The sequence below is a fragment of the Propioniciclava coleopterorum genome, assembly GCF_011393335.1.
GTDB classification, from domain to species: Bacteria; Actinomycetota; Actinomycetes; order Propionibacteriales; family Propionibacteriaceae; genus Propioniciclava; species Propioniciclava coleopterorum.
Map to the genome: position 1 here is coordinate 731,344 of NZ_CP049865.1, position 113,100 is coordinate 844,443.

The window sequence follows — 113,100 nt, forward strand, 5'->3', positions numbered from 1 at the left end:
TCGGGTTGGCGTAGGTGGGGGCGGCCCGCGGCGGCAGCACGTCGTCGAAGGTGCCGTAGCGCTGCGACCAGAAGGCCGTGCCCCACGCCTCGTTCAGCGCCTCGACGGTGCCGTAGCGCTCCGTCAGCCAGGCGCGGAACGCGGGGATGGTGTTGTCGGAGTAGTCCTCGGGGACGTGGCAGCCGATCTCGTTGTCGATGTGCCACAGCGCCATGGCGGGGTGACGCGCGTAGCGCTGCGCCATCCGGCTCGCCATCTGGGTGGCGTAGCGCACGTAGACCGGCGAGGTGGGCGCGTACGACTGGCGTCCGCCCTGGTGCAGCACGGTGCCGTCGGCGTGCTGCGGCAGGATGTCGGGGTGCCGGTGGGTGAGCCACGGCGGCGGGGACGCGGTCGCGGTCGCAAGCGCCACCTTGATGCCGCCGGCGTGCAGCCGGTCGAGGATGTCGTCGAGCCACTTCCAGTGGAACTCGCCCTCATTGGGCTCGATGGTCGCCCAGGCGAAGATGGCGAGGCTGACCAGGTTGACCCCCGCCTCCTGCATCAGCGCGATGTCCTCGTCCCACACCTCCCGGGGCCATTGCTCGGGGTTGTAGTCCCCGCCGTAGACGAGTCCGTCCACCTGGTCGTTCCACGCGCGCACCGCGATCAGCTGCCTTCCGATGTGTTGTGAGGGATTGCTCGTTCAGGGTCGGCGGGCCGCCCGGGCCGCCCGCCGGTGGTCGATCCCCACGGCGGCCAGGACCCACAGGCCGGGCACGAGGATCGCCATGGGGGTGAACATCCAGACCAGCAGGAGGCCGAGGTACAGCGCCGTCAACAGCAGCACCGTACCGACCGGGTCGGACGCCGACGCGCCGGCGCCGCGGAGCAGGAGCCGCCACCAGCCGGCGGCGTCGGCCGCGGGGACGGCGCCCGCCGAGCCGGGGTCCGTGGTGGGGCTCGCGTCCGGCTCCGACCAGGCGGCGGCGGCCCGGACGACGACGGCCCACGCCAGCGAGGCCAGCACCGCGGTCAGGACCAGCAGGCCGCCCCCGCCGGGGACGGCGTCGCCGGCGAGCAGGGCCGCGTTCACCCACAGGACGCCGAACAGGGCCACCGACGCCGCGCCGAGCCACCAGGAGCCGCGCAGCGCCGCGACGAACAACGCGCCGTAGTCGCGGGTGGAGTCGCCGTAGCCGCCCAGGTGGCGGCGCATGTGCGCGACCCCGGCGGCGACGCCGGCCACCCAGGTGACGACGCCGGCCGCCGCGAGCAGGGTCAGCACGCTGACCTGGCCCATCTCGGCGAACAGGTCCAGCGCCTTCGGCTTGGGCACTCCGCCGGTGCGCTCCTGGGTCACCGCGCTCATCCCTTCAGCCCCTGGGTGGCCATGCCGTCCACGATGTAGCGCTGGAACACCAGGAAGAACAGCACCACCGGCAGCAGCGCGAGCACGGCCATCGCCATCTGGGCGCCGTAGTCGGCGGCGGCCGTCGACTCGTCGACGTAGAGCCGCAGCGCGATCGGCAGCGGGTACAGGTCGGGCTTCTTCAGGTAGAGCAGCGGGCCGAGGAAGTCGTTCCAGCTGCCGATGAAGGTGAAGATCGCGCTGGTGATGAGCACCGGCTTGAGCAGCGGCACCAGCACCTGGAACAGGATGCGCAGGCTGCCGGCGCCGTCGATGGTGGCCGCCTCGTCCAGTTCCCGGGGGATGGTCCGGATGAACTGCACCATCAGGAACACGAAGAACGCGTCCGCGGCCAGCCACTTCCCGATCAGCAGCGGCACGTAGGTGTTCACCAGGCCCAACTGCTGGAACATGATGTACTGCGGGATGATCACGACGTGGAACGGCAGCAGCAGCGTGCCGATCATGATCGAGAACCACATCTGGCGCCCGGGGAACCGGCAGCGCGCGAAGGCGTAGGCCGCCAGGGGCGTCGTGAGCACGATCCCAGCACCGACAGCGTCGCGAGGATCAGCGAGTTGGTGAAGAAGGTCCAAAACGACACGCCCGCGATCCCGGTCAGCGCCTTGGCGTAGTTGGCCAGGGTGAAGGGGTCGGGGATCAGCGAGACGTTGCCGACGATCTGGTCCGAGGGCTTGAACGAGCTCATCAGCATCCACGCCGCCGGGTACAGCACGATGCAGGTGGCGACGGCCATGAACAGGTAGAAGACGGCCCGCTTGGCGACGTTCTGGCTGCGGACGCTGCGCACCCGCTGGCCGCGCGCGCGCCGGGGCGTCGTGACGGGCTCGATGACGGTGACGTCGGTCTGGATGCTCATTTCTGGTCCCCGTAGAACACCCACGCCTTGGAGGCGCGGAAGTAGATGACGGTCAGGACGCCGATGACCACGAAGAAGACCCACGCCATGGCGGACGCGTAGCCCATCTTCAGGTCGGTGAAGGCGCGCTGGTAGAGGTACAGCGTGTAGAACAGCGTCGAGCCGGCGGGGCCGCCCGTGCCGTTGGAGATGATGAACGCCGAGCCGAACACCATGAAGGAGTGGATGATCTCCAGCAGGCTGTTGAAGAAGATCGTCGGCGACAGCATCGGCAGGGTGATGTTCCACCACTTCGAGAAGCCGGAGGCGCCGTCGACGTCGGCGGCCTCGTACAGTTCCTGCGGGATCTGCTTGATGCCGGCCAGGAAGATCACCATCGGGCCGCCGAAGGCCCAGATGGCCAGCAGCACGAACATCGGCATGGTCATGTCGGGGTTGCCGACCCAGCCCTCGGTCGGGAGGCCCAGCAGCCCGGAGACCCGCGACACGATGCCGTCGTCGACGAACATCGCGCGCCACACCAGGGCGATGGACACGCTGGCCGCGATGAGCGACGGCGCGTAGAACACCGAGCGGAACACGCCCTGGCCCTTGTACGGCAGGGCCAGCAACTGGGCGACCAGCAGCGCCGCGAACAGCTTCAGCGGCGCGGCGATCACCACGTACATCAGGGTCACCCGCCACGCCTGGAAGAAGCGCGGGTCGGAGAACAGGGCGGTGAAGTTGTCGATCCCGATGAACTTCGGCGCCCGGAAGATGTTGTAGTCGGTGAACGACAGCACCAGCGAGGCGACCATGGGGCCCGCCGTGAGGAAGAAGAATCCGATCAGCCAGGGGCTGAGGAAGGCGTACCCGATCCGCGCGTCGCGGCGGCGGGCCTTCGCCACCCCGGCGCGGGGCGGTGCAGCGGTGGAAGACATCAGGGGTCGGTCCTCTCGAAGGGGCGCGGGAGGGGCGGGACGCCGCGGCGGCGGCGTCCCGCGTCACCTCAGGCCGGCTTGACGTTCTCGTCGACCGACTGGAACCACTGGTCGATCCACTGATCGACCGTCAGCTTGTCGTAGCCGTAGTCGCCGGCCAGGCGCAGCCAGGCGGCCTCGATGGCGCCGAAGCCCTCGACGGGCACCGGAGACGCCTCGGTCACCTGGGAGGCGACCGACTCCTCGTAGGCCACGACCCGCTGGTCGACCGAGCCGGGGGCGATGTCCATCGCGTCGCGCTGGGCCTTCGTGGCGGGGACGCCCTTCGAGGTGCCGAAGATCTTGCCCACCTCGGGGTCGTTGATCATGAAGCTGATCAGCGCGGCCGCGGCGTCCGGGTTCTTGGTGTTGGCGCCGGCGCTCAGCAGCATCGACGGCTTGTAGAACATGTGCGTCTTGCCGTCGGCGCCGGACGGGATCGGCATCATCTTGATCGCGTCGTCGCCGGAGTCCTTGACGTAGCCGGACAGGAAGTTGTCCCAGGACGCCTCGAGCGCGACCTCGTTGGCGGTGAAGCCGCCCTTGGGCTTGAGCTGCTCGGTGCGCGCCGAGGGGAACTTCACGTCGGTGGCGTTGAGCGGCTCCCACATGGTCAGCCACTCGCGGACCTCGTCCTTGCCGAAGCCGAGGGTGTTGTCGTCCTTGAAGGGCGTCACGCCCTTCTGGAGCAGCCACTGGATGAAGAACCACAGGACGCCGCCGGGGTTGCCGCCGTAGTACAGCTTGGGGTCGAACTTCGCACCGGCCGCGGAGGCGTCGATCACGGACTTCTTGTAGTCGTCCCAGGTGTAGCCGTCCTTCGGCGCGGAGGCGCCGAGCTTGTCGAGGATGCCCGGGTGGTAGAACATCGCCAGCGTGTTGGTGCTGGTGGCGACGCCGTAGAGCTTGTCCTCCAGCTTGCCCGAGCCGAGGATGGCGGCGTCCAGGCCCGTGACGTCGAGGTTCGTGCCGGCCTGGCTGTTCAGGTCGAGGAGCTGGCCGTTGTTGGCGAACTGGCGCAGGTAGCTGATGTCCATCTGCATGACGTCGGGCAGCGCCCCGCCGGCCGCCTCGGTGTTGCGGGCCGTCCAGTAGTCGGCGAAGGGCTGGAACTGCGCCTGCACCGAGATCTTGGGGTACTTCTTGTTGAAGGCCGCGATGGCCTCCTTGTACTTGTTCGCGCGGTCGTCGTTGCCCCACCACGTCATCGTGATGGTGGCGGTCGCGTCCGTGGGCAGCGCGGTCGCGGGCGCCTGCGGCGCGGCGCTTCCACCGCACGCGGCCAGCGGCGCGAGCAGGGCTGCGGATCCTGCCGACAGCAACAGGGTTCGACGAGTCAACATGGCTTCCTCCTGGATCGGATGGTGCTCAGCAAAAGGGCGGGCTGACGTACGCGCCCACACCCCTGTAAGCGGTTACAGCCTTGCTTGCCCCAGACAATATGAGACGATTCAATCCGCCGTCAAGGGAATCCGGAAAAGTCGTGTGAGAGCCCCGTTCTGGTCGCTGCGACAAGGCGCATTCCCGCCGGGGCCGGCGAAGATCGCCGACAACGGGCGCCACCCCGTACGCTCAGACTCCCTGAAATCGTTCACAGGAACGGCGCGGACAAGGCGCGGTTGCCGCAATCCCCGCGGCCTGCCCGCGCAGGCGTCTACGCTGCAGGGATGGCCGAGCCGGAGAAGCGCCCCACGATCCACGACGTGGCCCGCCACGCGGGCGTGTCGTCGGCGACGGTGTCGCGCGTGCTCAACGGGAAGAAGTGGGTCGGGACCGAGACCCAGGCGGCTGTGCAGCGTGCGATCGCGCGGACCGGTTATACGACCAACCGCAGCGCCCGCTCCCTGGCGGGCGGCCGGTCGCGGTCGTACGCCTTCCTGATCACCCAGCCGCAGCGTGCCCTGTTCGAGGACCCCAACTACGCCGAGCTGATCCGCGGCGCTTCGGAGGAACTCAGCGAGCGCGACCTCGCGATGGTGATCATGATCGCCGACACCCGCGCGAGCGGCGCCAGGCCGTGGAGTACGTGGGCGGCGGCCACATCGACGGCGTCCTGCTGCTCTCGCCGAACGAGGGCGACCCGCTGCTGGTCGAACTCGAGCACACCGGGGTGCCGCTGGTGTGCAACGGCGGCCTGCCGCGCTGGAGCCACCGGATGAGCACCGTGACCGCCGACGACCACGGCGGCGCGGTGCTGGCGCTCGACCACCTGCTCGCGTGCGGCGCCCGCACCGTCGCGACGATCACCGGCCCGACAACTCGTGGGGGCGCGCGAGCGGCTGCGCGGCTACGCCGACGTCCTCGCCGCGCGGGGGCTCCCCCACGCGCCCGACCTGGTGGCCTCCGGCGACTGGTCCCCCGCGAGCGGGCGGGCCGCGATGGAAGCGCTCCTGGAACGCCGGGGCGACCTCGACGCGGTCTTCGTCGCCAACGACGCCATGGCGGCCGGGGCGCTGGACGCCCTGCGCGCCGCCGGCCGGCGCGTCCCCGACGACGTCCTGGTCGCCGGCTTCGACGACGCGGCGGTCGCGGCACAGGTGGACCCGCCGCTGACCACGGTGCGGCTGCCGCTGGAGCAGATCAGTCGCGAGATGGTCCGGCTGATCTGCGCGCCCGAGGGCGGACCCTCGCGCGTGACGCTGCCCACCGAACTGGTGGTGCGCGCCTCGGCGCCGGCCGCCCACGCGACGGCCGGCGCCCAGGGCGGCTAGGCCAGCTCCAGCGCCACCGTCGCGAAGGAGTGCGGCGGCAGGACGACCTGCGCGCCGCGCTCGTGCTCGGCGACGTCCAGGGCGACCGGGGCCACGGCGTCCGGCTGCTGGGCGGTGTTGTGGGCGAGCTTGTCGCCGGCGGCGAGCAGGCGGCCCGTCAGCGCGGTCACCTCGGCGCCGCGCAGATCGAGCACCACCGTGAGCGGCTCCTCGCCGTCGAGGTTGGACAGCGAGATCAGCGCGCTGTTTCCCGCGCGGGACGCGGACGCCGACACCATCTCGAACGGGCGGCCGCCGGCCTCCTGGGCGGCGGGGCCGTCCACGACGCGCGTGACGAGCGCGTCGGCGTCCTGGTGGGCCTTGTTCATCTCGAACACGTGGTAGGTCGGGGTGAGGATCAGCGCCCCGGTCTCCTCGTCGGTCAGCACGACCGCCTGCAGCACGTTGACGGTCTGGGCCAGGTTCGCCATGACCAGGCGGGCCGCCTGCCGGTGGAAGCCGTCGAGGTGGACCGCGGCCACGAGGGCGTCCGTCATCGTGTTCTGCTGGTACAGGAACGCGGGGTTCGTGCCCTCCTCGGTGGCCCACCAGGTGCCCCACTCGTCGAGGATCAGGCCGATCTGCCGCTGCGGGTCGTAGGCGTCCATCACGGTGCCGTGCGCCTGGACGAGCCGCTCCACCTCCTGGGCCTTGGCCAGGACGGCGCGGTACTGGTCGTCATCGATCTCGCGGGCGCGCGTCTTGGCGTCCCACTCGCCGATCACGGAGTACGCGTGCACCGTGATGGCCTGGAACGGGCCGTTCGGGAGCGAGTGGCAGCCCAGACAGCTGACGGCCTCCATCAGGGTCCGCGTCCAGTCCAGATCGCCGTCGTTGGCACCCGCCGCGATCCGGTAGAGCCGGTTGTCGCCGTGGTTGCGCAGGTAGGCGGCGTAGCGGCGCGCCTCGTTGGCGTAGTGGGCGGCGGTCATGTTGCCCCCGCAGCCCCAGGGCTCGTTGCCGATCCCCAGTAGGTCACCTTCCAGGGCTCGGTGCGGCCGTTCGCGGCGCGCTCGTCGGCGAGCGGTCCGCCGTGGCCGGAGATGTACTCGACCCAGTCGGCCATCTCGGCGACCGTGCCGCTGCCGACGTTGCCGTTGACGTAGGGCTCGGCGCCCAGCAGGTCGCACAGGTCGAAGAACTCGTGGGTGCCGAAGGAGTTGTCCTCCACGACGCCGCCCCAGCTCGTGTTCACCTTGCCCGGACGCTGCTCGCGCGGCCCCACCCCGTGGCGCCAGTGGTACTCGTCGGCGAAGCAGCCGCCGGGCCAGCGCAGGTTGGGGATGTCGATGGCGCGCAGGGCGGCCACCACGTCGTCGCGGATGCCGCGGGTGTTCGGGATGTCGGAGTCCTCGCCGACCCAGAAGCCGCCATAGATGCAGCGGCCCAGGTGCTCGGCGAAATGTCCGTACAGGTGGCGGGAGATCTTCGCCTCGGGCAGGTCCAGGTTGACGACGATGCGTGCGTCGGCCATGTGTGGCTCCTCGGTGGTGTGTGGTCACGATGGCGGTCGGGGTCCAGTCAACCGGAGGCGCGAGGCCGCGTCAGCGGAATCGGTGAAACATTTCAATATGTGGCGTCCGGGCGTGCGGCGCGCCCCGTCGGCGAGCCCCGGAGCCCGGTCGACCGGCGAGCTCCCGGCCCAGCGCCCTGCGCGCGTCGCACCACCCCGCACGGGGGATCTCCGCGCCACCATCGGACCTCCACCCGCACACTTGTCCCGATAGGTCGACGAACCCCCTAGCCAAAACCACCGTTCTCGTGGATACTTGTACGCACAAGTTCTCGAAGAGGAGAGATCCATGACTGAACCATCGGGCACCGGGGCCCCGGACGCCCCCGCCGAACAGCCGCGGCGCGGCGTCGCGCTGTACGACATGATGAACAAGATCCCGGGCGGGCTCATGCTGATCCCGCTGGTGCTGGGATCCATCATCGGGACGTTCGCGCCGGACGCGCTGAAGATCGGCTCATTCACCACCGCGCTGTTCCAGGGCAGCGCGCTGCCCCTGATCGGCCTGCTGATCTTCGCCACGGGCATGCAGGTCACCCTGCGCACCTCCGGCCCTGTGCTGGCGACCACGGGCGTCGTCCTGCTGACCAAGTCGATCATCCCGGCGACGCTCGTCATCGTGCTCGGCATGGTCGTGGGGATCGACGGCATCCTGGGCGTCTCGATCCTCGCGATGCTGGTGGCGGTCGACAACTCCAACGGCGGGCTCTGGCTGGCCTTCACCGGCCGCTACGGCGACAAGCGCGACCGCGGCGCCTACATCGCCTCCGCGCTGAACGACGGCCCGTTCTTCTCGATGCTGTTCCTGGGCGCCTCCGGCCTGGCGGCCATCCCCGGCTGGGCGCTGCTCGCCGCCGTCATCCCCTTCATCCTGGGCATGATCGTGGGCAACCTGGACCACAAGTGGACCGAGATCATGAAGCCCACGCCGAGCATCGTCATCCCGTTCTTCGCGTTCGCGCTCGGCACGGGCATCAACCTGCAGACCGTCGTCACCGGCGGCCTGAGCGGCCTGGTCCTGGGCGCGATCGTGGCGCCGATCACCGGCTTCTTCGTCTACCTGGGCTACAAGTACCTGCTGCGCCGCGGCCGCCGGGCGGGCATCGGCTTCGCCGCGGGCACCACCGCGGGCAACGCGATCGCCACGCCGGCGATCGTCGCGGCCGCCGACCCCACGTTCCAGCCGTTCGTCGGGACCGCGACCGCCCAGGTGGCCGCCTGCGTGCTGGTGACCGCGGTGGTGGCGCCCATGCTGGCCGCGTGGATGCTCAAGCGCGAGGGCGGCCTCCTCACCGAGGAGGAGATCGCCAGGCTCGACGAGATGGAACTCGGCGTGAGCGAGCCGAAGCTGTGACGTCGACCGACCCCCTGGTCCTGATCCTCGCGGACGACCTCACCGGCGCCGGCGACACCGGCATGAAGTTCGCCGACGCGGGCTGGTCCACGTTCCTGCTGCGCGGGGAGGCCCCCTCCCCGCCGGCGGGGCCGTCACCCGGACGCTCGGCACCCGCGCCCTGCCCGGGGCGGACGCCGCCCACCTCACCGCGGCCGCCGTCGCCCAGCTCGCCGGCGTCCCGCACGGCCGGCTCTACCTGAAGGTGGACTCGACCCTGCGCGGCTCGGTCGCCGCCCAGGTGGCCGGGGCGCTCGCCGAGCGGCGCCGCACCCACCCGGACGCCTTCGCCGTCGTCTGCCCGGCCTACCCGGCCATGGGGCGCACGGTCAGCGGGGGCGCCCTCCTGGTGGATGGCGTCCCCGTGCACGAGACGGCCGCCGGCACCGACCCGGTGACCCCCGTCACCACCCCGCGGCTCGCCGACCTGGTGCCGGGCGGGATCACCCTGCCCGCCCCCGACACCTGCGCGGACGCCCTCGCGGCGCTCGACGCCCACGGGGAGCCGGGTGCCGTCCTGTGCGTGGACGCCACGACCGAGCAGCACCTGGCCGCCCTGGCCGCCGCCGTCACCGGGCTGGGCGCCCGCGCGATCCCCGTCGGCTCGGCCGGGCTCGCCCGCCACCTGGCCAGCGCCTGGCGGGCCGAGCCGACCAGGGCGACACCCCGGGCGCCGCTGAGCGGGCGCCGCGCCGTGGTGGTCCGCAGCTCGGCCAACGCGGCCTCGCGCGAGCAGGTCGCCCGGCTTCTGGCCGCCGGCCCCGACCCGCGCGTCACCGTCCTGGAGGCGCCGGACCGGGCCGGGGGCGACCGGGACCCGGTCGCGGTGGCCTCCGAACTCGCCGGCCGCGTGCTGACGGAGGTCGCGGCGGGCGCCGACACCCTGGTGCTGCTCGGCGGCGACGGGGCCGAGGCGGTCCTTGACCGCCTCGGCCACACCACCCTGCGCGTCCTCGGCTCGGTGGTCGAGGGCGTGCCCCTGCTGCAGACCACCACACCCGCCCCGCTCACCGTCGCCACGAAGGCCGGCGGATTCGGCGCGGCCGACACCCTCACCGCCATACTCGAAGAACTGCTGGAAGAGGAATGACCATGCCCCAACCCGTACTCGCGTTCACGCTCGGTGACGTCGCCGGCGTCGGCCCCGAGATCACCGCCAAGGCGCTGCTGCTCCACCCCGACCTGCGGGAGGTGTGCGTGCCGGTCGTGATCGGCGACGCGGACGCCCTCCGCAAGGGCGCCGAGGTCGCCGGGCTCGACCCCGCGACCGTCCGCGTCATCGAGGACCCCTCCCAGGCGTCCAACGACCCGGCCACCATCGAGGTCGTCCAATTCGGGCCCTCCCTGGGGGATGTGCCCCACGGCGAGCTCGACGCCCGGGCCGGCGACGGCGCCTACCGCTTCGTGGTCGCCGCGTGCGACCTGGCCAAGGAGGGCAAGGTCGCGGGCATCGTCACCCCGCCGCTCAACAAGGCCGCCATGCACCTGGGCGGCCACAAGTACCCCGGGCACACCGAACTGCTGGCCGAGCAGTTCGGCGTCGAGGACTTCTCCCTGGTGCTGTCGGCGGGCGACCTGTACTTCTTCCACCTGACCACGCACGTCTCCATGCGGGAGGCCATCGAGCTCATCACCCCCGAGCGCACCACGGCAGTCCTCGACCTGGCGGCGTCGTTCGTGCGGGCGCTGGGGCGTCCCGACGAGGCGATCGCCGTCGCCGGCCTCAACCCGCACGCCGGGGAGGACCGCCTGTTCGGCACCGAGGACGCCGACATCCTCGCGCCGGCCATCGAGGCGGCGCGAGCCCGCGGCGTCAACGCCCACGGCCCGCTCCCGGGCGACGCCGTGATCCCGGCCGCCGTCCGCGGCAAGTGGAACATCGTGATCTGCTGCTACCACGACCAGGGCCACGCGCCGTTCAAGGCCGTCTACGGCAACGACGGCGTCAACATCACCGTCGGGCTGCCGGTCGTGCGGGTCTCGGTCGACCACGGGACGGCCTTCGATATCGCCGGGAAGGGCATCGCGGACGAGGAGAGCCTCGTGCTCGCCGCCCGGCGCGCCGCCGCGCTCGCCCCGGGCTGGGATGAGGTCTGGCGGACGGCCCGCGGACAGGCCGAACCTCGGTAGTCTCCAGGGCATGTCGGACAGCGGAACGACCCCCCGCCCCAGGAGGGTTCCGCGCCATGCCCAGGTCGCCGAGACGCTGCGCGGCCGCATCGACGACCGGGAGATCCTCCCGGGCGCCGGGCTGCCGAGCGAGAAGGCGCTCTCGGAGGCGTTCGGCGCGTCCCGCTCGGTGATCCGGCAGGCCCTGGCGACGCTGGAGGCCGAGGGCCTGATCAGCAAGTCGCAGGGGCGGGGCACCATCGTCAGCGGACGCGCCGAGCGGCACCGGGATCCGGCCCGCTCGGCGGGCCTGTCCTCGCAGATGCGGGGGCTGGGCGCGCGGACCGCCACGACGGTGCTCACCTACCGCGTCGAGACGCCCCCCACCCAGGTGCGCCACCTGGAGGGGCCCAGGCGCTCCGGCTGGAGCGGCTGCGCTACGTCGACGACGAGCCGGTCGCCTTCATCCGGACCTGGCTGCCGGCCGACCTCGCCGACGCGCTGCCCGCCGACTGCCTGCGGGACGCGTCGCTGCACGAGCTCATGACCGAGCGGGCCGGCGTCCGGATCGCGTCCGGCACCCGCGAGGTGCGCGCGACGGCCGCCCGCCCCCCGATCGACGCGCACCTCGGCGTCGACCCGGGGTTCCCGCTGCTGCTGCTGGAGGGCGAGAGCTTCGACCAGCACGGCCGGGTGGTCGAGGTGTTCTCGACCTGGCACCGCAGCGACCGCGTCGCGTTCGACGTCAGCCTGGCCCCGACCGAGGCGATCCGCGCCGGCGAGGAGACCCCCGAGGACCGCGTCGGCCGGCTGCGGGCGCTGCTCGCCGAGGCCCAGCGCGAGCTGGACGCGCTCGACGAGGGCGACCGGGTCCAGTAGGGGCGCGTGCGGGCGTGAGGTGGGCCCGCAGCTCGCCTGCGTGGGGCGAAGCCCGGCGTCAGTGCGCGGCGGCCAGCTGCTGCACCGGGTGATCGACGCACCACTGCAGCGACGCGGTGAGCGCGGCGACGACGTCCTGCTCCTCCACGCCCAGCACCGGCAGCGTCGCGGCCGGGTCGGTCACGGCGTCCCGCTCCTGGAACATCGCCGTGAACGGCAGGTGGACGCCGTGCTCGACGCCCTGGGCGGCCAGCTGGTCGTCGAGCTTCTGGTAGGTCGGCAGCACGGCGTCCAGCGGGACCACGACCACGTCGGCGGGATCGCGGCCGATCAGCGTGCAGGCGATCGTGTAGAGCTCGGCGTAGGACAGGTCGTAGCCGTTGATGGCGTAGGTGGCGCCGTGCTCGCCGCGCTCCATGGCGCCGACCGCGGCCTGGGCCACCTGCTCCGCCGTCACCGACGACGTCGTGCCGCCGAGGACCGTCACGGGCTGGTCGGCCACCGACGCGCGGTCGAGCACGAACTGCCACAGCGGGCGCTGCCCGGCGACGAGCCCGAAGATGTAGGGCAGGCGCAGCACCATCACGTCCATGGCGCCCGCGCCCTCCATGATGGCGACCTCCTCCTGCAGCAGCCGGGTGCGCGGGTAGGGGTTCTCGCGGTAGGCGATGTCGGTCCAGCGCTGGGCGAACTCGGCGGTGTAGGAGCCGTACAGGACGAACTTCTTCACCCCGGCCTCGCGGGCCAGCCGCGCGATCCGCTGGGTCGGCAGCACGTTGGCCTGGTAGAAGAAGCGCGCGGCGGGTGCGGCGGGGATGGTCCGCTCGTCGGCGCCGATGGCGTAGAACAGGGCGTCGTGGCCGGCGAACAGGTCCAGCAGGTCGGCGTCCGGCAGGGTGGTGAGGTCGGCCCAGACGGCGGTCACCTCGGGCGCCAGCGTGCCCTGGTCCGAGCCGGGCAGCGACACCGACGTCACCTCGTTCCCGCGCCGCAGGAGTTCGGTGACGGTGTGGAATCCCAGGAGTCCGGTGCCGCCGAGGACGAGCGCGCGTGCCACGATGTTCTGCCTTTCCGTGCGGGCCGGTGGGGCCCTGCGAGGGGGTCGTCGCCGCCGTGACGGCGACTGATTGACAACTGGAAATTTACTCCCGTGGCGCCGCCCGGCCCATTCCCCGGGCCTCGATCCCGGATCCCAGAACGGCGTTGTCCGGCTCGCGGGATAACGACGATTTCCCCTCGATCCGGTGGTTCTCGACCCCGGGAGACCGCGTCCCTGTGGGGGCGACGGCGTTGCCGGAGGTCGGCAACCGCCTTGACCCGGGACACGCACCCCGCCACGATGCATACGTATGCATCCAAGCGCCGCGCGGGAGGACCGCCGGGACGACCAGCGAGAAGGAGCACCGTGACCGACGGCTACACCCTCACCCACGACGGCGGCGTCGCGACGCTGACCGTCGACCGACCGGCGCAGCGCAACGCGCTGGACGTCCCGCTCGTCGAGCGGCTGACCGACGCGCTCGACGCCCTGGAGGGCGCCCGCTGCCTCGTCCTGACCGGCGGCGGGGAGAAGTCCTTCATCGCCGGGGCGGACATCAACGACCTGCTGGCCTACACCCCCGAGCAGGCGCGGCGCCACATCGAGGTGGGCCATCGGCTGTTCAGCCTCATCGAGGAACTGCCGATCCCGACCATCGCGGCCGTCAACGGCTACTGCCTGGGCGGCGGGCTCGAGATCGCGATGGCGTGCGACATCCGGCTCGCCGCCGCGCGGGCGCGCTTCGGCCAGCCCGAGGTCAAGATCGGGATGCCGTGCGGCTGGGGCGGCACCGAACGCCTGCAGCGGCTCATCGGGCAGTCGCGGGCCAAGTACCTGATGCTCACCGGCGCCATGCTGGACGCCGACGCCGCGGCGGCGGCGGGGCTGGTCGCCGAGGTGCTGCCGGACGTCCCCGCGCTGCGGGCGCGCGCCGCGGAGCTCGCGGCCGAGCTGGCCGGCCACTCCCCCTCGTGCTGCGGGCCACCAAGCAGATGATCGCGGACGCCCACGGCGCCACCGCGCGCGAGGTCGCCCACCGCGACGAGCTCGCGCTGGCCTACCTGATGACGACCGCGGACGCCAAGGAGGGCCTCACGGCGTTCTTGGAGAAGCGTCCCGCCGTCTACCGGGGGCTGTGATGGGACGCGTCGCTCTGGTCACGGGCGCCGGGCGGGGCATCGGCGCCGCCATCGCGTCCCGGCTGCGCGCCGACGGCTGCCGCGTCGTCGGGGTCGACCTGGCCTTCGACGCCGGACAGGGCCCGGCGTGGGTGCCGCTGCCCGGGCGAGCCCCGGCTCCCCCGCTCGGCCACGATGGTGAGTCCGCCCCCGCCGACGACGCCTCCGGGCGGGCCTGGAGCGTGACCGGCGACCTCGCCGACGCGGCGTTCCGCGACGACCTCGTCGCCGCGGTGGTCGCCGCGTTCGGGCGCATCGACGTGCTGGTCAACAACGCGGGCGTCTCCGCGGCCAAACGCGGCGACCTGCTGGAGGTGACCCCCGAGAGCTGGGAGCGCGTCCTGGGCATCAACCTCACCGCGACGATGTTCCTCACGCAGGCGGTCGCGCGGGTGATGGTGGCCCAGGAGCCGGTCGCCGGACGCCGCGGCGACATCGTGAACCTGGGCTCGCTCAACTCGTGGATGGCCTCGCCGGACCGGGTCGAGTACTGCGTCTCCAAGGCGGGCGTCTCGATGCTCACGTCGGTGTTCGCCGCCCGGCTGGCCGGCGACGGCGTCCGGGTGAACGAGGTGCGGCCGGGCGTGATCGAGACCGCCATGACAGCGGTCGCCCACGACAAGTACTCCGCGATGATCGAGGCCGGCGCGTTCCCGATCGCGCGCTGGGGGCGTCCGGCCGACGTCGCGGACGCGGTCGCGGTGCTGTGCTCGACCGAGTTGGCCTACACCACGGGGCAGGTGCTCCACGTGGACGGCGGCTTCCACCTCCCCCGGCTGTGAGCCCGTGACCGTCACGGCGACCGAGGTAGCCCGCCGGCTGGGTCTCTCCCAGTCGACGGTCTCCCGCGCGCTGGCGGGCAGCCCGCTGGTTTCGGCGGCCACCCGCGAGCGCGTCGAGGAGGCGGCCCGCGCGATGGGCTACCGGCCCAACGCGGCCGGGCGGTCGCTGAAGGTCGGACGCCACGGCACCCTGGGCATCGTCGTGCCCGACCTGGCCGGCGGCTACGGCGCCGGCGTCGCGACCGGGGTGCTGGCGGCCGCCGCGGCGCGCGGCGACCAGCTGCTGGTGGCCGACTCCGGCGGCACCCCCGCCGGGGAACTGGCGGCGTTCGAGACGCTCGCGTCCCAGGCCGACGGCGTCGTGCTGCTCGCCCCGCGCTGCCCCGCCCCCGAACTGACCGCCGCGGTGGCGGGGTTCCGGCACGTCGTGGTGGTGGGCCGCTCCGTTCCGGGGCTCGACAGCGTGCTCGCCGACGAGGCGCCCTCGATCACCGCGCTGCTGGATCACCTCACCGCGCTCGGGCACCGCACGATCGGCTACCAGGGCGGCCCGTCGGCGGCGCCGTCGGAGCGGCTGCGGCGCGCCGGGCTGCGGGACTACTGCGCCCGGCATCCGGGGGTCACGCTCGTCCGGCTGGACGCCGAGGGCCTCGACGCGCGCGCCGGGCTCGTCGCCGCGGACGAGGTCGTGGCGCGCGGGCTGGGGGCGGTGCTCGCGTTCAACGACCAGACCGGGCTGGCCCTGATCGGCCGCCTGCGGACCCTGGGCGTCGACGTGCCCGGCGAGGTCTCGGTGGCGTGCTGGGACGACACGGCGCTGACGGCGATCATCCCGCCCCACCTGACCACGGTGAGCCTCGCGCTGGCCGAACTGGCCGCCGCGGCGTCCGAGCGGCTGTACGCGCTCCTGGCCGACCCCGCGCAGCCGCCGACGACGACGCTGCTGCCGAGCGTGCTCCGCGTCCGGGACTCCACCGGCCCCGCGCGCCGCTGAACCGGACCTCGGCGCGTCGTCTCGCACGGAGGTGTCGTTCTGGTGCCCCGAGCGCTCACCCCCCGTGGCGTCCGCCGTTGTCAGCGTTATTCGCCCTCAGGAGCGGCGCGCCTGGCGGCACCAGAACGACAACGAGGCACTCCGGGCCGCGAACCACGGCGTCCTCGCTCAGCCCGCCGCGCAAGGGCGGCGGCTCAGCCGACCGCGTGCACGTCGTTGTAGAGCCGGCCGGCGTGCAGGGCCAGATAGGCGACCTCGTCGGAGGTGAGCGTCCGGCCCAGCCGCAGCCCGACCACGTCGCCGAGCCGGACGGCGGCGTCCGCGGCGTTGGGCTGGGCGGTGCGGATGGCACCCATGATGTCCATGGGGGCGTCGGTGAGCTGGCGGTCCTCGGCGACCCGCACCATCAGGTAGCGCAGGTGCGTGACGAACCGGGCGGCGCCCATGCTCGCGCGGTCGATGGGCTTGCCCCAGCGCTGCTCCAGCTCGTTGAACGCCGTGCTGATGACGTCGGTCAGGGCCAGGGTGCTGCTGAGGTCGCCGCGGGCCCAGCGCTGGTTGATGAAGTGAAGCGCGAACGCGACCCACTCGTCCGACTGCAGCCGGACGCCGAGGGCATGGTTCGCGATCGCGAGCGCGCGGCGTCCCAGGGCGGACTCGTCGGGGTAGAGCTGGGCGACCTCCCACTTGAGCGGGAACTCGATCTCGACGCCCTCGTCGGCGCGCCGGACCGCGAAGGTGAGGTGATCCAGCACGGGGAGCAGGATCGCCTGGCTGACGGTCGTGCCCAGCCGCTCGTGGGCCAGGTCGACGATGCGCTGCGCCACCCGGGCCTGCTCCCACGTGGCGCCCGCCAGCATCTCGGCGAGCTGGGTGGCCCGGTAGGTGGCGTCGGAGACGAAGCGCTGCCCGCCGACGGCGTCCAGGGACTCGCCCGGCTTGCGGCCGAAGCCGAGCCCCTTGCCGAGGAGGACGACCTCGGTGCCGTCGCCCTCGGTGCCGAGGACGACGTTGTTGTTGTACACCTTCTTGACGGTGACCGGTCCGGACGCCATGGGTTCCATCCTGCCTGGGTTCGGGGAGGTGCGCCGGGAGGCGGCGCGGGACTGCGGGCGGAGCCGGGTGGCCCCGCCCGCAGTCAGGTGCCGATTACTTGGGCGAAACGGTGACGACCGGCTCGTGGCCGGTGGCCCCCAGATCGACCGCGGACACGGCGAACTTCTTGCCGTTGGTGACCAGGACCGGGGTGGCCATCGAGGGCACCTTCGGGGCCACCGCGGCGAGGTCGACGCGGATGATCGGGTCGCCGGCCTCGACGCGCTCGCCCTGGGCCTGGAGCGCCGTGAAGCCCTCGCCCTTCAGCTTGACGGTGTCGATGCCGATGTGGACCAGGATCTCGGCGCCGTTGTCGGCCTTGATCGCGTAGGCGTGCATCGTCTTGGCGAGCAGGACGAGCTTGCCGGACACCGGGGCGCGGAACGTCCCGTCCGTCGGCACCACGGCGAAGCCGTCGCCCATGGTGCGGCCCGAGAAGACCGGGTCCGGCACCTCCTCCAGCGTGATGATCTGGCCGTCGACCGGACGCTCCAGCGTGATCGGCTCGACCGGGACGCCCGTGGCGACGGGCTCCTCCTCGACCGGGGCGGCCACCACCGGGGCGTCGATCGCCGCGGCGAGCTCGGCCGGCGGGGCGGTCGGGTTGGCGGCCAGCGCGGACTGGATGGACGACTTGAGCGCGTCGGCCTGCGGGCCGAAGACCGCCTGGACGTTGTTGCCGACCTCGATGACGCCGGCGGCGCCGAGCGCCTTGAGGCGGTTCTGGTTGACCTTGGCCTTGTCGCCGACCTCGATGCGCAGGCGCGTGATGCAGGCGTCCACGTGCTTGAGGTTCTCACGACCGCCGAACGCGGCGATGAGCTGCTCGGCCTTCGCGTTGTCGCCCAGCGCACCGGCGGCGGCGACCTCGGCGTCCTCGATGTCGGCCAGCTCGGCGCGACCCGGGGTCATCATGTTCCACTTGATGATCACGAAGCGGAACAGGAAGTAGTAGAAGACCGCGAACGCCAGCCCGAGGCCGATCAACAGCGGGATGTTCTTCGCCGCCGGGGCGGTGCCGTACAGCAGCAGGTCGATCAGGCCGGCGGAGAACGAGAAGCCCAGGTGGATGTCGAGGGCGTACGCGATGGCCATGGACAGGCCGGTCAGGAGCGCGTGCACCACGTAGAGCGGGAACGCGACGAACATGAAGGCGAACTCGAGCGGCTCGGTGATGCCGGTCAGGAACGCGGTCAGGCCGGCGGCGGTCAGGATGCCCGCGGCGAGCTTCTTCTGGGCCGGACGCGCCACGTGGATCATGGCCAGCGCGGCGGCCGGGAGGCCGAACATCAGGATCGGGTAGAAGCCGGCGGTCAGGGCGCCCGCGGCGGGGTCGCCGGCGGCGAAGCGGGTGAGCTCGCCGGTCACGACGCCGGTCGGGGTGACGTAGTCGCCGTAGATGAACCAGATGTAGCTGTTGACGATGTGGTGCAGGCCCAGCGGGATCAGCATGCGGTTGACGAAGCCGTAGGTGAAGGCACCGAAGACGCCGGACGCCGCGATGAACTGGCCCAGGCCGGTCAGGCCGGCGTTGAAGATCGGGTAGAAGTAGCTCAGCGCGAAGCCGGTGATCAGCGTGGCCAGCGACACCACGATCGGGACGAAGCGGCGGCCGCCGAAGAAGCCCAGGTAGGTGGGCAGCTGGATGTCGTGGTACTTGTCGAACAGCCACGCGGTCAGCAGGCCCACGATGATGCCGGCGAACACGCCGTAGTTGATCATCGCCTGCTCGCCGGCCTTGTCGACGACGTCCTTGAGCACGACCGGGGACATCGACTTGAAGACGCCGTCGATGACGAGATAGCCGGCGACCGCGGACAGGGCGGTCGAGCCGTCGGCCTTCTTGGCGAATCCGATGGCGACGCCGACCGCGAACAGCAGCGGCAGGTTCGCGAAGATCGCGTTGCCCGCGGCGCTCATCGCGTCGAAGAACGGACCGATCACCGGGGCGTCGATGCGCCCCAGCAGGTCGTCCTGGCCCAGGCGCAGCAGGATGCCGGCGGCGGGCAGCAGGGCGATGGGCAGCATTAGGCTCTTGCCCAATCGCTGAAGTTGGGCGAAGCCCGGCACACGCAGGCCGCCGCTCTTGGCGGGAGCCTCTGTCTTGGTGGTCATCAGTGCGTCCTCCTTGGAAGAACCGATCGGTCGAACCAACCTTCGCGCGGGCACCCCTGATCCGGGGTGTTCACAAGGAGTCGCGCGGCGGCCAGCTCTGTTTCGACATGAGTGATGTCGCCCGGTCCAACGATGGGCCGAGCGGTTTCGCCTCAGGTGTTGCCTTCTTCAGTCACAATCCCGACGACTGGCGCCGCAAGCGCGTGTGCCCACGGTAGCACGTCGGCTCGCCCACTGTACGACCACGGACCGACGGCGCACAGGCGACGCGCCCTCGACCCCCGGAGTCGTCGGGCAGCCCTGTCGACGGGCGGAGGAGGGGGCTACGGTCGTCCCATGAGTTCCCGCGTCACGACCTGCCCCGCTTGTGGCACCAAGAACCGCGTCCCGGTGGCGTCGACGGGCCGGGTGCAGTGCGCGTCCTGCCACGCTCCTCTGCCCTGGCTGGTGGACGCCACCGACGCCGACTTCGCGGCCGCCACCGACACCGACCAGTTGGTGCTCGTCGACCTGTGGGCGCCGTGGTGCGGCCCCTGCCGGATGGTCGCCCCGATCCTGGAGCGGCTGTCGGTCCAGTACGCCGGCCGCGTCAAGGTGGTGAAGGTGAACGTGGATCACAACCCCGCGATCGCGTCCCGGTTCGACGCCCGCAGCATCCCGACCCTGGTGATGCTGCGCCGCGGCGAGACCGTGGCCCGGGTCGTCGGCGCGGAGAACGAGGCGTCGCTGAAGCGCCGCATCGACGCCGCCCTGGGGTAGGACCCGCGCGTCTGGGCGCACGCTGCCCGGGGAGATCCCGCGATGCTCAGTTCTGCCGCGGGAAGGCCTGGTGGAGCAACCACTGCAGGTCGGCGATCCGCTCCGCCCCGAGCGGCCCAGGCTCGGTCAGCTCCTTCTTCAGCCGGCGCGGCCACGCCACCCCCACGCCGTCGACCGTGAAGGGCCGCTGCAGCAGCCCCCAGTCGGCGTCCAGGAAGCACAGGTGCCCGTGCACGTCGACGTCCGGCTCGCCTTCGAGGGCCGCCCGGACCCGCTGCACCTGCCGGGAGACGCCCTCGACCAGGTCGCTGCGATCCCTGCCGCCGACCGTGAGGAACCGGCGCCGGGGCGTGAGGAGGCCGCCCTCGATGCGGACGTCGGGTCGCTTGTTCCGGTAGCGCTTGGCGTCCACCACGTGCACGCCCGTCGGGGACACCACGAGGTGGTCGATGTTGGCGCGCGACCCCGGGATCCGCCGGTCGTGCAGCACGCGCAACTCCGGGCCGGCGATGGTGGCCAGCATCCCGCCGAGTTGCTGCTCCCCCACCGCCCCGGTCGACCAAGCCTGCGTGGTCTGCGGGTCGTCGAACACCGCCAGCAGCAGCCTCCCCATCCGCGGGTACGCACCGGTGACACGTTCGCGGCGCGCGTCGTGGCGCCGCCGGTACTCCTGCGCCGCCGACGCCCCGGCCACCCCGTCCACGTGGTCCAACCCGACCCGGGGAACCTCCGACGCCCGACCCACGCCGACCTCGTGGCCGGGCGCGGGCGCCTCCGACGTCCCCACCACGTCCTCGGCGCGACGCCGCTCGGCCTGCGGCATGGCTGCCGTCCCCTGCTCGTGCGCGGAACCGACGGCCGATCCTGCCCGGGCCCGCGGCGGACACTCCACGCAGGTTGAATCCCCCGGCGTGTCCGGAGGCTCAACTGTGTGTGAGCTCAGCCGGTGGCTGGGCGTGTAGACGAGCGTAGAACGCGTTCTCGAGTTCTGCTGGTGGGATGTCGCCGCAGTACTCATACAGCCGTCGGTGGTTGAACCAGTCGATCCATTCGGCGGTGGCGTACTCGACATCATCCAGGGTCCGCCACGGCGCCCGGCGTTTGATCAGTTCGGTCTTGTACAAGCCGTTGATCGTCTCGGCCAGCGCGTTGTCATACGACGAACCGATGGCCCCGACCGAGGGCTGGATCCCGGCAGCGGCGAGCCGTTCGCTATAGCGGACGGCGCTGTACTGGGAGCCCCGGTCGTGATGCGCGATCACCGAGGCCAACTCGTGTCCGTCGCGTTGCCGGGTCCAGATGGCCTGCTCGACCGCGTCGAGGACGAGTTGGGTGGTCATGGTGGCCGAGCAGCGCCAGCCCAGGATCCGGCGGGCGTAGGCATCGGTGACGAACGCGACATACGCCCAGCCGGCCCACGTCGACACATACGTGATGTCGGCCACCCAAAGCCTGTTGGGCTCCAGCGGGGCGAAGTTCCGTTTCACCAGATCACCGGGACGAACGGCTGCCGGATCCGCGATCGTGGTGCGTTTCACCTTGCCACGCACCACCCCCGTCAGCCCGGCCGCGCGCATCAGCCGCTCGATCGTGCAGCGGGCCACGCTGATCCCTTCCCGGTTCAGCTGCAGCCACACCTTCCGGGCCCCGTACACGCCGTAATGAGCGGCATGCACCCGATGCACCTCCACCAACAAGGCCTGGTCGCGTTCTTGCCGACGCGTGGGAAGCTTGTCCTTCCACTCATAAAAAGTCGATGGGGCGATCGGCAGGCCATGCTCGGTCAGCACAGCACAGATCGGCTCAACACCCCATCGCAGCCCGCCAGGCTCCTGGCGGTCGGCGTGCTCGCGGATGAAGTCCACGATCACAGCCCTGGCCGGTCGAGCTCGGCCGCGAAGAAAGCCGAGGCCGCCTTCAAGATCGCGTTCGCCCGACGCAACTCGGCGTTCTCACGCTTGAGCCGCTTCAACTCGGCCGACTCCTCCGACGTGACCCCCGGCCGGGCACCCTGGTCGACCTCGGCCTGACGCACCCACTTCCGCAACGTTTCCGGCGTGGCCACCCCAGCAGGCCGGCCACCTTGGCCATCGCCGCCCAATCCGTCGGATGATCCGGCCGGACCTCGGCGTACATGCGCACCGCCCGCTGCTTCAACTCAAGCGGATACCTCTTCGATGTGTTCCCTGGCATGACTCCAAACCTTCCCTTCCCAAGGTTCGGAGCCCCCGGACACGCCGGGGGATTCAGGTGACGACACGGGCCCCTCGGTGATAGTCCGCCACCGTCCCCGCGCCGATCGCCACCCCGCAGCGCGCGCAGACGCCGGCGTACCTCAGCCTCATCCGCTTGATCAGTTCCGGCGTCCGCTCGTCTGCCATCGCCTCGCCCCCTCCGTCCCCCACAGCGAAAAGCTGCCACAGCGAGAGCGCTGATTCGCTGAGTCCACAGTTTTCCGCCGCGAGGATGGGGCAGGCTAGGCGCGAGCAAACCTCGCCACGGAGAGACGGAGACCGCGTGAGCGCCAAGAAACACATCACTGTCGTCGGAGCAGTCATCACTGAGCGCGGGCGCATCTACTGCACACGACGCGGCCCAGGACAGTTGGAGGGCATGTGGGAGTTTCCGGGGGAAAGATCGAGGCAGGCGAGACTGACGGGCAGGCCCTCATGCGCGAGATCCGCGAAGAACTCGGCTGCGTCGTGGCGGTCGATGAGCAGATCACGTCGACAACCCACGAGTACGACTTCGCGGTGGTCTCGTTGACGACCTACCTCTGCCGCCTGGTGGAAGGGACGCCTCGGCTCACCGAGCACACAGAGGCGCGGTGGCTTGCTCCCGAGGAACTGCAGTCGGTCACCTGGGCGCCGGCAGACGTCCCAGCGGTCAAGATCCTCGCGGGGCAGGACTTCCGTGCGCGTTGACTTCCAGTGGAGCGATCCCCTCGCGCTTGACGTCCGGTTCGGGTACCTCGATGAACGGGTCGGGGCCCCTCGCCAGCACCAACCACAGGTCGTCTTGAATGGACCCAACGAGTCCGTCCTCCGCGTCCTCCGGCACGAGTTGGGCACCTGTGAGACGTTCCTGTTCTCGGTCGCTTTCGTCACACCCCGTGCGATTGCCCTGCTCAAACAGGAACTCGTGGAGTTCGCCGGAACCGGCACCATCGTCACGTCTGACTACCTGGGCTTCAACTCTCCCTCCGCCTTCAGTGAACTGCTGAACCTCCGCAACCTGGGGATCGACGTCCGGATCCACACTGCCGACGCGTTCCATCCCAAGGGCTACATCTTCGGCCACCCTGGCCACGTCACGGCCCTCGTGGGAAGTTCCAACCTCACCGAGAACGCCCTGGTGACGAATCATGAATGGAACCTGCGCGTGACCGCGGCCCGAGGCAGCGATCTGTCCAACCAGTTGCTGCTACTGGAGCAGCGCCAACGCAGTGAGTCCGCCAGGCTCACCCGGGAGTGGATCGCCAGGTACGAGTCGGAGTACGCCCCACCGCCGCCACGTCGACGTCCTGAGCCTCACGCTCCCATCGAATCCCGGCAGCCCCGCCCGGCCATCGAACCCAACCAGATGCAGCGCGAGGCACTGGGCACCATCCAGGCTGTGCGTACCTCCGGCGAGCGCCGAGCGCTGGTGATCTCAGCAACGGGCACGGGGAAAACGATGCTGTCTGCCCTTGATGTCAGGGCGGCCGCACCCAAGCGCCTCTTGTTCCTAGTGCACCGCGAGCAGATCATCGATCGCACCATCCAGGAGTACCAACGCGTCATCGATGCCCCAGCCGGCCACTTCGGCAAACTGACTGGCTCTGCCAAGCAATGGTCCGCCCAATTTCTCTTTGCCACGGTTCAGACGATGTCCCGTCCGGATGTCCTCACACGCTTCGACCCTGACGCCTTTGACTACGTCATCGTGGACGAGGCACACCGGGCCGCCAGTCCGACGTACCGACTCGTCCTCGAGTACCTGCGCCCGGCCTTCCTCCTGGGCATGACTGCTACCCCAGAGCGAACGGACAGCCACAACGTCTTTGAGTTGTTCGACTTCAACGTGCCCTACGAGATTCGGCTCAACAGAGCGCTTGAAGAAGACATGCTCACGCCCTTCCACTACTACGGGATCGCGGACGTCACGCTCGCCGACGGCCGCACCCTCACGGACAAGGATGACCTCACCGTCATGATCTCGCCCGAGCGCGTGACGCACCTGATTCACTCGCTGGAGGTCTACGGGCAGGCAAGCATCCCTCCACGAGGCCTTATCTTCTGCTCGCGCAAGGACGAGGCCCACGCCTTGTCTCGGGCACTCAATCAGCGCACTCTGCGAGGGGTCCCACTGCGCACGATGGCGCTCACGGGGGACGATCCCGTCTCGACACGTGAGGGGGCGGTCGCCCGCCTCGAGCGCGGAGAACTGGACTACCTGCTCACCGTCGACGTCTTCAACGAGGGCGTGGACATTCCCACGATCAACCAGATCATCATGCTTCGTCAGACCCAGTCCTCGATCGTGTTCGTCCAGCAACTCGGGCGAGGCCTCCGTAAGGCAGTGAGCAAGGACTACGTCGTCGTCCTCGATTTCATCGGCAACTACACGAACAACTTCCTGATCCCCATCGCGCTGTTCGGCGACGAGTCTTTGAACAAGGAGTCGCTGAAGCAGCATCTCATCGCCGCCGAGGAGGCGGGCGTGCTGCCAGGTCTCGCCAGCATCCGCTTCGATCGCATCTCTCAGCAACGCGTCCTTCAGTCGATCGCCAGCGCCAAACTCGACAGCCTGACAAACCTCAAGAAGGCAGTTGAGACACTGCGGAACCGGCTCGGAGCCCTCCCCCGGCTCATGGACTTTCTACGGTTTGACTCGGTCGATCCCGTTCTCCTTGCGACGAGGCTCGGAAGCTATCCCGCGCTCCTCGAAAGACTCTTTCGCATCTCCTGCGGCCTGACAGGCCAAGAAATGAAGTTCCTCGAACTCGTCTCGTGCGAAGTGTTCACGGCGAAACGGCCCCATGAGTTCATCGCGTTGCGTGCGTTGCTACGGACGGGGGGCCTGACCTTGGATCAACTGACGCAAGCCTTCGCGGATGAAGGGCTCGCCCCTTCGAGAGCTCAAGCCATGAGTGCGATCTCGTCGCTCACCCTGGAGGAGCACTCCGAGGTGGACCAGAAGCGTTTCTGGCGGCCGATGGCTGGGTATGACTCCTCGGGCCTCATCACACTTGATCGCGGCGCCCTGGCTTCTTACCGGTCGTCGACTGCTTTCCGCTCCTGCATTGACGATCTGATCGAGACAGGATCAGCCATCGCTGACCGTCGCTACGCCGGAGGCACCCCATTCGTGGCTGGGTGGCAGTACTCCCGCAAGGAGGTGACGAGGCTGCTGTGCTGGCCCCGCAAGTGGACGTCAACCCTGTACGGCTACCGGGTCGACCGCCGCAGTGGACAGTGCGCCATCTTCGTGACGCTCCACAAGTCAGAGGACGTCTCCGCGAGCACCGCGTATGAGGACAGCCTCCTCGATACCTCCACCATGTTGTGGTACACCCGGAGTCGGCGGACGCTCGCCAGCGATGAAGTCAAGGCCATCGTCGCGAACGACGTAGCCCTCCACGTGTTCGTCAAGAAGGACGACGCCGAGGGAACTGACTTCTACTACCTGGGACGGGCCGAGGCTCGTGACGCCGAACAGACCACGATGATGGGTCAGTCGGCGCCGCTCGACGTCGTGCGCATGCACCTTCACTTCGCCGAGCCGATCCAGTCCGCCCTCTTCGACTACTTCCACCCGATGCTGACGGAGTAGCGGCCCGCGTCGCGCACCTCTGCTGCAGTGTCGGCCCGCGCGGTCAGAAGTCGTCGACCTCGCCGGCGAAGACGGCGTGCTCGGCGACGTCCCCGATGTAGCCGATCGCCAGGATCATCGTCTCCAGGTCCCGGAGGGTGAGCCCGCGGGCGGGCATGGTGGTCGTGATGCAGTGATACGGCGGCAGCCTCACGTGGCCGAAACTCTTGAAATCCCAGAGCACCCGCCCGATCGTCCGGGCGATCTCGTCGTCCTCGTCGCTGTCGTCGAACAACGCCTTCTCCTGCCAGGCGACACGGGTGACCAACTGGATCCTGTCCGGCAGTCGGAGCGCCGCGCCGGTGCGACGGATGATGGGGCCGCCCTTCGGAGTCCCGTACACCTCGACGTACTGGGTGCGGCCGTCCCTGAGCCCCTCGTCCACCTCGACGACCACCATCGCGTCGTCGCGGAACACGATGCTCTGCCACGTGGGGGACGCCTCGACCGCGTCGAGCAACTCCGAGACCTTCATGGTTCCTCCCCCGGGACGACGATCTGGGCAGCACGCTACTGATGGGCGGGGCGGGGCGCGCGGCTTCCCCGGGAATCGCAGCCCTGAGATAGGGCGCGCCCACGCTCGCCGACCGACGGCGAGCCCAACCCCACCCGATCTGCTCCCAGGCGCGGCCCCAGAACGCGGGCCGCCACGGCGTCCACCGGCCCCCACTCCGGGCGATCGAGCCCCGAGGGGGCCCAGGATCGACCCTTGCCACAGCGTCTACAACGTTGTAACAATATGCGGGAGAGCTCTTCGGACGATGACCTGTCCGCCGTCCACCCAGGACGCCCCGCTGAAGTTCAGTCGCACTCGAAGGAGAGTCGCCGTGACTCGACGCCCACTCGCCCGCTCCTCGCTCGCCACCCTGCTCGCCTGCGGGCTCCTCGCCGCCGGGGGCGCCTCGCCCGCCCTCGCCGACCCGGGCGACGCGCCCGGCACCTTCCACAACTACGTCGGCCAGGACCAGGTGGACGCCTTCTCCGACCCGACGATCATCCGCGGCCAGGACGGCTACTGGTACATGTACGCCAGCCAGACGGTGATGCGGAAGGACAACACCTCCGGATCGCACGTGATGCCGATGATGCGCTCGAGCGACCTGGTCGACTGGACCTACATCGGCGACGTCTTCACCGCCGCCAACGCGCCGACCTGGTGGCCGTTCGAGGGCAGCCTGTTCTGGGCGCCCGACATCCGCTACATCAACGGCACCTACTACCTGTACTACTCGTTCAACCGGCCCGGTAAGGACCAGGCGATCGGCCTGGCGACCTCCGACTCGCCGGCCGGGCCGTGGACCGACATCGGCCACCCGGTGGTGAACATCAACGACGGCACCAACGAGATCGACTCCTCGCTCTACATCGGTGAAGACGGCACCAAGTACCTCTACTACGGCTCGTTCGGCAACGGCGGCATCAAGGTGGTCCGGCTCAACGCCGAGGGCACCGCGTCCGTCGGCACCCCGCAGCGCGTCGTCGCCCCAGCCGCGGCGAGGCGCCGTACCTGGTCGAGCGCGACGGCTGGTACTACCTGTTCTACTCCGGCCTCGGCTGCTGCGACGGCGCCCAGGGCGCCTACCAGGTGTTCGCCGGACGCTCCCGCAGCCCGATGGGTCCCTTCCTCGACCGCGAGGGCGTCGACCTCAACGCGCTGCATCCGGGCGGGACGCTCGTGCTCTCCACCAACGGCAACCGCTGGGTCTCGATCGGGCACAGCGCCAACTTCACCGACGCCTCGGGCCAGACCTGGATGATCAACAACGGCCTGGACCGCACGACGCCCGAGTGGGGCGGCCGCCCCACGATGATGGACCGCCTCGACTGGATCGACGGCTGGCCCACCGTGCGCGAGGGCCACTGGCAGTCCGACGAGGTCGTCCCGGCGCCGAAACTGCCGCAGGTCGGCTCGACCGGCGACACGGCGTCCCCGCAGGGCTTCGTCAAGGACGGTTCGGGCACCTGGACCCGGCGCACCGAGAAGCAGGCGGGCGGCTACTACGCCTCGCAGTCGCAGTCGCCCAACCCGCTGTTCCTGCTCACCCAAGACGCCGTGGCCGCGGACATCCGCGCCGAGGCCGACGTCCGGCTCGTCGGCGCCGCGGCCCCCGGGCGCGAGGGCCGCGCCGGCCTGACGCTGGCCTACCGCGACCGCAACAACCACGTCACCGCCTGGCTGGACGCCGCCGCGCGCGCCCTGGTCGTGGAGACCACCCGCAACGGCCGGGTCACCGCCCGCGAGCACGCCGACCTGTACGCGGGCTTCGACTTTGCCTCCTGGAAGCGGATCAGCGCCGAGGTGCGCGACGGCGAGGCCACCGTCAGCGTCAGCGACGCCGACCTGGGCAACCCGCTGGGCACGGTCACCCTCGACGTGCCCGACGGCCTCCCGGCGCGCGCCGGCGTCGCCTCGACCCGCGGCGCGGGCGAGGTCGACAACCTGTCCGTGGCGAAGCTGTACACCCCGCACACCGACGCCAAGCCCGCGCCGAAGCCGGGCGAACTGCTGGCCGACCACTCCGACGAGTTCGCCTCCGCCACCCTCGACGACGCCTGGTCCTGGTACCAGAATCCCGACGGACGCCTCGAGAACGGCTCCTACGTCTGGCCGACCCAGAACGCCGACTTCCGCGGCGTCCCGACCATGGCATCGGCGATGCTGCGCGACGCCCCGCAGGGCGACTACATCGTCGAGACCAAGCTGCACCTGCCCACCACCGCGGGCCCGAACAACAGCGCCCAGGCCGGCCTGATCGCGTTCGCCGACCCCGAACACCTGCTGCGGCTCTCGCCGGTGCGCACGGGCAACTCCCGCCAGGTGCTGCTGTAGATCGGGCGCGACGCCAACGCGTGGCCCGAGATGCAGGGCGGCCCCAGCGCCGACACCCTGTGGCTGCGGCTGCGGCACACCACCGAACCGACGACCGGCGAGCACCTCTACCAGATGGCGACCAGCCGGGACGGCCGGAACTGGTGGTGGGGCGGCGTGTGGCACCTGCCCGCGGGGCAGAGCCCGCAGATCGGCCTGCAGTCCATGGGCGGCACCGGCCTCACGGCGACGTTCGAGTACTTCCGCGTGTACGCGGACGCCTCGGAGGGCTGAGCCGTGGACGTCTCCCGTCGCACCGTGCTGATCGGGGCCGGCGCGCTCGCCGCGCTGGCCACCGTGGAGGGGATCCCGGCGTTCGCGGCGCCCCCGCCGCTGCTTCCGGACGAGGACGGCTCGCTGCTGTGGCTGCGCTACGCCCAGGTGCAGCAGCCGGGACGCCTCAAGGAGTACCGGGAGATCCTGCGCCACCTCGTGGTCCAGGGCACCGAGCCGCCGCTGCAGCGCGCGGCCGAGGAGCTGCGCGCCGCCCTGCCGAGCCTGGTCGGGCAACCGCTCGGCGACGGCCCGGTGGACGCCGCGGGCGTCGTCCTGGTCGGCACCACGGCCAGCCCCGACGTCGCCCGGGCGCTGGGGGCGCACGCGTCCCGGCTCACCGACGAGGGCTACGCCATCGTCTCCGAGGGACAGGGCGCGCACACCCGGCGCATCACCGTGGCCGGACGCACGGCCGCCGGGGCGCTGCGGGGCGCCTTCGCGCTGCTGCGGCTGATCCAGACCGAGCAGCGCCTGATGAAGCTGGCGATCGTCTCCAACCCGGCGGTCGAACTCCGGATGGCGAACCACTGGGACAACCTCGACGGCAGCGTCGAACGCGGCTACGCGGGGGCGTCCATCTTCGGGTTCGCGAACTTGCCGACGCTGACCGCGCGGCACCGCAACTACGCGCGCATGCTCGCCTCCACGGGCATGAACGCCACGGTGATCAACAACGTCAACGCCTCCCCCACGTTCCTCACCACCGACTTCCTCACCCGCGTGGTCCCGCTGGCCGAACTGCTGCGCGGCTACGGCGTCCGGCTGTGGCTCTCGGCCAACTTCGCCTCCCCCATGGTGCTGACGAAGGGGACGGCGAACCCGATCCCGACGGCCGACCCCGCCGACCCGCGCGTCCAGCAGTGGTGGCGCGACAAGGCGTCCGAGGTCTACCGGCTGATCCCCGACTTCGGCGGCTTCCTGGTCAAGGCCGACTCCGAGGGCCAGCCCGGCCCGGAGGCCTACGGCCGCACCCAGGCCGAGGGCGCCAACGTGATCGCCCACGCGCTGGCGCCGCACGGCGGCCGGGTGGTGTGGCGCTCCTTCACGCACTCCTCGTTCTCCGACTGGGCCGAGTACCAGTACCGGATCTTCGCGCCCCTCAACGGGCAGTTCGCCGACAACGCCGTGCTGCAGACCAAGTACGGCCCGATCGACTTCCAGATCCGCGAGCCCGTGCACCCGCTGTTCGGGGCGCTGGACCGCACCCACCAGATGCTCGAACTCCAGCTCACGCAGGAGTACACCGGCCACAACGTCCACGCCGTGTTCCTGGCGCCGATGTGGCGCACGGTGCTCGACTTCCCCACGCGCGGGCCCGGCGCGCCCCCGACCGTGGCCGACATCGTGGCCGGACGCGCGCTGCCCGGCCCCGCCGGGATCGCCGGCGTGATGAACATCGGCGACGACGCCGACTGGACCGGCTACCAGTTCGGCGCGGCGAACACCTTCGCCTACGGGCGGCTGTGCTGGCAGCCGGACGCCGACCCCGCCGCGCTGGCGCGGGAGTGGGCGCAGATGACGTTCCGGCCCGCCCGCGGCGAGTTCGTCGACGCGGTCGTCGACATCCTGATGCGCTCCTACGGCGCCTACGAGGACGTCACCTCGCCGCTGGGCATCGGCTACTTCACCGACCCGGCGGGCAGCCACTTCGACCCGGCCCCCGCGACGACGAACACCCAGTCGCACTTCAGCACGGCGACCCGCACGGGCTTCGACCGCACCGTCGCCACCGGAACCGGCTTCACCGGGCTGTACCCCCCGCCGTGGAAGGACGTCTACGAGGACCTGTCCACCTGCCCCGACGCGCTGCTCCTGTTCATGCACCAGGTGCCGTACACGCACCGGCTGCACTCGGGTGAGACGGTGATCGAGCACATCTACGACACCCACTTCGACGGCCTGGAGGCGGCCCGCTCGTTCGCCGCGACCTGGGCCGGGCTCGCCCACGGCGTGGACGCCGCCCGGCACGCGGACATCGGGGCGAGCTTCGACGCGCAGGTCGACCACGCCCGGCTGTGGCGCGACACCGTCGTGGCGTTCTACTTCTCGCTCTCGCGGATCCTGTCCGAGGACCGCTCCTGGTTCCAGGTGGGCGCCGGCACCGACCTGCTGCTCGGCGGCTGGCCCAACCGGTTCGAGGTGACGATCACCAACGCCACCGCCCAGGACCACGAGGCCGCGGTCGGGCTCAGTGCGCCCGCGGGCTGGCAGGTCGGCACGACCACGGTCGGCGTCGCCTCCACCGAGGACGCCGTCGCGCGCATCCCGGTCACTCCCCCGCTGACCGCCGCGGTCGCCGAAGTGTCGGTGACCGTCGGCGGGATCGCCGACGCCCCCGTGCTGGGTGCCGCCCAGCGCGTCTACGTCGCCCCCGCCGGGCAGCGCTGCTTCCTGGCGCTGGACGGCGGCACGGCGTCCAGCCCGCTGCTGCCCGGCTACACCCGGCTGTCGGAGGCGTCGGTGTGGTCGGAGGAGGCGGGCTTCGGCTGGGTGGGCTCCCGGCCCTCCTCGCGCGACCGCACCGGCAACCTGCTCGTCCGCGACTTCGTGGGCCACCCCGAGCCGCGCACGCTGCGGTTCAAGGCCCCCGCCGGCCGCCACACCGTCCACCTGCTGGTGGGCGACATGGGCCCGGACGCCGAGGCCACCCACTTCAGCATCGACGGCGCCGAGGTCGCCGCGACGCCGTGGCAGCGGGGCGGATCCGCGCGCTGGACCAGCTTCGATCTGGACGGCGGCGCGACCGGCCGGACGGTCGACATGCGGATGACCAGCGAGGGCGGCTGGTGGCGCCTGAACGCGCTCGCCATCCCGAACCCGGACGCCCCGCTCCCCGACCTCGTGGTGGCCGGCGCGAGCACCGCGCCTGTTTGGTGGGCCGGGACGCCGACGCCCGTCCTGGTCGACCTCACCAACCCCGGCACGCAGGACCGCACCGTGACCGTCTCGGCCGCCGTGCCCCAGGGCTGGACGTCCGCCCCCGTCACCGTGACGGTGCCGGCCGGCAGCGGCGTCACCGCCGAACTGCCCGTCACCCCGCCGGCCGCGCCGACCCTGGGGCGCCTCACGCTGACCGTCGCCCGCGCCGACGGGTCCGTGGTCGAGACCGGCCGCGCGCTCAGCGTCGTCACGACGATCGCCCCGGACGCCGCCGCGCTCGCCCTGGACGCCGGCACCGACGCCAGCGCACTGCTGGACGGCTACACCCGGCTGGGCCCGGGCGACGCCTGGGATCCGGCGAAGGGATTCGGCTGGGTCGGAGCGGTGCCGCAGTCGCGCGACCGCGGGGGCAACGTCCTGACCGGCGACTTCGTCCTGGGACGCCAGCAGCCGTACGTGCTGCGGGTGGCGGTCCCGCCCGGCGTGCACCGGACCTGGGTGCTGACCGGCGACGGCGGCGCGCCCGCGGGCATCACGACGATCAGCGAGGGCGGCCGCGAGCTGGCCCGCAGCGGCTCGGGCGAACTGCCGGGCGGGAACTTCGTCTGGTTCGGCTTCGACCTCGACGGCGGCGCCGCCGGCCGGACGGCCGACCTCACCCTCACCGGCTCCCTGCGGGACGGCTACTGGCGGGTCAACGCCCTCACACTGTCCCGCTGACCGCTCCGAGTCCGGGGGGCACAGTGCCCGCCCGCGGCGCCCCACTCGCCGGGCGCCGCAGGGCGGGCGCCGCGGTGGCGGGAGTTCGTGGCCGAGGAACCGGACCCCGGACCGCGGGCCCACCCGGGTGCGGCCCGATCCGGGTCCCCGGCCGCCCCGCGCTACCCGGCCACCATCTCGAAGGCGACCAGCCCGGCGCCGGCGCGGTTGGTGATCCAGGGCCCGGCGCCGAGGTGCGCCACGTACGCCACGGCGTCCCCGGGCGACACGGCGACGGAGGTCGTCAGGACCAGCCGGTCGGGCGCGACGCGCCGCACGGAGGTGACCACGGGCTCGCCGCCGACCCGGAAGTCCCGCTCGGCGCCGGCGTCCACCTGGAGCGGGCCGCGGTCGGCGAGCCGGACCGTGAGCTCGCGCTCGCCGCTCACCCGCACCTCGAGGGGCCGCGGGGGCGTCGCGCCGTCGGGCGGCCCGACCCGGTACACGTCGGCGCGCACGGCCTCCCAGGCCAGGTCGCCGAGGCGCTGGTAGCCGTCGACGAAGTCCCAGTGGCAGCCCACCGCGGCGTCCAGGCTGTTCTGGCTGAACAGCGAGACGCCGAGGTCGGCGGCGAGGCGGCGCTGCTCCTCGCGCAGCGCGATCGTCTCGCTGTTCCCGCACGGTGAGTTCCGCACCTGCATGAGGTACAGCGGCGGCACGGCGCCGGCGTCCGACAGATCGGTGCGCAGCCCCGTGATGACGTTGGTGGCGCCCGCCCGGTGCACGGGGGCGTTGTCGTTGTCGCTCTCCCCGTGACTCCAGAAGATCGCGCTCACACGGTCGGCCAGGCCGCCGTCGCGCAGCCGGGACAGCAGGCGTCCGTAGTTGGTCTGCACGCTCGCCGGGTCGGCGGCGTCGCGGAGGAACCACGAGATCGGACGCCCACCGTGCGAGCCCTGGACGACCGCCACGGGGACGCCGCGCTCGGCCATGATCCGGTGCGCCAGCTGCATGCCCCACTGCCCGACGGCGCCGGAGATCATGCCGGTGTCGGCGACGCCGGTGTACCAGGTGCGGTCGGCGGCGGAGACGTCCGGGTAGAGCCAGTTCGTGCCGAACGACCGGACGAACGGCGAGTCGAGCTGGTGCGCGGTGCGGCCCCAGCGGCGGGCCTCGGCGTTGGACTGGCCGTGCACGACGATGACGTCGCCGGCGACCACGTCCTCGATCGTGCGGATGACGCGGCGGCGGCCGGCCACCTCGGCCGTCAGGACCAGGTCGGTCTCCGTCAGGGCGGCCGGGATCCTCACCTCGGTGGCGAACCGGCCGGCGCTCAGCGGCAGCGCACGCCGCTCGGTCTCGCCGTCGCGGGTGACGTCGAGCCGGACGTCGCGCACGCCCGCGGCGACCGTGCCGGCGACGCGGGTGGTCACCCACGGCTGCCGGCGGGTGTCGCGGGGCAGGAGCTGCCGGGTGGCCGGCGCCTCGTCGAGGGTGACGGCCGCGCGGCGCCCGTACGTGGTGAGCGTGCGGCGCTGGTAGGCGCCCGCGTTGCCCGCGAAGGTCCAGTCGGGGTTGCCGGTCGGGTTGGCGCCGATGCCGACGTCGATGGCGGCGTCCCGGGTGGCCCATCGGTTCACGGCCAGGACGGGCGTCGCCGCGTCCGCGGTCACCTCGTGCACCTGGAAGGAGCCGAAGCTCACGTTGTTGGGGTTGTCGTCGGCGTCGTAGGCCGCGTCGGCGCTGTAGGCGTCCCCGACGTAGCGGCCGGGCAGCTGCCGCGTCGCCCGCGTCTCGTAGCCGTTGGGCCACATCTCCAGCCAGCCGCGGCCCTCGGTGACCGCGGCGACGCCGGCCACGTTGGAGCGCACGGTCAGCCCGCGCGCGTCCTCGCGGGTCAGGTCGCCGGTCCGCGTCGGGAGGGCGAGGTCGGAGGGCTTGCCGGTGGCCTCGAACGACGTCCAGACCCACTCGGTGCGCCCGTCACGCACCAGTTCCAGGCAGTAGCCGACGCGGTCGACCGGACCGAGCGCGGCGCGCTCGTCGACGGTCGCGGGCGGCGCCACGTCGCGCCAGCCCTGGCCCGCCACGGGCAGGTCGAGCGCGACCGCGCGGCCCATCCCCTCGGCGTCGGCCTGCGCGGCACAGCCGCCCGCCTCCCCCGCCACGACGGGCGGCACGCCGAGCACCAGGGCGCCGACGATCACCCCCGCGGACACTCGTCGTCCGTGCCGAACCATGGTCGCTCCTCACGTCGTGCGGGGCCGCGCAGCCGTGCGCGGCGAACTGGCGTCGATGAGCGAACCAGCGACATAACGGTTCGGCACACCCCATTGACAAGCCAGATCGTTGTGGGGATCATTTTTACAACGATGTACTTGCGGGCGCAAGGGTCGGGGGAATCCACCCGGCAGGGACCGATGAACCTCAGCGGAGAGGAGTGGCGGATGGACCACGTGGACACCACGACGCGGGCCCTGGCGACACCGGGTCGCGACGGTTCGGACGCGCCGGCCGAGCGGGCCCCCGGCCACCGCCGGACGCCGCTCGGGACGCGACTGGCGCACGACTACCCCGTGCTGCTGCTCGCGGTCCCGGGGATGCTCATCATCCTGGCGTTCCAGTACTACCCGCTGCTCGGCAACGTGATCGCCTTCCAGGACTACCAGCCCTACCTGGGCATCGATAAGAGCCTGTGGGTCGGCCTGGACAACTTCCGCATCCTGGTCGACGGCGACCCCGCGTTCCTCAACGCGCTGGTGAACACCCTGATCCTGACGCTCATCCAGGTCGTCTTCGTGTTCCCGGCGCCGATCATCCTGGCCATCGTCCTGAACAACCTGGTCTCGGGGCGGCTGCGCCAGACCGTCCAGTCCATCGTCTACCTGCCGCACTTCCTGAGCTGGGTGATCGTGGTGGCGATCTTCCAGCAGATGCTCGGCGGCGCCGGCATGATCAACAACTGGCTCCGCTCGACCGGCATGGAGCCCTTCCACATCATCGGCAACGCCGACCTGTTCCGGGCGCTGCTCACCTCGCAGGTGATCTGGAAGGACACCGGGTGGACCACCATCCTGTTCCTCGCCGTCATCGCCGGCATCGACCGCTCGCTGTACGAGGCGGCCTCGGCCGACGGCGCCGGCCGGCTGCGCCAGATGTGGCACATCACCCTGCCCGGGATGCGGCCCATCATCGTCCTGCTGCTCATCCTGCGCCTGGGCGACTCGCTCACCGTCGGCTTCGAGCAGATCATCCTGCAGCAGACGGCGGTCGGGACGCACGTCTCCGAGGTGCTGGACACCTACGTCTACAACAACGGCATCATCGGCGGCCAGTGGGGCGTCGCGGCCGCCGTCGGCCTGGCCAAGGGCGTCGTGGGCCTCCTGCTCGTCCTCGGCGCGAACAAACTGGCCCACCTGTTCGGCGAGGAAGGGGTGTACCGCGCATGACCGCCACCCGGCACCACGACGCGCGACCGGCCACCACCGGCGCACCGGCGACCCGCGCCGCCCGGCCCCGCCGCAAGCACCCGATCCTGCTGGACGGCCAGCCCTACCCCAAGCTGCCCGAACGCATCGGCAACGGGATCGCCCTGACCGTCATCTCCCTGCTGGTGATCGTGCCGTTCATCTCGATCGTGTCCACCAGCATCTCCACCCCCGAACACGTCATCCGCTCCGGCGGCATGGTCCTGTTCCCCAGCGGCGGGGTGGACTTCACCGCCTACGAGTCGATCTTCACCGGCGGTGTGGTCACCCGCGCGATCCAGGTGAGCGCGTTCATCACCATCGTCGGCACGGCGCTCGCCCTCACCCTCACCGCGACGCTCGGGTGGGCCCTGAGCCGCCGCGGCACCGTCGGCAACCGGGTCATGCTGCTCCTGGTGCTGGTCAGCCTGCTGTTCAACCCCGGCATGATCCCCGTCTACCTGGTCGTGCAGCAGTTCGGGCTGCTCAACACGCTGTGGTCGGTGATCGTCCCGACGTGCGTGAGCGCGTTCAACGTCATCGTCGTGCGGTCGTTCTTCATGAACATCCCCGCCGAGGTCATGGACTCCGCGCGCATGGACGGCGCCTCCGAGTGGCAGATCTTCCGCCACATCGGGCTGCCGCTGTCCAAGGCCGTCCTGGCCGTCATCGGACTCTTCTACGGGGTCGGGTACTGGAACGCCTTCTTCTCCGCGATGCTCTACATCGGCGACTCCAGCCTGTGGCCCCTGCAGCTCGTGCTGCGCACCTACGTCGTCCAGGGAGTGCCGATGGGCGCCCAGGACCTCGGCACCGCCGCGGAGGCGATGCCGCCCCAGACCACGATCCAGATGGCGATCCTCGTGATCTCGATCATCCCGATCCTGTGCGTCTACCCGTTCCTGCAGAAGCACTTCGCCAAGGGCGTCCTCACCGGCGCGGTGAAGGGCTGACGCGCACGTCCGCAACCGAAGGCACCACGAGCAAGGAGGCAGGCCATGACCATCAACCACCTGAGCAGGCGCACGATCCTGCAGGCCGCGGGAGTGGGGGCGGCAGCCGTCCTCGGCGGCCCGCTGCTGGCCGCGTGCAGCAACGAGGGACGCGGCGGCGTCCAGCCGACCACGGGCGCGCCCGGGGGCGGCGGCGGAGGCGGGGGCGTGCTGCCGAAGTACCTGCCCTACGCGGGGGTCAAGCCCGACATCAAGGGCGGCAACGGGGTCGGTGACACGTTCTTCGCCTACCCCGCGGAGCCGGTCACCGCGATCACGGCGGCCATCGGGGACGGCAAGCCGATCCGCACCCTCGGCATCACCAACCAGCCGATCCCGCCGGCGCTGGGCAACAACGCCTTCTGGCAGGAGCTCAACAAGCGGATCGGCTCCGACCTGGAGATCAGCCTGGCGAACCCGGCGGACTACAACCAGCGCTTCCCCACCGCGGTCGCCGGCGACCAGCTGCCCGACATCTTCAGCGTCGGCAGCGCGCCGCAACTGCCGGGGCTGCTGGCCAGCAAGGCGCTCGATCTGACCGAGTACCTCGCCGGCGACGCCATCGCCAAGTACCCGTTCCTGGCCAACATCCAGACCGACTCGTGGAAGTCCTGCGTCTACAACGGACGCCTCATGGCGGTCCCGGTGCCGCGCGGCATGATCTCCAGCTACGTGCTGTACGGCCGCGACGACCTGCTCGCCTCCCACGGCGTCAGCGGACCCGCCACGAGCTACCAGGACCTGTACGACAAGGCCAAGGCCGTCACGGCGCCCGCCGAGAACCGCTGGGCGTTCTCCTACGTCCCCGTCGACTACATCCGGCAGATGTACGGCGTCCAGAACGGCTGGCAGGAGGTCGGCGGGACGCTGCAGGCCAGCTACGCGGACCCGGCGCAGAAGGACGCCCTCGAGGCGGCCAAGAAGCTGTTCGACGACGGCCTGGTCGTCCCGGACGCCTTCACCGCGCAGTGGCAGGACTACAAGACCTGGTTCGGCGGCGGGCGCGCGATGTACACGTTCGACTCGTTCAGCGCCTGGCCGAGCTTCCTGACGCTGATCGCCGGCGAGCACTTCAGCCTCGCCGCCTACCCGCCGGCCAAGGCCGAGGGCGGGGGTGCGGCGAAGGCGTGGCTGGGCAACCCGACCAACTCGACCACGGCGATCAACGCCAAGGCCAAGGACCGCGTCGAGACGATGCTGTCGTTCCTCAACTGGTGCGCCGCCGCGTTCGGCACCAGCGAGTACCTGTTCCGCAAGTACGGCATCGAGGGCGTCAACTACACCCTGGAGGGGACCGACCCCATCCTCAACGACAAGGGCAAGTCCGAGACCCAGCTGGGGCTGCTGTACCTGTGCGACGCCCCGTGGCCGATCTACCAGGCGGGCGACCGCAAGGCCACGCAGGCGCAGTACGACGCCCAGGAGGCGTTCATGAAGAACGCCGTGCAGTCCAAGACGGTCGGGGTGTACTCCGAGACCAACGCCCGGGACGGCTCGCGCATCAACAAGGCGATGAGCGACCTGCAGAACGACATCATCCAGGGTCGTCAGCCGGTGTCGGCCTGGGATCAGGGCGTGGCCGACTGGAAGAAGAACGGCGGCGACAAGATCCGCGACGAGCTGGCCAAGGGCCTGCAGGAGAGCGGCGGGTGAGCCGCGGCGGGGTCCGCCCGAACGTGCTCATCCTGATGAGCGACGAGCACCGGGCGGACTTCGCCGGCTTCGCGGGGCACCCCGGCGTCCGGACGCCCCACCTGGACGCCCTCGCCGAGGACGCGGCGGTGTTCGAGCACTGCTACGCGCCGTCACCGATCTGCGTCCCGTCGCGGCAGGCGATGGCGGCGGGGCTGCACCCGCACCGCCTCGGCGTCGAGGTGATGGGCGTCGACGAGTCCTCGCCCGGGACGATGACGTTCGCGCGGCTGTTCTCGCAGCACGGCTACCTCACCGTCGCCGCGGGCAAGCTGCACTACATGGGCGAGGACCAGATGCAGGGCTGGCGCCGGCGCGTCGGCGCCGATCAGGAGGTCTGGCCCCAGTTCCTCGCCGGCGCGGACGCCGACGCCTACGCCGGCGTCCCGCGTCCGACGGACCACAAGTGGTCGATGGTCACCGAGATCGAGCGCTCCGGCGTCGGCGACAACCCACTGACGTGGGAGGACGAGTACGCCGTCCGGGGCGCGCTGCACGTGCTGCACCGGCACTTCGTGGACGCGCACTACGGACGCGCGGTCCCCGACGCGCCGCTGCTGCTCCTGGTGAGCCTCAACGAGCCGCACTACCCGTACGCGACCCCCGACGCCGAGCGGTTCGCCCACCACCTCGCCACGGTCGAGCCGTTCGTCGACCAGGAGGTGTTCGACCACCCGTTCCTCGGCGGCCGGTTCGTGGCGCGGGCCGGGATCGAGGTGACCGCGGAGGCCGCCCGCCGGGCGACCGCCGCCTACTGCGCCATGATCGAGACCATGGACGCCCGCCACGGCCGCGTCCTGGACGCGCTGCGGGCCGCCGGGCAGGACCTGGACGACTGGATCGTCGTCTACACCTCCGACCACGGCGAGATGCTGGGCGAGCACGGCGTCTGGGAGAAGCAGAAGTTCTTCGAGGCGTCCGCGCGGGTGCCGCTGCTCATCCGCGCCCCCGGACGCCTCCCCGCCGGCCGGGTCGCGGCGAACGTCAGCCTGGTGGACCTGTTCGCGACCCTGGCCGAGCTGGCCGGGCTACCGGTGCCCGACGGCCTCGACTCGCGCTCGCTGGTCGGCCTGGTGACGCGGGGCGCCGACGCGGCGGGCTGGGACGACGAGGCCCTGAGTCAGTTCGACCGGACGCACCTGATGATCAAGCGCGGGCCGCTGAAGTACCAGTGGTACGGGGACTCGGCGACCGAGGTGCTGTTCGACCTGGACGCCGACCCCACCGAGGCCGCCGACCTGTCCGGCGAGCCCCGCTACGCGGACGCGCTGGCCGCCTTCCGCGTCCGGCGCGCCGCGCTGGGGTTCGCCTGAGAGTCGACCGGTGAGGCTCAGCCCACCGGCGCGTGGGCGGCCGCACCGGAGAAGATCCGCCGCAACTCCTCGATCGGCGCCTTGGGGCGGCGCTCGGCGTCCGCGAGGCCGTTCTGCTCCTGCTCGGTGTCGGTGAGCTGGGTGTAGCAGTAGCCGGCCAGCCCGCTGGAGGACACCACGGGGGCGATCAGCGCGTCCAGGGTGCGCAGCAGGTCCTCGGCTCCCACCCCGCCGTACCCCTCCCAGGCGCGGTCGCTGGTGTTGACCGAGACGCCGCCGAACTCCGAGAGCCACACGGGCGTGTCGTCGCCCTCGGGGTGCACCAGCAGCGCGGGCTTGCGGATGTGGCCGCCGCGCCGCAGCGTCCGCCACACGGCGGCGTGATCGCGGTAGCGCGAGAACAGCTTGCCGGGGTCGTGGGTGTAGTCGTGGACGCCGACGAGGTCGCCCAGCGTGTGCTCCCAGCCGTCGTTGCCCAGGACGAGGCGGGTGGGGTCCAGCGCCTTGAGGACGTGGTGGGTCGCGGCGACCGCGTCGCGCTGCTGCTGCGAGGTGGCGATGTCGGGCACGCCCCAGCTCTCGTTGTACGGCAGCCAGCCGATGACGCTGGGGTGGTTGCGGTGCGCCCGGACGAGGGCCACCCATTCGGCCAGGGTGTTCTCGAAGGCGGTGACGCTGAACCGGAGCGGCGCCGGGAGGTCGCAGACGACGAGCAGGCCCAGTTCGTCGCAGGCGGCCAGGAAGCGCGGGTCGGGCGTGACCTGGTGGATGCGCAACCCGTTGAAGCCGAGGTCGCGCACCAGCTGCGCCTCGGCGCGGAGCGCGTCGGCGTCCGGGGCGGCCAGGTGGGTGTGGGGCCAGTAGCACTGCTCGAGCACGAACCGCAGGAAGCGGGGGGCGCCGTTGAGCAGCACGGCCCGGTCGCCGGCCTCGACGGTGCGCAGCCCGATGCGGGTGGTGGCCTCGTCCAGCACGGCGCCGTCGCGTCCGAGCAGCCGCAGGCGGGCGTCCAGGAGGGTCGGGCGCTCGGGCGACCAGGTCAGGTCGGTGTCGTGGGGGCGGACCAGGGCGAGCCGGATGTCGGCGGCGCCGGCGGTCACCGGGACGGCGATGGACCCCAGCGAGCGGCCGTCCCGGCTGACGTCGAGTTCGACGGCGGCTCCGGGGCCGGCGGCCACGGCGACGCGCGCCGACACCCGGCCGTCGGGCCGGGTCGCCAACCACTGGACGTCCTCCAGGTGCTGGGCGGGCAGCGCCTCCCACCACACGTCGCGCCAGATGCCGGACGTGCGGCGGTACCAGATGACGTGGGGCTCGTCCTCCCAGTCCTGCTTGCCGCGGGGCTGGTCGGGGTCGTCGCGCGGGTCGTGCGCGGCCACGGTGAGCGCGGGCGCGCCCTCGAGCCAGGCGGCGGGGACGTCGAGGTGGAACGGGACGTGGCCGCCCACGTGCTCGCCCAGCAGCCGGTCGCCCAGCCAGACCTTCGCGCGGTAGTCCACCGCGCCGAAGTGCAGCCGGACGTCGTCGGTGCCGGCGTCGGCCAGGTCGAGCGTGCGGCGGTACCACATCACGCCGTCCGGCTCCTCGCCGATCCCGGACGCCGAGGACTCGGGCGGGAAGGGCACGACGATGCTGCGTCCCAGCACGGCCTCGTCGGCGCGGGCGACCTCGTTCCATCGTTGGTCGGAGACGCCGTACTCCCAGGGGCCGACCAGCGTGCCCCAGCGGGCGCGCACGAGGCTCGGATCGGGGTGGCTGTTCACTGTTCCCACAACGTCTCCTATGGCTGGTTCCGATGATCGGACGGTGCCGCCGGGGCGCGTTCGGCGCGTCTCTGAAACGGCAATTTACACCGATGTAAACCGGAGCGCGACCATCTGTCCGGCGACGCGCCGGGGCCAGCTCTCAGCGGGCCCCGCTGGACTGCCGCGGGACGAGCGAGAACTCGGCCAGCACCCTGCGGGCGGGCGCCCGCTCCCCCGCGGGCGTCCCGGGGGACTCGGCGATGCGCTGGAGAAGCAGGTCGATGGCGGTGGTGGCGATCTGTTCGCGTCCGGGCGAGACGCTGGACAGCGTCGGCCGGACGTAGGCGGACTCCTCCACGTCGTCGAAGCCGATGACGGCGACCTGGGCGGGGACCTTGATCCGGTGCTGGTGGAGGCTGTGCAGGACGCCGAGGGCGAGGGCGTCGTTGAGCGCGAACACCGCGTCGAACGCGACCCCGGACGCGATGAGCTCGTCGGTGAGCTGCGCCCCCACGCTCATGTGCCACGCCTGGCCGGGGCGGATCAGCGCCTCGTCCACGGCGATACCGGCCCCGGCGAGCGCCTCGCGGTAGCCACGCTCGCGCAGCGCGGGCGCCCCGACCGGCTCGTCGGGGTGGGAGCCGACCACCGCGATGCGGCGGCGTCCGCCCTCGATCAGGTGCTGGGTGGCCGCGCGGGCGCCGGCGACGTTGTCGACAGCGACGTGGTCGTTGCCCGACCCGAAGACCCGCTCGCCGAGCAGGACGAGCGGGAAGTCCACCTGGAACAGCCGGATGTCGTCGGGCCCCAGGGCCAGTGGGGAGAAGATCAGCCCGTCGGTCATGACGCGCCGGACGCCGTGGAGCACGGCCAGTTCACGGGCGCGGTCGGCGTTGGTCTGCTCGATCAGGACCCGCAGCCCCCGCGCCTCCGCCGCGCGGATCGCCTCGTCGGCGAACTCGGCGAAGTAGGGCAGCTTGAGCTCGGGCAGCGCGAGCGTGATGAGGCCGGTGCGCCCCAGCCGCAGGTTCCGGGCGGTCACGTTGAGCTCGTAGCCGAGCTTGTCGATCGCGAGCTGGACCTTCGCCCGGGTCGCCTCCCGGACGTGCGGGTAGCCGTTGATGACGTTGGAGACCGTCTTGGCGGAGACCCCCGCCAGCCGGGCCACGTCGTGCATGGTGGCTGCCACCCTCGCCCCTCGCTTCCTACCGGTCCGCACGAGCGTAGCGCTCGCGCACCCCCTTGCCGCGGCCGCCTCGCCGACGTAATGTGACCGCACAGTCATATGACTGATCGGTCACTTTGGAGCTCTCATGTGGGAAGTGTTCTGGGACTGGGCCTGGCAGCGGCATCACAACGTGCTGAGCTGGTACATCCGTCCGCTGTTCCTGATCCCGTACGTCTGGTTCGCCCACCGCCGCAGCGTCACCGGGATGCTGGTCACCCTGGCCGCGCTCGGCACGAGCATGTTCTGGTTCCCCGCCCCCGCCCGGGTCGAGCCCTGGGTCGAGGAGTTCCTCGCCGCCGAGCTGGCCTACCTGAACTCCCCGTGGACGGCGGCCAAGGTGCTCGGGACGCTGGCCGTGCCCGCCTTCCTGGGACTGCTCGCGGTCGCGTTCTGGAAGCGGTCCTGGCGCTGGGGCGTCGGGGTCCTGGTGGCCGGGGCGCTGGGGAAGCTGCTGTGGAGCGTGCTGGAGGCGGGGCCGTCCGGGTGGGCGATCGCCGCCCCGGCCCTGATCGGGCTGGCGGCCTGCGTCGCGGCGGTCCTGATCGGGGTGCGGTGGCGCGCCCGCCGTCACCCCGAGGGCGGGCGTCCCTGATGCCGACCGCCACCTTCGAGAACCTGCCGCCGGCCAAGCGGGACGCCTTCCTGGACGCCGCCCTCGCCGAGTTCGCCGCGCACGACTTCGCCACGGCGTCCGTGTCGCGGATCGTGGCGCGCCTCGGCATCGCCAAGGGGAGCGTGTACCAGTACTTCGCCGACAAGGCCGACCTGCACGACCACCTCGTGGCCGTGGCGCAGGAACGGATGCTCGCGGCCCTCGCCGACGCCGCGCCCGAGCAGGACGCCGACTTCTTCGCGCTGCTGCGCTTCCAGATGGCCCAGACGGTTCGGGTCGCCGGACGCCTGCCGCGGGAGGCGGCGCTCCTCGAGCGGGCCTACCGCTCCCCCCGGGACGCGGCCGCCGCGTCCGCGCGCGGGGCCGGCGTCCGCCACGCCCACCTGGTGGGCCTGGTGCGCGCCGCCCAGGCCCGCGGCGAGTTGCGTGCGGACGCCGACCCCGACCTGCTCACGCTCGTGATGGTCGCGGTCGTGGGCCAGCTCGGCCCCTGGCTCGACGCCCGCCTGCCCGCGGGCGGGGCCGAGCGGTACGCATCCCCGGAAGTCGACGAGGCGTTCGACAGCGCCGTGGCCCTGCTGCGCGACGGCCTCGCGCCCTGAGGGCGCGGCCGGCCCCGGGACGCCGGCCTGCGCGCTCATGGCCGAGGAGCCTCGCCGGCGCGGCTCAGCCCGCGGGGTCGGCCGGGTCCCAGCTCTCGGGCAGCGGGGCGATCGGCGCCACCGTCGAGGCGATGGCGACGGCGTTGCCGGACGCGGCGGCGTCCCGGATGCCCAGCATGACGTCCAGGACGTGCAGGGCCAGCTCGCCCGAGGCCCGCTCCGGGACGCCGTCGCGGATCGCCCGGACCAGCTCCACGACCCCGGTGCCGCGGCCCTCGGACGCGCCCACGGCCGGCAGCTCGACGGGGGCGTCCGTGCCGAGCCGCCACAGCGTGCTCGGGCCGTCGAAGACGTTGGGGTCGGGGAAGGTGATCGTCCCCTCGGTCCCGTTCACCTCGACGACGCCCATCCGCGGGAGCGCGTGCTCGAAGGAGAAGGTCGACTGCGCCGAGCGCCCCCGCCCGAACTCCAGCAGCGCCGCGTGGTGGGTGGGGACCTCGACCGGGAACGTCTGGCCGGCGCGCGGGCCCGACCCGATGGTGCGCCGGGTTCGCGCGGTGGACGCCACCGCCTGCACCCGGGTGACCGCCCCCAGGGCGTGCACCAGCGTGGTGAGGTAATAGGGGCCGATGTCGAACAGCGGGCCGGCGCCCACGGCGAACAGGAAGTCGGGGTCGGGGTGCCACGACTCGGGCCCCGGCGACTGGAACACGGTCGTGGCGGTCAGCGGCTCGCCGATGTCCCCGCGCGCGATGGCACGCAGCGCGGTCTGGATCCCGGCGCCCAGCACGGTGTCGGGCGCGCACGCGACCCGCACCCCCGCGTCCTTGGCGGCGTCCAGCAGCGCGGAGGCCGCATCCCGGTCCAGCGCGATCGGCTTCTCGCTCCACACGTGCTTGCCGGCGGCGACGATTCTGTGTCCCACCTCGGTGTGGACGGCCGGGACGGTCAGGTTGACCACCACGTCGATGTCGTCGCGGGCCAACAGGTCCTCGACCGTCCCGGACGCCGGGACGCCGAACGCCGCCGCCTGCGCGGAGGCGCGTCCCAGGTCGAGGTCGGCGACGAACCGCACCTCGACGTCGGGGAAGCGGACGAGGTTGCCGAGGTACTGCGTCGAGATGTTGCCCGCGCCGATGACGCCGACGCCGGTCGGCGCGCTCACGCGGCGCCCTCGGTGTCGTGCTCGGCGAGCCAGGCCAGCGACTGCGCGATGCCCTCGAACACGTCGCCGGCGTAGGAGTCGAACTCGATGACGCGCAGGGCGTGCGGCGCCGCCGCCAGCACCGCTCCCACGTCCAGGTCGCCCTGGCCGGCGGGCGTCTGGTTCTCGTAGGCGGCCTTCAGCGCCTCGGGCACGATGAGGGCGCTCTCGCTGCTGGGCAGGACGGTGGCGATGTCGCCGGTGAGGCGGCCGTCCTTGACGTGGATCGCGGCGACCCGGTCGCCCAGCCCGCGCAGGACCGCGGGCGCGTCCGCGCCACCGACGGCGGCCCAGAAGGCGTCCACCTGCAGCGCGACGCCGGGATCGAGGCGCTCCACGAACAGTTCGTAGACCGGGCGGCCGCCCACCTGGTTCGCGAACTCCCACTGGTGGTTGTGGTAGCCGAAGCGCAGCCCGCGCTCGGCCGCACGGGCGGACAGGCCGTTGACGGCGTCGGCCAGCAGCGCCGCGTCGTCGGCGGTGCGCCACCGTTCGGTCGGGACGAAGGGGTCGATGACCAGGCCGATGCCCAGCTCCTCCGCCGCGTCGAACACCGCGTCGGGGTCGGCGGCGTCGATGACGGACGCGTGCCCCGACGGCGCGGTCAGGCCGTTGGCGCTCAGCGCGCGCTTCAGGTCGGCGGTGCGCTGGGCGAACGCGTAGGGCTCGACCCGGGTGAGGCCGAGTTCGGCGACGCGGGCGACGGCGGCGTCCAGGTCGGCGGCCATGGCGTCGCGGATGGAGTACAGCTGGACGGAGGGGACGGACACGGACGGGCTCCTTCGCTCGATTCTTCCAGTGGAAGAATTGCACATCCTGATCGGCCCGGGAAGGGGCTCCGTTGCCGTGCGGCAACCCGCGGCCACCGCGTGGCGCGGCCACCCGCGCCCGATACGGTGCCACGAACGCCCGCCGCCGCCGGTCGCCGACAGGTCACTCCGGCGGCGTCATCGGACCGGCGTCGGCCCGCGACCCACCCGCGATCCGCCGCCGTACACGTGAAGGAGCCGTCTCGTGGCTGATCGATCCCGCCTGCAGCGCGACCTGCTCGCCTCGTGCTGGACGTGGTCCGGCGACGTGGGTCCCGGCTCGCCGGCCGAACACAGCCCCGTCCCGTGGCCCGAGCGCGTCGCGGCGCTGGCGGCGAGCGGCTGGCGCGGCGTTGGGCTGGCGCACGCGGACGTGCTGGCGCTGGCGCGCGACGTCGGGTTGGAGCGCGTCCGGCGCGACCTCGCCGGGGCGGGCGTCGAGCGGATCGAGCTGGAGATGCTGCGCGGCTGGTGGGCCGACGGCGAGGAGCGGGCGGCGTCGGACCGCAAGCGGGACGAGTTGCTGGACGCCGCCGCCGCGCTGGGCGCGTCCGCGCTGAAGGTCGGCGCCCGCGCCCGCCGGCCGGGCTCGCCCGATCCGGAGCCGCAGCGTTTCCTGGCCGACTTCGTGGCGCTGGCCGAGCGCGCGTCCGGCTTCGGCGTCGACGTCGCGCTGGAGGCGATGAGCAACACCAACCTCCCCCGGCTCGCCGACGCCGTCGCGTTCGTCGCGGCGGCCGGCCACCCGCGCGCGGGGCTCGCCGTGGACAACCTGCAACTCCTCAAGAGCGGGGACGCCGACCCGTCCGCGCTGCCCGGCCTGCTCGCGGGCGTCCCGATCTTCGTGGTCGAGGTGGCCGACGCGCCGCTGGACCCGGCGCTGCGCGACGATCCGGACGCCGACCGGGGCGTCGGTCCGCGACGCATCCCCGGCCAGGGGGACGCGGACGCCGCCGCCTTCATCGCCGCGCTGTGGCGCGCGGGCTGGCGCGGCCAGTGGGGCGTCGAGATCATCTCCGAGGACCTGCGAGGCCTCCCCCTCTCCGCCGGCCTGGACGCCGTCGCCGCCGGCACGCGCGCCTGGCTGGACGAGGCCCAGCGCCTGCTCGACGCCTGAGCCTTCGCGGCCGAGTCGGCCGGACGCTCGGGTCGGCAGGCCGGCGCTCAGCTCATTTCGGGCGTGCGGCTCAGCCGGGCGCGCGGCTCAGCCGGGCGTGCGGCTCAGTCGGCCGGACGCTCGGCGCGGGCGGGGAAGATCCGCTCCAGCAGCGTGAGGACCCGCGGAACGTCCACCGCGTCCGGGTCGAGCAGCCACTGGAGCTGCAGGCCGTCGGAGGCGGCCGCGATGAGCGCCGCGGCGTCGTCGGCGTCGATCGCGGGGTCGAGGCGTCCGGCCGCCTGGTCGGCGCGGATGTGCTCGGCCAGGTCCGCCCGCACGCGCGAGAACCGGTCCCGGATGAAGGCGTGCGTCGCGGGGTGGCGCTCCTCGCGCAGCGCGTCGGTGGTCAGGGTGGCGTACAGCTCGACCAGCCCCGGCACTGACCGGTTGCGCAGCGCGCTGTTCTCCATCACCTCGACCGCGGACACGTCGGGCGGGTCACCGTCGCGTCCCTTCTCGGACGCCTCGTGGGCGCGGTACACCGCGATCAGCAGGTCGTCGCGGGAGGGGAAGTGGTAGCGCAGGGCGGCGTGCGAGAGCCCCAGCGAGTCCGCCAGCGCCCGCAGCGACGTCTCAGCTCCGTGCTCGGCGAACAGCGCGATCGCCCGCTCCAGCACCTCTTCCCGGCGCTCGCGTGCCGGCCGGTAGGTCCGTCCCTGAGGCTGCTCCACCCGGCCATGCTAGGGCGAGGGATCCCGCGGTGGGCCCACTGGGAATCGAACCCAGAACCCGCGGATTAAAAGTCCGCTGCTCTGCCAGTTGAGCTATAGGCCCGCGCCGAGTGAGTCTAGTGCGTCACCCGGAGCCCAGGGGCAACCCCGATCGGCGACCTGCGATCCACTCGGTAGAATGGTGACGATCATCCCAACCAACCCCCGAGGAGAGATTCGGTGGACGCGTTCCTGGGCGCCCTGCTCCTGCTCAGCTCACTCATCGTCGCCGCCTATTTCGTCGCCACGGGCGTCGGCCGCTTCGTCGGCGGACGCGCGACGGGATTCACCTCGCTCGGAGCCCCCCGCGTCTCCTTCCCGCGCTCGGCGCTGCTCGGCCTGGCCGAGATCGCCGTGGGCGCCGGCATCATCCTGGTCCCCGCCCCGGGCGGCATGCTCGCCGCCTACCTCGCCATGATCGGCTCGGTCGGCTACGCCTGGCTGGCCGTGCGCTCCTACCGCTCTGACGCCGCCGAGCGCGCCACCCGGACGCAGGCCGCGGCCACGATCGGCCTGGCCGGGCTGTCGGTGGTGGCGATCGTGGACTCCTTCGCGCTCACGCCCCCGGTCGTCCGCCTGCTCGATCCCGTCAACCTCGCCGCGCTGCTGGCCCTCGGCGCGGCCGCGGGCGGCGCCCTGTACTGGCAGCGCCGCTCCACCGCGGCCCCCCAGCGCGCCGTCGAGGCGCCCGAAGCCGTCCACTCGTGATCGTCCCGCCGGCCTGGGGGATCCCGGTCATCCTCGTCGTGGGGATCGCCGTGGTCTTCTTCGGCTGGTGGTGGGACCGGCGAGCCACGCGGATCGCGCTGGAGGGGTACACCCCGCAACCCGAGGTCGACGCCGAGCGGGCCGACGACCCGGACGCCGCCGCTCTGCTGAGCCGGCTCGAGGACGCGGTCACGGTGCCCACGGCGGCGAACCCGGCGTTCCTCACGCTGAAGCCCGGCCCCGACGGGCCGGCCGGCCCGCTCGCGGCGGTGCACCGCCCCTTGGTCCTGCTCGCGGACGCCGCCCTGTCCGACCCCGTCGCGCTCGTCCCGGCGCTGCGGCACGCCCGCGCCGAGCAGCGCCCGCTCGTCCTGGTCGCGACCGAGCTGGACGCCCGCGTCCTGGAGACCCTGGACGCCAACGCCCGCACCGGGCGGGTGACCACGCTCGCCCTGACGGCCACCCCGGAGGCGCTCGCCCGGCTCAGCGAACTGACCGCTGCGACGCCGCTGACCGCCCAGGACTGGACCGCGGGCTGGCTGCCCGCGAACGCCTGGGGCACCGTGGACGGCTGGGTCGCCGATGCCACGCGGTCCTGGCTGCTGCTGCCCGCCTGAGGCCGCGAGGCGACCCCACCTGAGAAACTGCGCGGCCGGTCGCTCAGCCGGCAGGGCCGGGCGCCCGCGGCTCGGGCGCCCGGCGCCCGCGGGTCGCCAGACGGTGAAACCCCTGACCACAGGCCTCAACCCTCGACCAACCCTCGAGGGAGCGCCGATCCGCGGACGGTCGGGTCGACGGGCCGGGATACACCCCGAGCGAGACCCAAACCTGCTCCGACAAGGCACGATGCCCGGCGAAGCGCCAGCGGCGCGGCTGCGTGGTCCCGGTGCCCGAACGGTTCGATGCTTGAACTGATTCTCAGATCTGAGTTGAACCCCGCCTCCCCTCAGGTTGTACTTGCTGCACGCTCCTTCCTTCCCCGGGCGTACGACCACTGCAATAGCTTGGTCGCCCGCGGGCGACCCCTCGGGAAGGGATTTCCACGTGCGACGCGCGGGACGACTCAAGAGCAAGATCGCGGCCACCGCCATGGCGGTCACGATGCTGGGCGCGAGCGGCGTGGTGTTGTCCGCCGGCGCCTGGGCCACACAGACCATGAGCGCGACGACCTGGGTGAACGTCCGCTCGGGCCCCGGGACCTCCTACGGGGTGCTCGGCGTGCTGAACCCCTCCCAGACGGTGACGTCGACCACCACGCAGGGCGGGTGGCACAAGATCACGGCGTCCAACGGCCTGACCGGCTGGGTCTACCAGACCTACCTCAAGGCCGTCGCCGGCTCCTCGGACGCCGGCTCGGGCTCCACGGGCTCGGGCTCCACCGGGTCGGGGTCGTCCGGGACGACCACCCCCGCCGCCGGAACCGCGACCGCGATCTCCGCGGTGAACATCCGCTCGGGCCCCACGACCTCCTCGACCGTGGTCGGCGTCCTCAACAAGGGCGCCTCGATCCCGGTGACCGGCACCAAGTCGGGCGGCTGGACCGAGGTCGTCCACAACGGCGTGAACCGATGGATCTCCACGAACTACCTGACCACCGGCTCGGTGTCGACCTCGCCGGTCGCCGGTCAGGTCCGCACCACCGCGGAGCTGTACCTGCGCACGGGCGGCTCGTTGTCCTCCCCGCCGGACGGGCTGCTGCCGGCGAACTCGGTCGTGGACACCACCGGCAAGACGACCGCCGACTACACCGAGATCATCCACAAGGGCGTCAACCGCTGGATCGCCACGCGCTACACCAAGCCCGTCACCAGCGGACCCACCACCCCCGGCGTCCCGCCCGTCACGGGGACCGTCACGGTCACGGTCGGCTCGCTGTACGTCCGCGCCACCTCGGCCGCCGACGGGACGGTCGTCGCGACCGTGTACCGCGGCGCGAGCCTGCAGACCACGGGCGTCACCGAGGGTGACCGCCTGCAGATCGTCTACCAGGGCGCCGTCCGGTGGGTCTTCAAGGCCTACACCAGCGCGGGCGCCAACAACGCGGTCGACCCGGGCGACACGGTGATTCCGCCGGGGCTGACGACCTCGGGCATCTCGCAGCTGAACGGGAACGCCAAGGCCGTGTTCAACCACGTGGTCGCCACCTACCCGCAGATCCGGACGATCTACGGCTGGCGCGCGTCCTCGAACTGGTCCTCCGATCACCCCAACGGCCGCGCGGTCGACATCATGATCGCGAACTGGTCGAGCCAGTCGAGCATCGACCTGGGCTGGGCGATCGCCAAGGACTTCGCCGCGAACGCGTCCAAGTACAACGTGAGCTACATCATCTACCGCCAGCAGCAGTACAACGCGGCCTACCCGTCGCGCGGCTGGCGGATGATGGAGGACCGCGGCAGCGCCACCGAGAACCACATGGACCACGTCCACGTGTCGGTGAAGCCCTGACCGTTCGCCCGTTCTGATCGCGAAGGCCGTGTCCGTTTCGGACGCGGCCTTCCGCGTTCCCGCGCCGGTCGAGCGCGCCCCCGCTACCGGGACGCGCGCAGGTCCTCCACGAGGCGGGGCGTGCGCCATCGTGTGACCTTGGTGGGCCACGAGCGCCACGGGTAGGCGAGCCGCACGACGTAGTAGTTGAGGTACTCGACCACCCCGAAGAGCCAGACCGCCACGACGAGGGCCGCGCCGAGCGGGTCCGTCGGCAGCCACAGCACCGCGGCGACCAGGCCCGCCAGCAACAGCACGGGGTTCAGCAGGCGGAACGTCCGATAGACCGCCGCGACCGGGGCGGGCATGGTGCCGCCCAGCCAGGCGCGGGCCGCCAACCAGTACACCCCGGCCTGCACGAGGATCAGCAGCAGCGGGACCAGCGCCGCCCAGAGCCCCGCCCGGCCGTGCGGCCCCCCGAACAGGCCCAGGGGCGCCACGGCTGCGGCGCCGCCGAAGATCGCGGCGGCCGTCAGTTCGCCCGCGCCCAGGCTCGTGTAGCGGCGTCGGAGCCGCGCGTGTTCGTCGCTCAGGTCGTCCTCCCGGGGGTCACCGTCAGGCTAGCCTCCCGGGAGGGGCGAGCGGGTCGGTCAGGGCTGAGCGGGCGCCAACGAGGACGCGAACGCCTCCAGCGCCTCGTAGGCCAGATCGCCGCTCACGATGGTGACCGCGTCGCCGCGCAGGACCAGCGAGCGGGTGCGGTCGTCCTCGGACACGTAGCGTTGCCAGGCGACGCCCGCCACGTTCGAGTCGCCGTCGGGCCGGCCGTCGCGGGTGACCTGCTGCACGAACAACTCCTGCGAGGCGTCCCGCTGGTCCAGGCCGATGTAGATCTGGCCGGGCGTGAGCATCCCGAGCTGCCACGTGTCCCCGGCCGCCGGCTCGCCGTTCAGGCCGGGTCGGCCCTCGGCCGTCCAGCGGGCGCGGGTGGCGACCCAGCCGTCCGGCAGGTTCTGCGGCACGAGCACCGGGTAGGACGCCTCCGCGGCGGCCTGCCTTGCGACCGGCTGGTAGTCGATCGGCTGGATGGGGGCCTCGGGCGTGCGCGTGAAGAACGCCACGACGAGCAGGATGGGCACCATCAGCACGGCCATCGCCACGATCATCTGGATCACGGTCGAGTTGCGCTGCGGTCGGGCCATGCCCGCGATCCTCCCAGACCACGCAAGCCGCCCCGACCAGCGCACCCCCGCCGGACGCCACGGGCGCCGCCGACCCCGCTCAGGACGAGCCGCCCCCGTTCGAGACGAACCGCCCCCGCTTCCGACGAACCGCCCCCGCTTGCGACGAGCCGCCCCCGCTTGCGACGAACCGCCCCCCTTCGCGACGAACCGCCCCCGCTTGCGACGAACCGCCCCCCTTCGCGACGAACCGCCCCCGTTCGCGACGAACCGCCCCCTCTTGTGACGAGCCGCTCCCGTTCGCGACGAACCGCCCCCGCTTGTGACGAGTCGCCCCCTTTCGGCGCAGACGCCCCCGTAGGAAAGGGGGCATCTGGCGCAAAAGGGGGCGACAAGCACGTGGACGAGCGCCAGGTGCCCCGATGGGGGGCCCGCCAGACAGAGGCGATGGCACAAGGAACTCGCCGTTCCGTGGGAACCACCCCCAGTTGTGACGAACCGCCCCCGCTTGCGACGAGTCGCCCCCTTTCGGCGCAGACGCCCCCGTAGGAAAGGGGGCATCTGGCGCAAAAGGGGCGGCAAGCACGTGGACGAGCGCCAGGTGCCCTGATGGAGGGCCAGCCACACAGGGGCGATGGCACGAAGGAACTCGCCGCCCGGTGGGAACCGCCCCCACTCGACGCGAGACGCCCCCGCTTGTCCGAGCCACCCCCACTTGCGACGAGCCACCCCCGCTCGCGACGAACCGCCCCCGCTTGCGACCAACCGCCCCCTCTCAGCCCAGACGCCCCCGCAGGAAAGGGGGCATCTGGCGCAAAAGGGGGCGGCAAGCAGGTGGCGAGCGCCAGGCGCCCCGGCCACGCCCCGCTGCGAGCCGAGCGTCACCAGGCGGTGTCCTCCAGCATGTCGGTGACCAGGGCGGCGATCGGCGAGCGCTCCGAGCGGGTGAGCGTGACGTGGGCGAACAGCGGGTTGCCCTTGAGCTTCTCCACGACCGCGGCGACCCCGTCGTGCCGGCCGACGCGCAGGTTGTCGCGCTGCGCGACGTCGTGGGTCAGTACGACCTTGCTGGCCTGCCCCATCCGCGACAGCACGGTCAGCAGCACGTTGCGCTCCAGCGACTGCGCCTCGTCGACGATCACGTAGGCCCGGTGCAGCGACCGGCCGCGGATGTGGGTGAGGGGCAGCACCTCGATCAGCCCGCGGGCGACCACCTCGTCCAGCACCGTCTTGTGGACGATCGAGCCGAGCGTGTCGTACACCGCCTGCCCCCAGGGCGCCATCTTCTCGTGCTCGGTGCCGGGCAGGAACCCGAGTTCCTGGCCGCCCACGGCGTACAGCGGCCGGAACACGATCACCTTGTCGTGCTGGCGTCGCTCCATCACCGCCTCCAGCCCCGCGGCGAGCGCGAGTGCCGACTTGCCGGTGCCGGCCTTGCCGCCCAGCGACACGATCCCGACCGACGCGTCGGTGAGCAGGTCCAGCCCGACGCGCTGCTCCGCCGAGCGGCCCCGGAGCCCGAACACGTCCCGCTCGGAGTGGATCAGGTGGAGCCGCCCGTCCGGACGCAGCCGCGCCAGCGCCGAGGACGCCCCCGCGCGCGCCACCACGCCGGCGTGCACCGGCGCGTCCAGCGGCGCCGTGACCGAGCCCTGGTCGTAGAGCTCGTCGAGCACGGACGCCGACACCTCGGCCTCGACCAGCCCCGTCCATCCGGTGTCGGCCGGGATCTCGTGGCGGTACTCCTCGGCCAGCACTCCGACCGCTGCGGCCTTGATCCGCAGCGGCAGGTCCTTGCTCACCAGCACGACGTCGCGGCCCTCGTGGGCGAAGTTCGCCGCCACGGCCAGGATGCGGGAGTCGTTGTCACCCAGCCGGAAGCCGACCGGCAGGACGCCCGGGTCGGTGTGGTTCAGTTCGACGTGCAGGCGGCCGCCCGCGTCGTTGATCGCCACCGGCTGGTCGAGGCGGCCGTAGCTCGCGCGCACGTCGTCGAGGAAGCGCAGCGCCTTGCGGGCGAAGAACCCCAACTCCGGGTGGTGCCGCTTGGCCTCGAGTTCGGTGACGACGACCAGCGGCACGATGACCTCGTGCTCGGCGAAATGCAGCAGCGCGTTGGGATCGGACAGCAGCACCGAGGTGTCGATCACGTAGCTGCGCACCCGCACGGCGGTGCGGTGGTGGAGGTCGGGGCTGATGGCGGGCTGGGTCACGTCGGTCCCTTCGTCGGGGCCGAGACGGACGCTCCGCTCGGCCACGGATCGTTCAGCCGAGAGCATCCCGTCGGGGAAGGAGTCGCATGGAGTCCTCTCGAGGGCGCCCTTCGGGGGCGTCCTGCTCCGACGGTAAGTCGCGCCGCGCGGTTTCCGCGGAGAACACGCCCATGCGTCACCGGAAGTTCATGTCCGCGAGCCCCGAGGCGACCCACCGGCACCCGTGCCACCGGTTGGCTCCACCCGCCCGGCGCCGCGCCCCGACAACCGCGCGGCGACCGGCCCATCCGCGGGCGCGGATACCTACGCTGGCGGCCATGACCGGGCTCACAGATCCCCTCGACCGTGTCCACGCGCTCGTCCCGACGCCGGGCAGCCTCGACGCCTCGGGGGAGGTCACCGAACTGCCGACACCCCTGACCGTGAGCGGCCCGGCCGACTGGGCCACGGACGCCGTCGCCCGGCTGTCCGGACTGGGCGCCGTCCCGGCGGCCGCCGACGGCGTCCTCGCCCTGACGGCCGACGACGCGCTTCCGGCCGGGGGCTACCGCCTCGAGGTGGGCGAGGGCCGCGTCGCGCTGGCCGCGTCCGACGCCGGCGGGGCGGCGTCCGGGATCAGCACCCTGCAGCAGTTGCTCGACCCGCGCCTCGCCCTGCCGGCGGCACCCGGCGTGCCGCGCACTCTCGCGCGCTGCACGATCGTCGACGCACCCGCTTACCCGTGGCGCGGGGCCCACGTGGACGTCGCGCGGCACTTCTTCCCGATCGCGTGGCTGTTCGGCTTCGTCGACACGATCGCCGCGCACAAGCTCAACGTGTTCCACCTCCACCTGACCGACGACCAGGGCTGGCGCTTCGAGGTGCCCGGCCACCCGCGCCTGACGCAGGTCGGGTCGCACCGGCCCGGCACCCGGTTCCCCACGCTCCCCCGCCACGACGGCGTCCCGCACGGCGGGTTCTACACCACCGATCAGTTGCGCGCCCTGGTCGAGTACGCCCGACAGCGCGGCATCACCGTCGTGCCGGAGATCGACGTCCCCGGCCACGTCCGCGCCCTGCTCGCGGCCTACCCCGAATACGGCTGGGGCGAGAGCCTGGGCGTGTCCACCGAGATGGGCATCCACCCCGAAGTGCTGTGGCCCGACGAGAAGGCGCTCGCCCTCGTGGAGGACATCTTCGCCGCCCTGCTCGACGTCTTCGACTCCCCGATCATCCACATCGGCGGCGACGAGTGCCCCACCGACCAGTGGCGCGACAACCCCGCCGCGGACGCCCTCGTCGCCGAGTACGGCCTCGACGGCGTCCACCAACTCCAGCGCTGGTTCACGCTTCGGCTGGTGAGCTGGCTCGCCGAGCGGGGCCGCCGCGTCATCGGCTGGGACGAGATCCTCGACGGCGGCGATGTCCCGGGCGCGATCGTCATGAGCTGGCGGGGCAGCGAACCCGGACGCCGCGCGCTCGCGGCCGGACACGCGGTCGTGATGGCACCGGCCCCGACCCTGTACTTCGACTACCTGCCCTCCGACGACCCCGACGAGCCGTTCGCCCGGCGTCCGGTGGTGACCTGGCAGGACGTGGCCTCCTACGACCCGGCGGCCGGCATCCCCGAGGCCGAGCGCGGCGGCCTGCTGGGGCTGCAGGGCCAGATCTGGACCGAGTTCCTCGCCACCACCCCGGAGGTGGAGTACCTGGTGTGGCCGCGGCTCGCCGCGGTGGCGCAGGTGGGCTGGTCGGGTCCCGCCGACCCGGACGCCTTCGAGCCGGTGCTGGCCGCCCACCTGGCCCGGCTGGACGCGCGCGGCGTCAACCACCGGCCGCTGTCGGGCCCGCTGCCGTGGCAGCGCGGCGGCACCGGTGCCCGCCGGCTGGTGGAGTGGACTCCGGAGGACTACTACGCCATCAAGGAGGACTGATCACCGGGTGAGGGTTCCCCAGGGGCATCATCCCCGGCCGTCAGCGCCGTTTCGACCCGGAAGCGGCGCCGTTCGGCCAGACTGCCCCGCCGACCGGTGACAACATCCGGCAGGGCTTGACCGGAGGCTTCGGCGGCCCACTAGCGTCGGACCATGCCACGTTCCGACCGCTTCCGGCCCGCGACCCATCCCCGCCCCCGGACCGGCCAGATCATCGAGGGGCCGCACTGGCGGATCACGGTGCTGACCGACCGACTGCTCCGGCTGGAGTGGTCGGCCGACGACCGCTTCGAGGACCGCCCGACCCAGGTCGTGTGGCACCGCGACCTGCCCCCGGCGGAGTTCACGGCGACCAGGCAGGGCGACGGCGTCCACCTGGACACCGGTGCATTGTCGCTGCAGTACGACGGCCGGCGGTTCTCCCCCGGTGGCCTCAGCATCCGGCAGGACGACGCGCCCGGCCACCACACGGTGTGGCACTACGGCGACCCGGAGCCCGTGGTGCGCCCCACCCGCGGCAACATGGGCGGCACGGCCCGCACCCTCGACGAGGTCGACGGCGCCACGCAACTGGGGCCCGGCGTGGTCTCGGCGCTGGGATGGGCCACGCTGGACGACTCGGCGTCCCTCGCGCTGGGCGAGGACGGCTGGCCCACCCCCCGCGTCGGCGACGTCGACCTGTACTTCTTCGGCTACGGCCACGACGCCCCCGCTGCGCTGCGCGGCTTCTACGACCTGACCGGCCCGCAGCCGCTGCTGCCCCGCTGGGCGCTCGGAAACTGGTGGAGCCGCTACCACCCCTACACCGCGGACGAGTACACCGCCCTCATGGACCGGTTCGCCGCGGCCGACCTGCCGTTCTCGGTGGCCGTGATCGACATGGACTGGCACTGGGTCGACCTCGAGCCCGGCCACGGCTCAGGCTGGACGGGGTTCTCCTGGAACACGGGGCTCTTCCCCGACCCGGACGCCTTCCTCGCGGGCCTGCACGAGCGCGGCCTGAAGGTGTCGCTCAACCTGCACCCCGCCGACGGCGTCCGCTCGTTCGAGGACGCCTACCCGGCGCTGGCCCGGCGGCTGGGCCTGGACCCGACCGCGGGCGCGCCGATCCCGTTCGCCGTGGACGACCCGGAGTTCATGGCCGCCTACCTCGACGAGGTGCTGCACCCGATGGAGGCCGCCGGCGTCGACTTCTGGTGGCTCGACTGGCAGCAGGGCACCGCCTCCGGCATCCCGGGGCTGGACCCGCTCTGGTTGCTCAACCACGCCCACTACCTCGACTCCGGGCGCGACGGCGGCCGTCCGATCACGTTCAGCCGCTACGCCGGCCCGGGGTCGCACCGCTACCCGGTGGGCTTCTCCGGGGACACCGTCACGTCGTGGGAGTCGCTGGACTTCCAGCCGTACTTCACCGCCACGGCGGCCAACATCGGCTACGGCTGGTGGAGCCACGACATCGGCGGCCACATGTTCGGGACGCGCGACGACGAGATGGTGGCCCGCTGGTTCCAGCTGGGCACCTTCTCCCCGATCAACCGGCTGCACTCCACGGCCAGCCCGTTCCAGGGCAAGGAACCGTGGATGTTCGGCGCCGAGGCGGACGCGGTGATGAGCGACGCGCTGCGGTTGCGGCACCGGCTGCTGCCCTACCTGTACACGATGAACGAGGTGGCCCACCGCGCCGGCACGCCGCTGGTCCGACCGCTGTACCACGCCGATCCGCGCCCGGAGGTCGTCTTCCACGCCGCCGACACGTTCCTGTTCGGCACCGAACTGCTGGTGGCGCCGATCACCACGCCGCGCAACCGGCGGACCGGACACGCCGCCGTGACGACGTGGCTGCCGGACGGGGACTGGGTCGACTTCTTCACCGGACGCCGCTACACCGGCGGCCGGTTCGTGACCCTGCACCGCACCCTCGCCCAGTACCCGGTGCTGGCGCGCGCCGGCGCGATCGTGCCGCTCGTCGGCGGGGACGACCTCGGCGTGGCGAACCCGGCCCACGTGGTGGCGCGCGTGTTCGCGGGCGCCGACGGCGCGTTTCGCCTGTACGAGGACGACGACGCCCTCGACCCCGTCGTCGCCCGGACGCCGCTGACGTGGGACGCGGCCACGGGAACGTTCACGATAGGCCCCGTCGACGGGGATCCGTCGGTGCTGCCGCCCCGCACCTGGACGGTCGAACTGGTCGGGGTCGCGCCCAACACCGCGGGCGGCGTCTCGACGAGCTACGACGACGCGACCGGGACGCTCACGCTGGATCTCGGGGAGGTGGACCCCACGGCCGGGGCGTCCCTGAGGCTGGACGCCGCGCCGACCCCGTCCGACCCGCGCACCGACGCGGTGCTGTTCGACCTGATCACCCAGCTGCAGGTCGGCTACCCCGACAAGCACACGCTGTGGGAGTTCCTCATGACCAATCCCTCCCCGGGCCGCCGGATCGCCGGGCTGCCGGCCCTGCCGATCGCCGACGACATCAAGGACGTGGTCGCCGAGGTGCTGCTCGCCCAAGCGCAGCCCTGAGGCCGGCGCCGCCGTCAGCGGCCGTAGCGGCGTTCGCGGCTGGTGTAGTCGCGCAGGGCGCGCAGGAAGTCCACGCGCCGGAAGTCGGGCCACAGCGCCTCGCAGAAGTAGAACTCGCTGTGCGCGGACTGCCACATCATGAAGCCCGACAGCCGCTGTTCCCCCGAGGTGCGGATGATGAGGTCGGGGTCGGGCTGGCCCGCGGTGTAGAGGTGCTCGGCGATGTCGTCGATCTCCAGGGTGCCCGCCAGTTCCGCAAGCCGCGTCCCCTTCTCCGCCTCGGACGCCAACAGCTTGCGGACGGCGTCGCGCAGTTCGTGGCGGCCGCCGTAGGCCAGCGCGACGTTGATGCGCATCCCGGGGTTGGCGGCGCTGGCCGCCTCGGCGTCCACGAGCGCGGCCGCCATGTCGGGAGGCAGCATCGTGAGGTCGCCCACGCACTTGACCCGCCAGCGCCCGGACGCGGCCAGGTCCACGAACAGCCGCTGGATGACGCCCAGCAGCGGCCCCACGTCGGAGGTGTTGCGGGTCAGGTTCTCGGTCGAGAGCACCCACAGCGTCACGACCTGGATGCCGACCTCGTCGCACCACCGCACGAACTCCTGCAGCTTGTCCGCTCCGGCCTGGTATCCGGCGACGAGCGGCTCGCCGGGCGCGTTGAGGCGCGCCCAGCGACGGTTGCCGTCGGCCAGGACGGCGACGTGTCCGGGCAGCCGCCCACGGTCCAGCTCCGCGACGAGCCGCTGCTCGTAGGTCGAGTAGAGCAGCCCGGCGGGGTGCAGCCGGTCCGCGAGCTCCCGAGCGCGTTCACCCCACGACATGGCGTCAGCGTAGTTCGGTCAGCGGGCCACCACGTTGCGCAGCGTCTCCCCCGCCTGAAGGCGGGCGACGTTGTCGTTGAGCAGGGCGTTGGAGCCGTACGCGACGCCCCCGCCACGTGGGGGAAGATCACGGTGTTCGGGGCGTCCCACAGCGGGCCGTCGGCCGGGTAGGGCTCCGGGTCGGTGACGTCGAGGGCGGCGCCGCCGAGCGTGCCGTCGGTCAGCGCCGCGACCAGGGCGTCCTGGTCGACGGTGACGCCGCGGCCGACGTTGATCACCCAGGCGTGATCGGGCAGCAGCGCGATCCGCTCGGCGTTGAGGGCCTTCTGGGTGTCGGGGGCGCTGGGCAGCACCATGACGAGCACGTCGGTCTGCGGCAGGAGCGTGGGCAGGTCGGCGTCCGTCACGACCTCGAAGCCGGCGCGCTCGCCCGCGCTGTTGGCCACGCCCTTCACGTGCGCGTTCAGCGTGGTGAACAGGCGCGCGATCTGCTGGCCGATGGCGCCGAAGCCCCACACCAGCACGTTGGTCTCGATCAGCGACCCGAGGCGTCCGTTCGGGCGCAGGGTGCGCCACTCGCCGAACTCGCCGTGCTCCCAGCGGTGCTCCCGCTGCGCCGCCAGCATCTCCGGCACCTGCTTGATGCCGGTCAGCGCCAGGGTGAGGGCCGTCTCGGCGACGGTGAAGTTGTGCAGGCCGCGGCCGTTGGTGATGGTCACGCTGTCGGGGAAGCCCGCGGCGAGCACGCCGTCGGGTCCGGCGGCCAGGGTCTGCACCCAGCGCAGCTGCGTCGCCTCGGTCGCGAGCTGCGTCACGACGGGGACGTCCAGCCCTGCACGATGGCGGCGTCGGCGTCCAGGTGCTCGGCGGGGATCGGCTCGCGCTCGTCGACGGAGACGACCTCGACGCCGGCGGGCGCCTCGAACTCGAACGGGGCATTGTTGGTGGCGAGAATCTTCACGACGGACACGCTACCGGTCGGCGATGTTGCGCGCGGGGAGGTGCCCACCTACTCTTACCTACGTGACCGTAACTTACGCTTCGTCAAGTAAGGCGCGAACCATGGACGCGACGACCCTCAAGCCCCGCCTGCGCGGCTGGCTGCATCTCGGCATGACCCCGCTGATCCAGCTCGCCGGGGTGATCCTCCTGGTCGCCACGCCCTCGCTGCAGGGCCGGATCGGGGTCGCGGTCTATCTCGCCGGCGCCACGCTGCTGTTCGGCACCTCCGCGATCTACCACCGGGGCAGCTGGGGGCCGCGCGCGGCGGCCGTGCTGCGCCGGATGGACCACGCCAACATCTTCGTGTTCATCGCGGCGACCTACACCCCGCTCGCGCTGACCCTGCTGGACGCCCGCGACGCGGCGACCCTGCTCACGCTCGTCTGGGTGATCGCCGCGGCCGGGATCACCGTCAAGGTGCTGTGGATGTCCGCGCCGCGCTGGCTCTACACCGCGATGTACCTCGCGATGGGCTGGGTCGCGGTCTGGTGGCTGCCGACCTTCTGGAGCAGCGGCGGGCCGGCCATCGTGTCGCTCATCATCGCCGGCGGACTGGTCTACTCGCTCGGCGCGCTGGTCTACGCCCGCAAGCGCCCCGACCCCTCGCCGACGTGGTTCGGCTTCCACGAGATCTTCCACGCGTGCACCATCGTCGCGGCACTGTGCCACTTCGCGGCGATCGCGCTCTGCGTCCTGCGCTGACGCCCGATCCCGCCCGGCGATTCCGCGCGGGAGGCCCGTCAGGAGGCGGGGACGACGACCGGACGCGGGGCGGCGTCGGTCACCCCGAGGCCGCGGAGCAGCACCCCGACGCGCGCCCGCAGCACCCCGCGGGAGTCCGCCGGCGCGCGGCCCACGGCGCCGCGCATCACCTCGTTGACCAGGGCGGAGAACACGAACCGGGCCGCCTCGTCGACCCCGAGGCCCGCGGCGTCGGCGTCGAGGTGCGGCGCCAGCACGTCCGCGATGCTCGCCACGACGTCGTCGACCAGGGCGAGGGACTCCCGGCGGTGCGGCCCGTCGTCGCCGAAGAGCACCTCGCGCAGGAAGGGGGCCGCGTTGTCGGGCTGCTGCTCGGCCAGGTCGATGAGCGGCTCCATGAGGTCCAGGACGGCCTCGCCGACCGACGAGGCGGCGGACGCGCTCGCGCGCCCGGACGCGACCAGCGGGAGGAGTTGCTCGTTGAGCACCATCAGCAGAAGCTCGGGCTTGGTGGCGGCGTAGCGGAAGACCGTGCCCTCGGCCACGTCGGCGGCGAGGGCCACCTGCTGGGTGGTGGTGCGGGCGTAGCCCTGGGCGGCGAAGAGCCGGGCGGCGGACTCGGCGATGCGCCGGAGCTTCTCCGCCTTGTTGCGCTCGCGGCGCCCCAACACCCTGACCGTTGACATGCCGCCATCCTAGCCAATTGTTGAGTGAACTCATAAATGAGTATGCTCATGGATGTGACCGACCTCCCCCGCCACGCCCCCGAACCCGACGACCCCGCCCCCGTCGCCGGCGCGGGCCCGCTTCCCCGGCACGCCGCACCCGACGACGGCCGTCCGCTCTTCCGCGAGGACGCCCCCGCGGCGGCCGGCGAGGACGCCCCCGCAGCGTTCCCCGCGTCGGACGCCGACGGAGCCCCCACCGAGGCCGAGCCGGCGCCCGCGGCGTCCCCCGAACACCTGGACGCGACCCTGGCCGACGCGGTCTCCGAACCGACCCGCGCACTCCCGCCGGAGGACGCCGCACCCGCTCCGGTGACGGCTCCCGCGGCGACGCCCCCCGCGACCCCTCACTCCCCCGACGCCGCCGCGGCGGCCGGGCGGGCCGCACCCTCCCCCGCCCCCAGCCCCGCGGTGATCGAGGCCACGGGCTTCGGGATGGCCACCCACGACCCGGCCTTCACCGGGCTGGACATCCTCGTGCCGGCCGGCCGCTTCGCGGCGGTCGTGGGTGCGGCCGGCACCGGCAAGTCGACGCTGCTGCTGGCCCTGACCGGACGCATGCGGCCCGTCACCGGGGCGCTGCTGGTCGGCGGTCGCGACGGCATCCGGCACCCCGGGAGGGTCCGCACCTCGACGGCCATCGCCCGACTGGCCGACCTCATCACGCCCGAGGCGTCCCTCACCCTGGACGACTGCCTCACCGAGCGCACCCTGTTCGACGCCGCCGATCCCCGCGCGCGGGAGGCGAACTATCTGCACGCCGCCCGCCTGCTCGGGCTGGACGCCCCCCGCGGCACCCTCTACAAGGATCTGGCCCCGGTCGACCAGACCCGCGCCGCGCTCGCGCTGGCCTGCGTCCGCCCCAGCACCGTGATCGTCCTGGACGACCTCGACTACGACGTCACCCTGGACGAGCAGCGCGCCCTGTGGGACGGCGTCGCCGCCCTCGCCGCGGACGGCCAGCCCGTGATCGCGGCCACCACCGAACGCTCCGCCGTGCACCCCGACGCGGTCGTCATCGACCTGGAACCGGAGGCCTGACCCCATGCTGGATTCCGCCAACAACCCCCTCACGCTGGCCCGCTTCGAGCTGAAGCGGTTCCGCGGCTTCCTGCCCCGGATCGCGCTGGTCTTCATCCTGCTGATCCCGCTGCTGTACGGCTGCATCTACCTGGCCGGCAACTGGGACCCCTACGGCCGCCTCGACCAGGTTCCCGTCGCCGTGGTGAACCACGACGAGCCGACCACGGTCAACGACAAGCGCGTCGCCGCCGGCGAGGACTTCGTCGCCAGCCTGCACCGCGAGGCCACCTTCAAGTTCCTCGACACCGACGACGCGGACGCCGCCGCGGGCCTGCAGGAGGGGCGCTACTACCTGGTGATCACGGTGCCGAAGGACTTCTCCACCGACCTGGTCAGCGGCCAGGGCGACGACCCGCAGCGCGCGAAGATCATGCTGCAGCGCAACGACGCCAACGGCTTCGTGATCGGCACCATCACCAACAGCGCCCAGACGTCCATCGCCAAGGCGATCGACGAGACCGCGGTCCGCAGCTACTTCGAGGCCGTCTTCGCGAACCTGGCCACGATCCGCGAGGGCATGGACGCCGCCGCCGACGGGGCGGGCAAGCTGGACGCCGGCCTGGCGACCGCGCACGAGGGCAGCACCCAGCTGCGCGCGGGCGCGGGGAAGGCCGCCGACGGCGCGGACGCGCTGGCCTCGGGCGCGAGCCGACTCAACGCCGGCGCGATCACCGCCCGCGACGGCGCCAACCAGCTGGCCTCCGGGCTGGACCAGTTGCACGCGGGGGCCGGGACGCTGGCGTCCGGGTCGGCGCAGGTCGCGGGCGGCACCCAGCAGGTCGCCGACACCGTCGACCCGGTGCTGACCGTGGCCGCGGAGAAGCTGCCCGGCGCCGAGCAGCGGGTCAAGGCCGCCTCCGAGCGGATCAACACCGTCGCGGGGAAGCTCGCCACGGGCAGCGGCTCGATCTCGGCGCAGACGAAGGCGGCCGTCGCGGACGCCGACGCGCTGATCGCCGCGCACCCCGAGCTGGCCGGCGACCCGGCGATGCAGCGCCTCAGGAACGCCCTCGACCGGACCAACACCACGGCCGGGGCGATCGACGCCGACGTGAAGGCCGCGGCGTCCGACGTGTCGGCGGCGAACACCGCCATCCAGGGCGCGGGCGACCTCGCCGCCAAGGCCCGGGACGCCAAGGCCAAGGTCGACCAGCTCAACAGCGGCGCGCACCAGGTGTCCTCGGGTGCCGCGCAGCTCCGCGACGGGCTGGGCACGGCCGCGCCGTCCGCCCACACGCTCGCGACGGGGCTGGGCACGCTCGCCGACGGGGCGTCCCAGCTCAACTCGGGCGCCACGGAACTGGCCGCGGGCAACCGGCAGCTCGCCGGCGGGTCCGCCACGCTGGACGACGGCCTGGCCCAGCTCGCCACCGGCGCGCACGAGTTGTCGACCAGGCTCGCCGACGGCGCCGCCAAGCTGCCGCACCTGACCGACGACGAGACCGACCGGGCCGTGCAGGTGCTGTCCGCGCCCGTCGACGTGACGATGGAGGTGGAGAACCCCGCCCACGTCTACGGCCGCGGGCTGGCGCCGATGTTCTTCTCGATCGCCTTGTGGGTGCTCGGCATCTCCGCGTTCTTCCTCGTGCGTCCGATCACGGGCCGCGTCATCGCTGGCCGCGCGAACGACGTCCGGATCGCGATCACCGCCTGGCTGCCGCTGGCCGGCATCTCGGTCATCGCCGGCTGGCTGATGCTGGCCGCGGCCTGGATCGGCCTGGGGCTCGATCCGGTGCACCCGTGGCTGATGATCGGCATGGTGACGCTGGTGTCGCTGGCGTTCTCGTCGGTGGCGCACCTGCTGCGGACCTCGCTGGGGCTCGTCGCGACCGCCGCCATGCTCATCGTGCTGATCCTGCAGCTCTCCAGTTCGGGCGGCACGTACCCACCCGAACTGCTGCCGCCGTTCTTCTCCACCATCGGCCACGTCATGCCGATGACCTACACGATCGACGCGTTCCGCATCACGATCTCGGGCGGCCTGATGACCAAGCTCGCCCGGGACGCGATCCTGATGGTGGTGCTGCTCGTCTCGTGCCTGGCGCTGCTCGTGCTCGTGGTGCACCGCCGCCGGCAGTTCACCGAGAAGGACCTGCACCCGCCGTTCGGCTGACCGGCACCGGCGGCGCCGAATGCGGTCCCCGGGCACGTTCAGCACCCGGGGCCGTACGCACGGCCGCCCGGACGCCTCAGGCGCGGCTCCACAGGGCCGAGCGGGCGTCCTGCACGGTGGACGCCGGCGGGAACGTCCGCCCGCCGCGGGCCACCACGACCGGCTGCGGGAGCGGCACGATCGCGTGCTCGTCGTACTCCTCGGTGCCCGCCTCGGGACGCACGGCGTCCAGCGGCGAGGCGTGCGAGCCGCCCGCCGCGACGGCCTGCGCGGCCGCGGCCACCGCACCGCCGAACCCGGACGCGCCGGGCGCGGCGTTGACGATCGCCGTCTGCGCCGGGGCCATCCGCCAGACGGCCTGGGCGGACTCGTTCAGCGGGTCACCCGACGCGTCGAGCACCACCGCGACGCCCGGGCGCAGGCCCTGGCGGGCCTCGTCGGCGCCCAGCAGGTCGGCCAGCGCCGCGGGCGCGAACCGCGGGTAACCCTCGACGGTGCCCCACGTCGTGGCGGCGGCCCGGTCGGCCCGCTCCACCAGGTCGGGGCGTCCGGCCAGGGCGCCGACCAGCCGCAGGGCCGCCACGAGGCTGATGGTGCCCGAGGGGGTCGGGTTGTCCTGCACGTCGCGGGGCCGGGCGTACAGCTCCGACGGCTCGGCGTCGTGGAAGCCGCCGTCCTGCGCCGAGAACCGGGGCAAGGCCGCCTCGACCAGCAGCACCGCCCGGTCGAGCCACGCCTGCTCCCCCAGCACGCCGGCGAGCCGGGCGAACGCCAGCGCGACGGCGCCGTAGTCCTCCGCGACGCCGCGGACGTGGCCCACGACGCCGTTGAGCGAGACCCGCGCCAACCCGTCGGCGGTCCAGTGCACCGACCACAGGTGCTCGGCGGCGCGGCGCGCCTCCTCGAGCCAGGACCGCTCGCCGAAGATCAGCGCGGCGCTCAGCAGCGCGTCGATGGCCCAGCCGTTCCAGGACGCGATCACCTTGTCGTCGCGCGGCGGCGCGAACCGGTTCTGCCGCACCTCCAGCAGCCGCTCCGTCACCCGCGCCAGCCGCTCGGCGTCGGGCGCGCCGCGCAGCTGCAGCGTCGACAGGCCGTGCTCGAACGTCCCGGCGGTGGTCACGTGGAACACCTCCGCGGCCCAGGCGCCGTCCTCCTCGCCGAGGGCGTCGACCAGCAGCTCGGGCGTCCAGACGTAGTAGATGCCCTCGTGCGCCATCCCGCGGATGTCGGCCGAGTCGGCGTCCTGCGAGGCGGCGAACCCGCCGCCCGGCGTGAGCATCTCGCGGATCAGCCAGCCCGCCGTCCCGCGCGCGACCCGCTCGAACAGGGCGCGCAGCTGGGCGTCGTGCTGCGGCGTCCGGCGCCAGCCGCGGGCGTAGCTGCCGAGCAGCAGCGCGTTGTCGTAGAGCATCTTCTCGAAATGCGGCACCACCCAGCCCGCGTCGACGCTGTAGCGGTGGAAGCCGCCGCCGACCTGGTCGTGGACGCCGCCGCGCGCCATCGCCTCCAGCGTCCGCTGCGCCAGGTCGAGGGTGCCGGCCTCGCCCTTGACCAGCAGCGCGTCGATCAGCAGGGGCGCGGGGAACTTGGGCGCGCCGCCGAAGCCGCCGTGCAGCAGGTCGAAGTCGCCCGCGACGGCGTCGATCAGCGGCCACACGTCGGGGCGGCGTCGGCGACCGGCAGCGTGTTGATGGCGCCGAGCTGCTCCACGATCCCGTCGGCCGACGCGAGCACCTCGTCGCGGCGCTCGTCCCAGGCCTCCGCGAGCGCGGTGACCACCTGGGTGAAGGACGGCTGCGCGGCCGTCGCCTCGGGCGGGAAGTAGGTGCCGGCGAAGAACGGGCGACCCTGCGGGGTCGCGAAGACCGTCATGGGCCAGCCGCCCTGCCCGGTGAGGGCCTGGGTGGCGCGCATGTAGACCGCGTCGACGTCCGGGTGCTCCTCGCGGTCCACCTTGACGGGGACGAAGTGGGCGTTCACCAGGGCCGCGACGTCGGCGTCCTCGAAGGACTCGTGCGCCATCACGTGGCACCAGTGGCAGGCCGAGTAGCCGATCGAGATCAGCAGCGGGACGCCGCGGCGCTCGGCCTCCGCGAGCGCGTCGGCCCCCCAGGGCCACCAGTCGACCGGGTTGCCGGCGTGCTGGAGCAGGTAGGGGCTGGTCGCGTCCGCGAGGCGATTGGGCATGGTTCAACCCTGCCAGACGCGCGGGGCGCCGGGCGCCGGGGGCTCAGGGCTGGTCGGTGCCCCGGCGATCGCCGCGGGCCTGCTGCGCCCGCACCTCGTCGGAGGTGGGCAGGTCGGGGTAGTCGGCCCGCTTCAGGTGCTTGCGCATGTTCACGAACAGCAGGAGCAGCGCGATGAGGAGCACCAGCGTGACGACGAGCGCCAGCCAGCCGGGGGCCTGGGCGGCCCCTAGATCGTGTAGTACCACTCGTCCACCTTATCCGCGCACGTGGTCGGGATCCCCGCGAACAGGTCGTCCTCGGGCAGGGAGGAGGGCACGTGCGACTCGACGAGCTGGTAGTCCTCGGTCGGCCAGGCCTTCTGCTGCAGGGCGAGCGGCACCGCGAACCAGAAACCGTCCGGGTCGACCTGGGTGGCGTGCGCGCGCAGGGCGTCGTCGCGGACGCCGAAGTAGTCCGACGCCGGGATGAACGTGGTCAGCCGCTCCGCCTGCCGCGGGTCCTCGGGCCAGTTGCTCAGCCGCTCCCGGTAGGGCGACTCCAGCCCGTTCTCGTGCATCACCGCATCGAGGGCGACCGTGCGGGCGCGGTGGAAGTTCTGGTGGTAGTAGACCTTGGGCACCTGCCAGGGCTCGCCCAGGACCGGCGACGCGGGCGCGTCCGCGGCGATCTCGAGGCCGCGCATCGTGACCTCGTGGGTCCGGATGTGGTCGGGGTGCGGGTAGCCGCCGTTCTCGTCGTACGTGACGACCACGTGCGGGCGGAACTCGCGGATGATCGCCGCCAGGTCGGTGGCGGCCTCGTCGAGGTCGGCCAGCGCGAAGCAGCCCTCGGGCAGCGGCGGCAGCGGGTCGCCCTCCGGCAGCCCCGAGTCGACGTAGCCGAGCCAGCGCTGCTGGACGCCGAGGATCTCGCGGGCGCGCGCCATCTCGGCGCGGCGCAGGTCGGCGATGTTGGCCACGTTCTCGGGGGTGTCCATCTTCGGGTTGAGGATGTCGCCGCGTTCGCCCCCGGTGGCCGTCACGACGAGCACCTGGACGCCCTCGGCGACGTACTTGGCCATGGTGGCCGCGCCCTTGCTCGACTCGTCGTCGGGGTGCGCGTGCACCGCCATCAGCCGCAGGGGGCGCCCCTCGGCGTCCACCCGGACCTGGGGAATCTCACACATGCGGGCCATTCTCCCCCGTCGCCCAAGCCCCGAGGCCCCCGTCTCGACCGCACGCCGGGCGCCGGTCGGCGCCGGCTCGCCGCGCGTGCGGCGGGAGCGGGCAGAATGGGAGCGTGACGACGCACACCGAGACCGACGCCGAACGCATCGCCCGCCGCTACCCCGGCAGCCGGACGCCGCGGTGGCTGTGGCTGGTCGCGGTGGCCGCGATCCTGGCGGTCGGCGTCCCTTGGCTGATCTGGACCGCCACGTACGGCGCCAACCCGGCGATCAGCGCCAAGATCGTCAGCTTCAGCGTCACGTCGGACCAGACGATCGACGTGCGCGTCACCACGCAGCGTCCCGACCCGGCCCGCCCCGCGGTGTGCACGCTGACCGCCCAGGCCGTCACCTACGACACCGTGGGCCAGTACGTCCTGGAACTGCCGCCGGGCTCGGAGGAACTCGAGCACCACGACGTGACCATCCGCACGTTCAAGCGGCCCACGTCGGTCAAGATCGAGGGCTGCACCCCGCGCTGATCGGCCCCCGTCTCTCACCCCACTGGTAGGCTTGTTCAATGTCTGACACGCAAACATCCACCGTTTGGCTGACCCAGGAGGCCTACGACAAGCTCACGGGTGAGCTCGAGTTCCTCAAGGGCGAAGGGCGGTCCACGGTGTCGGCCAAGATCGCCCAGGCACGCGACGAAGGTGACCTCTCCGAGAACGGCGGCTACCACGCCGCGCGCGAGGAGCAGGGCCAGCAGGAGGCGCGCATCCGCCAGTTGGAGGCCATGCTCCGCGACGCGAAGATCGGCGAGGCGCCGGCGTCCAGCAAGAAGGTGGCCCCCGGCATGACCGTCACCATCGCCTACGACGACGACCCCGAAGACACCGACACGTTCCTGCTGGGCTCCCGCGAGCTGATCGGGGTGACCGACACCGCCGTGGAGGTCTTCAGCCCGCAGTCCCCCCTGGGCGCGGCGATCGTGGGCGCCAAGAAGGGCCAGAAGGTGTCCTACCAGGCCCCCACCGGCGCGACCATCCACGTCACGATCCTCGACTTCGAGGTCTTCACCGGCTGATCCCCCGCACGCACGACGCCCCGGTCACCCGCAGGTGACCGGGGCGTCGGTTCGTCTCTACAGCCGCGCCAGCAGATCGGCGGCGACGTCGGGCGCCAGCGTCCCGGCCGCGACCTGGGCCAAGACCTGGTCCCGCACCGCGTCGCCCGCCTTGCCGGCGGTGGCGTCGGCGCTGGCCCGACCGGACCCCGCGCGCTCGCCCGGCGCGGGGCCGGACGCCGGACCGGCCTCCCGCGGCGCCTCGGCCTCCTCGGGGGCGTCCGCGCCGTCGCCGGGACGCTCGGCCGCCTCGCCGGCCAGCCCCAGCCGCTCGAGCAGGTCGTTGAACCGGGCCCGCGCCGTCGGGTAGGAGACCCCGAGGTGCTTCTCGACCTCCTTGAGGTTGCCGCGCGAGGTCAGGAAGACCCGCAGCAGGTCCAGGTCGGCGTCGTTCAGCGCGCAGTAGGGGCAGGGCGCGAACGACCCGACGAGTTCGGTGCCGCAGCCCGGGCAGCCCAGCCGCGAGACGGCGAGATGCTCGCCGCAGACGGGGCAGTCGGCGGGGGCGCGGTGCAGGTGGGCGCTCACGCCTCCACCTTCTTCACGGTCGCGGTCCCCATGACCACCTCCAGGTCGAGGCGGGCTGCGCCGGCGCCGATCAGGTACTCGTCGACCTGCGCGCCCTCGTCGGGCCACACCACGCGGCCGACCTGCGTCTGGGAGCGGATCGTCACCGACGAGCGCGGCGCCAGCGCGACGGTCAGCGAACCCGACTCGATCTTGAGCCGCGAGCGGCCGGTGTTGATGGGTCCCTCGACGGTGCCCGACCCGGCCTGCACCAGCGCGTCGGTGACCCGGCGCACCCCGGTGGCGGCCATGCCGCCCGCGGTGACGCGGACGCGCCCCAGGAACGGGACGCCGGTCACGTTGAGGCTGCCCGCGGTGAGCTCGATGTCCACCTCGATGGCCGGGTTCACGCGGACCGTCAGGCCGCGCGCCAGCGTGATGCCGCGCAGGTCGTCCAGGCTCTTGGGCGGGTTGAGCAGGCTGAACCCCTCCAGCTTCGGCCCGAGTTCGCCGTCGGCGGCGACCTCCAGCACCTCGCCCTGGCGGCGCAGCACGTGCTCGCCGGTGACGGACGCCGTGGCGACCGACTTGTCGCCGATGACGGTGACGCGGCGTCCGACGGCGCGGATCGCCACCCGCTCGGTGCCCTTCACGCCCGTGGGGCCCGACGGCTCGTCGTGGTCGTCGGACGCCGCAGCGCCCTCGTTCTTGCGCAGCGTCTCGATGCGGCGCGCCGCCTCGGCGGAGTCGATGTTCCCGGCGGCGAGGTCCGCGAGGATCGAGGAAAGATCAGGCTCACTCATGCAATGAATGGTAAGCGCCCCTTACCAGATTGGTAAGGGGCGCTCGACCCTGATGCGGCCCTGATCTCAGGTCGCGGCCGGGGCCTCCGGCGGCGTCGCGGCCCCCTCCGGAGGCAGCGGGTCGGCGTCGTCGGAGTCGGGGCCGCCCGACGACCCGGACCCCCGCAGCGACCCGACGAAGGCGACCGAGAACGCCAGGAGCGGGATGGCCAGCAGCGCCCCGAGGATGCCGCTGACGATGCCGCCGGCGGTGATGCCGACCAGCACGGCCAGCGGGTGCACGTTGACGGCCTTGCCCATGACGAGCGGCTGCAGGAAGTTGCCCTCCAACTGCATGACCGCGATGACGGCTCCGAGCATGATCAGCGCGCTGACCCAGCCGTGGGTCACCAGCGCGAGCGCCACCGCGACCGCGCCGGCCAGCACCGCGCCGACGATCGGGATGAACGACAGGAAGAACGTCAGCGCGAACAACGCGCCCACCAGCGGCACCCCCAGCAGGTACGCGGCCAGGGCGACGCCCGCGGCGTCCACGGCGGCCACGATGACGGCCGAGCGCATGTAGGCGACCAGCGACCCCCAGCCGCGCAGGGCCGCGGCGTCGACCTGGGTGCGGTACGCGCGCGGCACCAGCAGGTTGACCGCGCTGGAGAAGATGAGCCGCCCCTGGAAGGCGAAGAAGAACGCGGCGACCAGGGCCGTTGCCATGCCCGCGAAGAAGCTGCCGAACGCGGCGCCCACCGACGCCGCCGTCCCCGCGAGCGCGCTCGCCTGGGTCTGCAGCCACGCCAGGCCCTCGTTCAGCCATCCGGTCAGCCGATCGCTGTCGATGTTGAACGGCAGGGTGCCCAGCCAGGCGAGGAAGGTGTTGAAGCCCGCCGAGGTCTGCTGGATCAGGCTGGGCAGTTCGCCGGCGACCTGCTGGCCCACGAACGTGAGCAGGCCGGCGACCACGAGCAGCAACAGCAGCAGCGCCGTGAGCGCGGCGAGCGCGGGGTGCCAGCCCCAGCGCCGCAGCCGGTCCGCGATCGGGAACAGCATGGCGGCCAGCAGGGTGGCGATCGCGAGCGGCACCGACAGCATCGAGAAGTAGGACAGCGTCATGAACAGCCCCACCACGAACACGCCCAGCACCAGGAACCGGAGGGCGTAGCCCGCCGCGATGGTGAGGCCGCGGGGGACGTCCGGCTCCAGCGGGACGCGCGGCTCGGGCTGCTCCAGCGTCACCAGGACGGGCACCGGGGCCGGGGGCGGAGGCGGGTTCAACGGGGGCCTCCGCTCGGGGCGAGCAGGCGGGCGAGGGCGTTCATCAAGGACACGGCAGGGCTCCTTCCACCGCGGTCAGCCTAGCGGCAGGCGTCCCGCTAGCCTGAGCCGGTGACCGCGCGCCCCCTGACCGAACTCGTGGCCCCCGACTGGGCCCACGCCCTGGCGCCCGTCGCCGACGACGTCGCCCGCATGGGCGCCTTCCTGCGCGAGGAGATCGCGGCCGGCCGCCCGTACCTGCCGGCCGGGGACCAGGTGCTGCGGGCGTTCTCGCGGCCGCTCGCCGACGTCCGCGTCCTGATCGTGGGCCAGGACCCCTACCCGACGCCGGGGCATCCCGTGGGGTTGTCGTTCTCGGTGGCCCCCGACGTCCGGCCGCTGCCCCGCTCGCTGCAGAACATCTACGCCGAACTGCAGGCCGACCTCGGCATCGCCCCGGCCGCCCACGGCGACCTGTCGGCGTGGTTCGACCGCGGCGTCCTGCTGCTGAACCGGTGCCTGACGGTGCGGCCCGGCGCGGCGGCGTCCCATCGCGGCAAGGGCTGGGAGCCGGTGACCGACCGCGCCATCGACGCCCTGGTGGCGCGCGGCGGCCCGCTCGTGGCGATCCTGTGGGGCCGCGACGCCCAGTCCCTGACGCCGCGGCTCGGCGGCGTCCCGATCATCGCCTCGGCGCACCCCTCGCCGCTGTCGGCGCGCTCGGGGTTCTTCGGTTCCCGGCCGTTCAGCCGGGCCGACGCGGCGCTGGTCGCCCAGGGCGGCGAGCCGCTGGACTGGTCGCTGCCGCCCGCCTGAGCCCCGACGGCGAGCCTGCCGGGTGGCCCCCGTTCAGTTCGGGGGGCACTCACCATTACACTGAGCGGGTCACGCCCCCTCGGGGGCGCTTTCCCGGCGCGCGTCTGGGTCGTTCGATCCGGTTGTCCGCGTCGCAGCCAAACGTAACTGCCGAAAGGGCACTTCATGGGAGTATCCCCCACCCAGTGGATCATCACGGCGGTCGTGATCCTCGGTCTTCTCGCCTTCGACTTCTTCTTCCATGTCCGCAAGGCGCACATCCCGACGATCAAGGAGTCGGCGACGTGGACCAGCATCTACGTGTCGATCGCCATCATGTTCGGCGTGTTCGTCTGGCTCACGATGGGCCAGAAGTCCGGCATCGAGTACTACGCCGGCTACATCACCGAGTTGTCGCTGTCGGTGGACAACCTGTTCGTGTTCCTCATCATCATGGCCAGCTTCAAGGTGCCGCGCGCCGACCAGCAGAAGGTCCTGATGTTCGGCATCGTCGTGTCGCTGATCTTCCGCACCGGGTTCATCTTCCTGGGCGCCGTGCTCATCAACAGCTTCGCGTGGGTGTTCTACATCTTCGGCGTCATCCTGCTGATCACGGCCGGGAACCTGCTCAAGCCGGAGAAGGACGAGGACGACGAGGACTCCTCGGAGGCCAACAACTTCATCATCAAGCTGGCCAAGCGCTTCATGCACACCACCGACTACTACGACGGTGACAAGCTCTTCACGATGGAGAACGGCCGCAAGGCCATGACCCCGATGCTGCTGGTCATGATCGCCATCGGCGGCACCGACGTGATGTTCGCGCTCGACTCGATCCCCGCGATCTTCGGCCTGACCCAGAACACCTACATCGTGTTCACCGCGGTCGCGTTCTCGCTGCTGGGCCTGCGCCAGCTCTACTTCCTGATCGACGGCCTGCTGGACCGCCTGATCTACCTCAAGTACGGCCTCGCCGTCATCCTGGGCTTCATCGGCGTCAAGCTGATCCTGCACGCCCTGCACGAGAACAACGTGCCGTTCATCAACGGCGGCCAGCCCGTGTCCGTCGTGGAGGTCACCACCGAGCTCAGCCTCGCGGTCATCCTCGTGACGCTGCTGGTGGTCATCGTGATGTCGCTGATGTCCCCCAAGGGCCGGGCGCTCACCACGATCAAGAACACCCGCCGGCACGCCAAGCAGTACCTCGACACCGGCTTCGAGGCCGACCCGGTCATCCGCGACAAGAACTACCGCGCGCTGATCGCCGAGGAGCAGACCCTGCTCGGGCTGCCGGAGAAGCACCGGGAGCTCATCCACGACGAGGACGAACTGCTCGACCTCCTCGACGAGGCGCACGCCACGCACGAGCGCTACGTGGCCGAGAACCCGGAGCGGTTCACCGACGGTGACCCGATGAGCGGAAAGCCGCGGATCGACACCGACGCCTACCGGCGCGCGATGGAGAATCCCGACGCGTTCGAGGGCCACGATCACGAGGACTGATCGGCTCTGAAACTGAACGGCCCCGGCGCTTCCCAGCGACCGGGGCCGTTCGGCGTCCTGGCGTCGGATTCGCCGGTAGATTGCACGGGACATGCGGTACCGCCCGCCCCGACCAGGAGGCCCAGCATCATGAGGCGCGTTCTACTCACGGCCGCGAAGATCCCCGCGATCCGGAACCTGTCCGTCCGGCTGCCGCCGATCCGGCGCATGGTCGACCGGTTCGTGGCGGGTGAGACCCCCGAGGCCGCCCTGGACGCCGTCGCCCGCATCGCCGCCACCGGACGCGTCGCCACCATCGACCACCTCGGCGAGGACACCACCACGCAGGCCGCCGCCCTGGCCGCCACCGACGCGAACCTGCGGCTCATCTCGCTGATCGCGGAGCGCGGGCTGGCCGAGGTCGCCGAGCTGTCGCTGAAGGCGAGCGCGATCGGCCAGGCGCTGCCCGGCGGGCACGCACTGGCCCAGGAGAACGCCGAGCGCATCATCGCCGCGGCGCACGAGGCGGGCACCCGCGTCACCATCGACATGGAGGACCACACCACCACCGACGCGACGCTGGCGCTGGTCCAGGAGTTGCGCGAGGAGTTCCCCGACACCGGGACGGTGCTGCAGGCGATGCTGCACCGCACCCCCTCCGACGCCGAGCGCTGGGCCCACCCGGGCTCGCGCATCCGGTTGTGCAAGGGCGCCTACAACGAGCCCGCGTCGGTCGCCCACACCGACAAGCGGGCGATCAACGCCAGCTACGTCGCCTGCCTGCACCGGCTGATCGACGGCGGCGCGCACCCGATGGTCGCCACGCACGATCCGGCGCTGATCCAGGCCGCGCTCGACCTGCTCGCCGAGGCCGGGCGGCCCGCCGACAGCTACGAGTTCCAGATGCTGTACGGTATCCGCCCCACCGAGCAGCAGCGGCTCGCGGACGCCGGGCACACGGTGCGGGTGTACGTCCCCTACGGCACCGACTGGTACGGCTACTTCATGCGCCGGCTCGCCGAGAAGCCGGCCAACCTCGCCCTGCTCGGCCGCGCGCTGATCGGCCGGGGCTAGCGCGCCGGCGCGCCCGTCACGGGATGTAGGTGAGCGGGTCGACCGGCTTGCCGTTCTTGTAGACCTGCAGGTGCAGGTGGCAGCCGGTGGACAGCCCCGTGGTGCCCACGTAGCCGATCAGCTGGCCCATGCTGACCCGCTGCCCCACCTTCACCGCGATCCGGCTCTGGTGCGCGTAGCCGGTCATGATCGAGGAGCCCCCGATGACGCCGTGGTCGATGACCACGTAGTTGCCGAACCCGCCCTGGCGCCCGGCGGTCGCCACGGTGCCGGACTGCGCGGCGTACAGCGGGACGCCGCAGGCCGCCCCGAAGTCGGTGCCGTTGTGATTGCGCCAGTACTTCAGGATGGGGTGGAACCGACGGCCGAAGGGCGAGCCGGGCTTGGCGTTGACCGGGCGGATGAAGCCCTGCGGGCTCAGCGCCACCTGCGCGCCGCCCGCCACCAGCGGGTAGGTGGCGTGGTTGGTCGAGATCGTGCCGGCCGCCACGAGACGGCCCAGGTCGTCGCGGCCACCGCCGCGGGCGAGCGCCTCGGCGACGCGCAGGGCCAGGTCGGCCTCGATCGCCGATTCCTCGGCGACCAGCGCGTTGTAGCGGTCCATGTCCTCCTGGAGCGCCTGCTGCGCCTGGGCCTGGTACTGCGCGTTGCGCTCGACCAGCGCGGCGACGTCCGCCTCCTGCTGCGCCGCGGACGCCTCGAGGCCGGCGATGCGGGTGACGTTGGCGGCCGAGGCCCGCTTGTCCGCGGCGACCTTCGCCTCGATGGCGGCCTGGGCCTTCTCGGCGGCCTCCAGTTCGGCCTCGAGCGCCTGCAGCTTCGTCAGCCGGGCCGTCGTCGAGCCGAAGATCGTGGTGTCCCACTGCAGCCGCTGCTGCACCTCGCCGAGGCTGCGGGCCTCCAGCACGCCGATCAGCCCCGACACGTCGCTGCGGGACTGGTAGGCGTCCCGGGCCGCGCGGGCGGTCAGCGCCCGCTGCGTTTCGACCTCGGAGCGCGCCCGCGCCACCTCGGCGCGCGCCTTCTCCAGCGTCGCCTGCTCCGCGGCGAGCCGGGTCGCCAGCACCGCGTCGTCGTCGCGCGCCGCCTGGAGTTCCACGCGGGTCTGTTCCAGCTTGGCGCGGGCGTCGTCGAGTTGCCGCTGGGACGCCTCGAGGGCGTCGTTGGCCGCCTGCAGCGTCGCGGTCTCCTCGTCGACCGTCGCGCGCGCCGCGGCGATGGTCTGCTGGATCTCGCGGTGCCGATCGCTCAGCGGATCGGCCATCGCCGGCGGCACGAGGCCGACGAGCAGCCCGCCCGTCACGGCCGCGGCCACGAACGCGCTCAGGGACCGGCGCCGCCGGTGACCCTGCTCCGCGGGACGGGCGAAGGCGGGGAAGTCACCAAACGCACAGGAAGCCCCTTCATCGAAAAAAATATCGGTAGGCAAGCTGAGCCTAGGCCGCTCGGCGACGCCCGGGAAGAGGCGCGCCGGGGATTCGTCATCGCCACAAGCGGAGACGGGGGTCTGTCGCGCGTCCGGGGCAGGGGTTAGCGTGAGCCCATGAGCACGCAGCGGATCACCGTTCAGGTCGACGTCGAGGCCACCCCGCAGCAGGCGTGGGACGCCTTCACCCGCGACGACGCGGTCGTCGTCTGGAACCACGCCTCCGACGACTGGCACTGCCCGGCGGCGTCCGGCGACCTGCGTCCGGGCGGCACCTTCTCCCAGACGCTGGCCGCCAAGGACGGCTCGGTGGCGTTCGAGATGACCGGCGAGTACACGGTCGTCGAGCCGCCCCACCGGCTGGCGTACACCATGGCCGACGGCCGTGCCGTGGAGGTCGGGTTCGACGAGCAGCCCGACGGCAGCACGCGGGTCACCGAGACCTTCGACCCCGAGGACACCAACCCGCTGGACCTGCAGCGGGCCGGCTGGCAGGCGACCCTGGACAACTACCGGACCTACGCCGACGAGTTCGCGCGCTCCCGCTAGACGCGGGGACAGGCGCGCACGCTAGACGTCGCGGTCACCCGCCACCGCGGCCTGGATCCGGGTGATCACCTCGCCCAGGAGCCCGCGGGTCAGCAGCCCCGGGCCGAGCGGACCGCCCGAGGCGTCCCCCAGCAGCGGGAGCCGCGCGAGCGCCGCCCGGGCCTCGGGCGTGAGGTCCCGCAGTTGTCGGCGCTCCTCGTCGAGGCCCGCCTCCGCGCCGCGCGCGAGGTCCACCGCCTTCACGGCGTAGGCGGCCGCGCCGAGGGCGTGCGCGCCCATGTGCGCCACCGCGGACGCCTGCGCTGCCGAGCGCGCCGCCGCGGCGCCCGCCGGGGAGGTCGCGGCCGCGGCCGCCTTCACCGCGACCATGCGCAGGCCGATCTCGGCGGCCGCCGAACTGGTCCCCTGGCCGTAGGCGCGCGTGCGGGCGATCGCGTCCCGGACCCGCGGGTCGTCGGGCGCCTCGGCCTCGAAGAGCGGCAGGACGCGCGCGGCGCAGTCGGCGGCCCACAGGGCCAGCACGCGCCGGTCGCCGTCGTCCAGGGTCTGGGGTGATGCCATGGGTGGATTCTCACACGGCGGCGCTCGGGCGTGCGGGTCAGCGTCCCTCGGGGCGATCCTCGTCGGCGAGTCCCTCGACCGGCGGGTCATCGGCCCCCGCGATCCCCGGCGCGGCGTCCATCGCCCCCGGGGCGCCCGGTGCGGCGCCGGTGTCCCCCGCTGCCCGCGTTGCGGCGTCGGTGGCCCCCGCGGCCGGCGGTGCGGTGTCGCGCGGGGCGTCCCCGTCGGCCGACCCCGGTGCCCCGGCCGGCGCCCGCACGGGGATGAGCACGTGGGGCAGCACCAGCCCGACGATGGGACCCATCGCCACGGCGTAGAGCACGGTGCCGACGCCGACCGGCCCGCCCAGCAGCCAGCCCAGCAGCAGGACGCCACCCTCGATCGCGAGCCGGACCGGCGCGATGGGCCAGCCCGTGCGGCGGTGCAGGCCGGTCATCAGGCCGTCGCGCGGGCCCGCGCCGAGCTGGGCGCCGATGTAGAGCGATCCGGACACCCCGTTGAGCAGCACCGACCCCACCATCAGGGCGATCGCCCACGGCAGGTCGGTCGCGGGCGGCAGCACGGCGAGCGTGAGGTCGCACGAGACGCCCACCCACACGGCGTTCGCCAGCGTGCCCAACCCGGGCAGCTGCCGCAGGGGCCACCACAGCAGCAGCACCACCAGCGACGCGAGGATCGCGACGGTCCCGACGCTCAGCCCCGTCCGCTCGGCCAGGGCCACGTGCAGCACGTCCCAGGGGGCGACGCCGAGCCCGGCGCGGATCATGCCCGCCACGGATGCGCCGAACCCCGTCAGGCCGGCGAACAGCGCGAGGAAGCGCAGCGGCAGCCGGTCCAGCTTCAGCTGGGCGGGGATCGATCGGTTCTCCAGGGCGAGCGCCATGACGGCGATTCTGACACGCCGCCGCGCGCCCGCCGGCGCCCGACCATCCGACGGCGCGAGGGGGGCGTGCGCACGCCGGCTGCGCACTCCGCCCTAGGGTGGGCCGGTGAGCAATCCGGTGACGGACGCCGTCCGCGCGGCGCTGGCGGCCCGGGCGGATCCGGCCCGCGCGGCCCAGCAGCAGCGCTACATGAAGTCGGAGATGCCGTTCCACGGCCTGGCGACGCCGGAGCGCCGGGCCGCGCTGCGTCCGGTCTGGGCGGCGTACGCCCCCACCGGCACCGACGACTGGCGGGCGACGATCGCGGACCTCTGGGACACCGCGGCGCGTCGCGAGGAGCGCTACGCCGCGATCGAGCTGCTGCGGCTGCCCCGCTTCCGCGCGTGGGCGAGCGTCCCTGATCCGGCGACGATCGCGCTGCTGCGCCACATGATCGTCACCGGCGCCTGGTGGGACTACGTGGACGAGATCGCCACACATCCGGTCGGCGACCTGCTGCGGACCGCCCCCGCGACGATGACACCGGTGCTGCGCGGCTGGGCGCACGAGCCCGACCTCTGGCTGCGGCGCACCGCGATCATCGCGCAACTCCACGCGCGGGAGCGGACCGACCTCGCGCTGCTCGCGGAGGCGATCGGCGCCAGCGCCGCCGACCCGGACTTCTTCGCGCGCAAGGCGATCGGGTGGGCGCTGCGTCAGCACGCCCGGACCGACCCGGCGTGGGTGCGCGCCTTCGTCGCCGATCACCCGGAGCTCGCGCCGCTGTCGCGGCGCGAGGCACTCTCGCGCCTGGGGGACCCCGCCTGAGGCCGCGTCAGCGCGCGCCCGCGGCGTCGAATCCGGTCGGGGGCTTGGTGGCGTCGTTCCACGCCAGCGCCCAGTCGGGCACCACGCGCCCGGCCGGCGCGGGCTCGATGAGCGCCGCGAGCTCGGCGGTGTCGACCGAGCCGCCCTGCTTGCGCAGGAACCGCGCCCGCACCACCGCCTGGGCGTGCACCGTCTCCCCCACGCAGAACGTCTGCTCCATGAAGCACCACGTCCCCACGAACCCGAGGAACCGGGTGTAGAGGTCGAACCGCTGCCCCGGGTTCAGCGAGCGCCGGTAGCTGATGGTCTGCCCGGCGACCACCGGGTACCAGTCCCGCTCCGAGACGAGCCGCCACACCCCGCTGCGGAGCATGAGGTCCATCCGCCCCAGATCCATCAGGGTGAGGTAGGTGCCGTTGTTCATGTGCCCCAGCGCGTCCAGGTCGGTCAGCGACACCCGGAACCGGGTGCGGGCCGTGTCCCAGATGGACAGGCGGGGCCGCGTCCGGTGCCGGAGGAATAGCCACAGCAGCCGCAGGTACATGTTCACCCGCGCACCCTAGCCGGACGCCGACGCGGCCGCCGATGTGCCAGACTCGTCCCACCTCGACCCCGAGCGACAGGAGACTGGCATGGGACTGTTCGATCTGTTCGGCCGCACCGATCACGCGGTGACGCGCTCAGCCCTTGACGAGGCCAACGACCCCGACGGCACCGACGACGCCGTCACCACGCTGATCAAGCGGCTGACCGCGGTCGGCATCGACGGCGTCGGCCCCTACTCCAGCGCCCAGGACGTTGCCCGCCAGGCGCTGGAGCGGGAGAACGGCGACGTCGCCGCCGCGATCCGCCGGGTGGTCCGCCGGGCCGAGTTCGGCGGCGCCGCCGGCGGTTTCGTCACCAGCCTGGGCGGGTTCCTCACGATGATCGTCGCCATCCCCGCCAACGTCTTCGAGTTCTACGTGCAGGCGACGCGGATGACCGCCGCCGTGGCGGTGCTGCGGGGCTACGACGTCTCCGACGAGCGGATCCGCACCGCGATCCTGCTGACGCTCGTCGGCTCGAACGCCGCCGACATCCTCACCCGCGCCGGCGTGGCCACCGGGTCGAGCGCGGCCCTCCAGGTCGCGGCCCGGGGCGGGCTCCCGCGCCCCGCCCTGATGGTGGTGCAGAAGGCGGTCGGCTTCCGGATCCTGCGCAGCGTCGGGGAGCGGGTGTTCACCCGGCTGGGCAAGCTCGTGCCGCTCGCGGGGGGCGTGTTCGGCGCGATCGTCGACTTCGCCATGATGAAGCGGATCGGCCACCAGGCGGTCGCCGAGTTCCCCGGCTGAGCCGGGTCAGGACGCCGCGGCGCCCGCCCGCCCCAGCCCGGCCAGCAGGTCGGCGATCAGGTCGTCGGGGTGCTCGATGCCCACCGACAACCGCACCAGCCCCGGACGCAGCCCGGCGGCCTCCTGCACCTCGGGCGGCATCGCCGCGTGCGTCATCGTGCCGGGGTGGCACACCAGGGACTCCACCCCGCCGAGCGACTCGGCGAGGCTGAAGTTCTCCAGCGCGGACAGGAAGGCGGCCACACCGGGTTCGCCGCCGACGACCTCGAGCGACACGATGGCGCCGAACCCCTCCATCTGACGCGCCGCGATCGCGTGGCCGGGGTGGTCGGGCAGCCCCGGGTAGTGCAGCCGCTCGACGCCCGGGTGACCCTGCAGGGCCGCGACCACCGCGGCGGCGTTCTCCAGGTGCTGGCGCATCCGCACCGGCAGCGTCCGGACGCCGCGCAGCGTGAGGTAGGAGTCGAACGCCGAGCCGGTCAGCCCCAGGCAGTTGGCCCACCAGCCGAGCTGCTCGGCCAGGTCGGCGTCCGCCGCGGTGATGACGCCGCCGATGACGTCGGAGTGGCCGTTGAGGTACTTGGTGCTCGACTGCACCGCGACGTCGGCGCCGAGCGCCAGCGGGCGCTGCACCAGCGGCGAGCAGAACGTGTTGTCCACGACGAGGACGCCGTCGGCCGCGTGCGTCGCCGCGGCCAGGGCCGCGACGTCGGTGATGCCGAGCAGCGGGTTCGACGGCGTCTCGACCCACACCAGCGCCGGGTCGAGCGCGGCGATCCTCGCGGCGGCGTCCGGGGCGGTGAGGTCGAGCAGTTCCAGGACGAACGCCCCCTTGCGCGCGAGGGCGTCCAGCAGCCGCCACGTGCCGCCGTAGGCGTCGTGGGGCGCGACGACGACGTCGCCGGGCGCGACCAGGGCGGCGAGGGTCGCGGTGATGGCGCCCATGCCCGAGGACGTCACGACGGCCCCGGCGGCGCCGTCGAGCTCGGCCAGCGCGGCGGCAAGGGTGGAGCGGGTCGGGTTGCCCGAGCGGGAGTAGTCGAACTCCCGGGGCTGCCGCAGTCCCGCGAAGCTGTAGTTGGTCGACAGGTACACCGGGGGGACCACGGCGCCGTGGGCGGCGTCGGTCTCGATCCCGGAGCGGACGGCGGCGGTCTGCCTGGCTCGTTCCACGGGGGTTCCCCTTCCTGGGTGGACGGGACGAATCTTAGGCCGCGTCTCTGGCGTGTCCCCGCGCGGTCCGAGTACCGTCCCGTCATGAAGCTCGAGGACGTCATCCGCAGTAAGGGCAACTCCGTCGTCACCATCTCCCCGCAGGCCTCCGTGATCGAGTTGGTCACCCTGATGGCCGACAACAACATCGGCGCGGTCGTGGTCTCCAACGACGGGCATCACATCGAGGGGATCGTGAGCGAACGCGACATCGTCCGCGGCCTCGCCACGCGCGGGCAGGACGTGGTGAACGTCGACGTCGCCACCCTCATGACGCCCGACGTGGTGGTCGCCAACCCGTCGGACAACATCGAGGAGACCGCGCACACCATGACCGCCAAGCGCGTCCGGCACATCCCCCTCGTCATCGACGGCGAACTGCGGGGCTGGTCTCGATCGGCGACGTCGTGAAGTTCCGGATCGATCAGCTCACCGACGAGCGCAACCACCTGCTGGGGTACCTGCACCAGTGACGGGCGACCGCCGCAGCCTGATCTGGGTGGACGGCTCCGTGCAGGGGGTCGGCTTCCGCTGGTGGGTCGCGACCCAGGCCGAACGCCTGGGGCTGGTCGGGCACGCCCGCAACCTGGCCGACGGCCGCGTCGAGATCGACGCGCAGGGCCACCCCGACGCCCTGGCCGAACTCATCGAACTCGTGACCGAGCCGCGCTCGGGGTCGCGCCGCCCCGGCCACGTCACCGGGTATCTGGTCGAGCGCCGCGACACGATCGCGCAGGACGACACCTTCCACGCCTGGTGACGCGGCGGGGCCACGTCGCGACCTGGCGCCCGCGCGAAGCAGGGCTCCCGCCGGGGTCCGGCCGCCCTTCACAGGAGACGCACAGGAAACTCATGGCGTCCCCGCATCCGGCGGTGCCACCCTTGAGACCATGCAGGCACCCGAACGCGAACCCCTGACCCGCCCGGACGGCACCCCGATCCGCGTCCTCACGGTCGACGACGAGGCCAGCCTCACCGACCTGCTCGGGATGGCGCTGCGGTACGAGGGCTGGGAGGTCGCGTCCGCGGACTCGGGCCTGAGCGCGGTGCAGGCCGCCCGCGACACGCGCCCGGACGCCATCGTGCTCGACATGATGCTGCCCGACTTCGACGGCCTAGAGGTGATGCGGCGCATCCGCGCGGAGCAGCCCGACGTGCCCGTGATCTTCCTGACCGCCAAGGACGCCGTGGACGACCGCGTCCACGGCCTCACCGCGGGCGGCGACGACTACGTCACCAAGCCGTTCAGCCTCGAGGAGCTCGTGGCCCGGCTCCGCGGGCTGCTGCGCCGCACCGGCGCCACCTCGGCCCGTCCCGGCTCGCAGCTCGTGGTGGGCGACCTCAGCCTCGACGAGGACAGCCACGAGGTGACGCGCGCCGGCGAGCCGATCCAGCTGACCGCCACCGAGTTCGAGCTGCTGCGCTACCTGATGCGCAACCCGCGGCGCGTCCTGAGCAAGGCCCAGATCCTCGACCGCGTCTGGAACTACGACTTCGGCGGCCAGGCGAACGTGGTCGAGCTCTACATCTCCTACCTGCGCAAGAAGATCGACGCCGGCCGCGAACCCATGATCCACACGCTGCGCGGAGCGGGCTACGTCCTGAAGCCGGCGGGCGCATGACGTCGCCCGACTTCATCCCGCCCGGGCACACGCCGCCGACCCGCCCCCTCACCGGCCGGGTGGCGCCGCCGGGGGCCTCGCTCCCGCCGCCGCCGCTGGCCGCCGCGCACCCGCACCGTCACGACGCCACCCGCCCCGAGCCGGACGCCCCCGGGCCCCGCCCGTTGGCGCCGGGGACGCTGAGCCGTCAGCTCGTGCTGCGGGTGACGGCCCTGGTCGCCGTGGTGGCGATCCTCCTGTCGGCCCTGACCGCGCTCGCGATGCGTCAGATCCTGCTCGGCCAACTCGACGGCCAACTGCAGGCCACCGCGTCCCGGCTCATCAACTCCGGACGCGGCCCCGTCGGGCGGTTCCCGGACGCGGGCGGGCCCGGCCAGGCGCAGGGGCTGCTGTGGTACGTCCAGGGCCAGGGCGGCTTCGTGCAGGTCGAGGACACCCACGGCGTCCTGACCGACGCGGTCATGGAGCGCCTGGAGGGCCTGGAGCCGAGCCGGCAGCCCGCCGACGTCCGGCTGCCGTCGCTGGGCGACTACCGGGTGATCACCCAGCAGGTCGGCGGCGGGCGCGTCGTCATCACCGGCCTGCCGATGGCGCAGGTCACCGCGTCCATCTTCGCGATCGTCGCCGCGACGGCCACCCTCACCCTGCTCGCGATCCTCATCGCCTTCCTCGCCGCCCGCAGCGTGGTCGAACGCAGCCTGCGGCCGCTCGCCCGGCTGGCCGGGACCGCCACCCAGGTCTCGGCGCTCGACCTGCGCTCGGGCGAGGTGGCCGTCCCCGTCCGCGTCGACGAGCGGGACGCCGACCCGCGCAGCGAGGTGGGCCGGGTCGGGCTGGCCTTCAACCACATGCTCGACAACGTCGAGGGGGCGCTCGCCGCCCGGCAGCGCTCCGAGACCAAGGTGCGACAGTTCGTCGCCGACGCCAGCCACGAACTGCGCAACCCGCTGGCGGCGATCCGCGGCTACGCCGAACTGACGCGCCGCGAACGCGCCGAGACCCCGGAGACCACCGCGCACGCGCTGGGGCGCATCGAGTCGGAGTCCATCAGGATGTCGCGACTCGTGGACGACCTGCTGCTGCTCGCGCGGCTCGACGCCGGCCCGGCGATCGCCTCCGGCCCGACGGTCCTCAACTCGCTGCTGGCCGACGCCGTCTCCGACGCGCGCGCCGCCGGCCCCGACCACCTCTGGTCGCTGGCCATGCCGCAGGACGAGGTGGTGGCCCGCGCCGACCGGCACCGCCTGCACCAGGTGGTGGCGAACCTGCTGGCCAACGCCCGGACGCACACGCCCGCCGGCACCCGCGTCGAGGCGGGGCTCACCGTGGCGGGCCCCGAGGCCGTCATCACCGTGCGCGACGACGGCCCCGGCGTGCCGCCCGACATCGTCGACCACGTGTTCGAGCGGTTCACGCGGGCCGAGACGAGCCGGGTGCGCCGCTCGGGCACGCAGTCCACCGGGCTCGGCCTCGCGATCGTGTCCGCCGTGATGGAGGCGCACGGCGGCTCGGTGTCGGTGGAGTCCCGGCCGGGGGCGACCTGCTTCACCCTTCGGATCCCCCTGGCCGGGCGCTGACGCGTCAGGCGAGCCAGGCCGCCACGAGCGCGCGCAACGTCGCGAGCTGACGCCGCATGTGGGACGCGTCACCGGTCGCACGCGCGAGGAGGAAGGCACCCTCGAACGTGACGAACAGGTGGTCGGCGAGATCGTCGGCGGACAACGCCACCGCCCCGCGTTCCCCGCGCTCGGCGTCCGCCCGTCGCACGAGGTCGGCGACCGCGCCGCGCCACTCCATGACCGCACGCCGGACGGGCTGAGCCGTTCCGGCACCCACCAGTTCCCGTTCGACCAGGACCGCGATGTAGAGGCAGCTCGACTGTTCACCCATCAGTTCGTCGGCCCCCGCGATGAACCAGTCGAGGAAGGCCAGCAGCCGGGCGCCCGCGTCTGCCTGCTCGCCCACGGACGCCAGCGCCGCCCGCAGTTGGCCCACGTCGGCGTCCGCGTAGCGCTCGACCAGCGCATCCGCCAACTCGGCCTTGGAGCCGAAGTGATGGAAGAACGCTCCCTTCGACGTACCGGCGGCCGCGATGATCGCGTCCAGCGACGTGGCCGAGTAGCCGCCGTCGATGATGAGCGACTCTGCGGCGTCGAGGATCCGCTCTCTGTTCCTGCGTCCATCCCGTGGCATGGAACTGTTGTATCAGACCGATCAGTCTGATATACCAGACCAGTCAGTCTGTTATCAGGAGGCGACATGCCCACCACTCCCCTTCTCGACCGCTCCCCCGCCGGCTGGGTCACCGATGGTGGCCTGGAGACCGACCTGATCCACCACCACGGGGTCGAACTCCCGGAGTTCGCCGCCTACCCCCTCCTGGGCACGGTTGCCGGTCGCGCACTGCTCCGGGCCTACTTCCTCGGCTTCGCCGCGGTCGCGCGTGCCGCAGGCGCCGGCCTCCTGCTGGAGACGCCGACGTGGCGGGCGAACGCCCGCTGGGGCGCCAGGCTCGGCGACGACGTGCCTGCGCTGCGCCGTGCGAACGCGGACGCCGTGGCGCTCGTCCGCGGCCTGCGCGAGGACGCGCTCGCCGACCTGCCGGCGGTCCTCACCGTTGGCATGGTGGGCCCGCGCGGCGACGGCTACCGCTGCGAGGGCATCCGGCCCGACGAGGCCTGCGCCTACCATCGCGATCAGGTCGAGGTCCTCGCCGACTCGGGGATCGATCTGGTCGCCGCCTATACCCTCTCCGGCGCCGACGAGGCGATCGGCATCGTCTGGGCCGCCCGTACCGCCGGGGTTCCGGTCAGCATCTCCTTCACCGTCGAGACGGACGGCTCGCTGCCGGACGGCACCAGCCTCGCGGCGGCACTCGACCGACTGCAGAGCGAGGCACCGGCCGACCACTACCTGGTGAACTGCGCCCACCCGCGCCACATCGCCCTGGCCGTGGCATCCCTGACCTCCGAACAGCGCGCCCTGATCCGCGGCGTCAGGGGCAACGCGTCATCGATGAGCCATGCCGAACTCGACAACGCCGACCGCCTGGACGAGGGCGACCCTCGGGACTTCGGCGCCGCCAGCCGAGCCCTGCGTCACGCACTGCCGGGCCTGGCGATCCTCGGCGGCTGCTGTGGCACGGACACCCGGCACGTCGCCGCCATCTGGGGTACGGACGGCGCAGCAGAAGCACCCGCAGGGGCATGACCGGCCACATGGCGGACATCGGGGCACCGGGGAAGGCTCCCCGCCCCCGGGCCGCCGCCCTGTAGTCCGCATGCTGAACAGATAACGGTCGTGGGGCGGTCGCCGCTTCCGAACGGTGGCGTCCCGGAAGCCCCGGCGTGGCGTCGCGCTACTTTGGCCGGGTGATCATCACCTTCACGCCGAACCCGAGCCTGGATCGCACGGCCTCGCTGCCGCACGACCTGCGGCTGGGCAAGCGCAATCAGCTCGGCGGCGTCAGCACCCAGGCCGCGGGCCGGGGCGTGAACGTCAGCCGGGCCGTCCACAACGCCGGAAAGGCGACCCTCGCCGTCCTGCCGCTGGATCCCGACGACCCGCTGACCGAGGCCCTGCGGGAACGCGGCGTGCCGAACCGCCCCGTGCCGGTCGGACGCCGCGCGCGCACCAACCTCGCGGTGACGCACCCCGACGGCACCGTCACCAAGTTCGTGGAGCCCGGCGAGCCGGTCACCCCCGAGAACGTGTCGGCGCTGTTCAGCGCCCTGATGGCGGCCGTGCCCGGGAGCGACTGGCTCGCCCTGTGCGGCTCGCTGCCGCCCGGCGCCCCCGCCGACTGGTTCGTCCGCCTGACCCAGCTCGCCCACGAGGTGAACGTTCCAGTGGCCATCGACACGCACGGCCAGGCGCTCGCCGCGGTGATGGCCGCGCTGCCCGACACGGTGCCCGACGTCTTCTCCCCCAACGCGGCCGAACTGCAGCACGCCACCGGTGTCCCGTTGACCGACGCTCTGCAGCGCGGCGACATCGAACCGGCGATCGCCGCCGCCCGGTCGCTGGTGGCCCAGGGCATCCCGCGCGTGCTGGCGACCATCGGGGCCCGCGGCGCGCTGCTGGTCACCCACGACGGGGCGTGGCACGCCCGGGTCGCGCCGGTCGACGTCGTCTCCGCCGTGGGCGCGGGCGACTCCGCGCTCGCGGGGTACCTGCTGGCGCGCCTCGAGGGCGCCGACGAGCCGGCTTCTCTGGCTCGCGCGGTCGCCTACGGGACGGCGTGCGTGCTGATGCCCGGCGCGAACGTGCCCCTGCCCGAGCAGGCCGACGCCGTCGAGGTGACGGTCACCGCGCTGGGCGCCTGAGCCGCCTCACCAGCGCACCGCCTTCAGCGCCCGCAGGCCGCTCGTCAGGGCGGCGGCGAAGCCGTCGCGCGGCACGTCGCCGGGCGCGACGAACCCCAGCAGCCGCTGGGTGGCGACGGTCTGCGGCTGCGTGAACCGGTACAGGCCCTCGGGACCCTGCCGGCGCCCGAGGCCCGACTCCCCCGTGCCGCCCATGGGCGCGTCCAGCGAACCGAACGCGGCGCCGAAGGACTCGTTCACGTTCACGCTGCCCGTGTTCAGCCGGGCCGCGACCGCCCGCGCGCGCCGAGCGTCGCGACTCCACACCGAGGCGTTCAGCCCGTGCACATCGTCGTTCGCGGCCGCGACGGCCTCCTCCTCGGTGTCGAACGGGTACAGCGCCACCACGGGCCCGAACGTCTCGGCGCGGTGGCAGGCCATGTCCGGCGTCACCCCGGTCAGGATCGTCGGCTCGTAGGCGTACGGCGCCAGGTCGGGCCGGGCGCGGCCGCCGGCCAGCACCCGGGCGCCCCGGTCGCGGGCGTCCTCGACCTGGCCGCTCACCTTCGCGAGCTGGTCGGCGCTGACGAGGGTGCCGACGTCGACCCCCCAGCCCAGCCCGACGCTCAAGTCGAGCGCCCGGGTCGCGGCGACGAAGCGTTCGACGAAGGCGTCGAAGACCGGCCGCGCCACGTAGAGCCGCTCGAAGCTGACGCACAGCTGTCCGGCGTTGGCGAAGCAGCCCCGCACGGCGCCCGCCGCGGCGGCGTCCAGGTCGGCGTCGGCGAGCACGAGCATGGGGTTCTTGCCGCCCAGTTCCAGCGAGGCGCCGATCAGCCGCTCGCCCGCCCGGGCGGCGATGCCGCGTCCGGTGGCGGTGGAGCCGGTGAAGCACACGTGGTCGGCCCGCTCCACGACGCCGACGCCGACGCGGGCGCCCGGCCCGGCGACGATCCGCCAGGCGTCCCGGGGCACCCCGGCGCGGCGCAGTAGCTCGAGCCCGAACGCCGCGGTGAGCATCGTCTGGGCGTCCGGCTTGGCGACGACGGTGTTGCCGGCCGCGAGCGCCGCCACCCCGTCGCTGAACGCCATGGTGAGCGGGTAGTTCCACGGGGAGATCACCCCCACGACGCCGGTGGGCGGGTGCAGGACGTCGACGCGGGTCAGCACCGGGAAGACGCCGCGGCGGCGCTGCGGGCGCAGCAGCCCCGGCGCCCGCTCGCCGTAGTAGCGGGCGGTCATCGCGGCGTGGAAGACCTCCTCGACGGCGTCGCGGCGCGCCTTGCCCGTCTCGGCCACGATCAGGTCCGCGAGCGCGCCCTGGTGGCTCAGCAGGAGGTCGTGGAAGGCGAGCAGGCTGCGGCACCGCTCCGCAGCCGGCAGCGCCGCCCACGCCGGTTGGGCGGCGCGCGCGGCGGCGAAGGCCGCGTCGAGGTCCGCCTCGCTGGACTGCGGCACCGCGACCAGCACGGCGGCGTCCAGCGGGGAGAGCACCTCGTGGGTCTCCCCCGACGTCGCGTCGACCAGGCGCAGGAGCCGGGCCACGGTCGCGGGGTCGATGAGCGGTGCGGGGCGCTGCGGCGCTTCTGTCTGGCTCATGCCCCCAGGCTAGGCCCGGCGGGCGCCGGCGCGGTGCCTGAGCACTAGGCTGGGCGCACGTCCGATCGAAGGAGTCCGATGACCCTGACCCGTGCCGAGCTCGCCCAGCTCGTCGACCACACGCTCCTGGCCCCCACCGCCACGCACGCCGACGTCCGGGCGCTGGCCGAGGAGGCCGCGGCGCTGGGCACCTACTCCATCTGCGTGTCGCCCTCGATGCTGCCGCTCGGCTTCGACGCGGGCGTGAAGGTCGCCACCGTCTGCGGGTTCCCCTCGGGCAAGCACACCCCCGCGGCGAAGGCCTTCGAGGCCGCCGAGTCGGTGCGCAACGGCGCCGACGAGGTCGACATGGTCATCGACGTCGGCGCCCTGAAGGAGGGCGACGCCGCCCACACCGAGGCCGAGATCCGCGCCGTCCGCGAGGCCGCCCCCTCCCCGACGGTGCTGAAGGTCATCATCGAGTCGGCCGCGCTGACCGACGACGAGATCGTCGCGGCCTGCCGCGCCGCCGAGGCGGCGGGCGCCGACTTCGTGAAGACCTCCACGGGCTTCCACCCCGCCGGGGGCGCGTCCGCCCACGCGGTGGCGCTGATGCGGGAGACGGTGGGCGACCGGCTGGGCGTCAAGGCGTCCGGCGGCGTCCGCGACTGGGCGGCCGCGCAGGCGATGGTGGACGCCGGCGCGTCCCGCCTGGGCCTGTCGGGCACCGCCGCCGTCCTCGACGGGGGCACGTCCGAGGGCTACTGACGCTCGGCCGGACATCGCGCCCCGGGGCCGACCGGCGCCTGACGAGGCGGCTCTGCGGCCACGGTCGCCTCGTCGGGTAGCGTGTCGGGAACGTCCCAGCACCCCCCGGGAAGGCGACCCATCATGGAAGACCGAGCCCTCGCGTCCTTCGACCTGCAGCGCTACCTCGGACTGTGGTTCGAGATCGGACGGCTGCCCCTGCGATGGGAGGACCCCGACGCGTCGGAGGTGACCGCCCACTACTCACTGAACGACGACGGCAGCGTGCAGGTGGACAACCGCTGCCTCGACGGGGAGGGTGCGCCCTCGCGTGCCGTGGGGCGCGCCACCGTCGACGACAGCGCGCCCGGGCGCCTCAAGGTGTCGTTCGCGCCGTCGCCGGTGAACCGACTGCCCCTCACCCAGGCCGGCTACTGGGTGTTGAAGCTCGATGAGGACTACCGGTACGCGCTGGTGGGCACGCCGCGTCGCCGCCACCTGTGGCTGCTCGCGCGGGACAGCGAGGTGCCCAACGACGTGCACCGGGAGTATCTGGCCGAGGCCGAGGCCAGGGGTTACGAACTCACCGAGTGGATCACGCCGGTACAGACGGGAACCCGCGTCACCGACGAGGACCTCGGCCTCCACCCCTGACCCTGCCGGCATCCCGTCGGCCCCACCCCTGACCTGGCGCATCCTGTCGGCCCCGCCCCTCGGGACGCCGGCCGTCCCACCGGGGCCGGATCGGGACGCAGAGAGGGCGGACACCTTCCGGTGCCCGCCCTCCCGCTCGGTCGATCAGGCCTGCAGGGCCGCCCGGGCCGCCGCGAGCCGCGCGATCGGGACGCGGAACGGCGAGCAGGACACGTAGTCCAGGCCGACCTTGTTGAAGAACTCGATCGAGGCGGGGTCGCCGCCGTGCTCGCCGCACACGCCCGTCTTCAGGTCGGGCTTGGTGGCGCGCCCCTTCTCGACGCCGATGGCGACGAGCTGGCCGACGCCGTCGGCGTCCAGGGACTCGAACGGGTTCTTCTCGATGACCTCGGTCTCGACGTAGGCGCCGAGGAAGCCGGCTTCGGCGTCGTCACGGCTGATGCCGATGCCGGTCTGGGTGAGGTCGTTGGTGCCGAAGCTGAAGAAGTCGGCCTGGTTGGCGATCTGATCGGCGGTCAGCGCGGCGCGCGGGATCTCGATCATGGTGCCGACCAGGTAGTCGAGCTTCTTGCCCGCCTTCTCGAACTCGTCCTCGACGGCCGCCACGACGATGTCGCGCTGCGCCTTGAGCTCGGACTCGAACGCCACCAGCGGGATCATGATCTCCACGCCGACCGTCTCGCCCTCGCGCTCCAGGACGGCCAGGGCCGCGCGGATGATGGCGCGGGCCTGCATCTCCGGGATCGACGGGTAGAGCATCGCCAGACGGCAGCCGCGCGTGCCGAGCATCGGGTTCTGCTCGTGCAGCTTCTTGACCTGCGCCAGCGTGGCCTTCTCCGCCTCGAGCTTCGCCGCGTCCGCGCCGGTCAGCTCGAGCTCCTTGACGAGCACGCTCTGGTCGACGAGGTTCGGCAGGAACTCGTGCAGCGGCGGGTCGAGCAGCCGGACGGTGACCGGCAGGCCCTTCATGGCGGTGAAGATGCCCTCGAAGTCGGCCTGCTGCATGGGCAGGATCTCCGCCAGCGCGGCGGCCCGCTGCTCCTCGTTCTCGGCGAGGATCATCTTGCGGACGGCCGGGAGCCGGTCGGCGGCCATGAACATGTGCTCGGTGCGCGCCAGGCCGATGCCCTCGGCGCCCAGCTCGCGGGCCTTGGAGGCGTCCTCGAAGTTCTCCGCGTTGGCGCGGACGCCGAGGCGACGGGCCTGATCGGCCCACTCCCCGACCTTCTCGAAGTCCTCGTTGATCGCCGGCGGCACCAGCGGGAGCGCCCCGGCGAAGACCTCGCCGGTCGACCCGTTCAGCGTCACCACGTCGTCCTTGCCGTAGACCGTGTCGCCGATCGTGACCGTCTCGTTGATCGTGTCGATCTTGATGCCGGGCGCGCCCGCGACGCAGGTGATGCCCATGCCGCGCGCCACGACCGCCGCGTGGGAGGTCATACCGCCGTGCGCCGTCAGGACGCCCTGGGCCTTCATGACGCCGTGGATGTCGTCGGGCGTCGTCTCGTAGCGGACCAGGATGACCTGCTCGCCCGCGCCACCGCGCTCGGCCGCGTCGTCGGCGTTGAACGACAACGCGCCCACCGCCGCGCCCGGCGAGGCGGGCAGGCCCTTCACGATCGAGGTGGCGGTGTGGTTCGGATCGATGCCCGGGTGCAGCAGCGCGTCCAGGTCGGACGGGTTGATGCGCAGCAGCGCCTCGTCGGTGGTGATGAGGCCCTCGTCCACCATGTCGACGGCCGTCTTGACCGTCGCGGCGGCCGTCCGCTTGCCGTTGCGGGTCTGCAGCATGTAGAGCTTGCGATCCTCGATCGTGAACTCCATGTCCTGCATGTCCTTGTTGTGCAGCTCGAGCTTGTCCATGGTGGCCAGCAGCTCGTGGAACGCCTCGGGCAGGACGCCCTCCATCTCCTCCAGCGGACGCGGGGTGCGGATGCCCGCCACCACGTCCTCGCCCTGGGCGTTGGTCAGGAACTCGCCGTAGAGCTCCTTGGCACCGGTGGAGGGGTTGCGGGAGAAGCAGACGCCCGTCGCGGAGGTCTCGCCGCGGTTGCCGAACACCATCATCTGCACGTTGACGGCGGTGCCCAGGTCCCGGCTGATGCCCTGGGACTTGCGGTACACCTCGGCGCGCGGGTTCAGCCAGGAGGCGAACACGGCGTTGACGGCCCGGAGCAGCTGCTCCTTGGGGTCGGAGGTCCACTCGCCGCCCAGCTCGCGGTTGGCCAGCTCCTTGAACTGGTCGGTGAGCGCCTTGAGGTCCTCGGCGGTCAGGTCGGTGTCCTGATCGACGCCGCGGTCGACCTTCATCGCGGTCAGGGCGTCCTCGAACACGTGCGGGGAGATGCCCTCGACGACCTCGCCGTACATCTGGATGAACCGGCGGTAGCAGTCCCACGCGAAGCGCTCGTTGCCGGCCAGTTGGGCCACCGAGCCGACGGTGTCGTCGGAGATGCCGAGGTTGAGGATCGTGTCCATCATGCCGGGCATCGAGAACACGGCACCGGAGCGCACCGACACGAGCAGCGGGTTCTCGGCCGAGCCGAGCTTCTTCCCGGTCCGCTCCTCCAGCCGCGCCAGCCCGGCGTCGATCTGATCGGCGAGGCCCTCGGGCCAGTCGCCGCCGTTGTTCATCGCCGCGACGCAGGCCTGCGTGGTCACGGTGAAAGCATCAGGGACAGGTACGCCGATCTTGGCCATCTCCGCGAGGTTGGCGCCCTTGCCACCCAGGAGGGGCTTGAGGGTCACGTCGCCTTCGCTGAGGTCGTAGACGTACTTCGTCTGGTCAGTCATGTACTGCCGTCTCCTTCGCGTGCTCCGTGCACCTCGGCGTGCGCCTGTACGGCCCCCGGACGGCGGAGCAATCCGACCCGGATGTCCTTCCCCAACCGTAGTGGGTTTGGCGCGCGCGGGAAGGGGGTAGGCATCGGAAAATCGGTCCGTCCGACTGAAAAAGACTCTTACAACGACACTCGGTAGTATTGAGGCATGCCACTCGATCCCGTCTCGTCCCTGATCCTGGATGAGGCGGGCGCGCTGCCCTCACGCGTCCTCGTGCTCGACGACCCGACCGGCGGGCTGGTGCGCGCCGCGGCCGCGCTCGGCGCCGACGCGCGCGCCTGGAGCGACGACGTCCGCGCCGAACGCCTCGTGGCCCCCGAGCGCCGACTGGCCGACCACGAGCAGGACTGGGTGCCCGACCTGGTGCTGTGGCACCTCCCCCGCTCGCTGTCCGCGCTGGAGGACTACGCCCAGCACCTGGCGGCGACGCTGCCCGCCCACGGGCGCATCGTGGCCGGTGGCCGCGTCAAGCACATGACGCCGGCCCAGAACACGGTGCTCGGCCGGTCGTTCCGCGAAGTGTCGGCCAGCCGGGGCCGGCAGAAGTCCCGGGTGCTGCACGCGGCCGGACCGCTGCCCGGCCCGCTGCGGTGGCCGCAACGCCGGTATCTGCCCGAGGTCGGGCTCAGCGCGGTGGCGCACGGCAACGTGTTCGGCACCAACCGCCTCGACGACGGCACCCACCTGCTCCTGCGCACCCTGGCCCGCATCGGCGGCACCCCGGACGCCGCGGCACCCCCGACGCGCGGCACGGCGCTGGACCTGGGGTGCGGCTCGGGCCTCATCGCGTCCTGGCTCGCCGTGCACGGCTGGATCGCCACCGCCACCGACGTCTCCCGGGCGGCGCTGCTGTCGGCCCAGCTCACGGCGCGGGCGAACCACGTCGACGTGGCGCTGCGCCGCGCCGACGGGCTCGCGGGATCGGCCCCGAATCCTTCGACCTGATCGTGTCCAACCCGCCGTTCCACCGCGGGCCGGCGAAGGACTCCAGCGACACGTTCGCCTGGATCGCCGCCGCCCGCGCCGCCCTGCGGCCCGGCGGCGAGCTGTGGCTGGTGTTCAACAGCCACCTGCCCTACCTGCCGGCGCTGCGCCGCCAGGTGGGACCCACCAGCATCGAGGCGCAGGACCGCACCTTCATCGTCACCCGGTCGATGCGGGAACCGACGCCGTGAGGACCGGCTGGATCCCCAACCAGCACGGCGCCTGGGCCATGCTGATCGTCCCGTTCGTGTTCGGCGCCGTCCTGGCCGCGCGCGCGGGCGTCGCCGGCTGGTGGCTCCTGCCCCTGTTCTGCTGCTGGATGCTGGGCTACTTCGCCTTCCACGACGCGTCGCTGTGGCTCAAGGCCGCGCCCCGCAGGCGCCCCACCTACGTCCGCCCGCTGCTCACCTACACCGCGGCGAGCGCCGCGGCGGGCGTCCTGACGCTGGTCCTGGGCGGCTGGGCGCTGGCCGGCTGGGCGCTGGCCTACCTGCCGCTGCTGCTGCCCGCCCTGTGGCTGGCCTCGCGGCGCAAGGAGCGCGCCACCGTCGGGGGCGCCCTCACCGTGGCCGCGGCGTGCCTCATGACGCTGGTCGCCCGGTTCGGCGACCCGCGCGCCCTGCTAGCACGCGACGCCGCGTGGGAGTGCCCCGCGCTGGTCGCCGTCCTGCTGTTCGCGTACTTCTTCGGCACGGTGCTCTACGTGAAGACCAACATCCGCGAGCGGGGCAGCCGCGGCTACCTGGCCGCGTCGATCGGCTGGCACGGGATCGCGACGCTCGCCACCGTGGCGTGGGCGGCGACCGGTCACCTGGCGTGGTGGTGGCCGCTGTTCTTCGCCGCCACGACGGTCCGCTCGGCCGTGGTGCCGCGGCTGCGGTGGTCGGCCAAGAAGCTCGGTTTCGTCGAGGTCGGCTTCACGCTCGCGCTGGGGATCTGCTTCCTGCTCTGGTGAGTTCGGCGCCCGCGGCGTCCGGCGTGGTCGGACGCTGGCAGCGAACCGCGGCGGGCGCTAGGTTGCTCGCGTGGACGCCGCCGTGACCCGCCGTAACCGCTGGACCTTCGCGGTCGGCACCCTGGGCCGGGACATGGTCTACACGATGATGGCGCTGTTCCTCATCGTATTCCTGACCGAGGTGCTCGACGTCGACGACGCCACCCTGTGGTGGATCAACGGGATCCTGCTCGCCGCGCGCATCTTCGACGCGTTCACCGACATCCTCATGGGCGGGATCATCGACAACACCGCCACGCGCTGGGGCGCCTACAAGCCGTGGATCGCGTCCGGGGCTGTGCTGGTCGGCGGCCTGACGATCCTGCTGTTCACCGATCTCGGGCTGCGCGGGGCCGGCCTGATCGCGGCCTTCACCGTGATCTACCTGGCCTGGGGGCTGGCGTTCACGATGAACGACATCGGCTACTGGTCGATGCTGCCCTCCCTGACCCGGGACGCGCACGAGCGCGAGCGCATCAGCGCCCTGACGAAGGTGTTCGCGACCCTCGGCCTGTTCACCACGGTGGTCGGGATCATCCCCCTCACCGCGCTGCTGGGAGGCGGCGCGCCGGCCTGGACGACCTTCGCCGCCGGCACGGTCGCCATCATGCTGGCCGGTCAGGTCGTCACGCTGCTGGGCGTCCGGGAGCCGGCCCGCACGGCGCCGCGCGAGCACACCCCGCTGCGGGAGCTGTTCTCGATCGTCACCCGCAACGACCAACTGGTGTGGACGGCGACGGCGATGATGCTGTTCCTGATCGGGTACAACACCACCACCAGCTTCGGGGTCTACTTCTTCAAGTACGCCTACCGCGACGAGGGCATGTACGCGCCGTTCGCCGCCATCCTCGGCGTGGCGCAACTGCTCGGCTTCGCCCTGTTCCCCCTGCTGCGCCGCCGGCTGTCGCGGCGCCAGCTCTTCAACGTCGCGATGGCGCTGGTCGCGGCGGGCTACCTGGTGTTCTTCTTCTCCCCGATGAACCTGATCCCGATCGGGATCGCCGGGCTGCTGATGTTCGCCGGCCAGGCGATGGTCGTCGTGCTGATGATCGTGTTCCTGACCGACTGCATCGAGTACGGCCAGTGGAAGCTGGGACGCCGCAACGGCGCGGTGACGTTCGCGGTCCAGCCGTTCATCAACAAGATCGGCGGCGCGGTCGCGACGGCGATCGTGGGGGCCACCCTCATCGTGACCGGCATCAACGAGGCCGCCACCCCCGACGACGTCACCCCGGGCGGCCTGTTCGGGCTGCGGGTGATGATGCTGTTCTTCCCGCTGGCGCTGATGCTGATCAGCTACCTAGTCTACCGCCGCGGGTACCGCATCGACGAGGCGTTCCGGGAGCGGATCCTCGCCGACCTCGCCGAGCGCGGCCAGCTGGACGCCGAGGTCTGAGCCGCAGCCGTCCGCCGACCGGCGCCCGCGGCGTCCGCTCGGCACGGCGCCGGACGCGTCGGGACCGACACGACGCACGGACGCCTCCGGACCGGCACCGCGCCCGGACGCGGGCGTCCCCGGCCCGCACGCGGACCGGGGACGCCGAAGAACTGCGTGGGTATCGGGTCAGTCCTCGACCTCGACGATCTTGGCGTCGGGTGCGTTCTTCTGCACCGACGCGATCCCGTTCATGCAGGATTCCTTGCTCTCGTAGCCCTGGCTGGACGCGATCACCTGCCCGTTGCTGGCCTTGAGCCGGAAGCGGTGCTTGCCCCCGCGTCCTTGTACACCTCGAACGTTCCCGCCATGCCCTACTCCCTCGTACGTGCGGCCGGTCTCTCCGGTGGGCCCCAGCCTAGAACGACGTCCCCCACTGCGGCGTGGGAAACGCTGCGGAGCGCAGTAAGGTGCGGCTCATGCGTCCCGATCAGCTCCCGTTGTTGTTCACCCTCGGCGTCCCGGCCGTCGCCCCGGACGGTGGTCACGCCGTCGTCGCGGCCGCGCGCCCGAGCTTCGAGGCGGACGCCTACACCGGTCAGCTGTGGCGCGTCCCGCTCGGCGACGGCGCCCCGATCCGGCTCACCCGCGGCTTCCACGACTCCTCCCCCACCTTCAGCCCCGACGGGCGGCTGCTGGCCTTCCTGCGCTCGGCCCCCGGCGAGGCGCCGCAGGTGTGGGTCGCGCCGGCGGCCGGCGGCGAGGCCGTCCGCGCCACCGACGCCAAGCTCGGGGCGAGCCAGCCGGCCTGGTCCCCGGACTCCAGCACCCTGGCCTACGTCGCCCGGGTCCCCGCCGAGGGCCGCTACGGCACGCTCGACGGGGTCACCGCCCCGCTGGAGGATCCCCGACACTTCACCGGCTACCAGATCCAGGCCAACGGGCTGGGTTGGTCGACCGACCGGGTCGCCCAGCTCTTCGTCGTCGCCGCGCCGGACCCCTTCGGCGAGCCCGCGGTGAAGCCCGTGGGACGCGCCGCCAAGGACGCCGACCCCGACGCCCCCGCGTGGGACGTGCCCACGCCGCGGCAGCTCACCGAGGGCGCCTGTGACGTCGCCCAGCCCGTGTTCACGCCCGACGGCACCGGCGTGCTGGTGGTCACCCAGCGCGGCGCGGACGCCGACGTGACGGTCCGCACGTCGGTGTACCGGGTCGACGTGGACTCGGCCGAGGAGACCCTGGTGCTGGGCGGCTCCGCGTCGTTCTCCGATCCGCTGTTCTCCGCCGACGGCACCCGGCTGTACGCCCTGGGCGCCGAGCGCGGCGAGGACGGCGTCTCCTTCGTGGCGACCAACGCCGCCCTGTACGTCGCCGACGCGACCGGCGGCGCGCCGACCCGGCTCACCGATCCGGCCGACGTCGAACTCCACGGGCCGCTCGCCCGATGCGGCGCGGACGCCGTCCTGGCCGTCCGGTCGCTGCGCGGCAGCGCGGAACTGTGGCGCGTCGACCCCGACGGCCGCGCCGCCACGCTGTGGTCGGGGACGCCGACCATCGGCGCGGCCGCCGGCGTCCCGGGCACCTCGGACGCCGTCGTGACCGTGACCACCGTCACGTCGCCCAGCGAGCTCGCGGTGGTCGCCGAGGGCGCCACGGTCACCACCCAGACGCCGACCGGCGACGAGGTGGCGGTGCGCAGCGAGTCCGCGATGCGCGTCCTGACCGAGTTCGGCGCCGCCCTGCAGGCGCAGGCGACGATCGTGGAGCCGGTCGAGCTGACCTCCACCTCGCCCGACGGCCACCCGGTGCACGGCTGGGCGGTCGTGCCGGCCGGCCCGGGCCCGCATCCGGTCATCCTCAACATCCACGGCGGGCCCTACGCCGCGTACACCGGGGACTTCTTCGACGAGTTCCAGGTGTACGCCGAGGCCGGCTACGCCGTGGTGTACTGCAACCCGCGCGGGTCGGCGTCCTACGGCGAGGCGCACGGCAAGGCGATCCAGGGCGACTTCGGGAACCTCGACATGACCGACGTGCTGGCGTTCCTCGACCATGCGCTCGCCACGGTCCCGGGCCTGGACGCCGACCGCGTCGGGATCATGGGCGGCAGCTACGGCGGCTACCTGACGGCCTGGACGATCGCGCACGAGCACCGGTTCGCCGGCGCGATCGTGGAGCGCGGGTTCCTCGATCCGGCATCCTTCCTGGGGGCCGCCGACATCGGCTGGTTCTTCATGCAGGGCTACAACGGCACCGACCGCGCCGGGCAGGACCGGCAGTCGCCGATGCTGCTGGCGCACGAGGTCCGCACGCCGACGTTCGTGGTGCACTCCGAGCTCGACCTGCGCTGCCCCCTGAGCCAGGCGCTGCGCTACTACACCGCGCTGAAGCAGGCGGGCGTCGACACGGAACTGCTGGTGTTCCCCGGCGAGAACCACGAGCTGTCCCGCTCCGGATCGCCGTGGCACCGCCGGCAGCGGTTCGAGGCGATCCTGCAGTGGTGGGCCCGGCATCTTCCCGTCCGTGCGGATGCCCCGTCGGGGGTAGTCTCACCAGCGTGAGCCTTCCGCGTCGCGCCGCCGCCGCCGCGATCGTGCTCGCCGTGAGCGCCGGGTGCACGCCGGGTTCCGACCCGACACCACCCATCACGCCCACCCCGACGCGTCCGACGGAGACGGCCTCACCCACCCCCACCCCGTCCGAGCAGATCGACCTGCTCGAGCGGGGAGCGGCGGTGCGCCTCGTGGACCGCCTGCTGGACGCCGCCGACACGACGCGGGCGATCATGGTGACCGTGACCGCCGAGACGGCGTCCGTGGCGGTCCTGCGCAACGGGGCCGCGGAGACGTGGGCGTGGCGCGACGGACGCGTCCAGCAGGTGCAGTCCGACATCAACTACGTCACGCAGCGCGAGTTCGACCCGCACGCCTTCGACTTCGACGACCTGCCGGCGCTGTTCCGCGCCGCCCAGGCGGTGTCGGGCTCCGACGCGGACCAGTCGCTGCAGATCGTCGACATCTCCGCCGGGCTGGTCTCCATGTCGGTCTCGACCAACCCGGAGACGCGTCCGGTGTTCTTCAACCCCGACGGGACGCTGCTGCCCACCCTCGACTTCAGCAGCGAGTGGGGCCTCAAGCAGGGCTACGAGGACGTCGTGGGCCCGCGGGGCACCACGACCGGGATGGGGTTCGGGTCGGCCCTCGGCGTCTACCTCGACTCGCCCCAGGACACCCAGGGCGCTTTCACGCGCCGCCAGCGCACCGCCCGGACGCCGGTGATCGTGACCAACCGCACCGACGCCAACCGGCTGGCCGCCTTCGACCCCGCGCGGGTCAAGCCCGCGGTGGTGTGGAGCGTCCTTCAGGGCATGCGGGACCAGGGCACCTTCACCCTCGACACCACCTGGAGCTGCATCGTCGACGACCGGACCAGCACCGGCACCCCGAAGCTGTACTTCCAGGTCGGCGACCGCTCCTTCGTCACCGACCTGCTCGGCAACGTCCTGAGCTGACGCCGCGCCCCACCCGGCGGCGCTGCCCACCGAGCCCGTACGCGGCGGGGCCCCGGCTCACCGAGCCCGGACGCGGCGGGAGTGCCCCACCGAGCCCGCGCGCGGCAGGGGCGCTACCAACCCTGCGTGCGGCCTGCTCAGGGAGCCCGGACGCGCCGACGGGCACCGGCGTGGATGCCGATGCCCGTCGCGTCGTCGGTGGATCAGGCCAGCGCCCCCGCGGCGAACGTGTTGCACTGGTTGGGGTCACCGGTGTTGAACCCCTTGGCGAGCCACGTGCGGCGCATCTCGGAGGAGCCGTGCGTCCACTGGCTCGGGTCGACGCGGCCGGCCGACATCCGCTGGATGTGGTCGTCGCCCACGACCTCGGCGGCCTGCACCGACCGGTCGAGGTCGTCCTGCGTGACCTCGCTGATGATGCCGTTCGGGTCGCCCGCGGCGAAGCGCAGCCAGACGCCGGCGTAGCAGTCGGCCTGCAGTTCCAGGCGGACCTGCGGCGAGTTCGCGCCGGCCTGCTGGCCGCCGGACTGCACCTTGGCCATCTGCCCGGTGAGGTTCTGGATGTGGTGGCCGTACTCGTGCGCGATGACGTAGGCCTCGGCGGCGTCGCCGCCCTGGGCGCCGAGCTGCGGCATCTGCGTCGCGAAGAAGGACTTGTCCAGGTAGACGAGGTGGTCCGCCGGGCAGTAGAACGGGCCGACGTCGGCGGTCGCCTGGCCGCAACCGGTGCTGATGACGCCGTCGAACGTCACGGTCTTGGTCATCTCGTAGCCGGGCAGCGCCTGCTGCCAGTACGACTGGATCGAGTTGGTGTAGGCGACGTAGCGGCACTCCGGGTTCGCCTGGATGTCGGCGCCGGTGCGGCAGTTGGCGTACTCCGAGCTGGTGGTCGCCCCGCCGGCGGGTGCCTGGGCACCGCCGAGCAGCGCGCCGGGGTCGAAGCCGAACAGCATGGCGAGGATGATGACGAGGATGCTGGCGCCGCCGCCGACCGCGATCGCGCCACCGCGCCCTCCCCCGCCACCACCCATCTGAGACGGATCGAGTTGAGCCCCCGAGTTGTACTGCACGGCACGCACCTTCCTGTCCACGGCGACGAGTCGGGATGAGCATATCCCCGCTCACCCACCAACGGTGTACCCAGTACGGGTCACCGTGCGTGCGGCGGCTTGGTTTGGCCGGACGCGGCGGCCAAGATGGCAGGATGCAGATCATCGGCGTGGAGGTACCGGGCGGCTCGCCCGTGCTGTCCTTCGCGCTGGGGCACGGCGACGATCCGTACCAGGTCGCCTGGGAGGGCGGGTACCGCGTCGTGCGGCCGCTCTCGGCGACCGGCACCGTGGAGGACCTCACCGTCACCCTGCAGGTCTGCGAGCACGGCCGTCCGATCGTGCCGCGCGGCCCCCAGCGGATCCGCAGCACGCTGCGGGGCGACGAGCCCGTCCACGAGCCGGTCGTCCGGCAGCGGCTGGCCGCCTACGCGCTGGTGGTGTCCGAGCGGGGCCTGCTGGCCACCGAGTTCTCCTCCCGGACGGCGGTGCCCGGCATGTGGGGACTGCCCGGCGGCGGCATCGACCCCGGCGAGAACCCCGCCGCGACCGTGCAGCGGGAGGTCTTCGAGGAGACCGGCCAGACGATCGAGATCCTGCGCTTCCTGGACATGCAGTCCGACCACTGGATCGGCCATTCCCCCTCCGGCGTCATCGAGGACTTCCACGCCGTCCGCCTGATCTACGCCGCCCGCTGCGAGGCCCCGATCGACGCCATCGTGCACGACGTCGGCGGGACGACCGCGTCCAGCCGCTGGGTGCCGGCGTCCTCCCTGCGCGAGGTCTCCTGGATCAACGGCTCGCGCGCGCTGCTGGCCAAGCACGGCCAGCAACTGCTGCGGTCGCTGCACCACACCCGCGCGTCCTGACGCCGCGCGCGCTCGCGGGCTCTGTGCCGCTCGGCTCCGGCCGCCCCTTCGGCCCAGTCGCCCCCTTTAGCGTCAGTCGCCCCCGTTGCAGCGGGGGCGTCTGATCCGAACGGGGGCTACTCGTCCGAAGCGGGGCGATTCGTCGCAAGCGGGGGCCGCTCGTCACAAACGGGGTCCGCTCGTCGCAAACGGGGGCCGCTCGCCGCAAACGGGGCGCGACTCGTCCCAAGCGGGGCTGCTCGTCGCAGACGGGGCCGCTCGTCGCAAGCGCGGGCGACTCGTCCCAAGCGCGGGCTGCTCGTCGCAGACTGGGGCCAACTCGTCACAACGGGGCGACTCCTCCCGACCGGGGGCGGCTCGCCCTCAACCGTCGCCTCCGCTGGCCCAGACGCCCCCTCTTGCGTCAGTTGCCCCCGTTGCAGCGCGGGCGTCTGACCCGAACGGGGGCTATTCCCTCCAAAAGGGGGCAACACGTCCCAAGCGCGGGCCGCTCGTCGCACACGGGGGCCGACTGTCCCAACAGGGGGCGACTCGTCGCAGACGGGGGCGGCCCGTCGTAGAAGGGGGCCCCGACCCTCCGGTGTCGCCCCCTGCCCCCCAGTCGCCCCCTCTTGCGTCAGTTGCCCCCGCTGCAACGGGGGCGTCTGACCCGAACGGGGGCTACTCGTTCCAAAAGGGGGCGACATGTCCCAAGCGAGGGCGGCTCGTCGCAAACGGGGGCCGCTCGTCCCAAACGGGGGCCGCTCGTCCCAAACCGGGGCGGCTCGTCCCAAACGGGGGCCGCTCGTCCCAAACCGAGGCGGCTCGTCCCAAACGGGGGCCGCTCGTCCCAAACGGGGGCCGCTCGTCCCAAACCGGGGCGGCTCGTCGCAAACGGGGCCGCTCGTCCCAGAAGGGGGCGACACCGTCGTGGATGGCCACGGGGTGGCGGACGCGGGCGGATGGGGAGGGGACGCGCCCGGGATGCACGAAGCCCCGCCCGGATGGTCCGGGCGGGGCTTGTGAGCGATGGGGGCTAGTTGCGGAAGTACGACATGATGCGCAGGAGTTCGGTGTACAGCCACACCATGGTGACCGTCAGGCCGAACGCGGCGCGCCACGACTCGGACGCGGGCAGCCGGTTGCGGACGCCCTGCTCGATGTAGTCGAAGTCCATGATCAGGTTCGCGATGGCCAGGCCGATCGCGAGCAGCGAGACGCCGACGAGCAGCAGGGTGGGCCCGCCGCCGATGGAGCGGACGCCCAGATCGATGCCGAAGAACGCGAAGCCGAGGTTGACCAGCACCAGGCCCAGGAACGCGAACGTGCCGAGCGTGACGATCTTGCGGAACTTGTTGGTCACCTTGATGTTGAAGAACCGGTACGCGAACAGCGTGACGCCGGCCGCGATGAAGGTCCCCAGCACCGCCTGCAGCACGAGGCCGGCGTCGAACATCGAGGCGAACAGCAGCGTGAACGCGCCGATGAAGACGCCCTCGATCACCGAGTACAGCAGCACGAACGCCGGGTTGACGACGCGCCGCAGCGACACGAGCAGCACCGACACGAAGCCGACGATGCCGCTGACCAGGAGCGTCGGGTAGAGCAGGCCGATCGGCAGGAACATGAAGGTCACCGCGGCAGCGACGATGAGCACGCCCATCGTGATCGCGCTCTTGGTGATCACGTCGTCGATGGTCATGACGCCGCCGGCGGGGGTCGGCTGGCCGTAGCCCGGCTGCTGGTAGGTCGGCTGCCCGTACGGATCCTGCCCGTAGGGCTGGCCGAACTGGTCCTGGCCGTAGCCGGCCGGCGCCTGGTAGGACGCGGGTGCGGAGTTGAACGACTCCGACCGCGTGAAGACAGGGTTGGTACTCCGCATCAGGGGTGCCTTTCCATCGTGGTTACCTGCATCCTAGTCAACGCGACCACCGGATTCGATATTCCGGCACCCTGACGTACCCCCGACGGGAGTCGAACCCGCACTGTGGCGGGTTTAAGCCGCCTGCCTCTGCCGGTTGGGCTACGGGGGCCGGCGCCCAGCAGTCTAGGGCGGGTCCGGGCGACCCGAGCCGCCTCAGCTCAGCAGGCCCGCGACCAGCCCGTCCAGGATGTCGGCCTCGCTGACGGTCAGGTCCGCCCCGACCCGCTCGCCGACCCGCTGGACGATGAGCGTCCCGGCACAGATGACGTCCGCGCGCCCCGGGACCATCGTGGGGATCTCCAGGACGCGCGCGACCGGCTCGGTGAGGAGCCGGTGCGAGAGCGCCACGAGCTCCGCGTGCGTGATCGTGGCCCCGTGGACGCGGGCGCGGTCGTAGGCGTCCAGCCGCAGGTTGATCGCGGCCAGCGAGGTCGCCGTGCCGCCGACCCCGAACCAGGTGCGGGCGGCGGCCAGGTCGACGCCGCACCCGTCCAGCAGTCCGTCGATGAACGCCGTGGCGGCCTCGACCTCCGCCGGGGTCGGCGGGTCGGAATGCAGGAAGCGCTCGCGGATCCGCACCGATCCCATGTCGAGCGACACCCCGGACACGTCGCCGTCGGAGCGGCCCAGCACCAGCTCGGTCGAGCCCCCGCCGACGTCCATGACGAGCGCCGGCAGGTCGACCGGGCCTGCGCTGCGCGCCGCGGCGAGCGCGCCGCCGAACGACAGCGCCGCCTCCTCCTCGCCGGGGATGATCTCGGGACGGACGCCGAGCCGCGCCTCGACCCCGTCGTAGAACGCCTGGCGGTTCCCGGCGTCCCGGGCCGCGGATGTCGCCGCGAACCGGACGCGCTCCACCCCGAGTTCCTTCAGCACCGCCGCGTACTCGTCGCAGGCGGCCAGGGTGCGCGCCAAGGCGTCCGGGTGGAACTCCCCCGTCGCGTCGACGCCCTGCCCGAGCCGGGTGATGAGGAGGCGTCGGTCGAGTTCGCGTGGCCCCTGCGGGGTGGCCTCGCTGACCAGCAGCCGGATCGAGTTGGTGCCGCAGTCCACGGCCGCGACGCGCGTCATCGGGCTTCCTCCTCACGGTCGCGGGCGGGCGGGACCGCGGGGCAGGTGTCCCCGATGAGGGCCAGCGCCTCGTCGCCGAGGGGGTTGACGCCGGGGCCCGCGGCCAGCGCGTGCCCGACCAGGACGTGGAGGCACTTCACGCGCGTCGGCATGCCGCCGGCGCTGATGCCGGAGATCTCGGGCACGTCGCCCAGCGCGGCGCGGTCGGTCAGGTACGCCTCATGCGCGGCCCGGTGGCGGGCGGCGAGGTCGGCGTCCTGCTCGAGCCGCTCGGTCATCGCGGCCATCACGCCTTGCGACTCCAGCGTCGACACGGCCGCGACGATCCGCGGGCAGGTGAGGTAGTAGGTCGTCGGGAAGGGCGTGCCGTCGGGCAGTCGCGGGAGGGTGGCCACGACCCCGGGCTCGCCGGAGGGGCAGCGGTAGGCGATCCCGACGATGCCGCGCGGCGGCCGTCCGAGTTGCTCTTCGAGGGTGGCGACGTCGGCGTCCGTCGCGGGTTCGATGCTGGGCACGCCGACACCCTACTGGCCGCCCGGTCTCCCACCCTCGTCCGAGTGCCTCGCGACGACGGCCGGGCCCGGAACAGCACGGGGCGCGCGCGACGCCCGGTCAGCGTCGCCGGCCCGCCGGGAGGCCTCAGCCCCGCGGGCTCGCCAGCGTCAGGAAGCGCGCCACCCCGGCGTCGGCGAGCGCGGCCAGTTCGTCGGGGCCGGGGGCGGGCTCGCCCAGCAGGACGCGCACCTGCGTGTCGGCGACGACCAGGCCGTAGAGCGCGCGGAACGCGCCGGCCGGGTCGGGGACGCTCAGCGCGCCCGCCGCGTCCTGGTCGGCGAGGTAGGCCTCGACCAGCGGGCCGACGCGGTGCCGGCCGCCGGCCAGCACGGTCGCGGCCAGGGCGCCGTCCGCCTCGGCCATGGCGGCGCGGTTCAGCGCGACCGACAGCGGCCCGGTCAGCATGGCCAGCAGCCCCCGGGCGAACCCCCTCAGGGTCTCCGGGACGCCGCTGCCGCGGGCCAGAGCGTCGGTGACGAGAGCGGCCGTGCGGTCGGCGTTGCGCTCCACCAGCGCCGCCAGGACGCCCTCGCGGCCGCCGAACCAGGCGTACAGCGTCGTCCGCGACGCCCCGGCGGCGCGGGTGATGGCGGCCACCGTGAGGCCGGCGGGCCCCTCGGCCAGCAGCAGCGCCTCGCAGTCGTCGAGGAAGCGCTCGCGCCGCAGCGACAGTTCGGCTCCGGCGGGCCGTCCGCGTGGCGTGGGGGGCATCTCGGGGATCCTACCCATGGACGTAATGATACTGCTTCGTATCATTTATTCCATGACCACGACACACACCTCCCCCGCCCCCACCACCGCCCTCACCGACACGGCGCTGCGCCGCCTCGCCCGCTTCGAGCGGGCGCTCGGCGTCACCGGCATCCTCTTCATCGGCGCGATGTTCGGCTTCTTCTACGCCTGGGTCTGCTCCACCATGTGGGGCCTGGACGCCGCCGACCCGCAGGTCGCGATCGCCGCCATGCAGGCGATGAACGCGTCCGTCCGCAACTGGGCGTTCTTCCCCGGCTTCTTCCTCACCCCGGTCATGCTGGGCGCGTGGGCCGTCGTCGCGCTCCTGGCGCGACGTCGCGGCACCGCCGCGCTGGCCGGCCTCGCCGCGCTGGTCTACCTGGGCGGCTGCCTGATCTTCACCAACACGTTCAACCTGCCGCTGAACGACGCCCTGGCGGCGGTCGTCATCCCGCAGGACGCCGCGCAGGCCGCGCAGGTCTGGGCCGACTACTCCGGGCCCTGGCAGCTCCGCAACATCGCCCGCACCGTGTTCAGCGGGCTGTCCCTGGCGCTGGCGGCCGCGGCGCTGGCCCTCCCCCGGCGCACAGCCGCCTGATCGGCCCCGCCCGCCCGTCGGACCGCGTCAGCGGCCGGCGGGCGGTGGCGCGTCCGCGTGCTTGATGGAGGAGGCGACCCGGTCCCACCACTGGGCCTCGAGTTCGCTGCGGTTGGCGTTGCCGACCCCCTCGATCTCGGTGCTGCCGGACAGCACCCTGCCGTCGGCGTCCACGACGCGGTAGCCGATGTCGCCCGGCATCACCCAGCCGAGCCGGGCCCGCGCCTGCGCCTTGACGTAGGCGGGGTCGTCCCAGCGGGCCAGTTCGCCCTTGAGTTCGGCGACGCGCGCGGTCCGCTCCTCGATCTGCGCCTGCGCGGTGGCCAGGTCGCCCGACTGGAGGTACCAGACCCGCAACGAGTTCGCGAACGAGAACGCCACCACGGCGACGACGACCAGCGTGATGATGGCGCGCGCGGTGATGTCGATGCGGGGTTTGCGCGGCGCGGGGCGCCCGGAGGCGGCGCCCTTCGTCGCGGCGCCCTTCGTCGAGGCGGCCAGGGGCGCGGCGACGGGCGACGCCCCGGACGTGGTCCGGGTGCGCTTCGTCGACCGTCCGCGGCCGGACGGCTGCCGATTCAGCCGGTTGTCTCGCACGACGAGGGCCTCTCGCATGGGGAAGTGTGCGGCACCAGCGTAGGCGCTGGACGCCGCACCTCGAAGCCCGACACACCCGGACGCCGTTGTGGAGGCCCCCAGGGACGCGGAACGGCCGGGCCCCGAAGGACCCGGCCGTCAGAACCGCAGGAGCGGAAACTCAGCCCTTGAACCGCGGGAACGCGGAGCGACCCGCGTAGGTGGCGGCGTCATCGAGGGTCTCCTCGATGCGGATGAGCTGGTTGTACTTCGCGACGCGCTCGGAACGGGCCGGGGCGCCGGTCTTGATCTGGCCGCAGTTGGTGGCGACGGCCAGGTCGGCGATGGTGACGTCCTCGGTCTCGCCGGAACGGTGCGACATCATGCACTTGTAGCCGTTGGTCTGCGCCAGGGTGACGGCGTCCAGCGTCTCGGTCAGGGTGCCGATCTGGTTCACCTTCACCAGCAGCGCGTTGGCGGTGCCGGTCTCGATGCCCTTGGCCAGGCGCTCGGGGTTGGTGACGAACAGGTCGTCGCCGACGAGCTGGACCTTGTCGCCGAGGGCCTCGGTGATCTTCTTCCAGCCGTCCCAGTCGTCCTCGTTGAGGGGATCCTCGATCGAGACCATCGGGTACTTCTCGACCAGGCCGACGTAGTACTCGATCATCTCCTCGGACGTCTTCTGGGCGCCCTCGAAGGTGTAGGTGCCGTCGGAGTAGAACTCGGAGGCGGCCACGTCGAGGGCCAGCGCGATGTCGACGCCCGGCTCGAGCCCGGCGGCCTTGATGGCCTCCAGGATCAGGTCGAGGGCGGCGGCGTTGGACTCGAGGTTCGGCGCGAAGCCGCCCTCGTCGCCGAGCCCGGTGGACAGGCCGCGGTCCTTGAGGACCTTCTTCAGCGCGTGGTAGACGGACGCGCCCTGCTCGACGGCGTCGGCGAAGGTCTCGGCGCCGATCGGGGCGATCATGAACTCCTGGATGTCGACGTTGGAGTCGGCGTGCGACCCACCGTTGAGGATGTTCATCATCGGGACGGGGAGGACGTGCGCGTTCGGGCCGCCCACGTAGCGGAACAGCGGCAGGCCGGCCGACTCGGCGGCGGCCTGCGCCACGGCCAGGGAGACGCCCAGCATGGCGTTGGCGCCCAGCTTGCCCTTGTTGTCGGTGCCGTCGAGCTCGATCATGACGGCGTCGATCTCACGCTGGTCGGTGGCGTCGAAGCCGATGATCTCCTCGGCGATGGCCTCGTTGACGTTCTCGACGGCCTTCAGCACGCCCTTGCCGCCGTAACGGGCCTTGTCGCCGTCACGCAGCTCGACAGCCTCGAAGGCGCCGGTGGACGCACCGGACGGAACCGCCGCGCGGCCCAGCGAATCATCGTCGAGGAGGACTTCGACCTCGACGGTCGGGTTTCCGCGGGAATCCAGGATCTCGCGGGCGGTAACGACATCGATAAGTGCCACGGTGGCATACCTTTCGTCGGTGAGTGATTGCACCCCAAGGGTATCGCCGCCGGGCCCCGGTTGGTGACGTCCGGCCGGATCGCGCTCCCCACGGGGCGGACGCCCCTGGTCGCCGCCGCATCGAGGCGGCCGGCGGGGCGGCTCGCCCGCTAGGAGGACGCCTCGGCCGCGGCGACCCGGCGTTCGAGCGCGCGGACGGCGTCCCGGACGGCCTGGTCGGCGTCGATGCCGGACGCCTGCGCGCGCGCCACGAGCGCCACGATCCCCTCCCCCACCTCGGCGGCCGTGACGGGGGCGTCGGGGAGGGGCAGGGGCACGTCGAGCGCCCGCGTCCGGCGGACGACCTTCATGCTGCGGGCCAGCGCGTTCAGCGGCGGGATGCCGTCCAGCGCCGACGTCCGGCCCTTCTCGGCGCGCTTGCGGACCTCCCAGCTGGCGTCCAGGTCGTCGGGGACGTCGCCGGCGGCGAAGACGTAGGGGTGCCGGGCGATCAGCTTGTCGGCGATGCCCGCGGCGACGTCGTCGATGTCGAAGCGGCCCTCGTCCGCGGCGATCTGCGCGTGGAACGCGACCTGCAGCAGCAGGTCGCCCAGTTCCTCGACCAGGTGGGCGTCGTCGGCGGTCTCGATCGCCTCGACGACCTCGGCGGTCTCCTCGATGAGGTAGGTGACCAGCGAGCGGTGGGTCTGCTCGGCGTCCCAGGGGCAGTCACGGCGCAGCCGCGCCATCACGTCGAGCAGCCGGGCGACCTGCGGATGCGACCCCACGGCGTCAGCGGTTGATCTGCAGCGCCTCGATGGACTTGGACAGGCTGGAATCGAGCATGCGGAACTGCTCGGGCGACCAGGTGCCGTAGCGCGGGTTGATCTGGATGTCGAGGCCGCGCAGGCCGGTGAGGAAGCGCTCATCCCCCAGCCGGTCGATCGCCAGCGACGTCGTCGCGACGGCGTCGGCCCACTCCTGGCCGCCGGCCGCGATGATCGCCTGGGCGCTCGCGCTGTTGGCGACCTCGGCGGCCTTGTCGGCCGGGGTGAACTCGATGCCGTTGGCGGCCACCACCTGGCGCGACGCCTCGCCCAGCGTCAGGTCGAACGCGGCCGACCGCAGCGCGTCGGTGCTCGCGGCGCCCGTGGCGGCCGTCATCACCTCGGCGGTCCGCACGACCTTCTCGTCCGGGATGCGGGTGGTGCCGACCTTGCCGCCGGAGCCCGGCCACGACGTGCAGCCGGTGAGGGCGAGCGCGGCGATCGCTGCGACGGCGAGGGGACGGATGGCCTTGTTCATCGGTGGCTCTCCTGGACGAGGACGGATCGCCCCGATCCTAGCGGCCGGAACCCAGCAGCGCGGTCAACGCCTGGGTCGCCCACTCCAGCAGCGGCCCGTCGGTGACGGGCTTGCCCGCGATGGGGGCCGTCATGGGGCGGGGCAGGAACAGCTGATGAGTGGCCTTGTTGAGGCGCGATCCCGGGTAGAGCCGGGCGCGGCGCATGTCCTGGGAGTCCGTCAGCACCACCGGCGCGAACCGGATCATGGTGCCCGCGCTCAGCACCTCGGTGATGCCGAGGCTGCGGCACAGCATCCGGAACCGGCTGACCGCGAACAGGTTCTCCACCGGCTCGGGCAGCGCGCCGTAGCGGTCGAGCAGTTCGGCGCGGACGGCGTCGGCGTCGGCCGGCTCGCGGACCGCGGCCAGCCGCTTGTACATCTCCAGCCGCAGCCGCTCGGATTCGATGTAGTCGGTCGGCAGGTGTGCGTCCACGGCGAGCTCGATCTTCATCTCGGGCTCGGGCTCGGTGTCCTCGCCGCGGTAGTCGGCGACGGCCTCGCCGACGAGCCGGATGTAGAGGTCGAAGCCGACGTCGGCGATGTGGCCGGACTGCTCGTCGCCCAGCAGGTTGCCCGCGCCGCGGATCTCCAGGTCCTTCATGGCGATCGCCATGCCGGCGCCCAGGTCGGTGTGCGCGGCCATGGTCGCCAGGCGGTCGTGCGCGGTGTCGGTGAGCGGCTTGTCCGGCGGGTACAGGAAGTAGGCGTAGCCGCGCTCCCGGCCGCGGCCCACGCGGCCGCGGAGCTGGTGCAGCTGGGAGAGGCCGAGCAGGTCGGCGCGCTCGATGATGAGGGTGTTGGCGCTGGAGATGTCCAGGCCGGCCTCGACGATGGTGGTGCAGACCAGGACGTCGGCCTTGCGCTCCCAGAAGTCGACCATCACCTGCTCCAGCGTGTGCTCGTTCATCTGGCCGTGCGCCACGGCGACGTTGGCCTCGGGCACCAGGTCGCGGATCTTCGCGGCGGCCTTCTCGATGGTGCCGACCCGGTTGTGGATGTAGAACACCTGCCCCTCGCGGGCCAGCTCGCGGCGGATCGCCGCCCGCACCTGCGCGTCGTCGCTGGGCCCGGCGAAGGTCAGCACCGGGTGGCGCTCCTCGGGCGGGGCGGCGATGACGCTCATCTCCCGGATGCCGGTGATCGCCATCTCCAGGGTGCGCGGGATCGGGGTCGCCGACATCGACAGGACGTCGACGTTGAGGCGCATCTTCTTCAGCGCCTCCTTGTGCTCGACGCCGAAGCGCTGCTCCTCGTCCACGATCACGAGGCCCAGATCCTTGAACTGGACCTCGTTCGAGAACAGCCGGTGCGTCCCGACCACCAGGTCGATCGAGCCGTCGGCCAGCCCGTCCATCACCTTCCGGGACTCGGCCGGGGTCTGGAACCGGCTCAGGGACGCCACCGTGACCGGGAAGCCGGCGTAGCGGTCGGCGAACGTCGCGAAGTGCTGCTGCACCAGCAGCGTCGTCGGGACGAGGATGGCGACCTGCTTGCCGTCCATGACGGCCTTGAACGCGGCGCGGACCGCGATCTCGGTCTTGCCGTAGCCCACGTCGCCGCAGATGAGCCGGTCCATGGGGACGATCTGCTCCATGTCGCGCTTGACCTCGATGACGGCGGCGAGCTGGTCGGGCGTCTCGACGTAGGAGAAGTTGTCCTCCAGCTCGCGCTGCCAGGGGCTGTCGACGCCGAACGCGTAGCCCTGGGTGGCCTGCCGGGCGGCGTACAGCTTGATGAGTTCGGCGGCGATCTCGCGGACGGCCTTGCGGGCGCGGGTCTTGCGCTTGTTCCAGTCGGCGCCGCCCATCCGGTCCAGCGACGGCGACTCCCCGCCGACGTAGCGGGTGATCTGGT

At 72.4% G+C, this 113,100-nt stretch carries 105 protein-coding genes, 2 tRNA genes and 5 pseudogenes (2 of these 112 cut by a window edge); 57 read left to right on the plus strand and 55 right to left on the minus strand.

Translation table 11 applies throughout. The features are described from left to right. From G7070_RS18340 to G7070_RS03585, 6 genes and pseudogenes are all read right to left on the minus strand, one after another. Window positions 1–544 (minus strand): annotated as a pseudogene (locus G7070_RS18340) (beta-galactosidase) (its annotated part extends 457 nt beyond the left edge of the window); the annotation flags it as partial. A 141-nt stretch (window positions 545–685) separates the two neighbouring features. Beyond that, window positions 686–1,351, minus strand: coding sequence for a hypothetical protein (locus G7070_RS03570; protein ID WP_166232013.1), 666 nt, complete (start codon window positions 1,349–1,351; stop codon window positions 686–688). Further along, entirely contained in the window at window positions 1,348–1,857 is a 510-nt protein-coding gene (locus G7070_RS03575; protein WP_246227276.1) for a carbohydrate ABC transporter permease, read from the minus strand. The genes G7070_RS03570 and G7070_RS03575 overlap by 4 nt, the downstream gene beginning before the upstream one ends. Beyond that, complete coding sequence (locus tag G7070_RS17540; RefSeq protein ID WP_206079923.1) at window positions 1,854–2,270, minus strand: ABC transporter permease family protein; 417 nt, start codon at window positions 2,268–2,270, stop codon at window positions 1,854–1,856. Before G7070_RS17540 ends, G7070_RS03575 begins: the two co-directional genes overlap by 4 nt. Beyond that, a complete protein-coding gene (locus tag G7070_RS03580) occupies window positions 2,267–3,190 on the minus strand; it encodes a carbohydrate ABC transporter permease (RefSeq protein WP_166232015.1) in 924 nt (307 codons plus the stop codon). Before G7070_RS03580 ends, G7070_RS17540 begins: the two co-directional genes overlap by 4 nt. Before the next feature lie 68 nt (window positions 3,191–3,258). Then, window positions 3,259–4,572: an ABC transporter substrate-binding protein gene (locus G7070_RS03585; RefSeq protein ID WP_166232017.1), complete on the minus strand. Its 1,314-nt coding sequence runs from the start codon at window positions 4,570–4,572 to the stop codon at window positions 3,259–3,261. Between the two features lie 324 nt (window positions 4,573–4,896). Here G7070_RS03585 and G7070_RS18345 point away from each other — a divergent pair, with 324 nt between their 5' ends. Together G7070_RS18345 and G7070_RS18350 are read left to right on the plus strand one after the other, a co-directional pair. Beyond that, complete coding sequence (locus tag G7070_RS18345) at window positions 4,897–5,388, plus strand: LacI family DNA-binding transcriptional regulator (protein ID WP_246227277.1); 492 nt, start codon at window positions 4,897–4,899, stop codon at window positions 5,386–5,388. Window positions 5,389–5,487: 99 nt separating this feature from the next. Further along, window positions 5,488–5,940: pseudogene (locus G7070_RS18350) on the plus strand (LacI family DNA-binding transcriptional regulator); the annotation flags it as partial. Here G7070_RS18350 and G7070_RS18355 read toward each other — a convergent pair. Further along, window positions 5,937–6,911, minus strand: a complete 975-nt coding sequence (locus G7070_RS18355; protein WP_246227281.1) for an alpha-L-arabinofuranosidase C-terminal domain-containing protein — start codon at window positions 6,909–6,911, stop codon at window positions 5,937–5,939. The pseudogene G7070_RS18350 and the gene G7070_RS18355 sit on opposite strands and share 4 nt — an antisense overlap. Beyond that, window positions 6,908–7,453, minus strand: a complete 546-nt coding sequence (locus G7070_RS18360) for a hypothetical protein (protein WP_246227283.1) — start codon at window positions 7,451–7,453, stop codon at window positions 6,908–6,910. Before G7070_RS18360 ends, G7070_RS18355 begins: the two co-directional genes overlap by 4 nt. A gap of 328 nt (window positions 7,454–7,781) precedes the next feature. Here G7070_RS18360 and G7070_RS03600 point away from each other — a divergent pair, with 328 nt between their 5' ends. The 6 genes from G7070_RS03600 to G7070_RS03620 are packed head-to-tail and all read left to right on the plus strand — an operon-like array spanning window position 7,782 to window position 11,873. After that, on the plus strand, window positions 7,782–8,846 hold the full coding sequence (locus G7070_RS03600) for a 2-keto-3-deoxygluconate permease (RefSeq protein ID WP_206079924.1): 1,065 nt from the start codon (window positions 7,782–7,784) through the stop codon (window positions 8,844–8,846). Continuing rightward, the gene (locus G7070_RS17545) at window positions 8,843–9,088 is read left to right on the plus strand and encodes a hypothetical protein (protein ID WP_206079925.1); all 246 of its coding nucleotides are present in this window, start codon (window positions 8,843–8,845) and stop codon (window positions 9,086–9,088) included. Before G7070_RS03600 ends, G7070_RS17545 begins: the two co-directional genes overlap by 4 nt. After that, the gene (locus tag G7070_RS03605) at window positions 9,007–9,975 is read left to right on the plus strand and encodes a four-carbon acid sugar kinase family protein (RefSeq protein WP_246227630.1); all 969 of its coding nucleotides are present in this window, start codon (window positions 9,007–9,009) and stop codon (window positions 9,973–9,975) included. Before G7070_RS17545 ends, G7070_RS03605 begins: the two co-directional genes overlap by 82 nt. A 2-nt stretch (window positions 9,976–9,977) precedes the next feature. Further along, entirely contained in the window at window positions 9,978–11,015 is a 1,038-nt protein-coding gene (gene pdxA / locus G7070_RS03610; RefSeq protein ID WP_206079927.1) for a 4-hydroxythreonine-4-phosphate dehydrogenase PdxA, read from the plus strand. A gap of 10 nt (window positions 11,016–11,025) precedes the next feature. Then, a complete protein-coding gene (locus G7070_RS03615; protein ID WP_166232021.1) occupies window positions 11,026–11,541 on the plus strand; it encodes a GntR family transcriptional regulator in 516 nt (171 codons plus the stop codon). Continuing rightward, complete coding sequence (locus G7070_RS03620; protein WP_246227633.1) at window positions 11,427–11,873, plus strand: GntR family transcriptional regulator; 447 nt, start codon at window positions 11,427–11,429, stop codon at window positions 11,871–11,873. Before G7070_RS03615 ends, G7070_RS03620 begins: the two co-directional genes overlap by 115 nt. 58 nt (window positions 11,874–11,931) lie before the next feature. On the opposite strand, the gene G7070_RS03625 is transcribed toward G7070_RS03620, so the two are convergent. Further along, window positions 11,932–12,930 (minus strand): NAD-dependent epimerase/dehydratase family protein, encoded by a 999-nt coding sequence (locus G7070_RS03625; protein WP_166232025.1) that lies wholly within the window; start codon window positions 12,928–12,930, stop codon window positions 11,932–11,934. A 348-nt stretch (window positions 12,931–13,278) separates the two neighbouring features. On the opposite strand from G7070_RS03625, the gene G7070_RS03630 reads away from it, so the two are divergent. Genes G7070_RS03630 through G7070_RS03640 form a run of 4 tightly spaced genes read left to right on the plus strand, consistent with a single transcriptional unit; the run spans window position 13,279 to window position 15,866 of the window. After that, window positions 13,279–13,908 carry an enoyl-CoA hydratase/isomerase family protein gene (locus G7070_RS03630; RefSeq protein WP_206079928.1) on the plus strand — a complete coding sequence of 210 codons (630 nt, stop codon included), beginning with the start codon at window positions 13,279–13,281 and terminating at the stop codon, window positions 13,906–13,908. Further along, window positions 13,884–14,051 carry a hypothetical protein gene (locus G7070_RS17550; protein ID WP_206079929.1) on the plus strand — a complete coding sequence of 56 codons (168 nt, stop codon included), beginning with the start codon at window positions 13,884–13,886 and terminating at the stop codon, window positions 14,049–14,051. The genes G7070_RS03630 and G7070_RS17550 overlap by 25 nt, the downstream gene beginning before the upstream one ends. Continuing rightward, a complete protein-coding gene (locus tag G7070_RS03635; RefSeq protein WP_166232027.1) occupies window positions 14,051–14,872 on the plus strand; it encodes a 3-ketoacyl-ACP reductase in 822 nt (273 codons plus the stop codon). Before G7070_RS17550 ends, G7070_RS03635 begins: the two co-directional genes overlap by 1 nt. Window positions 14,873–14,876: 4 nt before the next feature. Further along, entirely contained in the window at window positions 14,877–15,866 is a 990-nt protein-coding gene (locus G7070_RS03640) for a LacI family DNA-binding transcriptional regulator (protein ID WP_166232029.1), read from the plus strand. 194 nt (window positions 15,867–16,060) lie between these two features. Here G7070_RS03640 and G7070_RS03645 read toward each other — a convergent pair whose 3' ends face one another. Together G7070_RS03645 and G7070_RS03650 are read right to left on the minus strand one after the other, a co-directional pair. Beyond that, window positions 16,061–16,921 (minus strand): PRD domain-containing protein, encoded by an 861-nt coding sequence (locus tag G7070_RS03645; RefSeq protein ID WP_246227285.1) that lies wholly within the window; start codon window positions 16,919–16,921, stop codon window positions 16,061–16,063. Window positions 16,922–17,015: 94 nt separating this feature from the next. Continuing rightward, the gene (locus G7070_RS03650) at window positions 17,016–19,076 is read right to left on the minus strand and encodes a PTS sugar transporter subunit IIABC (RefSeq protein ID WP_166232033.1); all 2,061 of its coding nucleotides are present in this window, start codon (window positions 19,074–19,076) and stop codon (window positions 17,016–17,018) included. A gap of 336 nt (window positions 19,077–19,412) precedes the next feature. Between G7070_RS03650 and trxA the strand changes: the two genes are divergently transcribed. Then, window positions 19,413–19,835 carry a thioredoxin gene (gene trxA / locus G7070_RS03655; protein WP_166232035.1) on the plus strand — a complete coding sequence of 141 codons (423 nt, stop codon included), beginning with the start codon at window positions 19,413–19,415 and terminating at the stop codon, window positions 19,833–19,835. 46 nt (window positions 19,836–19,881) lie between these two features. On the opposite strand, the gene G7070_RS03660 is transcribed toward trxA, so the two are convergent. Together G7070_RS03660 and G7070_RS03665 are read right to left on the minus strand one after the other, a co-directional pair. After that, the gene (locus G7070_RS03660) at window positions 19,882–20,658 is read right to left on the minus strand and encodes a nuclease-related domain-containing protein (RefSeq protein WP_166232037.1); all 777 of its coding nucleotides are present in this window, start codon (window positions 20,656–20,658) and stop codon (window positions 19,882–19,884) included. 100 nt (window positions 20,659–20,758) lie between these two features. Beyond that, window positions 20,759–22,028 (minus strand): annotated as a pseudogene (locus G7070_RS03665) (IS3 family transposase). 422 nt (window positions 22,029–22,450) lie between these two features. On the opposite strand from G7070_RS03665, the gene G7070_RS03670 reads away from it, so the two are divergent. Further along, a complete protein-coding gene (locus G7070_RS03670; RefSeq protein WP_246227286.1) occupies window positions 22,451–22,759 on the plus strand; it encodes a (deoxy)nucleoside triphosphate pyrophosphohydrolase in 309 nt (102 codons plus the stop codon). Continuing rightward, window positions 22,749–25,649, plus strand: a complete 2,901-nt coding sequence (locus tag G7070_RS03675) for a DUF3427 domain-containing protein (RefSeq protein WP_166232039.1) — start codon at window positions 22,749–22,751, stop codon at window positions 25,647–25,649. The genes G7070_RS03670 and G7070_RS03675 overlap by 11 nt, the downstream gene beginning before the upstream one ends. Before the next feature lie 43 nt (window positions 25,650–25,692). On the opposite strand, the gene G7070_RS03680 is transcribed toward G7070_RS03675, so the two are convergent. Beyond that, window positions 25,693–26,163: a hypothetical protein gene (locus G7070_RS03680; protein ID WP_166232041.1), complete on the minus strand. Its 471-nt coding sequence runs from the start codon at window positions 26,161–26,163 to the stop codon at window positions 25,693–25,695. Between the two features lie 547 nt (window positions 26,164–26,710). Between G7070_RS03680 and G7070_RS03685 the strand changes: the two are divergent. From G7070_RS03685 to G7070_RS03695, 3 genes and pseudogenes are all read left to right on the plus strand, one after another. After that, window positions 26,711–28,518 (plus strand): annotated as a pseudogene (locus G7070_RS03685) (family 43 glycosylhydrolase). A gap of 30 nt (window positions 28,519–28,548) precedes the next feature. Further along, on the plus strand, window positions 28,549–28,791 hold the full coding sequence (locus G7070_RS03690) for a DUF1349 domain-containing protein (RefSeq protein WP_166232043.1): 243 nt from the start codon (window positions 28,549–28,551) through the stop codon (window positions 28,789–28,791). Window positions 28,792–28,794: 3 nt separating this feature from the next. Then, the gene (locus G7070_RS03695) at window positions 28,795–32,433 is read left to right on the plus strand and encodes an alpha-glucuronidase family glycosyl hydrolase (RefSeq protein WP_206079930.1); all 3,639 of its coding nucleotides are present in this window, start codon (window positions 28,795–28,797) and stop codon (window positions 32,431–32,433) included. Between the two features lie 161 nt (window positions 32,434–32,594). Here the strand turns inward: G7070_RS03695 and G7070_RS03700 are convergent, their stop codons facing one another. Further along, window positions 32,595–34,652 carry a sialate O-acetylesterase gene (locus G7070_RS03700; RefSeq protein ID WP_166232045.1) on the minus strand — a complete coding sequence of 686 codons (2,058 nt, stop codon included), beginning with the start codon at window positions 34,650–34,652 and terminating at the stop codon, window positions 32,595–32,597. A 207-nt stretch (window positions 34,653–34,859) separates the two neighbouring features. Here G7070_RS03700 and G7070_RS03705 point away from each other — a divergent pair, with 207 nt between their 5' ends. From G7070_RS03705 to G7070_RS03720, 4 genes are read left to right on the plus strand one after another with little or no spacing between them, the layout of a single operon-like run. Then, entirely contained in the window at window positions 34,860–35,861 is a 1,002-nt protein-coding gene (locus G7070_RS03705) for an ABC transporter permease (RefSeq protein WP_246227288.1), read from the plus strand. After that, entirely contained in the window at window positions 35,858–36,832 is a 975-nt protein-coding gene (locus G7070_RS03710; protein ID WP_166232047.1) for a carbohydrate ABC transporter permease, read from the plus strand. The genes G7070_RS03705 and G7070_RS03710 overlap by 4 nt, the downstream gene beginning before the upstream one ends. Window positions 36,833–36,877: 45 nt before the next feature. Beyond that, on the plus strand, window positions 36,878–38,524 hold the full coding sequence (locus G7070_RS03715) for an extracellular solute-binding protein (RefSeq protein ID WP_246227290.1): 1,647 nt from the start codon (window positions 36,878–36,880) through the stop codon (window positions 38,522–38,524). Then, entirely contained in the window at window positions 38,521–39,876 is a 1,356-nt protein-coding gene (locus G7070_RS03720) for a sulfatase-like hydrolase/transferase (RefSeq protein ID WP_166232049.1), read from the plus strand. Before G7070_RS03715 ends, G7070_RS03720 begins: the two co-directional genes overlap by 4 nt. Window positions 39,877–39,893: 17 nt before the next feature. Here G7070_RS03720 and G7070_RS03725 read toward each other — a convergent pair whose 3' ends face one another. Together G7070_RS03725 and G7070_RS03730 are read right to left on the minus strand one after the other, a co-directional pair. Beyond that, entirely contained in the window at window positions 39,894–41,648 is a 1,755-nt protein-coding gene (locus G7070_RS03725; protein WP_166232051.1) for a glycoside hydrolase family 2 protein, read from the minus strand. 133 nt (window positions 41,649–41,781) lie between these two features. Then, window positions 41,782–42,810, minus strand: a complete 1,029-nt coding sequence (locus G7070_RS03730; RefSeq protein WP_206079931.1) for a LacI family DNA-binding transcriptional regulator — start codon at window positions 42,808–42,810, stop codon at window positions 41,782–41,784. A 124-nt stretch (window positions 42,811–42,934) separates the two neighbouring features. On the opposite strand from G7070_RS03730, the gene G7070_RS03735 reads away from it, so the two are divergent. After that, window positions 42,935–43,441, plus strand: coding sequence for a hypothetical protein (locus tag G7070_RS03735; RefSeq protein WP_166232053.1), 507 nt, complete (start codon window positions 42,935–42,937; stop codon window positions 43,439–43,441). Further along, window positions 43,441–44,064, plus strand: coding sequence for a TetR/AcrR family transcriptional regulator (locus G7070_RS03740; protein WP_166232055.1), 624 nt, complete (start codon window positions 43,441–43,443; stop codon window positions 44,062–44,064). The genes G7070_RS03735 and G7070_RS03740 overlap by 1 nt, the downstream gene beginning before the upstream one ends. A gap of 64 nt (window positions 44,065–44,128) precedes the next feature. Here G7070_RS03740 and G7070_RS03745 read toward each other — a convergent pair whose 3' ends face one another. Both G7070_RS03745 and G7070_RS03750 read right to left on the minus strand, forming a co-directional pair. Continuing rightward, the gene (locus G7070_RS03745) at window positions 44,129–45,229 is read right to left on the minus strand and encodes a Gfo/Idh/MocA family protein (RefSeq protein WP_166232057.1); all 1,101 of its coding nucleotides are present in this window, start codon (window positions 45,227–45,229) and stop codon (window positions 44,129–44,131) included. Then, window positions 45,226–46,038: a sugar phosphate isomerase/epimerase family protein gene (locus G7070_RS03750; protein WP_206079932.1), complete on the minus strand. Its 813-nt coding sequence runs from the start codon at window positions 46,036–46,038 to the stop codon at window positions 45,226–45,228. Before G7070_RS03750 ends, G7070_RS03745 begins: the two co-directional genes overlap by 4 nt. Window positions 46,039–46,282: 244 nt before the next feature. Here G7070_RS03750 and G7070_RS03755 point away from each other — a divergent pair, with 244 nt between their 5' ends. Then, on the plus strand, window positions 46,283–47,194 hold the full coding sequence (locus tag G7070_RS03755; protein ID WP_166232061.1) for a TIM barrel protein: 912 nt from the start codon (window positions 46,283–46,285) through the stop codon (window positions 47,192–47,194). A gap of 104 nt (window positions 47,195–47,298) precedes the next feature. Here G7070_RS03755 and G7070_RS03760 read toward each other — a convergent pair whose 3' ends face one another. Continuing rightward, window positions 47,299–47,907: a TetR/AcrR family transcriptional regulator gene (locus tag G7070_RS03760; protein WP_166232063.1), complete on the minus strand. Its 609-nt coding sequence runs from the start codon at window positions 47,905–47,907 to the stop codon at window positions 47,299–47,301. A gap of 30 nt (window positions 47,908–47,937) precedes the next feature. Further along, window positions 47,938–48,010 (minus strand) — tRNA-Lys (locus G7070_RS03765). A gap of 116 nt (window positions 48,011–48,126) precedes the next feature. On the opposite strand from G7070_RS03765, the gene G7070_RS03770 reads away from it, so the two are divergent. The 3 genes from G7070_RS03770 (at window position 48,127) to G7070_RS03780 (ending at window position 51,102) form a co-directional block, all read left to right on the plus strand. Continuing rightward, window positions 48,127–48,654, plus strand: coding sequence for a hypothetical protein (locus tag G7070_RS03770; RefSeq protein WP_166232065.1), 528 nt, complete (start codon window positions 48,127–48,129; stop codon window positions 48,652–48,654). After that, the gene (locus G7070_RS03775) at window positions 48,651–49,271 is read left to right on the plus strand and encodes a hypothetical protein (RefSeq protein WP_166232067.1); all 621 of its coding nucleotides are present in this window, start codon (window positions 48,651–48,653) and stop codon (window positions 49,269–49,271) included. Before G7070_RS03770 ends, G7070_RS03775 begins: the two co-directional genes overlap by 4 nt. Before the next feature lie 427 nt (window positions 49,272–49,698). Next, complete coding sequence (locus G7070_RS03780) at window positions 49,699–51,102, plus strand: SH3 domain-containing protein (protein ID WP_166232069.1); 1,404 nt, start codon at window positions 49,699–49,701, stop codon at window positions 51,100–51,102. An 83-nt stretch (window positions 51,103–51,185) separates the two neighbouring features. On the opposite strand, the gene G7070_RS03785 is transcribed toward G7070_RS03780, so the two are convergent. The 3 genes from G7070_RS03785 to G7070_RS03795 all read right to left on the minus strand — a co-directional run bounded on the left by G7070_RS03785 (window position 51,186) and on the right by G7070_RS03795 (window position 54,475). Further along, a complete protein-coding gene (locus tag G7070_RS03785) occupies window positions 51,186–51,581 on the minus strand; it encodes a hypothetical protein (RefSeq protein WP_206079933.1) in 396 nt (131 codons plus the stop codon). 150 nt (window positions 51,582–51,731) lie between these two features. Next, the gene (locus G7070_RS03790; RefSeq protein WP_166232071.1) at window positions 51,732–52,283 is read right to left on the minus strand and encodes a DUF4245 domain-containing protein; all 552 of its coding nucleotides are present in this window, start codon (window positions 52,281–52,283) and stop codon (window positions 51,732–51,734) included. An 860-nt stretch (window positions 52,284–53,143) separates the two neighbouring features. Further along, a complete protein-coding gene (locus G7070_RS03795) occupies window positions 53,144–54,475 on the minus strand; it encodes an RNA 5'-3' helicase PhoH2 (RefSeq protein WP_246227292.1) in 1,332 nt (443 codons plus the stop codon). A gap of 317 nt (window positions 54,476–54,792) precedes the next feature. On the opposite strand from G7070_RS03795, the gene G7070_RS03800 reads away from it, so the two are divergent. Both G7070_RS03800 and G7070_RS03805 read left to right on the plus strand, forming a co-directional pair. Next, window positions 54,793–56,388 carry a beta-N-acetylhexosaminidase gene (locus tag G7070_RS03800; protein ID WP_166232075.1) on the plus strand — a complete coding sequence of 532 codons (1,596 nt, stop codon included), beginning with the start codon at window positions 54,793–54,795 and terminating at the stop codon, window positions 56,386–56,388. A 153-nt stretch (window positions 56,389–56,541) separates the two neighbouring features. Next, window positions 56,542–58,911: a glycoside hydrolase family 31 protein gene (locus G7070_RS03805; RefSeq protein ID WP_166232077.1), complete on the plus strand. Its 2,370-nt coding sequence runs from the start codon at window positions 56,542–56,544 to the stop codon at window positions 58,909–58,911. Window positions 58,912–58,925: 14 nt separating this feature from the next. Here the strand turns inward: G7070_RS03805 and G7070_RS03810 are convergent, their stop codons facing one another. From G7070_RS03810 to G7070_RS03815, 3 genes and pseudogenes are all read right to left on the minus strand, one after another. After that, the gene (locus tag G7070_RS03810) at window positions 58,926–59,732 is read right to left on the minus strand and encodes an isoprenyl transferase (protein WP_166232079.1); all 807 of its coding nucleotides are present in this window, start codon (window positions 59,730–59,732) and stop codon (window positions 58,926–58,928) included. Window positions 59,733–59,854: 122 nt separating this feature from the next. Further along, a pseudogene (locus G7070_RS18365) lies at window positions 59,855–60,547 on the minus strand (NAD(P)-dependent oxidoreductase); the annotation flags it as partial. Further along, the gene (locus tag G7070_RS03815; protein ID WP_166232081.1) at window positions 60,544–60,693 is read right to left on the minus strand and encodes a hypothetical protein; all 150 of its coding nucleotides are present in this window, start codon (window positions 60,691–60,693) and stop codon (window positions 60,544–60,546) included. The gene G7070_RS03815 and the pseudogene G7070_RS18365, both read right to left, overlap by 4 nt. A gap of 101 nt (window positions 60,694–60,794) precedes the next feature. Here G7070_RS03815 and trhA point away from each other — a divergent pair, with 101 nt between their 5' ends. Next, a complete protein-coding gene (trhA, locus tag G7070_RS03820; RefSeq protein ID WP_166232083.1) occupies window positions 60,795–61,436 on the plus strand; it encodes a PAQR family membrane homeostasis protein TrhA in 642 nt (213 codons plus the stop codon). A gap of 38 nt (window positions 61,437–61,474) precedes the next feature. Here the strand turns inward: trhA and G7070_RS03825 are convergent, their stop codons facing one another. Further along, window positions 61,475–62,122 carry a TetR/AcrR family transcriptional regulator gene (locus G7070_RS03825; protein WP_166232085.1) on the minus strand — a complete coding sequence of 216 codons (648 nt, stop codon included), beginning with the start codon at window positions 62,120–62,122 and terminating at the stop codon, window positions 61,475–61,477. Window positions 62,123–62,176: 54 nt separating this feature from the next. Between G7070_RS03825 and G7070_RS03830 the strand changes: the two genes are divergently transcribed. Both G7070_RS03830 and G7070_RS03835 read left to right on the plus strand, forming a co-directional pair. Continuing rightward, window positions 62,177–63,202, plus strand: a complete 1,026-nt coding sequence (locus G7070_RS03830) for an ATP-binding cassette domain-containing protein (RefSeq protein WP_166232087.1) — start codon at window positions 62,177–62,179, stop codon at window positions 63,200–63,202. A 4-nt stretch (window positions 63,203–63,206) separates the two neighbouring features. Next, window positions 63,207–65,357 carry a YhgE/Pip domain-containing protein gene (locus G7070_RS03835; protein ID WP_166232089.1) on the plus strand — a complete coding sequence of 717 codons (2,151 nt, stop codon included), beginning with the start codon at window positions 63,207–63,209 and terminating at the stop codon, window positions 65,355–65,357. Between the two features lie 76 nt (window positions 65,358–65,433). Here G7070_RS03835 and G7070_RS03840 read toward each other — a convergent pair whose 3' ends face one another. From G7070_RS03840 to mca, 4 genes are read right to left on the minus strand one after another with little or no spacing between them, the layout of a single operon-like run. Continuing rightward, window positions 65,434–67,017: a thioredoxin domain-containing protein gene (locus tag G7070_RS03840; protein ID WP_166232091.1), complete on the minus strand. Its 1,584-nt coding sequence runs from the start codon at window positions 67,015–67,017 to the stop codon at window positions 65,434–65,436. Continuing rightward, on the minus strand, window positions 67,005–67,547 hold the full coding sequence (locus G7070_RS03845; protein WP_166232093.1) for a thioredoxin domain-containing protein: 543 nt from the start codon (window positions 67,545–67,547) through the stop codon (window positions 67,005–67,007). The genes G7070_RS03840 and G7070_RS03845 overlap by 13 nt, the downstream gene beginning before the upstream one ends. Window positions 67,548–67,590: 43 nt before the next feature. After that, window positions 67,591–67,794 carry a hypothetical protein gene (locus tag G7070_RS03850; RefSeq protein ID WP_166232095.1) on the minus strand — a complete coding sequence of 68 codons (204 nt, stop codon included), beginning with the start codon at window positions 67,792–67,794 and terminating at the stop codon, window positions 67,591–67,593. After that, a complete protein-coding gene (gene mca, locus G7070_RS03855; RefSeq protein ID WP_206079934.1) occupies window positions 67,776–68,714 on the minus strand; it encodes a mycothiol conjugate amidase Mca in 939 nt (312 codons plus the stop codon). Before mca ends, G7070_RS03850 begins: the two co-directional genes overlap by 19 nt. Window positions 68,715–68,827: 113 nt before the next feature. On the opposite strand from mca, the gene G7070_RS03860 reads away from it, so the two are divergent. Both G7070_RS03860 and greA read left to right on the plus strand, forming a co-directional pair. Next, a complete protein-coding gene (locus G7070_RS03860) occupies window positions 68,828–69,235 on the plus strand; it encodes a DUF4307 domain-containing protein (RefSeq protein WP_166232096.1) in 408 nt (135 codons plus the stop codon). A 38-nt stretch (window positions 69,236–69,273) separates the two neighbouring features. Further along, a complete protein-coding gene (gene greA / locus G7070_RS03865; RefSeq protein WP_166232098.1) occupies window positions 69,274–69,780 on the plus strand; it encodes a transcription elongation factor GreA in 507 nt (168 codons plus the stop codon). Between the two features lie 57 nt (window positions 69,781–69,837). Here the strand turns inward: greA and G7070_RS03870 are convergent, their stop codons facing one another. The 3 genes from G7070_RS03870 to G7070_RS03880 all read right to left on the minus strand — a co-directional run bounded on the left by G7070_RS03870 (window position 69,838) and on the right by G7070_RS03880 (window position 72,368). Further along, complete coding sequence (locus G7070_RS03870) at window positions 69,838–70,347, minus strand: DUF2089 domain-containing protein (RefSeq protein WP_166232100.1); 510 nt, start codon at window positions 70,345–70,347, stop codon at window positions 69,838–69,840. Next, the gene (locus G7070_RS03875; RefSeq protein WP_166232102.1) at window positions 70,344–71,129 is read right to left on the minus strand and encodes a hypothetical protein; all 786 of its coding nucleotides are present in this window, start codon (window positions 71,127–71,129) and stop codon (window positions 70,344–70,346) included. The genes G7070_RS03870 and G7070_RS03875 overlap by 4 nt, the downstream gene beginning before the upstream one ends. Before the next feature lie 66 nt (window positions 71,130–71,195). After that, on the minus strand, window positions 71,196–72,368 hold the full coding sequence (locus G7070_RS03880) for an AI-2E family transporter (RefSeq protein ID WP_166232104.1): 1,173 nt from the start codon (window positions 72,366–72,368) through the stop codon (window positions 71,196–71,198). Between the two features lie 138 nt (window positions 72,369–72,506). Here G7070_RS03880 and G7070_RS03885 point away from each other — a divergent pair, with 138 nt between their 5' ends. The 3 genes from G7070_RS03885 (at window position 72,507) to G7070_RS03895 (ending at window position 75,725) form a co-directional block, all read left to right on the plus strand. Further along, on the plus strand, window positions 72,507–73,190 hold the full coding sequence (locus G7070_RS03885) for a uracil-DNA glycosylase (protein WP_166232106.1): 684 nt from the start codon (window positions 72,507–72,509) through the stop codon (window positions 73,188–73,190). A gap of 165 nt (window positions 73,191–73,355) precedes the next feature. Further along, window positions 73,356–74,672, plus strand: a complete 1,317-nt coding sequence (locus G7070_RS03890; RefSeq protein ID WP_166232108.1) for a TerC family protein — start codon at window positions 73,356–73,358, stop codon at window positions 74,670–74,672. Between the two features lie 129 nt (window positions 74,673–74,801). Then, window positions 74,802–75,725: a proline dehydrogenase family protein gene (locus G7070_RS03895; protein WP_246227294.1), complete on the plus strand. Its 924-nt coding sequence runs from the start codon at window positions 74,802–74,804 to the stop codon at window positions 75,723–75,725. Between the two features lie 16 nt (window positions 75,726–75,741). On the opposite strand, the gene G7070_RS03900 is transcribed toward G7070_RS03895, so the two are convergent. Continuing rightward, window positions 75,742–77,040, minus strand: a complete 1,299-nt coding sequence (locus tag G7070_RS03900) for a M23 family metallopeptidase (protein ID WP_166232110.1) — start codon at window positions 77,038–77,040, stop codon at window positions 75,742–75,744. Window positions 77,041–77,268: 228 nt separating this feature from the next. On the opposite strand from G7070_RS03900, the gene G7070_RS03905 reads away from it, so the two are divergent. Further along, window positions 77,269–77,700, plus strand: coding sequence for an SRPBCC domain-containing protein (locus tag G7070_RS03905; RefSeq protein WP_166232112.1), 432 nt, complete (start codon window positions 77,269–77,271; stop codon window positions 77,698–77,700). A 21-nt stretch (window positions 77,701–77,721) separates the two neighbouring features. On the opposite strand, the gene G7070_RS03910 is transcribed toward G7070_RS03905, so the two are convergent. Further along, complete coding sequence (locus tag G7070_RS03910; RefSeq protein ID WP_166232114.1) at window positions 77,722–78,261, minus strand: putative immunity protein; 540 nt, start codon at window positions 78,259–78,261, stop codon at window positions 77,722–77,724. Between the two features lie 37 nt (window positions 78,262–78,298). Beyond that, window positions 78,299–79,144, minus strand: coding sequence for a membrane protein YczE (locus tag G7070_RS03915; protein WP_206079935.1), 846 nt, complete (start codon window positions 79,142–79,144; stop codon window positions 78,299–78,301). Between the two features lie 106 nt (window positions 79,145–79,250). On the opposite strand from G7070_RS03915, the gene G7070_RS03920 reads away from it, so the two are divergent. Next, window positions 79,251–79,952, plus strand: a complete 702-nt coding sequence (locus G7070_RS03920; protein WP_166232116.1) for a DNA alkylation repair protein — start codon at window positions 79,251–79,253, stop codon at window positions 79,950–79,952. A 7-nt stretch (window positions 79,953–79,959) separates the two neighbouring features. Here G7070_RS03920 and G7070_RS03925 read toward each other — a convergent pair whose 3' ends face one another. Next, a complete protein-coding gene (locus G7070_RS03925) occupies window positions 79,960–80,496 on the minus strand; it encodes an acyl-CoA thioesterase (protein WP_246227636.1) in 537 nt (178 codons plus the stop codon). 88 nt (window positions 80,497–80,584) lie between these two features. Between G7070_RS03925 and G7070_RS03930 the strand changes: the two genes are divergently transcribed. Next, the gene (locus G7070_RS03930; protein ID WP_166232120.1) at window positions 80,585–81,283 is read left to right on the plus strand and encodes an EcsC family protein; all 699 of its coding nucleotides are present in this window, start codon (window positions 80,585–80,587) and stop codon (window positions 81,281–81,283) included. 6 nt (window positions 81,284–81,289) lie between these two features. Here G7070_RS03930 and metB read toward each other — a convergent pair whose 3' ends face one another. Continuing rightward, the gene (gene metB / locus G7070_RS03935; RefSeq protein ID WP_166232122.1) at window positions 81,290–82,456 is read right to left on the minus strand and encodes a cystathionine gamma-synthase; all 1,167 of its coding nucleotides are present in this window, start codon (window positions 82,454–82,456) and stop codon (window positions 81,290–81,292) included. 84 nt (window positions 82,457–82,540) lie between these two features. On the opposite strand from metB, the gene G7070_RS03940 reads away from it, so the two are divergent. The 4 genes from G7070_RS03940 to G7070_RS03955 all read left to right on the plus strand — a co-directional run bounded on the left by G7070_RS03940 (window position 82,541) and on the right by G7070_RS03955 (window position 85,694). Beyond that, window positions 82,541–82,906 (plus strand): CBS domain-containing protein, encoded by a 366-nt coding sequence (locus G7070_RS03940; RefSeq protein ID WP_246227296.1) that lies wholly within the window; start codon window positions 82,541–82,543, stop codon window positions 82,904–82,906. Between the two features lie 88 nt (window positions 82,907–82,994). Then, entirely contained in the window at window positions 82,995–83,255 is a 261-nt protein-coding gene (locus tag G7070_RS03945) for an acylphosphatase (protein ID WP_246227297.1), read from the plus strand. Window positions 83,256–83,385: 130 nt separating this feature from the next. Then, window positions 83,386–84,117 (plus strand): response regulator transcription factor, encoded by a 732-nt coding sequence (locus tag G7070_RS03950; protein WP_166232126.1) that lies wholly within the window; start codon window positions 83,386–83,388, stop codon window positions 84,115–84,117. Beyond that, entirely contained in the window at window positions 84,114–85,694 is a 1,581-nt protein-coding gene (locus tag G7070_RS03955; RefSeq protein WP_166232128.1) for a sensor histidine kinase, read from the plus strand. Before G7070_RS03950 ends, G7070_RS03955 begins: the two co-directional genes overlap by 4 nt. Window positions 85,695–85,698: 4 nt before the next feature. On the opposite strand, the gene G7070_RS03960 is transcribed toward G7070_RS03955, so the two are convergent. Further along, a complete protein-coding gene (locus G7070_RS03960) occupies window positions 85,699–86,310 on the minus strand; it encodes a TetR/AcrR family transcriptional regulator (protein ID WP_166232130.1) in 612 nt (203 codons plus the stop codon). 66 nt (window positions 86,311–86,376) lie between these two features. Between G7070_RS03960 and G7070_RS03965 the strand changes: the two genes are divergently transcribed. After that, the gene (locus tag G7070_RS03965) at window positions 86,377–87,327 is read left to right on the plus strand and encodes a homocysteine S-methyltransferase family protein (RefSeq protein ID WP_166232132.1); all 951 of its coding nucleotides are present in this window, start codon (window positions 86,377–86,379) and stop codon (window positions 87,325–87,327) included. 161 nt (window positions 87,328–87,488) lie between these two features. Continuing rightward, window positions 87,489–88,442 (plus strand): 1-phosphofructokinase family hexose kinase, encoded by a 954-nt coding sequence (locus G7070_RS03970; RefSeq protein WP_166232134.1) that lies wholly within the window; start codon window positions 87,489–87,491, stop codon window positions 88,440–88,442. Between the two features lie 6 nt (window positions 88,443–88,448). Here G7070_RS03970 and G7070_RS03975 read toward each other — a convergent pair whose 3' ends face one another. Next, window positions 88,449–90,020 (minus strand): succinic semialdehyde dehydrogenase, encoded by a 1,572-nt coding sequence (locus G7070_RS03975; protein WP_166232136.1) that lies wholly within the window; start codon window positions 90,018–90,020, stop codon window positions 88,449–88,451. Between the two features lie 78 nt (window positions 90,021–90,098). Here G7070_RS03975 and deoC point away from each other — a divergent pair, with 78 nt between their 5' ends. Further along, window positions 90,099–90,767: a deoxyribose-phosphate aldolase gene (gene deoC / locus G7070_RS03980; protein WP_166232138.1), complete on the plus strand. Its 669-nt coding sequence runs from the start codon at window positions 90,099–90,101 to the stop codon at window positions 90,765–90,767. A gap of 123 nt (window positions 90,768–90,890) precedes the next feature. Continuing rightward, on the plus strand, window positions 90,891–91,400 hold the full coding sequence (locus G7070_RS03985) for a lipocalin family protein (protein ID WP_166232140.1): 510 nt from the start codon (window positions 90,891–90,893) through the stop codon (window positions 91,398–91,400). 144 nt (window positions 91,401–91,544) lie between these two features. Here the strand turns inward: G7070_RS03985 and ppdK are convergent, their stop codons facing one another. After that, complete coding sequence (gene ppdK, locus G7070_RS03990) at window positions 91,545–94,193, minus strand: pyruvate, phosphate dikinase (RefSeq protein ID WP_166232142.1); 2,649 nt, start codon at window positions 94,191–94,193, stop codon at window positions 91,545–91,547. A gap of 195 nt (window positions 94,194–94,388) precedes the next feature. Here ppdK and G7070_RS19165 point away from each other — a divergent pair, with 195 nt between their 5' ends. From G7070_RS19165 to G7070_RS04010, 4 genes are all read left to right on the plus strand, one after another. After that, the gene (locus G7070_RS19165) at window positions 94,389–95,186 is read left to right on the plus strand and encodes a methyltransferase (RefSeq protein WP_166232144.1); all 798 of its coding nucleotides are present in this window, start codon (window positions 94,389–94,391) and stop codon (window positions 95,184–95,186) included. Window positions 95,187–95,188: 2 nt separating this feature from the next. After that, entirely contained in the window at window positions 95,189–95,416 is a 228-nt protein-coding gene (locus G7070_RS19170; protein WP_166232146.1) for a methyltransferase, read from the plus strand. Next, complete coding sequence (locus G7070_RS04005) at window positions 95,413–96,180, plus strand: YwiC-like family protein (protein ID WP_166232147.1); 768 nt, start codon at window positions 95,413–95,415, stop codon at window positions 96,178–96,180. Before G7070_RS19170 ends, G7070_RS04005 begins: the two co-directional genes overlap by 4 nt. A 70-nt stretch (window positions 96,181–96,250) precedes the next feature. Then, on the plus strand, window positions 96,251–97,615 hold the full coding sequence (locus G7070_RS04010; RefSeq protein WP_206079936.1) for a glycoside-pentoside-hexuronide (GPH):cation symporter: 1,365 nt from the start codon (window positions 96,251–96,253) through the stop codon (window positions 97,613–97,615). Window positions 97,616–97,783: 168 nt separating this feature from the next. Here the strand turns inward: G7070_RS04010 and G7070_RS18375 are convergent, their stop codons facing one another. After that, a complete protein-coding gene (locus G7070_RS18375) occupies window positions 97,784–97,891 on the minus strand; it encodes a YegP family protein (RefSeq protein ID WP_246227299.1) in 108 nt (35 codons plus the stop codon). 182 nt (window positions 97,892–98,073) lie between these two features. Between G7070_RS18375 and G7070_RS04020 the strand changes: the two genes are divergently transcribed. Further along, window positions 98,074–100,155, plus strand: coding sequence for a S9 family peptidase (locus G7070_RS04020; RefSeq protein ID WP_166232149.1), 2,082 nt, complete (start codon window positions 98,074–98,076; stop codon window positions 100,153–100,155). Then, entirely contained in the window at window positions 100,152–101,105 is a 954-nt protein-coding gene (locus G7070_RS04025; protein ID WP_166232151.1) for a hypothetical protein, read from the plus strand. The genes G7070_RS04020 and G7070_RS04025 overlap by 4 nt, the downstream gene beginning before the upstream one ends. A 203-nt stretch (window positions 101,106–101,308) precedes the next feature. On the opposite strand, the gene ypfJ is transcribed toward G7070_RS04025, so the two are convergent. Continuing rightward, a complete protein-coding gene (gene ypfJ, locus G7070_RS04030; protein WP_246227301.1) occupies window positions 101,309–102,196 on the minus strand; it encodes a KPN_02809 family neutral zinc metallopeptidase in 888 nt (295 codons plus the stop codon). 113 nt (window positions 102,197–102,309) lie between these two features. Here ypfJ and G7070_RS19520 point away from each other — a divergent pair, with 113 nt between their 5' ends. Beyond that, complete coding sequence (locus G7070_RS19520) at window positions 102,310–103,023, plus strand: NUDIX hydrolase (protein WP_166232153.1); 714 nt, start codon at window positions 102,310–102,312, stop codon at window positions 103,021–103,023. 1,015 nt (window positions 103,024–104,038) lie between these two features. Here the strand turns inward: G7070_RS19520 and G7070_RS04040 are convergent. From G7070_RS04040 to G7070_RS04060, 5 genes are all read right to left on the minus strand, one after another. Further along, entirely contained in the window at window positions 104,039–104,884 is an 846-nt protein-coding gene (locus G7070_RS04040) for a Bax inhibitor-1/YccA family protein (RefSeq protein WP_166232155.1), read from the minus strand. A gap of 77 nt (window positions 104,885–104,961) precedes the next feature. Continuing rightward, window positions 104,962–105,035 (minus strand) — tRNA-Leu (locus tag G7070_RS04045). A gap of 44 nt (window positions 105,036–105,079) precedes the next feature. Beyond that, entirely contained in the window at window positions 105,080–105,997 is a 918-nt protein-coding gene (locus G7070_RS04050; RefSeq protein WP_166232157.1) for a Ppx/GppA phosphatase family protein, read from the minus strand. Beyond that, window positions 105,994–106,512, minus strand: coding sequence for a DUF501 domain-containing protein (locus G7070_RS04055; protein WP_166232159.1), 519 nt, complete (start codon window positions 106,510–106,512; stop codon window positions 105,994–105,996). The genes G7070_RS04050 and G7070_RS04055 overlap by 4 nt, the downstream gene beginning before the upstream one ends. Window positions 106,513–106,636: 124 nt before the next feature. After that, on the minus strand, window positions 106,637–107,263 hold the full coding sequence (locus G7070_RS04060) for a TetR/AcrR family transcriptional regulator (protein ID WP_166232161.1): 627 nt from the start codon (window positions 107,261–107,263) through the stop codon (window positions 106,637–106,639). 52 nt (window positions 107,264–107,315) lie between these two features. Between G7070_RS04060 and G7070_RS04065 the strand changes: the two genes are divergently transcribed. Continuing rightward, window positions 107,316–107,882: an anthrone oxygenase family protein gene (locus G7070_RS04065; protein ID WP_166232163.1), complete on the plus strand. Its 567-nt coding sequence runs from the start codon at window positions 107,316–107,318 to the stop codon at window positions 107,880–107,882. 27 nt (window positions 107,883–107,909) lie between these two features. Here the strand turns inward: G7070_RS04065 and G7070_RS04070 are convergent, their stop codons facing one another. The 5 genes from G7070_RS04070 to mfd all read right to left on the minus strand — a co-directional run. Beyond that, window positions 107,910–108,497 (minus strand): FtsB family cell division protein, encoded by a 588-nt coding sequence (locus tag G7070_RS04070; RefSeq protein WP_166232165.1) that lies wholly within the window; start codon window positions 108,495–108,497, stop codon window positions 107,910–107,912. A gap of 142 nt (window positions 108,498–108,639) precedes the next feature. Continuing rightward, the gene (eno, locus tag G7070_RS04075) at window positions 108,640–109,920 is read right to left on the minus strand and encodes a phosphopyruvate hydratase (protein WP_166232167.1); all 1,281 of its coding nucleotides are present in this window, start codon (window positions 109,918–109,920) and stop codon (window positions 108,640–108,642) included. 149 nt (window positions 109,921–110,069) lie between these two features. Then, window positions 110,070–110,648 carry a nucleoside triphosphate pyrophosphohydrolase gene (locus tag G7070_RS04080; RefSeq protein ID WP_166234953.1) on the minus strand — a complete coding sequence of 193 codons (579 nt, stop codon included), beginning with the start codon at window positions 110,646–110,648 and terminating at the stop codon, window positions 110,070–110,072. A 43-nt stretch (window positions 110,649–110,691) separates the two neighbouring features. Beyond that, complete coding sequence (locus tag G7070_RS04085; protein WP_166232169.1) at window positions 110,692–111,204, minus strand: hypothetical protein; 513 nt, start codon at window positions 111,202–111,204, stop codon at window positions 110,692–110,694. Between the two features lie 37 nt (window positions 111,205–111,241). Then, window positions 111,242–113,100, minus strand: partial view of a transcription-repair coupling factor gene (gene mfd, locus G7070_RS04090; protein WP_431977932.1) — the 3' portion only. The gene runs 1,618 nt beyond the window's last position; the window shows 1,859 of its 3,477 coding nt (coding positions 1,619–3,477); the start codon falls outside the window, past its right edge; it ends in the stop codon at window positions 111,242–111,244.

What these genes read in the sequence shown, in the direction of transcription:
- G7070_RS04040 (WP_166232155.1), bottom strand. Translation starts at nt 104,884, where the DNA reads ATGCGGAGTACCAACCCTGTCTTCACGCGGTCGGAGTCGTTCAACTCC.
- deoC (WP_166232138.1), top strand. Translation starts at nt 90,099, where the DNA reads ATGACCCTGACCCGTGCCGAGCTCGCCCAGCTCGTCGACCACACGCTC.
- G7070_RS03845 (WP_166232093.1), bottom strand. Translation starts at nt 67,547, where the DNA reads ATGCCCAATCGCCTCGCGGACGCGACCAGCCCCTACCTGCTCCAGCAC.
- G7070_RS03710 (WP_166232047.1), top strand. Translation starts at nt 35,858, where the DNA reads ATGACCGCCACCCGGCACCACGACGCGCGACCGGCCACCACCGGCGCA.
- G7070_RS19165 (WP_166232144.1), top strand. Translation starts at nt 94,389, where the DNA reads ATGCCACTCGATCCCGTCTCGTCCCTGATCCTGGATGAGGCGGGCGCG.
- G7070_RS03645 (WP_246227285.1), bottom strand. Translation starts at nt 16,921, where the DNA reads ATGGCGTCCGGACCGGTCACCGTCAAGAAGGTGTACAACAACAACGTC.
- G7070_RS03835 (WP_166232089.1), top strand. Translation starts at nt 63,207, where the DNA reads ATGCTGGATTCCGCCAACAACCCCCTCACGCTGGCCCGCTTCGAGCTG.
- G7070_RS03700 (WP_166232045.1), bottom strand. Translation starts at nt 34,652, where the DNA reads ATGGTTCGGCACGGACGACGAGTGTCCGCGGGGGTGATCGTCGGCGCC.
- G7070_RS18360 (WP_246227283.1), bottom strand. Translation starts at nt 7,453, where the DNA reads ATGGCCGACGCACGCATCGTCGTCAACCTGGACCTGCCCGAGGCGAAG.
- G7070_RS03985 (WP_166232140.1), top strand. Translation starts at nt 90,891, where the DNA reads ATGGAAGACCGAGCCCTCGCGTCCTTCGACCTGCAGCGCTACCTCGGA.
- G7070_RS03930 (WP_166232120.1), top strand. Translation starts at nt 80,585, where the DNA reads ATGGGACTGTTCGATCTGTTCGGCCGCACCGATCACGCGGTGACGCGC.
- G7070_RS03890 (WP_166232108.1), top strand. Translation starts at nt 73,356, where the DNA reads ATGGGAGTATCCCCCACCCAGTGGATCATCACGGCGGTCGTGATCCTC.
- G7070_RS03905 (WP_166232112.1), top strand. Translation starts at nt 77,269, where the DNA reads ATGAGCACGCAGCGGATCACCGTTCAGGTCGACGTCGAGGCCACCCCG.
- G7070_RS03635 (WP_166232027.1), top strand. Translation starts at nt 14,051, where the DNA reads ATGGGACGCGTCGCTCTGGTCACGGGCGCCGGGCGGGGCATCGGCGCC.
- G7070_RS03575 (WP_246227276.1), bottom strand. Translation starts at nt 1,857, where the DNA reads ATGATCGGCACGCTGCTGCTGCCGTTCCACGTCGTGATCATCCCGCAG.
- G7070_RS03965 (WP_166232132.1), top strand. Translation starts at nt 86,377, where the DNA reads ATGCCCACCACTCCCCTTCTCGACCGCTCCCCCGCCGGCTGGGTCACC.
- G7070_RS18355 (WP_246227281.1), bottom strand. Translation starts at nt 6,911, where the DNA reads ATGACCGCCGCCCACTACGCCAACGAGGCGCGCCGCTACGCCGCCTAC.
- G7070_RS03570 (WP_166232013.1), bottom strand. Translation starts at nt 1,351, where the DNA reads ATGAGCGCGGTGACCCAGGAGCGCACCGGCGGAGTGCCCAAGCCGAAG.
- G7070_RS03650 (WP_166232033.1), bottom strand. Translation starts at nt 19,076, where the DNA reads ATGACCACCAAGACAGAGGCTCCCGCCAAGAGCGGCGGCCTGCGTGTG.
- G7070_RS19520 (WP_166232153.1), top strand. Translation starts at nt 102,310, where the DNA reads ATGCAGATCATCGGCGTGGAGGTACCGGGCGGCTCGCCCGTGCTGTCC.
- G7070_RS03680 (WP_166232041.1), bottom strand. Translation starts at nt 26,163, where the DNA reads ATGAAGGTCTCGGAGTTGCTCGACGCGGTCGAGGCGTCCCCCACGTGG.
- G7070_RS03960 (WP_166232130.1), bottom strand. Translation starts at nt 86,310, where the DNA reads ATGCCACGGGATGGACGCAGGAACAGAGAGCGGATCCTCGACGCCGCA.
- G7070_RS03790 (WP_166232071.1), bottom strand. Translation starts at nt 52,283, where the DNA reads ATGGCCCGACCGCAGCGCAACTCGACCGTGATCCAGATGATCGTGGCG.
- G7070_RS03705 (WP_246227288.1), top strand. Translation starts at nt 34,860, where the DNA reads ATGGACCACGTGGACACCACGACGCGGGCCCTGGCGACACCGGGTCGC.
- ppdK (WP_166232142.1), bottom strand. Translation starts at nt 94,193, where the DNA reads ATGACTGACCAGACGAAGTACGTCTACGACCTCAGCGAAGGCGACGTG.
- G7070_RS03975 (WP_166232136.1), bottom strand. Translation starts at nt 90,020, where the DNA reads ATGAGCCAGACAGAAGCGCCGCAGCGCCCCGCACCGCTCATCGACCCC.
- mca (WP_206079934.1), bottom strand. Translation starts at nt 68,714, where the DNA reads ATGTGTGAGATTCCCCAGGTCCGGGTGGACGCCGAGGGGCGCCCCCTG.
- G7070_RS04070 (WP_166232165.1), bottom strand. Translation starts at nt 108,497, where the DNA reads ATGCGAGAGGCCCTCGTCGTGCGAGACAACCGGCTGAATCGGCAGCCG.
- G7070_RS04020 (WP_166232149.1), top strand. Translation starts at nt 98,074, where the DNA reads ATGCGTCCCGATCAGCTCCCGTTGTTGTTCACCCTCGGCGTCCCGGCC.
- G7070_RS03805 (WP_166232077.1), top strand. Translation starts at nt 56,542, where the DNA reads ATGCCACGTTCCGACCGCTTCCGGCCCGCGACCCATCCCCGCCCCCGG.
- G7070_RS03690 (WP_166232043.1), top strand. Translation starts at nt 28,549, where the DNA reads ATGCAGGGCGGCCCCAGCGCCGACACCCTGTGGCTGCGGCTGCGGCAC.
- G7070_RS17540 (WP_206079923.1), bottom strand. Translation starts at nt 2,270, where the DNA reads ATGAGCATCCAGACCGACGTCACCGTCATCGAGCCCGTCACGACGCCC.
- trxA (WP_166232035.1), top strand. Translation starts at nt 19,413, where the DNA reads ATGAGTTCCCGCGTCACGACCTGCCCCGCTTGTGGCACCAAGAACCGC.
- greA (WP_166232098.1), top strand. Translation starts at nt 69,274, where the DNA reads ATGTCTGACACGCAAACATCCACCGTTTGGCTGACCCAGGAGGCCTAC.
- G7070_RS03715 (WP_246227290.1), top strand. Translation starts at nt 36,878, where the DNA reads ATGACCATCAACCACCTGAGCAGGCGCACGATCCTGCAGGCCGCGGGA.
- G7070_RS03910 (WP_166232114.1), bottom strand. Translation starts at nt 78,261, where the DNA reads ATGGCATCACCCCAGACCCTGGACGACGGCGACCGGCGCGTGCTGGCC.
- G7070_RS03800 (WP_166232075.1), top strand. Translation starts at nt 54,793, where the DNA reads ATGACCGGGCTCACAGATCCCCTCGACCGTGTCCACGCGCTCGTCCCG.
- G7070_RS03585 (WP_166232017.1), bottom strand. Translation starts at nt 4,572, where the DNA reads ATGTTGACTCGTCGAACCCTGTTGCTGTCGGCAGGATCCGCAGCCCTG.
- G7070_RS03600 (WP_206079924.1), top strand. Translation starts at nt 7,782, where the DNA reads ATGACTGAACCATCGGGCACCGGGGCCCCGGACGCCCCCGCCGAACAG.
- G7070_RS03615 (WP_166232021.1), top strand. Translation starts at nt 11,026, where the DNA reads ATGTCGGACAGCGGAACGACCCCCCGCCCCAGGAGGGTTCCGCGCCAT.
- pdxA (WP_206079927.1), top strand. Translation starts at nt 9,978, where the DNA reads ATGCCCCAACCCGTACTCGCGTTCACGCTCGGTGACGTCGCCGGCGTC.
- G7070_RS03825 (WP_166232085.1), bottom strand. Translation starts at nt 62,122, where the DNA reads ATGTCAACGGTCAGGGTGTTGGGGCGCCGCGAGCGCAACAAGGCGGAG.
- G7070_RS03950 (WP_166232126.1), top strand. Translation starts at nt 83,386, where the DNA reads ATGCAGGCACCCGAACGCGAACCCCTGACCCGCCCGGACGGCACCCCG.
- G7070_RS04050 (WP_166232157.1), bottom strand. Translation starts at nt 105,997, where the DNA reads ATGACGCGCGTCGCGGCCGTGGACTGCGGCACCAACTCGATCCGGCTG.
- G7070_RS03925 (WP_246227636.1), bottom strand. Translation starts at nt 80,496, where the DNA reads ATGTACCTGCGGCTGCTGTGGCTATTCCTCCGGCACCGGACGCGGCCC.
- G7070_RS03955 (WP_166232128.1), top strand. Translation starts at nt 84,114, where the DNA reads ATGACGTCGCCCGACTTCATCCCGCCCGGGCACACGCCGCCGACCCGC.
- G7070_RS18345 (WP_246227277.1), top strand. Translation starts at nt 4,897, where the DNA reads ATGGCCGAGCCGGAGAAGCGCCCCACGATCCACGACGTGGCCCGCCAC.
- G7070_RS03740 (WP_166232055.1), top strand. Translation starts at nt 43,441, where the DNA reads ATGCCGACCGCCACCTTCGAGAACCTGCCGCCGGCCAAGCGGGACGCC.
- trhA (WP_166232083.1), top strand. Translation starts at nt 60,795, where the DNA reads ATGGACGCGACGACCCTCAAGCCCCGCCTGCGCGGCTGGCTGCATCTC.
- G7070_RS03875 (WP_166232102.1), bottom strand. Translation starts at nt 71,129, where the DNA reads ATGAGTGAGCCTGATCTTTCCTCGATCCTCGCGGACCTCGCCGCCGGG.
- G7070_RS03940 (WP_246227296.1), top strand. Translation starts at nt 82,541, where the DNA reads ATGAAGCTCGAGGACGTCATCCGCAGTAAGGGCAACTCCGTCGTCACC.
- G7070_RS03580 (WP_166232015.1), bottom strand. Translation starts at nt 3,190, where the DNA reads ATGTCTTCCACCGCTGCACCGCCCCGCGCCGGGGTGGCGAAGGCCCGC.
- G7070_RS03895 (WP_246227294.1), top strand. Translation starts at nt 74,802, where the DNA reads ATGAGGCGCGTTCTACTCACGGCCGCGAAGATCCCCGCGATCCGGAAC.
- G7070_RS03810 (WP_166232079.1), bottom strand. Translation starts at nt 59,732, where the DNA reads ATGTCGTGGGGTGAACGCGCTCGGGAGCTCGCGGACCGGCTGCACCCC.
- G7070_RS04060 (WP_166232161.1), bottom strand. Translation starts at nt 107,263, where the DNA reads ATGCCCCCCACGCCACGCGGACGGCCCGCCGGAGCCGAACTGTCGCTG.
- G7070_RS04065 (WP_166232163.1), top strand. Translation starts at nt 107,316, where the DNA reads ATGACCACGACACACACCTCCCCCGCCCCCACCACCGCCCTCACCGAC.
- G7070_RS04085 (WP_166232169.1), bottom strand. Translation starts at nt 111,204, where the DNA reads ATGAACAAGGCCATCCGTCCCCTCGCCGTCGCAGCGATCGCCGCGCTC.
- G7070_RS04080 (WP_166234953.1), bottom strand. Translation starts at nt 110,648, where the DNA reads ATGGCGCGGCTGCGCCGTGACTGCCCCTGGGACGCCGAGCAGACCCAC.
- G7070_RS03915 (WP_206079935.1), bottom strand. Translation starts at nt 79,144, where the DNA reads ATGGCGCTCGCCCTGGAGAACCGATCGATCCCCGCCCAGCTGAAGCTG.
- G7070_RS03735 (WP_166232053.1), top strand. Translation starts at nt 42,935, where the DNA reads ATGTGGGAAGTGTTCTGGGACTGGGCCTGGCAGCGGCATCACAACGTG.
- G7070_RS03660 (WP_166232037.1), bottom strand. Translation starts at nt 20,658, where the DNA reads ATGCCGCAGGCCGAGCGGCGTCGCGCCGAGGACGTGGTGGGGACGTCG.